Annotated in this window: 104 protein-coding genes, 2 tRNA genes, 2 pseudogenes and 1 CRISPR repeat array (2 of these 109 running past the window's edge); of the genes and pseudogenes, 95 read left to right on the top strand and 13 right to left on the bottom strand. The window is 43.9% G+C overall.

Annotated elements, in window-relative coordinates:
* Positions 1-410, top strand: partial view of an anaerobic ribonucleoside-triphosphate reductase activating protein gene (locus DXD02_RS03805; protein ID WP_118666412.1) — the 3' portion only. Its footprint begins 286 nt before the window's first position; only the last 410 of its 696 coding nucleotides appear in the window; the start codon falls outside the window, past its left edge; its stop codon occupies positions 408-410.
* Between the two features lie 8 nt (positions 411-418).
* On the opposite strand, the gene DXD02_RS03800 is transcribed toward DXD02_RS03805, so the two are convergent.
* Entirely contained in the window at positions 419-1,708 is a 1,290-nt protein-coding gene (locus tag DXD02_RS03800) for a DUF6128 domain-containing protein (RefSeq protein ID WP_147399135.1), read from the bottom strand.
* Here DXD02_RS03800 and tadA point away from each other — a divergent pair.
* The 11 genes from tadA to DXD02_RS03745 all read left to right on the top strand — a co-directional run bounded on the left by tadA (position 1,708) and on the right by DXD02_RS03745 (position 14,331).
* Positions 1,708-2,256 (top strand): tRNA adenosine(34) deaminase TadA, encoded by a 549-nt coding sequence (gene tadA, locus DXD02_RS03795; protein ID WP_117509593.1) that lies wholly within the window; start codon positions 1,708-1,710, stop codon positions 2,254-2,256. The two genes, DXD02_RS03800 and tadA, sit on opposite strands and share 1 nt — an antisense overlap.
* A 179-nt stretch (positions 2,257-2,435) precedes the next feature.
* Positions 2,436-2,521: transfer RNA gene (locus DXD02_RS03790), tRNA-Ser, on the top strand.
* 172 nt (positions 2,522-2,693) lie between these two features.
* On the top strand, positions 2,694-4,127 hold the full coding sequence (locus DXD02_RS03785) for an RsmF rRNA methyltransferase first C-terminal domain-containing protein (protein WP_118666410.1): 1,434 nt from the start codon (positions 2,694-2,696) through the stop codon (positions 4,125-4,127).
* Between the two features lie 190 nt (positions 4,128-4,317).
* Positions 4,318-5,604: a PcsB-like coiled-coil domain-containing protein gene (locus DXD02_RS03780; RefSeq protein WP_117509591.1), complete on the top strand. Its 1,287-nt coding sequence runs from the start codon at positions 4,318-4,320 to the stop codon at positions 5,602-5,604.
* A gap of 236 nt (positions 5,605-5,840) precedes the next feature.
* Positions 5,841-5,914, top strand: a tRNA-Pro gene (locus tag DXD02_RS03775).
* 99 nt (positions 5,915-6,013) lie between these two features.
* Complete coding sequence (locus DXD02_RS03770) at positions 6,014-6,799, top strand: Cof-type HAD-IIB family hydrolase (protein WP_242857168.1); 786 nt, start codon at positions 6,014-6,016, stop codon at positions 6,797-6,799.
* 510 nt (positions 6,800-7,309) lie between these two features.
* Positions 7,310-10,516: a response regulator gene (locus DXD02_RS03765; RefSeq protein ID WP_118666409.1), complete on the top strand. Its 3,207-nt coding sequence runs from the start codon at positions 7,310-7,312 to the stop codon at positions 10,514-10,516.
* 58 nt (positions 10,517-10,574) lie between these two features.
* Positions 10,575-11,906 carry an ABC transporter substrate-binding protein gene (locus DXD02_RS03760; RefSeq protein ID WP_243030674.1) on the top strand — a complete coding sequence of 444 codons (1,332 nt, stop codon included), beginning with the start codon at positions 10,575-10,577 and terminating at the stop codon, positions 11,904-11,906.
* Between the two features lie 26 nt (positions 11,907-11,932).
* The gene (locus tag DXD02_RS03755) at positions 11,933-12,397 is read left to right on the top strand and encodes a MarR family winged helix-turn-helix transcriptional regulator (protein WP_118595853.1); all 465 of its coding nucleotides are present in this window, start codon (positions 11,933-11,935) and stop codon (positions 12,395-12,397) included.
* Positions 12,381-13,730, top strand: coding sequence for an MATE family efflux transporter (locus DXD02_RS03750; RefSeq protein ID WP_118666408.1), 1,350 nt, complete (start codon positions 12,381-12,383; stop codon positions 13,728-13,730). The genes DXD02_RS03755 and DXD02_RS03750 overlap by 17 nt, the downstream gene beginning before the upstream one ends.
* Positions 13,731-13,893: 163 nt before the next feature.
* Positions 13,894-14,331 carry a MarR family winged helix-turn-helix transcriptional regulator gene (locus tag DXD02_RS03745; protein ID WP_022463033.1) on the top strand — a complete coding sequence of 146 codons (438 nt, stop codon included), beginning with the start codon at positions 13,894-13,896 and terminating at the stop codon, positions 14,329-14,331.
* Positions 14,332-14,421: 90 nt separating this feature from the next.
* On the opposite strand, the gene DXD02_RS03740 is transcribed toward DXD02_RS03745, so the two are convergent.
* Both DXD02_RS03740 and DXD02_RS03735 read right to left on the bottom strand, forming a co-directional pair.
* Positions 14,422-15,063: an endonuclease III domain-containing protein gene (locus DXD02_RS03740; RefSeq protein WP_022463034.1), complete on the bottom strand. Its 642-nt coding sequence runs from the start codon at positions 15,061-15,063 to the stop codon at positions 14,422-14,424.
* Positions 15,064-15,108: 45 nt separating this feature from the next.
* Entirely contained in the window at positions 15,109-15,984 is an 876-nt protein-coding gene (locus DXD02_RS03735; RefSeq protein WP_055265076.1) for an AraC family transcriptional regulator, read from the bottom strand.
* A 167-nt stretch (positions 15,985-16,151) separates the two neighbouring features.
* Here DXD02_RS03735 and DXD02_RS03730 point away from each other — a divergent pair, with 167 nt between their 5' ends.
* The 3 genes from DXD02_RS03730 to DXD02_RS03715 all read left to right on the top strand — a co-directional run bounded on the left by DXD02_RS03730 (position 16,152) and on the right by DXD02_RS03715 (position 22,018).
* Positions 16,152-17,102 carry a phospho-N-acetylmuramoyl-pentapeptide-transferase gene (locus tag DXD02_RS03730; protein WP_117804600.1) on the top strand — a complete coding sequence of 317 codons (951 nt, stop codon included), beginning with the start codon at positions 16,152-16,154 and terminating at the stop codon, positions 17,100-17,102.
* A 303-nt stretch (positions 17,103-17,405) separates the two neighbouring features.
* On the top strand, positions 17,406-19,724 hold the full coding sequence (yicI, locus tag DXD02_RS03720) for an alpha-xylosidase (RefSeq protein WP_022463037.1): 2,319 nt from the start codon (positions 17,406-17,408) through the stop codon (positions 19,722-19,724).
* 266 nt (positions 19,725-19,990) lie between these two features.
* Positions 19,991-22,018 (top strand): glycoside hydrolase family 31 protein, encoded by a 2,028-nt coding sequence (locus tag DXD02_RS03715; RefSeq protein ID WP_118666407.1) that lies wholly within the window; start codon positions 19,991-19,993, stop codon positions 22,016-22,018.
* 84 nt (positions 22,019-22,102) lie between these two features.
* On the opposite strand, the gene DXD02_RS03710 is transcribed toward DXD02_RS03715, so the two are convergent.
* Positions 22,103-22,924: a hypothetical protein gene (locus tag DXD02_RS03710; RefSeq protein ID WP_118666406.1), complete on the bottom strand. Its 822-nt coding sequence runs from the start codon at positions 22,922-22,924 to the stop codon at positions 22,103-22,105.
* Positions 22,905-23,540 (bottom strand): helix-turn-helix domain-containing protein, encoded by a 636-nt coding sequence (locus DXD02_RS03705; RefSeq protein WP_055265066.1) that lies wholly within the window; start codon positions 23,538-23,540, stop codon positions 22,905-22,907. Before DXD02_RS03705 ends, DXD02_RS03710 begins: the two co-directional genes overlap by 20 nt.
* 149 nt (positions 23,541-23,689) lie before the next feature.
* Here DXD02_RS03705 and DXD02_RS03700 point away from each other — a divergent pair, with 149 nt between their 5' ends.
* Positions 23,690-23,965 carry a hypothetical protein gene (locus DXD02_RS03700; protein ID WP_118666405.1) on the top strand — a complete coding sequence of 92 codons (276 nt, stop codon included), beginning with the start codon at positions 23,690-23,692 and terminating at the stop codon, positions 23,963-23,965.
* Here the strand turns inward: DXD02_RS03700 and DXD02_RS03695 are convergent.
* Positions 23,951-24,151 (bottom strand): Uma2 family endonuclease, encoded by a 201-nt coding sequence (locus DXD02_RS03695; RefSeq protein ID WP_117509614.1) that lies wholly within the window; start codon positions 24,149-24,151, stop codon positions 23,951-23,953. The genes DXD02_RS03700 and DXD02_RS03695 overlap by 15 nt on opposite strands.
* Before the next feature lie 38 nt (positions 24,152-24,189).
* Positions 24,190-24,432 (bottom strand): hypothetical protein, encoded by a 243-nt coding sequence (locus DXD02_RS03690; protein WP_022463041.1) that lies wholly within the window; start codon positions 24,430-24,432, stop codon positions 24,190-24,192.
* Between the two features lie 231 nt (positions 24,433-24,663).
* On the opposite strand from DXD02_RS03690, the gene DXD02_RS03685 reads away from it, so the two are divergent.
* The 55 genes and pseudogenes from DXD02_RS03685 to DXD02_RS03410 all read left to right on the top strand — a co-directional run bounded on the left by DXD02_RS03685 (position 24,664) and on the right by DXD02_RS03410 (position 79,870).
* The gene (locus tag DXD02_RS03685; RefSeq protein WP_055228323.1) at positions 24,664-24,861 is read left to right on the top strand and encodes a hypothetical protein; all 198 of its coding nucleotides are present in this window, start codon (positions 24,664-24,666) and stop codon (positions 24,859-24,861) included.
* Positions 24,839-25,252, top strand: coding sequence for an IS200/IS605 family transposase (tnpA, locus tag DXD02_RS03680; protein WP_055228324.1), 414 nt, complete (start codon positions 24,839-24,841; stop codon positions 25,250-25,252). The genes DXD02_RS03685 and tnpA (DXD02_RS03680) overlap by 23 nt, the downstream gene beginning before the upstream one ends.
* Positions 25,245-26,855 (top strand): hypothetical protein, encoded by a 1,611-nt coding sequence (locus DXD02_RS03675; RefSeq protein WP_118666404.1) that lies wholly within the window; start codon positions 25,245-25,247, stop codon positions 26,853-26,855. Before tnpA (DXD02_RS03680) ends, DXD02_RS03675 begins: the two co-directional genes overlap by 8 nt.
* 216 nt (positions 26,856-27,071) lie before the next feature.
* Positions 27,072-28,841: a glycoside hydrolase family 3 N-terminal domain-containing protein gene (locus DXD02_RS03670; protein WP_119206897.1), complete on the top strand. Its 1,770-nt coding sequence runs from the start codon at positions 27,072-27,074 to the stop codon at positions 28,839-28,841.
* Positions 28,842-29,047: 206 nt separating this feature from the next.
* A complete protein-coding gene (locus DXD02_RS03665; protein ID WP_022461716.1) occupies positions 29,048-29,311 on the top strand; it encodes an IreB family regulatory phosphoprotein in 264 nt (87 codons plus the stop codon).
* Positions 29,312-29,322: 11 nt separating this feature from the next.
* Positions 29,323-29,766 (top strand): Holliday junction resolvase RuvX, encoded by a 444-nt coding sequence (gene ruvX / locus DXD02_RS03660; RefSeq protein ID WP_055228327.1) that lies wholly within the window; start codon positions 29,323-29,325, stop codon positions 29,764-29,766.
* A 15-nt stretch (positions 29,767-29,781) separates the two neighbouring features.
* Entirely contained in the window at positions 29,782-30,042 is a 261-nt protein-coding gene (locus DXD02_RS03655) for a DUF1292 domain-containing protein (RefSeq protein WP_022461718.1), read from the top strand.
* A 178-nt stretch (positions 30,043-30,220) separates the two neighbouring features.
* Complete coding sequence (locus DXD02_RS03650) at positions 30,221-31,885, top strand: ribonuclease J (RefSeq protein WP_055218756.1); 1,665 nt, start codon at positions 30,221-30,223, stop codon at positions 31,883-31,885.
* Positions 31,886-31,890: 5 nt separating this feature from the next.
* Positions 31,891-32,226, top strand: a complete 336-nt coding sequence (locus DXD02_RS03645; protein ID WP_158580147.1) for a YlbF family regulator — start codon at positions 31,891-31,893, stop codon at positions 32,224-32,226.
* Positions 32,227-32,252: 26 nt separating this feature from the next.
* Complete coding sequence (locus tag DXD02_RS03640; protein ID WP_118666402.1) at positions 32,253-32,666, top strand: solute-binding protein; 414 nt, start codon at positions 32,253-32,255, stop codon at positions 32,664-32,666.
* A 30-nt stretch (positions 32,667-32,696) separates the two neighbouring features.
* Positions 32,697-33,362, top strand: a complete 666-nt coding sequence (locus DXD02_RS03635) for an O-methyltransferase (protein WP_118666401.1) — start codon at positions 32,697-32,699, stop codon at positions 33,360-33,362.
* Positions 33,359-34,588: a peptidase U32 family protein gene (locus tag DXD02_RS03630; protein WP_117509576.1), complete on the top strand. Its 1,230-nt coding sequence runs from the start codon at positions 33,359-33,361 to the stop codon at positions 34,586-34,588. The genes DXD02_RS03635 and DXD02_RS03630 overlap by 4 nt, the downstream gene beginning before the upstream one ends.
* A gap of 1,057 nt (positions 34,589-35,645) precedes the next feature.
* Complete coding sequence (gene rfbA, locus DXD02_RS03625) at positions 35,646-36,542, top strand: glucose-1-phosphate thymidylyltransferase RfbA (protein ID WP_118666400.1); 897 nt, start codon at positions 35,646-35,648, stop codon at positions 36,540-36,542.
* 49 nt (positions 36,543-36,591) lie between these two features.
* Positions 36,592-37,611: a dTDP-glucose 4,6-dehydratase gene (gene rfbB / locus DXD02_RS03620; RefSeq protein WP_118641077.1), complete on the top strand. Its 1,020-nt coding sequence runs from the start codon at positions 36,592-36,594 to the stop codon at positions 37,609-37,611.
* A 14-nt stretch (positions 37,612-37,625) separates the two neighbouring features.
* A complete protein-coding gene (rfbD, locus tag DXD02_RS03615) occupies positions 37,626-38,540 on the top strand; it encodes a dTDP-4-dehydrorhamnose reductase (RefSeq protein WP_118641075.1) in 915 nt (304 codons plus the stop codon).
* A gap of 17 nt (positions 38,541-38,557) precedes the next feature.
* Positions 38,558-39,166: a dTDP-4-dehydrorhamnose 3,5-epimerase gene (gene rfbC / locus DXD02_RS03610; protein WP_118641073.1), complete on the top strand. Its 609-nt coding sequence runs from the start codon at positions 38,558-38,560 to the stop codon at positions 39,164-39,166.
* Positions 39,167-39,185: 19 nt separating this feature from the next.
* Positions 39,186-41,288, top strand: a complete 2,103-nt coding sequence (gene cps2T / locus DXD02_RS16025; RefSeq protein ID WP_118666399.1) for a beta 1-4 rhamnosyltransferase Cps2T — start codon at positions 39,186-39,188, stop codon at positions 41,286-41,288.
* Entirely contained in the window at positions 41,285-42,475 is a 1,191-nt protein-coding gene (locus tag DXD02_RS03600) for a hypothetical protein (RefSeq protein WP_118641067.1), read from the top strand. The genes cps2T and DXD02_RS03600 overlap by 4 nt, the downstream gene beginning before the upstream one ends.
* Entirely contained in the window at positions 42,472-43,380 is a 909-nt protein-coding gene (locus tag DXD02_RS03595; RefSeq protein ID WP_118641065.1) for a glycosyltransferase, read from the top strand. Before DXD02_RS03600 ends, DXD02_RS03595 begins: the two co-directional genes overlap by 4 nt.
* Positions 43,381-43,399: 19 nt before the next feature.
* Complete coding sequence (locus DXD02_RS03590; RefSeq protein WP_118641063.1) at positions 43,400-44,428, top strand: glycosyltransferase family 2 protein; 1,029 nt, start codon at positions 43,400-43,402, stop codon at positions 44,426-44,428.
* Between the two features lie 24 nt (positions 44,429-44,452).
* A complete protein-coding gene (locus tag DXD02_RS03585) occupies positions 44,453-45,367 on the top strand; it encodes a glycosyltransferase (RefSeq protein ID WP_118641061.1) in 915 nt (304 codons plus the stop codon).
* Between the two features lie 17 nt (positions 45,368-45,384).
* Entirely contained in the window at positions 45,385-46,335 is a 951-nt protein-coding gene (locus DXD02_RS03580; RefSeq protein WP_147399057.1) for a hypothetical protein, read from the top strand.
* A 12-nt stretch (positions 46,336-46,347) separates the two neighbouring features.
* The gene (locus tag DXD02_RS03575; protein WP_118641057.1) at positions 46,348-47,580 is read left to right on the top strand and encodes a polysaccharide pyruvyl transferase family protein; all 1,233 of its coding nucleotides are present in this window, start codon (positions 46,348-46,350) and stop codon (positions 47,578-47,580) included.
* Position 47,581: 1 nt separating this feature from the next.
* A complete protein-coding gene (locus DXD02_RS03570) occupies positions 47,582-49,132 on the top strand; it encodes a lipopolysaccharide biosynthesis protein (RefSeq protein WP_118641056.1) in 1,551 nt (516 codons plus the stop codon).
* Positions 49,133-49,179: 47 nt separating this feature from the next.
* A complete protein-coding gene (locus tag DXD02_RS03565) occupies positions 49,180-50,937 on the top strand; it encodes a thiamine pyrophosphate-binding protein (RefSeq protein ID WP_118641054.1) in 1,758 nt (585 codons plus the stop codon).
* 9 nt (positions 50,938-50,946) lie between these two features.
* Positions 50,947-51,783: an SDR family NAD(P)-dependent oxidoreductase gene (locus tag DXD02_RS03560; RefSeq protein WP_118641052.1), complete on the top strand. Its 837-nt coding sequence runs from the start codon at positions 50,947-50,949 to the stop codon at positions 51,781-51,783.
* 133 nt (positions 51,784-51,916) lie between these two features.
* Positions 51,917-52,855 (top strand): acyltransferase family protein, encoded by a 939-nt coding sequence (locus DXD02_RS03555; protein WP_158580172.1) that lies wholly within the window; start codon positions 51,917-51,919, stop codon positions 52,853-52,855.
* A gap of 191 nt (positions 52,856-53,046) precedes the next feature.
* Complete coding sequence (locus DXD02_RS03550) at positions 53,047-53,352, top strand: hypothetical protein (protein WP_147399082.1); 306 nt, start codon at positions 53,047-53,049, stop codon at positions 53,350-53,352.
* 45 nt (positions 53,353-53,397) lie between these two features.
* Positions 53,398-53,730 carry a hypothetical protein gene (locus tag DXD02_RS03545; protein WP_118666428.1) on the top strand — a complete coding sequence of 111 codons (333 nt, stop codon included), beginning with the start codon at positions 53,398-53,400 and terminating at the stop codon, positions 53,728-53,730.
* A 524-nt stretch (positions 53,731-54,254) separates the two neighbouring features.
* Complete coding sequence (tnpA, locus tag DXD02_RS03535) at positions 54,255-54,668, top strand: IS66 family insertion sequence element accessory protein TnpA (protein WP_055228349.1); 414 nt, start codon at positions 54,255-54,257, stop codon at positions 54,666-54,668.
* The gene (tnpB, locus tag DXD02_RS03530) at positions 54,662-55,006 is read left to right on the top strand and encodes an IS66 family insertion sequence element accessory protein TnpB (protein WP_009246070.1); all 345 of its coding nucleotides are present in this window, start codon (positions 54,662-54,664) and stop codon (positions 55,004-55,006) included. The genes tnpA (DXD02_RS03535) and tnpB overlap by 7 nt, the downstream gene beginning before the upstream one ends.
* A gap of 127 nt (positions 55,007-55,133) precedes the next feature.
* Positions 55,134-56,751: pseudogene (gene tnpC / locus DXD02_RS03525) on the top strand (IS66 family transposase).
* A 592-nt stretch (positions 56,752-57,343) separates the two neighbouring features.
* Positions 57,344-58,417, top strand: coding sequence for an acyltransferase family protein (locus DXD02_RS03515; protein ID WP_118666398.1), 1,074 nt, complete (start codon positions 57,344-57,346; stop codon positions 58,415-58,417).
* Between the two features lie 21 nt (positions 58,418-58,438).
* A complete protein-coding gene (locus DXD02_RS03510; protein WP_118666397.1) occupies positions 58,439-58,654 on the top strand; it encodes a hypothetical protein in 216 nt (71 codons plus the stop codon).
* A gap of 562 nt (positions 58,655-59,216) precedes the next feature.
* On the top strand, positions 59,217-59,696 hold the full coding sequence (locus DXD02_RS03505) for a hypothetical protein (protein WP_147399077.1): 480 nt from the start codon (positions 59,217-59,219) through the stop codon (positions 59,694-59,696).
* 94 nt (positions 59,697-59,790) lie between these two features.
* Entirely contained in the window at positions 59,791-60,678 is an 888-nt protein-coding gene (locus tag DXD02_RS03500) for a hypothetical protein (RefSeq protein ID WP_118666395.1), read from the top strand.
* A 4-nt stretch (positions 60,679-60,682) separates the two neighbouring features.
* Positions 60,683-60,832, top strand: coding sequence for a hypothetical protein (locus tag DXD02_RS15360; RefSeq protein WP_158580167.1), 150 nt, complete (start codon positions 60,683-60,685; stop codon positions 60,830-60,832).
* 216 nt (positions 60,833-61,048) lie between these two features.
* Complete coding sequence (locus DXD02_RS03495; protein ID WP_118666394.1) at positions 61,049-62,005, top strand: hypothetical protein; 957 nt, start codon at positions 61,049-61,051, stop codon at positions 62,003-62,005.
* Between the two features lie 253 nt (positions 62,006-62,258).
* Positions 62,259-63,212: a hypothetical protein gene (locus tag DXD02_RS03490; protein ID WP_118666393.1), complete on the top strand. Its 954-nt coding sequence runs from the start codon at positions 62,259-62,261 to the stop codon at positions 63,210-63,212.
* Positions 63,213-63,243: 31 nt separating this feature from the next.
* Positions 63,244-64,578, top strand: coding sequence for an FRG domain-containing protein (locus tag DXD02_RS03485; RefSeq protein ID WP_118666392.1), 1,335 nt, complete (start codon positions 63,244-63,246; stop codon positions 64,576-64,578).
* A 348-nt stretch (positions 64,579-64,926) separates the two neighbouring features.
* Positions 64,927-66,549 (top strand): P-loop ATPase, Sll1717 family, encoded by a 1,623-nt coding sequence (locus DXD02_RS15565; RefSeq protein ID WP_199691633.1) that lies wholly within the window; start codon positions 64,927-64,929, stop codon positions 66,547-66,549.
* Positions 66,550-67,610: 1,061 nt separating this feature from the next.
* Positions 67,611-69,008 carry an ATP-binding protein gene (locus DXD02_RS03475; RefSeq protein WP_118666391.1) on the top strand — a complete coding sequence of 466 codons (1,398 nt, stop codon included), beginning with the start codon at positions 67,611-67,613 and terminating at the stop codon, positions 69,006-69,008.
* Positions 69,009-69,142: 134 nt separating this feature from the next.
* A complete protein-coding gene (locus DXD02_RS15935; protein WP_279220839.1) occupies positions 69,143-69,274 on the top strand; it encodes a hypothetical protein in 132 nt (43 codons plus the stop codon).
* Between the two features lie 18 nt (positions 69,275-69,292).
* Entirely contained in the window at positions 69,293-69,892 is a 600-nt protein-coding gene (locus DXD02_RS03465) for a VanZ family protein (RefSeq protein WP_243037544.1), read from the top strand.
* A 153-nt stretch (positions 69,893-70,045) separates the two neighbouring features.
* A complete protein-coding gene (gloA2, locus tag DXD02_RS03460) occupies positions 70,046-70,429 on the top strand; it encodes an SMU1112c/YaeR family gloxylase I-like metalloprotein (RefSeq protein ID WP_118659246.1) in 384 nt (127 codons plus the stop codon).
* Between the two features lie 67 nt (positions 70,430-70,496).
* On the top strand, positions 70,497-71,345 hold the full coding sequence (locus tag DXD02_RS15705; RefSeq protein WP_243106595.1) for a hypothetical protein: 849 nt from the start codon (positions 70,497-70,499) through the stop codon (positions 71,343-71,345).
* A 56-nt stretch (positions 71,346-71,401) separates the two neighbouring features.
* Positions 71,402-71,737: a helix-turn-helix domain-containing protein gene (locus tag DXD02_RS03450; RefSeq protein WP_243038367.1), complete on the top strand. Its 336-nt coding sequence runs from the start codon at positions 71,402-71,404 to the stop codon at positions 71,735-71,737.
* A gap of 178 nt (positions 71,738-71,915) precedes the next feature.
* On the top strand, positions 71,916-72,128 hold the full coding sequence (locus DXD02_RS03445; protein ID WP_330421808.1) for a hypothetical protein: 213 nt from the start codon (positions 71,916-71,918) through the stop codon (positions 72,126-72,128).
* Between the two features lie 21 nt (positions 72,129-72,149).
* Positions 72,150-72,974 carry a TIGR04255 family protein gene (locus DXD02_RS03440; RefSeq protein ID WP_330427170.1) on the top strand — a complete coding sequence of 275 codons (825 nt, stop codon included), beginning with the start codon at positions 72,150-72,152 and terminating at the stop codon, positions 72,972-72,974.
* On the top strand, positions 72,955-73,137 hold the full coding sequence (locus DXD02_RS03435; protein WP_118666389.1) for a hypothetical protein: 183 nt from the start codon (positions 72,955-72,957) through the stop codon (positions 73,135-73,137). Before DXD02_RS03440 ends, DXD02_RS03435 begins: the two co-directional genes overlap by 20 nt.
* 2 nt (positions 73,138-73,139) lie before the next feature.
* Entirely contained in the window at positions 73,140-73,349 is a 210-nt protein-coding gene (locus tag DXD02_RS03430) for a hypothetical protein (protein ID WP_118666388.1), read from the top strand.
* 214 nt (positions 73,350-73,563) lie between these two features.
* On the top strand, positions 73,564-73,734 hold the full coding sequence (locus DXD02_RS03425; RefSeq protein ID WP_243037541.1) for a Kiwa anti-phage protein KwaB-like domain-containing protein: 171 nt from the start codon (positions 73,564-73,566) through the stop codon (positions 73,732-73,734).
* 81 nt (positions 73,735-73,815) lie between these two features.
* Entirely contained in the window at positions 73,816-77,589 is a 3,774-nt protein-coding gene (locus DXD02_RS03420) for an HD domain-containing protein (protein ID WP_118666387.1), read from the top strand.
* Positions 77,590-77,912: 323 nt separating this feature from the next.
* Positions 77,913-79,109 carry an AAA family ATPase gene (locus DXD02_RS03415; protein WP_117509553.1) on the top strand — a complete coding sequence of 399 codons (1,197 nt, stop codon included), beginning with the start codon at positions 77,913-77,915 and terminating at the stop codon, positions 79,107-79,109.
* The gene (locus DXD02_RS03410) at positions 79,109-79,870 is read left to right on the top strand and encodes a hypothetical protein (protein WP_022461284.1); all 762 of its coding nucleotides are present in this window, start codon (positions 79,109-79,111) and stop codon (positions 79,868-79,870) included. The genes DXD02_RS03415 and DXD02_RS03410 overlap by 1 nt, the downstream gene beginning before the upstream one ends.
* A gap of 362 nt (positions 79,871-80,232) precedes the next feature.
* Here the strand turns inward: DXD02_RS03410 and DXD02_RS03400 are convergent, their stop codons facing one another.
* Positions 80,233-81,405, bottom strand: a complete 1,173-nt coding sequence (locus tag DXD02_RS03400; RefSeq protein ID WP_118666386.1) for a sensor histidine kinase — start codon at positions 81,403-81,405, stop codon at positions 80,233-80,235.
* A complete protein-coding gene (locus DXD02_RS03395) occupies positions 81,402-82,049 on the bottom strand; it encodes a response regulator transcription factor (RefSeq protein WP_022461282.1) in 648 nt (215 codons plus the stop codon). Before DXD02_RS03395 ends, DXD02_RS03400 begins: the two co-directional genes overlap by 4 nt.
* 133 nt (positions 82,050-82,182) lie before the next feature.
* On the opposite strand from DXD02_RS03395, the gene DXD02_RS16200 reads away from it, so the two are divergent.
* The 3 genes from DXD02_RS16200 to DXD02_RS03380 all read left to right on the top strand — a co-directional run bounded on the left by DXD02_RS16200 (position 82,183) and on the right by DXD02_RS03380 (position 84,258).
* Complete coding sequence (locus tag DXD02_RS16200) at positions 82,183-82,326, top strand: CD1871A family CXXC motif-containing protein (RefSeq protein ID WP_055218540.1); 144 nt, start codon at positions 82,183-82,185, stop codon at positions 82,324-82,326.
* Positions 82,319-83,233, top strand: coding sequence for a 4Fe-4S binding protein (locus DXD02_RS03385; protein ID WP_022461281.1), 915 nt, complete (start codon positions 82,319-82,321; stop codon positions 83,231-83,233). Before DXD02_RS16200 ends, DXD02_RS03385 begins: the two co-directional genes overlap by 8 nt.
* A gap of 83 nt (positions 83,234-83,316) precedes the next feature.
* Positions 83,317-84,258: a TlpA disulfide reductase family protein gene (locus tag DXD02_RS03380; RefSeq protein ID WP_118666385.1), complete on the top strand. Its 942-nt coding sequence runs from the start codon at positions 83,317-83,319 to the stop codon at positions 84,256-84,258.
* Between the two features lie 370 nt (positions 84,259-84,628).
* Here the strand turns inward: DXD02_RS03380 and DXD02_RS03375 are convergent, their stop codons facing one another.
* Positions 84,629-86,098 carry a PTS transporter subunit EIIC gene (locus DXD02_RS03375; RefSeq protein WP_022461034.1) on the bottom strand — a complete coding sequence of 490 codons (1,470 nt, stop codon included), beginning with the start codon at positions 86,096-86,098 and terminating at the stop codon, positions 84,629-84,631.
* A gap of 253 nt (positions 86,099-86,351) precedes the next feature.
* Entirely contained in the window at positions 86,352-86,831 is a 480-nt protein-coding gene (locus DXD02_RS03370) for a PTS sugar transporter subunit IIA (protein ID WP_118659237.1), read from the bottom strand.
* 537 nt (positions 86,832-87,368) lie between these two features.
* Here DXD02_RS03370 and DXD02_RS03365 point away from each other — a divergent pair.
* From DXD02_RS03365 to DXD02_RS16195, 4 genes and pseudogenes are all read left to right on the top strand, one after another.
* On the top strand, positions 87,369-88,709 hold the full coding sequence (locus DXD02_RS03365; RefSeq protein WP_117804786.1) for a TrkH family potassium uptake protein: 1,341 nt from the start codon (positions 87,369-87,371) through the stop codon (positions 88,707-88,709).
* A gap of 19 nt (positions 88,710-88,728) precedes the next feature.
* A complete protein-coding gene (locus tag DXD02_RS03360; protein WP_117813603.1) occupies positions 88,729-89,376 on the top strand; it encodes a potassium channel family protein in 648 nt (215 codons plus the stop codon).
* Positions 89,377-89,611: 235 nt separating this feature from the next.
* Positions 89,612-91,600 (top strand): DUF4118 domain-containing protein, encoded by a 1,989-nt coding sequence (locus DXD02_RS03355; RefSeq protein WP_117801512.1) that lies wholly within the window; start codon positions 89,612-89,614, stop codon positions 91,598-91,600.
* A pseudogene (locus DXD02_RS16195) lies at positions 91,593-91,679 on the top strand (DNA-binding response regulator); the annotation flags it as partial. The gene DXD02_RS03355 and the pseudogene DXD02_RS16195, both read left to right, overlap by 8 nt.
* Before the next feature lie 285 nt (positions 91,680-91,964).
* Here DXD02_RS16195 and DXD02_RS03345 read toward each other — a convergent pair.
* Together DXD02_RS03345 and DXD02_RS03340 are read right to left on the bottom strand one after the other, a co-directional pair.
* Positions 91,965-93,245: a metallopeptidase TldD-related protein gene (locus DXD02_RS03345; protein WP_118666384.1), complete on the bottom strand. Its 1,281-nt coding sequence runs from the start codon at positions 93,243-93,245 to the stop codon at positions 91,965-91,967.
* The gene (locus DXD02_RS03340; RefSeq protein ID WP_118666383.1) at positions 93,245-94,666 is read right to left on the bottom strand and encodes a TldD/PmbA family protein; all 1,422 of its coding nucleotides are present in this window, start codon (positions 94,664-94,666) and stop codon (positions 93,245-93,247) included. The genes DXD02_RS03345 and DXD02_RS03340 overlap by 1 nt, the downstream gene beginning before the upstream one ends.
* 243 nt (positions 94,667-94,909) lie before the next feature.
* Here DXD02_RS03340 and DXD02_RS03335 point away from each other — a divergent pair, with 243 nt between their 5' ends.
* The 17 genes from DXD02_RS03335 (at position 94,910) to cas2 (ending at position 113,619) form a co-directional block, all read left to right on the top strand.
* Complete coding sequence (locus DXD02_RS03335) at positions 94,910-95,839, top strand: beta-ketoacyl-ACP synthase III (protein WP_118666382.1); 930 nt, start codon at positions 94,910-94,912, stop codon at positions 95,837-95,839.
* Positions 95,840-95,889: 50 nt separating this feature from the next.
* Positions 95,890-96,117: an acyl carrier protein gene (gene acpP / locus DXD02_RS03330; protein WP_022462597.1), complete on the top strand. Its 228-nt coding sequence runs from the start codon at positions 95,890-95,892 to the stop codon at positions 96,115-96,117.
* Positions 96,118-96,147: 30 nt separating this feature from the next.
* Positions 96,148-97,086: an enoyl-[acyl-carrier-protein] reductase FabK gene (gene fabK / locus DXD02_RS03325; protein ID WP_022462596.1), complete on the top strand. Its 939-nt coding sequence runs from the start codon at positions 96,148-96,150 to the stop codon at positions 97,084-97,086.
* Positions 97,083-98,003 carry an ACP S-malonyltransferase gene (gene fabD, locus DXD02_RS03320; protein ID WP_022462595.1) on the top strand — a complete coding sequence of 307 codons (921 nt, stop codon included), beginning with the start codon at positions 97,083-97,085 and terminating at the stop codon, positions 98,001-98,003. The genes fabK and fabD overlap by 4 nt, the downstream gene beginning before the upstream one ends.
* A gap of 28 nt (positions 98,004-98,031) precedes the next feature.
* Positions 98,032-98,772, top strand: coding sequence for a 3-oxoacyl-[acyl-carrier-protein] reductase (gene fabG / locus DXD02_RS03315; RefSeq protein WP_022462594.1), 741 nt, complete (start codon positions 98,032-98,034; stop codon positions 98,770-98,772).
* 16 nt (positions 98,773-98,788) lie between these two features.
* Entirely contained in the window at positions 98,789-100,024 is a 1,236-nt protein-coding gene (fabF, locus tag DXD02_RS03310; RefSeq protein ID WP_118639963.1) for a beta-ketoacyl-ACP synthase II, read from the top strand.
* A gap of 36 nt (positions 100,025-100,060) precedes the next feature.
* Positions 100,061-100,576 carry an acetyl-CoA carboxylase biotin carboxyl carrier protein gene (gene accB, locus DXD02_RS03305; protein ID WP_118666381.1) on the top strand — a complete coding sequence of 172 codons (516 nt, stop codon included), beginning with the start codon at positions 100,061-100,063 and terminating at the stop codon, positions 100,574-100,576.
* Between the two features lie 26 nt (positions 100,577-100,602).
* On the top strand, positions 100,603-101,040 hold the full coding sequence (fabZ, locus tag DXD02_RS03300) for a 3-hydroxyacyl-ACP dehydratase FabZ (protein WP_022462591.1): 438 nt from the start codon (positions 100,603-100,605) through the stop codon (positions 101,038-101,040).
* Positions 101,037-102,383 (top strand): acetyl-CoA carboxylase biotin carboxylase subunit, encoded by a 1,347-nt coding sequence (locus DXD02_RS03295; RefSeq protein ID WP_117509541.1) that lies wholly within the window; start codon positions 101,037-101,039, stop codon positions 102,381-102,383. The genes fabZ and DXD02_RS03295 overlap by 4 nt, the downstream gene beginning before the upstream one ends.
* Positions 102,384-102,659: 276 nt before the next feature.
* Positions 102,660-104,369: an acetyl-CoA carboxylase carboxyltransferase subunit alpha gene (locus DXD02_RS03290; RefSeq protein ID WP_082424902.1), complete on the top strand. Its 1,710-nt coding sequence runs from the start codon at positions 102,660-102,662 to the stop codon at positions 104,367-104,369.
* A gap of 1,193 nt (positions 104,370-105,562) precedes the next feature.
* Complete coding sequence (cas3, locus tag DXD02_RS03285) at positions 105,563-108,043, top strand: CRISPR-associated helicase Cas3' (protein WP_118666380.1); 2,481 nt, start codon at positions 105,563-105,565, stop codon at positions 108,041-108,043.
* A 19-nt stretch (positions 108,044-108,062) separates the two neighbouring features.
* Positions 108,063-108,797 carry a type I-C CRISPR-associated protein Cas5c gene (gene cas5c, locus DXD02_RS03280; protein WP_117509538.1) on the top strand — a complete coding sequence of 245 codons (735 nt, stop codon included), beginning with the start codon at positions 108,063-108,065 and terminating at the stop codon, positions 108,795-108,797.
* Positions 108,794-110,728: a type I-C CRISPR-associated protein Cas8c/Csd1 gene (cas8c, locus tag DXD02_RS03275; protein ID WP_118666379.1), complete on the top strand. Its 1,935-nt coding sequence runs from the start codon at positions 108,794-108,796 to the stop codon at positions 110,726-110,728. The genes cas5c and cas8c overlap by 4 nt, the downstream gene beginning before the upstream one ends.
* 4 nt (positions 110,729-110,732) lie before the next feature.
* Positions 110,733-111,590: a type I-C CRISPR-associated protein Cas7/Csd2 gene (cas7c, locus tag DXD02_RS03270; protein WP_117761001.1), complete on the top strand. Its 858-nt coding sequence runs from the start codon at positions 110,733-110,735 to the stop codon at positions 111,588-111,590.
* Between the two features lie 34 nt (positions 111,591-111,624).
* Positions 111,625-112,290, top strand: a complete 666-nt coding sequence (gene cas4 / locus DXD02_RS03265) for a CRISPR-associated protein Cas4 (RefSeq protein WP_199691632.1) — start codon at positions 111,625-111,627, stop codon at positions 112,288-112,290.
* On the top strand, positions 112,287-113,318 hold the full coding sequence (cas1c, locus tag DXD02_RS03260; protein ID WP_118666377.1) for a type I-C CRISPR-associated endonuclease Cas1c: 1,032 nt from the start codon (positions 112,287-112,289) through the stop codon (positions 113,316-113,318). The genes cas4 and cas1c overlap by 4 nt, the downstream gene beginning before the upstream one ends.
* A 10-nt stretch (positions 113,319-113,328) precedes the next feature.
* Positions 113,329-113,619: a CRISPR-associated endonuclease Cas2 gene (gene cas2, locus DXD02_RS03255; RefSeq protein ID WP_117761005.1), complete on the top strand. Its 291-nt coding sequence runs from the start codon at positions 113,329-113,331 to the stop codon at positions 113,617-113,619.
* A gap of 171 nt (positions 113,620-113,790) precedes the next feature.
* Positions 113,791-115,343: a CRISPR direct-repeat array (repeat unit 30 nt; unit sequence GTCGCCCTCCGTGAGGGCGTGAGTTGAAAT); it runs 1,553 nt beyond the window's last position.

The raw sequence follows: 115,343 nt of genomic DNA, 5'->3' as shown, positions 1-115,343 counted from the left end.
AGCTCGATACGAATGGATACCGGCCGGAGATTTTGAAAAAGCTGGTGGAAGAGAAGAAAATCGACTACGTCGCCATGGACATCAAAAACGCGCCGTCCCGGTACGGCGAGACGGCGGGCGTGAAAAAGATCGATGTGATGCGGATCAATGAGTCGGTCGAGTTTTTAAAGAGCGGTGTGGTGGACTATGAGTTCCGGACAACGCTCTGCAAAGAGCTGCATGGAAGGGAAGAGATCGAAGCGATCGGAAAGTGGCTTTCCGGGGCAAAACGGTACTTCCTGCAGAATTACCGGGAATCGGATTATGTGATTGATCCGAGGTTCTCGGGGTATGCGAGGGAGCAGCTCGAGCGGTTCTGCGAGATCCTGCGCGGAAAGATTGAGACGGTGGAGATCCGCGGCGTGGATTAAAAAACGCTTTAAAGAGTGCGGTACCAGTAGCCGAAGCGGGCATCGGGCGCGAGCTCGGAGGGGCGCATCGCCTGCTTGAAGTGGAAAAAGCCGAAGAGGCTTGCCATGAACTGCTCATTCGGCGTGTAGATGCCGGGAACGCCGAAATACCAGAGTTCCTGCTGGTCGCGGTTCCGGGCGAGGAGAAGATGGCGATAGGACGAGGAGCCATGGAGGACGAAGCGGTTCGCATCCACCGAAAGACCGGCGGCGCGGAGCTGTGGAAGATCGTCGAGTGAGAGGCGCAGGCAGTCGGTCAGATCATCATCTGGGAACGGGTGGAACTCCGGGAACTGGTCCTGAAGCTGGAGATAGAGAGCAGCGCGGGACGGCGGCACGGCTGCTGCGGCGGGAAAATCGGCGGAAGTCATATGTAGCGGCTGGGCGGCAGAATCCGGGATGGGCTGCGGCGGTTCCGGGTTGGCAGAGGGATAGCTTTCTGCGGTTTTCACAGATTCCGCGGATGCGGGATGGAGTGTGTTGGCGGATGATTGCGTGATCCTGTCTGCAGGAACGGTGTTTACCGTGTCAGTTGATGTGGATTCTGTGGAGACGGTGGATTCCGGGTTGGAATTTTGTGGATAAAGTTCGGAATTGCTGCTGAATTTTGTGGAAAGTTCATCGAACTGTGCTTTTGAAGCGTCTGATGATGGCAGGGACTGCGCAGGTACGGCGGGATCCAGAGGTTCGGGTGTTTCGGCAGTTTTCTCTTCGGTCGGTCTGGCACCATTGTCTGCGGATGTTTTGGGCTCCTGCGGGAGCGTGGGAGCGAAAAACTCCGGCTGAATCGGAAGATCGTCCCACTGGGTGGCAATGACGCCGGTCTGGCGGCAGAGCAGGATCAGACCGCCAAGCTCGTCGAGCGTGACATCCGTCTGCCCAATGGCATCGGAGTGCGTGAAGAGTTTTCCACTCGTAGAAGAGCGCCCCGCAAGGAGATTTCCGAGCGGAATGCCGTACATCCGCCCTGACCGGCGGATAAAACCGTAGACCGTGACCGAGGTCTCCGGCGGAAGAGACGGCGATTTGATCTGGAAGTCCATGCGGCAGAAGCCGTTCTGCGACTCCACGCGGACAAAGCCGCAGCATCCGCCCTTGCGGTTGTTCGGGTATTCGTATAGATAGGCAATGAAACGCCGGTAATCAGACATAAAAACCTCCTGCATAGAAGTAAAAAGAGTAGAAAAAGATACTGCGCTACAGTTCACGATATGCGGGAAGGACAGAAAATATACGCAGAGAAGAAAGGAAGTGCACAATGGAAGAAGAAACAAAGCTGGAAACGCCGGAGGAAAAAGCGCACCGGAAAGAACGGGAACGCTTCATGCGCCAGGCGATTACGCAGGCGAAGAAAGCGGAAAAGCTGATGGAAGTGCCGATCGGCTGTGTGATTGTGTACGAGGGAAAGGTGATTGCGCGGGGCTATAACCGCAGAAATACGGATAAAAACACGCTGTCCCACGCGGAACTGAATGCGATCCGGAAAGCCAGCAAAAAGCTCGGCGACTGGCGGCTGGAGGGCTGTACGTTGTATGTCACCCTGGAACCATGCCAGATGTGCGCCGGTGCGATCGTACAGGCAAGAGTCAGCGAAGTCGTCATCGGCAGCATGAACCCGAAGGCGGGCTGCGCGGGGTCGATCTTAAATATGCTGGAAATGCACGAGTTTAACCATCAGGTGAAGGTCGAGCGCGGCGTGCTGAAAGAAGAGTGCTCGGAGATGCTGAGTGCGTTTTTCCGGAGACTGCGGGTGGTGAAAAAGAAGAAAAAAGAAGAGAGGAAGAGGGCGGAAGAAGGGAAAGAATAAAAGAAGAGGCAGCATCGGGATGGGATGCTGCCTGAGGAAGATTATTTGTTTGAGTAAGTTGCACTTTCGAATATTTCCGTAAAAAATACAATCCCCGTATTTCCATCGGAAACCAATGAAAAAATCATTGACGAATCGTAGAAAAAGCACTATAATATATGATGTATTTGACAAAATACGGAGAAGTACCCAAGAGGCTGAAGGGTCTGGCTTCGAACACCAGTAGGTCGGAAACGGCGCAAGGGTTCAAATCCCTTCTTCTCCGCTATGCAAAAAAGAGACAGCAAAAAGATTGAAAAATCGAAAAAGCTGTCTCTTTTTCTGTGAGAAATTATGAAATAGATGCAAAACAAAAGAAACAAAGACAGAAAAAACATCGCCAGTTCACGAAAAGGGACCGATGCACAACAAAGCAAAATAAAAAGGAGAGACAATACATGGCGCAGTTACCACAGGAATTTCTGACCCGCATGCAGGACATGCTGGGCGATGAATTTGATGCATTTTTAACTTCCTACGACGCACCCCGCACGGCAGGCTTGCGTGTAAATACAAAAAAATGCCGGACCGAAGATTTCCCGCCGCTTGTTCCGGGAACGTGGAAGAAAATTCCGTGGATTCCAAACGGCTATTTCGTGCCGGACGGCATGCGCATGGGCCAGTCTCCACTGTATGCGGCAGGCGTCTTCTATCTGCAGGAGCCAAGCGCCATGACCCCGGCGTCCCGCCTCCCGATCGAACCGGGTGAGCGTGTGCTCGATCTCTGCGCCGCACCGGGCGGCAAGGCAACCGAGCTGAATGCGCGCCTGAAAGGAACCGGCCTTCTCGTCGCCAATGACATCAGCAACGCCCGCGCCAAAGCACTGCTGCGCAATCTGGAGCTGTTCGGAAGTGAAAACGTGCTTGTCACCAATGAGACACCGGCAGGCCTTGCAGACGTATTCCCGGGCTTCTTCGATAAAATCCTCGTGGATGCACCGTGCTCCGGCGAGGGCATGTTCCGGAAAGACGAGGCAGTCATCGGCACCTGGACCCCGGAGCGGCCGGATTTCTTTGCGGATCTGCAGCGCGAGATCACCTCGAATGCTGTCAAAATGCTGCGTCCGGGCGGCCTCATGATGTATTCGACGTGTACCTTCGCCCCGCAGGAGGACGAGGGAACCGTTTCTTTTCTTCTGGAAAACTTCCCGGAAATGGAACTGATCGAGATGGAAGGCTACGAAGGTTTTTCAAAAGGCAATCCAGTCTGGGGAAACGGCGATCCGGAGATCGAAAAGACCGTGCGCATCTGGCCGCATAAAATGAACGGCGAGGGCCATTACCTTGCCCTGTTCCGCAAAAAAGGCGAAGCCATTCCTTATGAGACAGAAGAAAAACCGATCGAAAAGAAAAACAAAAAACAGAAAAACCGGAAAAAAGACCGCGGAACGGAAGCACCGGGTCCGTCGAAAGCAGAAAAACAGATCCTTTCCGATTTCCTGTCCCGGATGACAGCACCGATCCCGGTGGAGGAACTGGAAGTCCGCGCCGGAAAAGTATACCATTCCCCGTCCCTGCCGGATGGCGTGCGGAATCTTCATTTCCTGCGGAACGGTCTGTATCTCGGTGAACTGAAAAAAGACCGTTTCGAGCCGTCACAGCCGTTTGCCGTGACACTCTCCGCGGACAAGTTCAAAGATTACATGAATTTAAAGGCAGATGACGAGCGTACCGAAAAATATCTCCACGGTGCGACAATTTCCGTAGAGCCGGGAGAGACCGCATCGCCGTCGGGCTGGAAGCTGGTCTGCATCGATGGATTCGGCCTTGGATGGGGCAAACTGGTCAATGGAATCTTGAAAAATAAGTACCCTGTTGGATGGAGAAAGTAGAAAAATCATGCCAGTTTTTGCAGGAAAAACGTCGAAATATTACAAAGTTATTAACAGAAATTAAAAAAGACTTTCATTTCAGACATACTTGTGTTATAATGGCAAAGTACGGCGGGAAAAAAGACCCATTTTCCGCAGTAACTGGGAGTGACAATCAGCAACAGAACGTAATAAGTATGAGGTGTACGACATGAAAAAAAAGAAATTATTCAGCCTGGTTTTGGCCACAGTGCTTACGGCAGCAACCGTTCTGCCATGCTATGGTGCCAGTACAAAGGAGAAAATTTCAAATGCTCAGGCAGAACAGGCTGCCGCACAGTCTCAGCTTGACAGCATACAGAGCAGGATTGACGAACTCAATTCCAAAAAGGGACAATCAGAAGAATATCTTTCCGAACTGAACCAGCAGCTGGACGATCTGCAGAACCGTCTGCAGGAGCTTCAGGATCAGTATGATGCGAAGCAGAACGAACTGGTACAGATTCAGGCAGATCTGGAAGATGCAAAAGCAAAAGAAGAAGAGCAGTACGAGGCGATGAAGCTCCGTATCCAGTATATGTATGAAAATTCTTCCGGAAACGGATACATGGCAATGCTCTTTTCTTCCAAAAGCATTTCAGAGCTGATCAGCCGGGCAGAATACATACAGAAAATTTCCGATTTCGACCGCGATCTTATGCAGGAGTATGAAGACACGGTAGACCAGGTAAAAGAAAAAGAAACACAGGTGCAGGAAGAGCAGGCAGCGATCGTAGAACTGCAGCAGCAGAGCAGCGATCAGCAGGAAGCAATCCAGGAGCTGTACGCAGCAGCTTATCAGGAACTCCGTACCTACTCCGCAGAGCTGGACGATGCAAAATCCAGCGAGAGTGCACTGGTAGATGAAATCAACAGCAAAGCAGATGCAATCAACGACCTGATCCGTCAGGCGAAAGAAGAGGAGATTGCAGCGCAGAAGAAAGCAGAAGAGGAAGCAGCCGCCGCACAGCAGGCTGCCGCAGAAGCTGAGGCAGAGGCCGCCAGAAAACAGGCAGCCGAGGCCGCAAGAGTCGCAGCCGCAGAAGCAGCAAATGCCGCAGCGAAAGCAGATACCGATACAAGCAGCAGCTCCGGAAGCAGTTCTTCGGACAGCAGCGCATCCTCCACGACAACGGGGAGTCCATCCGCGTCAGATACTTCCAGCAGCTCCTCCAGCGGAACATACCTTGGAAGATTTAAACTGACAGGCTATTGCTCCTGTTCCATCTGTACCGGACAGTGGTCCGGCGGATCCACCGCGAGCGGAACCACACCGACCGCCGGCAGAACGATTGCCATGGGCGGTGTACCATTTGGCACAAAACTGATGATCAACGGCCAGGTTTACACGGTAGAAGACCGCGGAACCGCTTACGGCCACGTAGACATCTTCTGCAGCAGCCATTCCGAGGCGCTGAGCTTCGGCGTGCAGTATGCAGATGTATATCAGCTGAGCTGAGAAACAAAGATAAGAGATATGCCGGAACAGAACTTCCGGCATATCTCTTTTTTTGACTTTCTCAGAAACTGTCATTCTAAAATAACACCAAAAAGGCCGCAAACCCGTGTAAAATGTACCTTTTGAAGCAATAATAAAAAAAATTAAAAAAATTTCAAAAAAGGTGTTGACATTCCTATAGACATCATATATAATAGCTATTGTTGACGGACGAGAGTTCAGAAAACAAATAAAATCGAAGCGTGGCTCAGTTTGGTAGAGCGCTGCGTTCGGGACGCAGAGGTCGTGGGTTCGAATCCCGTCGCTTCGACTGGAATGAAAATGCCGAAAGCCTTGACAATCAAGAGCTTCGGCATTTTTTCGTATGTCAGAAAGAGAACAGGAAACAGTACACGAGGAGGAAATTTTTGTGAAAGCATTATTTTTTGATATTGATGGAACGTTACTGAGTGAGATTACAAAAGAAATTCCGCAGAGCGCGCTCGATGCATTGAAAAAGACAGCGGAAAAAGGAAATCTTACGTTTATTAATACCGGCCGCACCTGGTCGGAGCTGCCCGAGGAGCTGAAAAAGCTTCCGTTTTCCGGATTTCTGTGCGGCTGCGGGACCTATCTGCGCCGGGACGGCGAAATCCTGATGCATCAGACGATTCCGAAAAAGCGCTGTGAGGAAATCCCGGTTATTTTAAAGGAGTGCAGGATCGGCATGATTCTGGAGGGAACGGATAATGTTTATTTTTCGTCGGAGGTATCCCGTTTTCGGGAGGTCGAGCAGACCCGTGCCTATTTCGCTGCTGTCGGAATCGGACTCGCGGAGACAGCGGAGACAAAAGGAATCATTTACGATAAATTTTGTATCGTAACTGATGCACAGTCTGATATAGAACGTATGTACCGTGAATTTGAGCAGGAGTTTGATATCATGGATCGCCGCGGCGGTGTATACGAAATCGTTCCGCACGGCTGCAGCAAAGGAACAGCTGTGGACTATGCGCTGAAACAGTTTCAGCTGGAGAAAGAAGATGCATACGTATTTGGCGACAGCAGCAACGACCTTACCATGTTCCGGTGCGGCGCACACACCATTGCGCTTGGAAAACATGATGAGATTCTGGATCCGTACACAGAGTACGTAACCGATACCGTCGAGCGGGACGGCGTGGCAAAGGCGATGGAGCATTACGGATTGATCTGACAGAAAAAAAGAAAGCGAAGGGGCGCATTTGAAAAGAAATTTTCAGGTGCGCCCCTTTGGTTGCAATTTTCTGAAAAAGGAAACAAGAAAAGCAGCGTCTGAAAAGGTATGTGCATTGCAAAGTAAAAAATTTCATGGTAATATAAAAATGAGTTTTTATGTATATTTGTAATGATACCAGGAGGTGAGCGTTCAGAAGTTCCATGGAAACAGAAAAAAATCAGATAAATAAAAAAAGCCTCAGATACCGTTTTACAGCAGGAACGATCGGAGTAAGTGTCTGGCAGCAGGAATGAATGCTCACTTGGCAAAGCCTATAAAAATTGAAAACATAAAGAGAATTTTGTATGAATATTGTGTGTAGTGGCTGCAACTTCTCAAATCCGTATCTCTGTTTTTCACGTTTTGTAGGATATTATAACGTAAATGTAAAACTGGCAGGGACAGGTTCTCTGTATACAGATAAAAGCAGGATAATGAAGTATAAAACAGAGAGAGGATTTTTATAAAATGGAAAAGTATGAAGACAAAATATATTCTTTAGGTGAGGCTGTAACGGGACAGACACAGGCTATGTCACAGGCCGTACAGAAAACACTGGAAAATAATGGCGGGGTAGGTATAATGACAGGATCTTATGACCAAAACCTGTCTATTTTGTCTGTGAATAATCTGCTGTTGCATAGTACAGGATATACATTCGATACTTTCATGGAACAGACAAAAGGCTCATTGAGAAACTTCTTTTATGACGAGGAAGATAGACTGGAGCGAGACCGTTTTTTGCAGCTTCACGGAACAGGGGAAGCACAGATCCTTACAGCAGACGGTACAGTGAAAAATGTACGGCTTTGTAAAGAGGATGCGACAGATGAGGCGGGCAGACAGATCTGGGTTATGTCCGTACAGGTCAACTGGGATCATGTAAATTTGACACTGCTCAATGAGGCTATCTGTTCCGGCTTCTGGTATTTTGACTGTGACGAAAACAGTGAGATTGTGAATGCAAACTGGAGTCATGAATTCCGAAAAATGCTTGGCTATCATGACACTCTGGACTTTCCGAATAAACTGGAATCCTGGTCAGATCTTCTGCATCCACAGGATAAAGAAAGAGTAATGGTGCAGCTTCAGGCGGCAATTAAGGATAAGACGAACCAGATAAAATACCAGGTAGAGTATCGTATGAGAATGAAGGATAATCAATACCAGTGGTTTCGGGCATCGGCAGAAGTAATACGCCGTCTGGATGGTTCTGCCAGCAGGATTGCCGGGATTTTTATTAATATTGATGCGGAAAAAAAAGAGGCCATGCAGGCACAAAAATCTGCTGCTTTCCACCGGGCTTTTACGAAAGCAGACCTGTGTGAGTATTATGTAAATCTGGAAGCGAATACTTTTGATACCTTTAAGGTTGAACCGTCCCTGATGACAGTCTTTGAACAGAGTCATACATGGGATGAACTGATCCGTCATTTTGTGGATTCCTATGTTGTGGAGACAGATAAGAAGGCGGTATCCTCTTTTTACGACCGTGGTTATATTGCAGAAAGGCTGAAGGGTCTGGAAACCGAATTGGCTTTAGAGTGCCGTATCACTCTGAATGGAGAAGAACGATGGGTCCGCAATGTGGTCATACGTGGCGAAATAGAGGATTCAGAATATGCCATGATCTTTCTGCGTGATATCACAGAGACAAAGGTAGAGAGCGCACGGCATCTGCAGATGGCGGCGGATAATGCTTCCATGGAGCAGATAATTCAGAGTATTGTGCGTCTGGTTGACCGCTTTGTTGTCTGTGATCTGGAAAATGACAGATATGAATTCTATAACCTGAATGGACAGATGATATATAAACCTTTGGGATTCTATCATGATTTTCAGATGCAGGTTCTTGAAAAATATAAGACACTGGAACCATTGGAAACTATGGACATCCTGATCGCACCGGAAAATATCCAGAAGAATCTGAAAAGTGAAAATGATATTTATAAGTTTGAGTATTGCAGCCTGGATGAAAAGACTTATAAAATCGCTTCTTATATTCCTTTGGAATGGAAGAATGGAAAGCTGGAAAAGGTATTGCTGGCATCCATGGATGTGACACAGGAGAAGAAAGCAGAGATTGAATCCCGTCAGGCACTGAAAGAGGCTTACCGGTCTGCAGAAAATGCAAACCGTGCGAAAACAGAATTCCTTTCCAATATGTCCCACGATATCCGGACACCGATGAATGCCATTGTCGGCCTGACAGCAATTGCAGGAGCAAATATTGAGAGCCAGGACAGAGTCATTGAATGTCTCAGCAAAATTACAAAATCAAGCCGTCATTTGCTAGGGCTGATTAATGAAGTGCTGGATATGGCACGTATTGAAAGTGGAAAAATGACGCTGGCACAGGAGGATTTCAATCTGCCAGATCTGGTGGATAATCTTATAACACTCACAAAACCGGTGATTGATGAACATAAACACAATTTAGATATACACATTAATCACATTGAACATGAGAGTGTCTGTGGTGACAGCCTGAGAATCCAGCAGGTATTTGTGAATCTGATGAGTAATGCGGTCAAGTATACACCGGATGGCGGGAATATTACTTTTTCCATAGAGGAAAAGCCAAATGGATTTTCGGAACTTGGATGCTATGAATTTACGATTGAGGATAATGGGATCGGTATGTCACTGGAATTCCAGAAAATCATGTTTGATCCTTTCAGCCGCGCAGATGACCATCGGACAACCAGAGTCCAGGGAACAGGTCTGGGAATGGCAATCAGCAGAAATATTGTGAACCTGATGAATGGTAATATTAAAGTGGAAAGCACCTTACATAAGGGAACTAAAATTACAGTAACAATTTATCTGGAACTTCAGGAAAAAGAAAAAGAACAGGACAGAAATCTGATGAATCTACCTGTTCTGGTTGTGGATGATGATAAGACATGTTGTGAAAGTACAGTTGCCACATTGAAGGAGATTGGAATTACAGGCGAATGGGTTCTCTCCGGCAGAGAAGCCGTTGAGCGCTGTTATGCACATCATGAGCTAAAAAATGATTACTTTGCTGTTATTTTAGATTGGAAAATGCCGGATATGGACGGAATTGAAACAGCCAGACAGATCCGGAAACGGATAGGGAAAGAGATTACCATTATTGTACTGACATCTTATGAATTCAGTGAGATCGAAGAAGAAGCAAAGGCTGCAGGCGTAGATGCTTTTATTGCAAAACCGCTGTTCCGTTCCCGTTTGACGGCTACATTGCGGCAGTTTACTTCTGGCAGAAAAGAAAAAACAGCAAGAAATTATCTGGATGAGCTGTCTGAAGCAGATTACACAGGAAAAAGAATTCTGCTGGTCGAGGATAATGAGTTAAACAGAGAAATTGCTGTTGAAATTCTGCAGATGACCGGGGCGGAAGTGAAAACGGCAGAAAATGGAAAAATTGCAGTTGAAAAAGTAGAAGCTTCTCCGAAAGGCTTGTATGACCTTATTTTTATGGATATCCAAATGCCCGTCATGAATGGTTATGAGGCAACCGCAGCAATCAGGAGCCTTCCGGGTGAACAGGGAAAACTACCGATTGTTGCCATGACAGCAAATGCTTTTGCAGAAGATGTACAGCTGGCAAAAAATACAGGCATGAATGGACATATCGCGAAACCGCTGGATATGAATAAGCTGAATGATGTTCTGGAAAACTGGCTGTAATTGTTTCCCAATTATTGAATTAATGATTTTATCAGGAAAGAATGAGGAAAATACGAGGATGAAAAAGGCAAAACAATGTCTGACAGCATTACTGCCAGGTGTGCTTTTAGCAATTACTGTTTTGTCTGGCTGTGGACAATCTCAAAAAGCAGTATCTAAAAATGACGATCACCTTACCGTGTATCTGTGGGAAAATCGTTTAATGAAAAATATTGTACCCTATATCCATGAGCAGTTTCCAGATCAGGATATTGAGTTTATTACCGGTAACAATGATACCGATTTATATAGCTATTTTGAGGAACATGGTGAACTGCCGGATATCATAACCGTACGTCGATTTTCTGGAAAAGATGCACAGGATCTGGAGCCATATCTAATGGATTTTGCTTCTTATGACGTGGTTTCCAGGTATTACTCCTATGCATTGCAATATTATAAAAATTCAAAAAATGAGATTCAGTGGCTTCCTATCTGCGGTATACCGCAGACGATTATTGCCAACAAGACATTGTTTGAACAGTATGGAATCAAGATACCGAAAAACTATAAGGAATATGCACAGGCATGCCAGCAATTTTATGATAATGGTATAAAACCGTATTCCCTGGATCTTGCAGAAGACTGGTCTGCTCATGAGGTGATTCAGACAGGTGCAATTGGGGAATTCATGAGTCTGGATGGAATCGAATGGAGAAGCTCAGCTGAAAGTGCATCAGGGGATATCGCGTTTGATGATGCGTTATGGAAACGTATTTTTTCAGAAACCAATACATTTTTGAAGGACTCACATTTTACAAGTGATGATATCAGCGTCGATATTAATACTGCAACGCAGATGTTCCTTGAGGGAAAAGCAGCAATGTTTCATGGTTATCCGGCACTTATGCAGGAATTTCAGGAACAGATGGATGCAGAATTAACTCGTATACCGTTTTTTTCACAGATTTCGGATGAAGCTTTTATAAATATGACCCCTTCTCTGAATATTGCATTTAACAAAGAACTGGAAAAAGATCAGGAAAAACTGGACCTGGCATTCGATGTCCTGGAGTGTATGATTTCAAAAGAAGGACAAACATTGATCGCAGATGGAAAGGGTGTAATTTCATTAAATGTAGATGTTCCAAACATGATGGAAGATGTACCTGGCCTTGAAGATGAAATTAATAATAATTCTGTTTATATCCGATATTCTGCTCAAAAATCATTTGATGCCAGTCTTGAGGCTGTTCACGGATTATTGTCAGGGGAAATGGATGAAACACAGCTGATGAAAGAATCTGGCATTGCCAGAACTTTCAATCAGCTCTTTTTTAGCATCAGTTCCCTCTTGACATTTTTTCATTTCCTGCTATACTTATCAAAAGTAATTACTAAAGATAACTAATTTTTAAACAGAAAGGAACCTTTTCCATGACACAGGAAAAATTAAAGCAGTTCCTGGATGCGTGTTTTGATGCAAAGCGTCTGATCGAGAAGCTCCCGGACCTGCCGGACGGTATGAAGCCGCGGCAGGTGCATGTGCTGGATGCGGTGAGTGAGATTCAGAAAAAGCAGGGCTTCTGCCGCGTCAGCGACATCAGCAGCTATATGAACACAACGCTGCCGAGCATCACCAAGCTGGTGCAGGAACTGGAGGAGAGAAATCTTCTCGTGAAACAGGCGGATGAAAAAGATAAGCGCGTGATCAACCTGACACTGACCGAAGAGGGAAAAGAGTTTGTGGAACTCCGCGTGACGCACTTTCACGGGGAATGGGCATCCCGCCTGCCAGATCTGGACGACGCGGTGGTGGACGAATTTGTGCATGCAATCACGCGGATGCAGGAAACGATGCCGGGAATAAAAGGAGTGAAAAACAATGGCAAAAGAAAATAAGAAAGAAATATCGTTTGTAGAGGGACCGATTTTCCAGTCCCTGATCCGCTTTGCGCTGCCGGTGCTCGGCGCGCTGATTCTGCAGGCGGCTTACGGTGCGGTCGACCTTCTCGTGGTCGGCTGGTTCGGCGATGCGTCGAGTATTTCCGCTGTCGGAACCGGAAGCAGCTTCATGCAGATGGTAACATTTATCATCACCAGCCTTGCGATGGGTTCGACCGTTATGATCGGCCAGCACATCGGCGAGGGCAAGCCGGATAAGGCCGGCAAAACCGTGGGAACCTCGATTGTTCTGTTCGCCATCATCGGTGTCGCCATGACGGTGATTCTGGAGCTGTTCGCAGGTCCGATCGCCAATATTTTACAGGTCCCGGCGGAGTCTTTTGACAAAACCGTCCTCTACCTGCGGATCTGTTCCGGCGGTATTCTGATCATCATCGCGTACAACGTCATCAGCAGCGTGCTTCGCGGAGTCGGTAATGCAAATCTGCCGCTTTTATTCGTCGGCATCGCCTGCGCAGCCAATATTGCCGGAGATCTGTTCTTCGTCGGTGTGCTGAAACTGGACGTTGCGGGAGCAGCGCTTGCGACGGTTCTGGCGCAGCTGATTTCTGTCATCGCCTCCATGGGTGTGTTGAAAAAAGGCAATCTGCCGATTGAATTCAAAAAAGAAGACTGCCGCATCGACCATGACGAGCTGAAGAAAGTCCTGAACGTCGGTGTGCCGATCGCGCTGCAGGAGACGACCGTACAGATTTCCTTCCTTGTGATCAACTCGATCATCAACGGCATGGGCCTTATGCCGTCCGCTGGATACGGTGTGGCGCAGAAGCTGACCTCATTCATCATGCTGATCCCGTCCTCTGTGATGCAGTCTGTGTCAGCATTCGTGGCACAGAACACCGGAGCCGGAAAGAAAGACCGCGCGTGGAAGGGCTTCCTCACCGCAATCGCAACGGGCTGCTCTCTTGGAGTTGTGATTTTCTGCATCGGTTTCTTCGGTGGAAGTGTCATCTCCAGAATCTTCACGAGCGATCCGGCCGTTATCGAGCAGAGCGCCGCTTACCTGCGCGGTTTCGCACCGGAATGTATTCTGACCTGTGTGCTGTTCAGCAGCATCGGATACTTCAACGGCCGCGGCATCAGCATCCCGGTTATGATCCAGGGAATCACCTCCGCCTGCCTGATCCGTATTCCGCTGGCGCTGTTCTTCTCACACCTGCCGAATACGAACCTGACCTTCGTCGGCATGTCCACCCCGATCACAACCGTATACGGCATCTGCTTTTTCATGATCTGCTTTGCACGGTTAAAGAAAAAAGGGCAGATGTAATTGAATCAAACATAACAGAACTGCCTGGGAAACGGCACGGAGCGATCCGCCGTTTCCCAGGCAGTTTTTGGTATTGTTTGTCTGGAACTTTTTTGATACAATACAGACAGAAAGAGCGGAACCCTGTTCAGAAGGGACAGAACAGACGGAAAGGGGAAGAGGAGTGGATAACAGAGAAATCATCAATGAGACACTGGTCCATCTGTTTCACGAGATACAAAAACTGGAAGAAGAGGCGATCATCACCGAGGATTTCAAGGATCTGACGAACAACGATATGCACATCATAGAAGCCGTCGGCCTGGAGGGCGGCAATATGTCATCGATCGCGGCAAAGCTCGACATCACGGTCGGATCGCTGACAACGTCGATGAACAGTCTGGTGAAAAAAGGCTACACCGAGCGGGAGCGCAGCGAGAAGGACCGCCGGATCGTCTACATCCACCTGACCGGAAAGGGACGGCAGGCATTCCATCATCACGCAAAATTCCACGAGCAGATGACGGATGCCGTGATGGCGGAACTCGGAGAAGAGGAAGTGCAGGTGCTCGGGAAAACGCTGAAAGCGCTGACGGACTTCTTTCGGTCGTATAAAAAATAGAAACAAAAAGGCTTTTGCAGCCGGGACAGAATCAGAAAAATCTGTCCGGTATGCAAAAGCCTTTTTCGCATGGAAACGCATGGAAAAATGCTATTTTTCTACGCCGTTCTTCTCACAGATATCCGCGAGCACACACCGTTCACAGTGCGGTGTCGTCCGCGCAGTACAGACCTCGCGTCCGTGCTCCACAAACCGGTGGCAGAGCGAGCTTCCTTCTTCGGGCGGCACAATTTTCCAGAGTGCCATCTCCACCTTCTTCGGATCCTTGCAGTCATGCACGAGCCCGATGCGGTTGCACAGCCGGATGCAGTGCGTATCCGTCACAATCGCAGGCTTTTTGAATACATCGCCCATAATCAGGTTCGCACTTTTCCGTCCCACGCCCGGGAGCTTCAAAAGTGCGTTAAAGTCATCCGGCACCTGGCTGTGGTACTCGTCGCGCAGCATGCGCATGCAGGCGTTGATGTCGCGTGCCTTGCTCTTTCCAAGACCGCATGGCCGCACAATTTCCTCGATTTCCTCCGGTGTCGCGTTTGCCAGCGCATCGATATCAGGATACTTTGCATAGAGATCCTCCACCACCACATTGACCCGCGCATCGGTGCACTGTGCGGCGAGGCGGACACTGACGAGCAGCTTCCACGCCTGATCGTAGTCGAGCGTACAGTCGGCGTCAGGATATTCTTGTTTCAAACGTTCAATGACGGCAAGCGCCAGTTCTTCTTTTGTCATCGTGTTAAACTCCCATTCTCAAAGATATAAAAACAGCGAAAGCTATCAGGATCCTTTCTCGCGTGCTGCCTTCCGAAGCTGCAGCGGCGTCGTGTGAAACCGCTCGCGGAAGAGGCGGTGAAACAGCTTATCGTTTGTAAAGCCATGCTTTTCCGCGAGCGTGCCGACCGGCAGATCCGTGGCGATCAGGTCGCGGTAGATGCGGGAAAGACGGTAGGAATTCAGATATTCCAGATACGTCGTTTCCATGTTCTGGCGGAAGAACCGGCAGAAATATTCCGGCTGCAGCGAGACAACATCGGCAGCCTCCTTCAGCGTAATCGGCCGCTGGTAATTTTCCTGCGTGTACGTCAGAATCGTATCGAGCCGTGTCTGCGTCCGGGAGCTCATCGGGTGGTGCGCAAGCGGGCTCTTCTCAGAAAATTTCGTGTAGAGCAGATCGAGAAACGTAAAAAGCTCCCGCTGGAACGTCAGCAGATAGCCGTCGGGCATTTTCTCATGAAGCTGCATCATCGAAAGCAGAAGACGCCGGAACTGGCTGATATTTTTCTGCACTTCCGGATTCGTACTGTCGTAGTCAATCGAGAACCAGAGCTGTGACGGATCAGGCAGATAGTTCGCAAGGAACGCATCCGGAATCTGCATCAGAATCGAGCGGTTTCCCGTGGACGGACAGCGCGCCGTGTGGATACGCCCGGAATTGATCAGAAGAAATTGACCCGGAAGGACGGTCTTTGTGCGGTCCGAGAGCGTGACAATGGAGGAACCCTCCAGAATATAAATAATTTCCAGCGCGTCGTGCCAGTGCGGCGGCGAAAAACTGCCGAAATCGTCGGTTACACGAAATTCGATGCTGCGGTTCGGCTGCAGCGTGATGTGTTCCTGGCGTGTCTGGCGCGGCAGATGATCTTTGCGTGGCATAAAAAACTCCTTTTTTGTTCAACTTAGTGTATCACTATCTTATCACGAAACCCCCGAATTGGGTATAGCAATTTTTGTATGAAGTTGTTATAATAAATGAACACAAAGCCACGTCACATACGGCTTCGTGCAAACTCAATCTAAAGAAAAGTGAAGGAAGAAAACGTATGTATCAAGTATGGAGTAATTTTTTAAATCCCGGCCAGATCGCCATGCTGGGAATCGTGGTCACCTTTCTGCTGACCTTTCTGGCGTTAAAGCATCCATTTTCCTTTCTGCCGAGCGATCACGGCAGAGAATTTGCCGTAAACGGCGGCCTCTCCCGCGGAAAACTGCGCGGCGTCGGCCTCGTGATCGTCATCTGTTTCCTGATCGGAAGCGTATTGTTCCTGCCTCTTGGCGCCGAGTATGTGATCTACGCGATCCTGCTCGTCTGCATCATGCTGAGCGGCTACCTCGATGATGCATCCGAAACCCCGTGGAGCGATTACAAAAAAGGCGCGATTGACCTCGTCATCTCCATTGTGACCGTCATCACCTTTGTGAATTACAATTCCACCACGATCTGCTTCGGAAGCATGTCCCTTACCATTCCGAAAGTGGTCTACATAATCCTCGGCATCATCCTGATCTGGATTTCGATCAACGTTACAAACTGTTCCGACGGTGTCGACGGACTCTGCGCGAGCCTTTCCTGCGTGGTCATCTTCGCGTTCAGTATGATTTTCCACGATGTCCTTGGAAGCTTCACCGTAGCCAATTACCTGTTCGTGGCAGCGCTTCTCGCGTACCTGTATTTCAATACCTCGCCGAGCAGCATGCTGATGGGCGACGCCGGTTCGAGAGCACTTGGCTTCTACATCGCCATCCTTGCCATGCAGTCCCGCCATCCGTTCTTATATCTGCTGATGGCAGGCGTGATGATCGTCGACGGAGGAATCGGCCTTGTCAAAGTATTTTTACTCCGTTTCCTGAAAATCGCGATCCTCAAAAATACAAGAACACCGCTGCATGACCATGTCCGCCTGAAATACAAATGGTCCGACAGTCAGGTTGTGATCCGCTTTGTGATCCTGCAGATCCTGCTGGCAGTTGTTGCCTATCTGATTGTGGCATAAAGAAAAAACAAAAGAAGAAAGATGGGAGTGTGTCCCGGCAAAAGTAATTGGAAATGCAACAGGATACTTTTGCGGGACACACTCCCGTTTTGCATATTGGAACCAGAAAAAGGTTCAAACCGGAAAAAAGATAATATCGCCGTATTTTTTCACAGAATCCTCCCTGTTTTCGACAGGAAAAGTGTGGTAGGATAAAATTACCAAAAAACGTCAGCCTGAAACAGGAATTCTGTAAAAAATGATGAAAAGAGAGTGCTTTTCATCCTCTGTTTCGGGCGCATCAAATCAGGAGGTAATGAAAAGATGAAATTCACAGAAGGTTACTGGCTTCCGAGTGAAAAAGCAAATGCATCCCATGCAATGCAGGCTTATGAAGTAGAGCAGATTCCAGGCGGTATGCGTATCCTGGCTACCACACGTCCGATCGAGCACAGAGGCATGACCCTGAACCTGCCGACCATCACCGTTGAGTTCGTAGCACATACACCGGACACCATCTCCATGGAGGCATGGCACTACGAAGCCTACGACAACAAAGTTCCGTCCTTCGACAAAACAGAGAGCGTATACGAGGACGTAACTGTAACGATCAACGAGGATGAGGCAGTTCTTGATACCGGAAGCGTACAGGTCCGCGTACAGAGAAAAGGTGTCTTTGCTTACACCTTCGAGGCAGATGGAAAAGTTCTGACCGGAAGCGGCTTCCGCAACCTTTCCTATATCAGATGGGACCGTCAGCAGAGCACCATGCTGCCAGCCCAGAATTACATGACCGAAAAATATCAGCCATATATGGTAAGCGAGCTCTCCCTTGGCGTCGGCGAGTGCGTATACGGCCTTGGCGAGAGATTTACTCCATTCGTAAAAAACGGACAGGTTGTAGACACCTGGAACGAGGACGGCGGTACGGCATCCGAAATCGGCTACAAATGCGTACCGTTCTACATGACAAACAACGGCTACGGTATTCTCGTTGACAGTACCGACAACGTTTCTTTCGAAGTAGCAAGTGAAAAAGTAGAGTATGTCGGCTTCTCCGTACCGGGCGAAAGAATCAAATACTATCTGTTCCACGGACCGTCACCGAAGAAGATCATGAACGAGTACACCGCGCTGACCGGACGCCCGGCACTTCCTCCGGCGTGGTCCTTTGGTCTGTGGCTGTCCACATCCTTTACCACAAACTACGACGAAGAGACTACCACATCCTTCATCGAGGGAATGGAAAAGAGAAATATTCCGCTGAGCGTTTTCCACTTCGACTGCTTCTGGATGCACGAATTCCACTGGTGCGATTTTGAGTGGGACAAGAAATGCTTCCCGGATATTCGCGCAACCTTAAAGAAATATCACGACAAAGGTCTTCACATCTGTGCATGGATCAACCCGTATATTGCACAGGGAACCGCATTCTTCAAAGAAGGCGCTGCAAACGGCTATCTGCTGCAGAGAGCAGACGGAAAAGGCGTATGGCAGACCGACAACTGGCAGGCAGGTATGGGCCTTGTGGACTTTACCAACCCGGATGCGGTTAAATGGTATACCGATAAACTGAGAACTGTTCTGGACTGCGGCGTAGACTGCTTTAAGACCGACTTCGGCGAGAGAATCCCGGTTGACGTTGTTTACCACGACGGAAGCGATCCGCAGGCAATGCACAACTACTATACATACCTGTACAACCAGGCAGTATTCAGCCTGTTAAAAGAAGTAAAAGGTGAGAACGAGGCAGTTCTGTTTGCAAGAAGTGCAACAGCAGGAAGCCAGAAATTCCCGGTACACTGGGGCGGCGACTGCTCTGCAAACTATCCGTCCATGGCAGAAACGCTGCGCGGCGGCCTTTCCTTCGCCATGAGCGGCTTCTCCTTCTGGAGCCATGATATCTCCGGATTCGAGAGCACCGCAACACCGGATCTGTACAAGAGATGGTGCGCATTTGGACTGATGTCTACCCACAGCCGTCTGCACGGATCCACAAGCTACCGTGTGCCGTGGCTGTTCGACGAAGAGTCCTGCGACGTAGTAAAATTCTTCACCAACCTGAAATGCTCGCTGATGCCGTACATTTTCCAGAAATCTGTAGAGGCACACGAGGAAGGAACCCCGGTAATGCGCCCGATGGTATTCGAGTTCATGAACGACCCGGCCGTTCCGTATCTGGATCAGCAGTACATGTTAGGTGATGCCCTTATGGTTGCACCGGTATTCCGCGAGGATAAAGTTGCACAGTACTACCTGCCGGAAGGCGCCTGGACTGAGCTTCTGACCGGCGAGACAAAAGAGGGCGGAAGATGGTATCAGGGAACCTACGACTACTTCTCCATGCCGCTGTATGTAAGAGAGAACAGCATCGTAGTAAGAGGAAACTGCGACACCAAACCGGATTACGACTACGCTGACCACGCAACTGTTTGCGTATATCAGTTAAAAGACGCAGCCGAGACAAAAGTTCCGGATATCCACGGAAACAATGTATTCACCGTAAAAGCAGTCAAAGACGGCGACACAGTGAAAGTATCCGTAGAAGGCGCACATACCGAACTGAAAGTAGAAGTCTTCGTCGGAAATGAGAAGAAAGAAGCTGTTCTGGCAGCAGATGCAAGCGAAGTTGTTGTTGCATAAGCATCGGAATGTAAGAATATAGGGAGGGAGAGGCACGGAAAAGCAAATTTTTCTGTGACCTCTCCTTTCAACAAATAATAGCAAGGATTCTCCCACCTCTATAGGTGGTGAGATGAATTGCAAATAAGAAAGTTAACGGCAGTGGCGGGCGGAGAGAAATCGGTATCCCCCACTGACATGAGGCAAACCACAGTCAGCATTCTGCTGGCATGTCAGACTCTGTGAAATTACCGACTGTGGATTGAAACAAAAAGGAGGAAAAAACAATGCGTTTTCAGACAGAAAATGGTGTGTTAATTGCACAGGCAAACGGAGAAACACTGCGGATTGAGCCGTGGGGAAAAGATTCCTTACGTGTCCGCGCAACCATGCTTCCGGGATTTTTCGGAAAGGACTGGGCACTGACCGAAGTGCCGGAAAAAACAGAGGCAAAAGCAGAGCAGTTTGAAGTCGATCATCTGGAAATCGACGGATCCATGGGAAAAAGAACCAGCGCATCGATCACCAATGGAAAAATCCGTGCTGTGGTCAACTTTGCAGGAGTTATCACCTTCTACAAAGAAGATCAGGAAATTTTAAGAGAATATCATCGGTGCTACGACGGAACGATCAGCAAAGAGAGCCGCTGCTTAAAAACGGTCAACCGTGAGTGGAAAGGTGTGATCGGCGGAAGCGAATACAGCCTGAACCTGAAATTTGAGAGCAACGACGAAGAGAAGATTTTCGGAATGGGTCAGTATCAGCAGAAATACATGGATCTGAAGGGATGTACCCTGGAGCTGGCGCAGCGTAACTCCCAGATCAGTGTACCGTTTGCCGTATCCAGCTTAGGATATGGCATGCTGTGGAACAATCCGGCCGTCGGACAGGTAACCTTCGGAAAGAATTATACCGAATGGACCGCATGCTCGACGAAAGATATGGACTACTGGCTGACTGCAGCTGATACACCGAAAGAGATCCTGGAAAATTACACCGCAGTGACCGGCCGCGCGCCGAAATTCCCGGAGGACCGTATGGGCCTGTGGCAGTGCAAGCTGCGCTACCGTACGCAGGACGAAGTGCTTGAAGTGGCACGCCGCTACCAGAAGGAAGGCATCAAAATCGATCAGATTGTCATTGACTTCTTCCACTGGACCGTGCAGGGTGACTGGAAATTCGATGAAAAATACTGGCCGGATCCAAAAGCCATGGTGGACGAATTGCATTCCATGGGAATCAAAGTTATCGTTTCCGTATGGCCAAGCGTAGACCGGAAGAGCGAGAATTTCTGGCCGATGCTGGACCGCGGCCTGCTGATTAAAACAGAGCGCGGCGCCCTGCAGACGTATGATTTCCAGGGAGACTGTGTGGAAATCGATGTGTTCAACCCGGAGACCAGAAAATACGTCTGGGAAGTCTGCAAGAAAAACTATTATGATTTGGGAATTGATGCCTTCTGGCTGGACAACTCAGAACCGGATTTCGGCGTTTACGATTTCGATCATTACCGCTATATCGACGGACCTGCTCTTTCCTGCAGCAATATCTATCCGCAGCTGTACAGCCGTGTCTTCTATGACGGCATGAAAGCAGAAGGAGAAGAAAATATTGTAAACCTGCTTCGCTGCGCCTGGGCCGGAAGTCAGAAATACGGAAATGTTGTATGGTCCGGCGATGTGCCGAGTACCTTTGAAGCCTTCTATGATCAGCTCCAGGCCGGCCTTAATATGGGTCTTGCCGGCATTCCGTGGTGGACAACCGATATCGGCGGCTTTATGACAGATGATGTCAATGACCCGGATTTCCAGCAGCTTCTGATCCGATGGTATGAGTTTGCCGTTTACTCTGCTGTTCTCCGTATGCACGGCGACCGCGGACCGCACAACATTCCACCGCTCGATGACCGTGACTTTGGCGGCGGCTATCTGTATACCGGCCAGTCCAATGAATTGTGGAGCTATGGAGAAGAAAATTACCGGATCATGAAGAAATATTACGACATCCGCATCAGCATGCACGATTACATCAAACAGCTGTATGACGAAGCATCCGAAAACGGTTCTCCGCTGATCCGTACCATGTTCTACGAGTTCCCGGATGACAAAAAATGCTGGGAGCTGCAGGATCAGTATATGTTCGGAAGCGAATACCTGGTAGCGCCGATTTTCCATCTGAACGAGTTTGAGCGTGAAGTATATCTTCCGGAAGGACGCTGGGAAGACACCAGAGACGGAAAAGTGTACGAAGGCGGACAGACTATCCGTGCCGCTGCACCGATCGATTCGATTCCGGTATTTAAGAAAATGGCATAAGATCGTGTAAAAAGGTCAAAAAAGAAAACAGTACAGAAGACACACACAGCGTGGGGACTTTTCTGTACTGTTTTCTTTTCGACTCTAACTGCGCATCAGATATCCATATTTGCGCATCTGTCGGCGTATGATCTGCTCAACACGCTGGCGGATTTCCAGAGGATAGTAATCGGCCAGAGAAGCCAGTTCCGTGCAGACATCTTTTGTAGTAAAGGAAAAGTGAAGCTGGATACCGTATAATTCCTCCGCAGCATCCAGCTGTGTATCAAAATCAGAGCTGAAAGGTTTGGCTTCGATGCGTTCCATACAAACATCCATCGGCAGATCCAGAGGGTAGTCATTGCTGGTGTCTGCAAACAGGCATAAACCCTGATCGAACAGAGGACTTAGAGAATATTGCGCTGTTTCTGTATCATATAGAACAGCGATGTTGTTGGTGTGCCGGTCTTCATTCAGAAAGAAGGCATCAATTTCCAGCATAGCGGTCAAATATGCGCCGAAGTTCTGAATTCCCGTCATGTTTTCTAACTGATCTGCCAGAAAACGAATGCGTTCCGCAGGTTCTGAAAAAGCAGCAAGTGAGATTGCCAGACTGTCTCCGGTATTCTGACGGTACAGTTTTTCCAATGGGATCAGCATCTGATTTACTTTTAGAAAATCAGGACTGGAACAGCCACTGCGGAGAGTGCCGCGGTATGCAATCCGAACAGGCTGATACAGGACAAACGGGTGGGAAAGAGTGCTTTTTTGCAGTAAATGAGACACCAGTGTCTCCGAGAGTCCCTCATATCCCATATAGTCGGATTTGTACCAGATATTACCGATTTTCCATTTGAGCTGGTCCCCTTTTGAGGTGTGATCTGTTTTTTTGACAGGCAGCTGATGATCAAGACGGATCTGTTCCATGGCGTGCCTCCTTATTTTTCAGAATCAGGATCCATTGCTCGTCACCGGCCATTCGTCCATCTGTTTTTTCAATGATAAGCAGCGGATCATAAAAGGGAAGTCCCATTTCTTTTAAAATATCTTTGGCATGATCGCGTGTTTTGGGAAAACAGCGGCTTTCCAGAAACCAGGTAAAATCATCCCAGGTCGGATGCTCCACAACGCCAAAGGCACGAAGCGGAATTTTTTTTGTGTAATTCTGGATTGCAATTTTCTCATGACGGAAGTCGATATCAATCGTTGTGCAAAGCTGATCGCGGTAAAGAAAACACATCCGCGTTTTGACATCGGGATCCGTGCTGAAACAGTGAGCACGGGCAATTTGATTGTATACTGTCTGCCTGCTGACCTGAAAGGTGCGCGCGATCTCGGCAATACTTTTTCCCTGCTGCTGCATGGCAGCCATCTGAATGATTTGCGGCAGCGAAAAAGCTGGTTTTCTTCCAGCCGCATGGCGCAGTGCTTCTTTTTTCGCTAACTGCTGGTATTGTTTCGCGTCTTTGGAAAGCTTGCGCAGCTCCTTTGGGTCCGTTGTTCCAAAGATCTCGTAAATCTGTTGCTCAAATGTGTTTTTCATGCAATCACCTCGTTTCTGCCATTACTGTATCACAGAGATCTGAAAGCGTCAAGAAATCATTTATTGACAAAAAACGAACTGATTGAGAAAAGTTACGGCTCGCAGATGTCTGAGAACAGCAATCATGGCGATGAAAGAACTTCCCTGCAGTGCAGGCAAAAGCTTGGCAGAAAAAAGCAAAAGCAGACTCTATTCTGCGTGAAAAACTGCTTCAGACAAGGGAAAATCCGAATCCAATCCACGCATTCTGCGAAATCTGCCATGCCTATGGCGTTTCCATCTATGAAATGGATCTTGCCATGGCAGGTGAAGAATTTTACGCAGAAATCAAACGCAGCACCAATGGCGGCGGAGAAAATTCCCCGGCGCTTGAAGGGGAAGATGACTTCTATGAGCTGTTTCTGGCAGCGTTAGAAAATATATGATTTTTTGCGAAGAATGTAAGTATTGATGAGTGTAGAAAGCTGCATGGATAGTGCCTGATGAACCTGCGAAGGGCTTGCCATGTCGTAGATGACACCGTCAAAAACTTCGAAGCGTTTCTCTTCTGGAAGCATTTCATACTGTTCCAGCGTGACTTTTTCGAGCTGTGGTTGAAGAACTGGCGTCATAAAATACACATCTTTTCCCAAAAATGAAATGAAATCGCTTAAAATTCTTTCTTTAAATGTTCTGCGAGAATCGTATCGTAATCGCCTTCGATTTCCTCATCGCGCCCTGCATACCGCAGATTGGTCTCCACGCCGACCGGCTCCACATCGTCTGCAAATTCCCAGATATGATACCGCAGACCGCGGTGCTCAAAGTCGATGCTTCCGCAGTTGTCCTCTTCGACATAAGAAAAAGAGATGTTCTTCTCGTTTAAAACAGATTGAATTTCTGGCATATGCATAAAACTATAATCCTCCTAATCGTTGTTGACATATCTGTTATTAGTATAGGGCAATGGCGGAAAAAATTCAATCTACAAGCTTTTCGATAACAGTATACGTGTCTGAGAGGTTATAAATTAGTGGCGAAAACCCATAGGTTTGCCTGTGGGATGAAAGCCACATATTTTTTACTTGGTTTTTACATAGAATAGATGTATAATATATGCATAGATAAAAAGGAGGTTAAGTGCATGGGAAGACCGAAATCAAACAATGTACAAATTAACATTTCAATTCCTATGGAGTGGAAAAAAGAACTGGAAAATATTGCTCGTATCTATTCTGTTGAGGAAGGGAAAACAATTACATTTCTTGATTTAATGCGTCGAGGAATTCAGGAAAAGTATCAGTTAGGAGAACAGAATGATGAGCAGGAAACCCTATCATAGTGCTTCGCATTGCAAGTATCTGATACAATATCATATTATCTGGTGTCCAAAATTTAGATTTTCTGTATTACATGGGAAAGCAGATATGACTCTCAAACAGATACTACAAAAAATATGCGAGGATTACGGATATAGAATTAAAGCACTTGAAGTAATGCCGGACCATATCCATATTTTTGTAGATGTGCCACAAACAGTCGCTCCCTGCGATGTGGTTAGAACACTCAAAAGTAAAAGTGCGATTGAATTATTTAAGGCATATCCAACACTGAAACGGTTTTATGCAAGATGTGGTGTTTTATGGTCGAGGGGATATTTTATATCTACAGTGGGACAGATAAGTGAAGCAACAGTAATGCAGTATATAGAGGAACAGAAAAGTCATGAATGAGAAGGAATATAAGAAAAGCCTAAGACAATTTCATAAACATTCTGACAGACATATCCTGGTCGTAGAAACCGATATGTCTTTTTCTGATATACAAAAGGTGGTAGCTCTTTCTGATAAGATTCGAAAAGCAGGAAATGAACTGGTTGGTCTTATGAGAAAGAATTACGACCAGCTTATCCGTACGAAAAGGTATCGGAAAGTACGGAAACTTTATGGTGCTACAGAAGAGAAAAAGAAACGAAAAGTACTTGCCCGTCAGCTGAATGAAATGCAAAAGCAATATCATGTTACATGGGATGATTGTAGAACATCTATGATACCAATCGGTAAAAAATATGGGATTGATGCTATATTTGCACTTACAAAAGCCGAAGATATTTGGAGAGGGATAGAAAAATGCTTATATGCAAATGGTAAGACACTCCACTTTTCTAAATATGGAGTGTTGCCCTGTATTCGAGCCAAACAAAGGAATCGTGGGATTCCAATTTCTGTGAAAGAGAATCAATTGCAATTTAAATTTGGTAAATCTACGTTTGGAATACAACTGAAAGATAGATTTCAATCGGATGAAATTCACGCTGTTTTGGATTACCTTGCTGAACCTGAAATAATAGATAAGAAAGCAATCCAGATATTTGCAGAGAAAGCGTATTGTATCAATACTTACAGACCCTGCTATGCTACGCTTGTACCAAAGTTGATTCGTGGGAAATACAGAGTGTATTTGCACTTAACGATTGAGGGGAAAGCAAAACCGAAATATGACAGATTTGGGAATCCAAGGCATAAATTTGGAAAAGGTATCATTGGTGCGGATATTGGAACGCAGACCGTTGCTTATACATCGGATACGGAGGTTGGTCTTAAAAACTTATCCGAAAGAGGGAACAGTATTCAAAAATCCGAGCGATTAGAAAGAATTTATTATTGTGCAATGGATAGAAGCAGACGAGCGACCAATCCACAGAATTATAATAAGGATGGTACGATTAAAAAAGGTCGAAAGATTTGGAAATACTCGAATCATTATAAAAGACTGAAAGCGAAACACGCAGAATTATGCCGTATTAATGAAAGAAACAGACAGCTTGCGATAAATGAAGATGCCAACTATCTAAGAAGCCTTGGAGATGTGTTGATTACAGAGCCTAAAAATGCCAGTAAACTTATGAAACGAGCGAAAGAGACTACGAAAAACAATAAAGGTAAGTTTAACAAGAAAAAGCGTTTCGGTAAATCAATAAAGAATCGATGCCCTGGTGGATTTCAAACGACAATAGAAAAGAAATTTGAAGTGTCTGGTGGCAGATATATAGAAGTGGCGAGCAATTATAGAGCAAGTCAATATGACCATACCGCAGATGCTTATGTCAAAAAGAAGTTGTCGGATAGAATGTATCATTTAGTGGATGGAACATTGGTACAGCGAGACTGGTATTCCTCATTTTTACTATACTGTTACGATGATAAAATAGAAGAGATAAATAAAACAAAATGTAGAACAGAATTTGAAAAACATTACAAGAGGGAAAAAGCCTTAATTGAATGGATTCAGGCGAATCAGATTAAAATTTTAAATAGTGGAATAAAAACAGCATAAATGAAATACGTTAGGGAGATTGACGATACTTCCTTATCAAAAGATAGAAATTTGCCGTCAATGTGGTCGTAGGACTGCCCGGCAATAAAAGTCCTTACTCAAATAGACTTACACTTGTATTCCAAAGTCTGAGAATGATGTACGATTACAAGCTAAACTTGGTAGTAAGAACCCCACGGGCTTGCCCGTGGGAGTCGTCAGCCGTTCGGATATGGAATGTCCTATACGACCTTTGACGTAGCAACAGAAAATGCAGCGTGGAAGCCGGATGCAGAGCCAAAAACAATCACAGTAACCGTAAAAGTAACAAACACCGGCTCCTGTGCCGGAAAAGAAGTTGTACAGATTTACGCTGCCTGCCCGTTTGGAAAACTGAAAAAAGAGAGAAAACGTCTGGTCGCTTTTGGAAAAACAGCACTGCTGCAGCCGGGAGAATCCGAGACACTGCACCTTAAGGTACCAACTGTCCTGCTGGAATCCTACCGGACAGGCAAAGCCGTATACTGTATGGAGGCCGGAGACTATGATTTTCTGGTCGGAACCTCAAGCCGGGATGTAACCCTGGCTGCGAGACTGACACTTGATAAAACCGTGGAAACCGAGCATCTGACCAACATCTGCCCGCTGCTCGACGCATTAAAGGAAATTCAGCCGGAAGAGGAAAAAGAGGAGCGCTGGAGAGCAGAACGGGAGCAGATGTGGGAAGAAAAGGAAGCAGAAATCCCGCTGCTGTTCCTGGACGAAAAAGGTCTGATCCACGATGGAAAGAGTGCCGAAGAAATGTATAAAATTCTGAAATTCGGAAAAACAAATGCAGCAGAAGCAAAGGAATGCGATGCCAACGGCTGTGAATTTGAAGCAGAAACAACAGAAGCGAAAGAGGACGCCGGAAACTGCAAATGTGGAGCAGAACAGCAGAAATGGGAAGAAAGACGGCGCAAGGCAAGGGAAAAAGCCGCCGAACTCGCTCAGAAGCTGACACCGGAAGAAAAAACGGCTCTTGTCTGCGGCCGCAGCAGCGGAAGCAAAGAAATCATCGGAGCCGCTGCCATTACCGTACCGGGTGCAGCCGGGGAGACAACCGCCTCCTTGCTGGAAAAATACGGTGTTGCCAATGTCATTCTGGCTGACGGGCCGGCAGGTATCCGCATCACCTCCCATTATCAGAAAAATCCGTCGGACGGCAGTGTTTACAAAATGAACATGTATCAGCGTCTCGAGAACCGTATTTTCGGAACCGAATTCCTCCACACCGACGGAGAAGATTATTATCAGTACTGCAGTGCGATCCCGGTCGGAACGCTTCTGGCGCAGACATTCGACACAGAGCTTCTCGAGGAAGTAGGCCGCATGATCGGCGCAGAGCTGGAGGAGTTCGGCGTGACCCTCTGGCTTGCACCGGGCATGAACATCCACCGCAATCCGCTCTGCGGACGCAACTTCGAATACTATTCCGAGGATCCGCTTGTCAGCGGAAAAATGGCGGCAGCCCTCACAAGAGGCGTCCAGAGCCAGTACGGGGTCGGAACGACCATCAAACATTACGCCTGCAACAATCAGGAAGAAAACCGCCGCGGCGTATCGAGCATCATTTCCGAGCGCGCCCTGCGTGAGATTTACCTGAAGGGCTTCGAAATTGCAATCAAGGAATCCCAGCCAAAGGCGATCATGACCTCCTACAACAAGGTAAACGGTGTCCACACCGCCAACAGCTACGGTCTGTGCACAACCGCTGCAAGAAAGGAATGGGGCTTTGCCGGCATCATCATGACAGACTGGACCACAACAAACGCCGACGGAGGCTCCTCTGCCGCAAAATGCATCGCTGCCGGAAACGATCTTGTGATGCCGGGAACCGACACCGACCGCCGCGAAATCCTGGATGCGCTGAGTGCCGAAAATGACCAGTATCTCGAGGAAAAAGACCTGACCGCCTGTGCCCAGAGAATTCTGGAAATGATTTTTACTTCCAATTCATATGAATAATGCGGCGTTTTCAGGGATAAAATAACATCAGAAATAGCTGCCGCCACTTCGCAAAGCAAAATTTTCCATGCGGGCTTTGAATGTTACAGTTCGCTGAGATGCAGTGAACTGTAACATTCAAATAGTTGGGCAATTTCACGATTGAAATTTCCCATAACATGTATTAGAATATAAATGATATCAATAAATACGAGGACGTGAAAAGAATGTCAGGATTAAGTAACACACAATATTTTAAAGTAAAAACAGAGCCGGAGATTCAGGTAAAAGAGGTACTCGAAACCGTTTACAACGCCATGGTAGAAAAAGGGTATAATCCAGTCAACCAGATCGTAGGCTATATCATGTCAGGCGATCCGACGTACATTACAAGCTTCAAGGGAGCCAGAAGCCTGATCATGAAAGTAGAGCGTGACGAGCTGGTAGAGGAACTGTTAAAAGAGTACATCAAAAATGAATCCTGGAAGTGAGCGTAATTACTATGAGAATAATGGGATTAGATTACGGCTCAAAAACAGTAGGGGTGGCAGTCAGCGACCCTCTGGGTCTTACTGCACAGGGAATCGAAATTGTCCGCAGAAAATCGGAGAATAAGCTGCGCCAGACGCTGGCCCGGATTGAAGAGATAGCAAAAGAGTACGGCGTGGAAAAAATCGTACTCGGCTTCCCGAAACATATGAACAACGACATCGGAGAGCGGGCCGAAAAATCTCTCGAGTTCAAAGAAATGCTGGAGAGACGGACAGGTCTGCCCGTTGTTATGTGGGACGAGCGGCTGACAACAGTCGAAGCAGACCGCACCATGATGGAAACCGGAATCCGCAGGGAAAACCGCAAGGAGTACGTAGATATGATTGCAGCTGTTTTTATCCTGCAGGGATATCTGGACTATCTTTCCCATCAGAAGGAATCACAGGAAAACTGAACAAAGGAATATTGTATGGAAAAAATAACATTTGTAACAGATGATGGCGGCAAAGAAGAATTTTACGTGGAGGAGCAGACCAGAATCAACGGAGTCAACTATATTCTGGTATCCGATTCAAAGGACGACGAGGCAAATGCCTATATTCTGAAGGATATCTCCACCGACACCGACGCAGAGGCAGAGTATGTTATGGTAGAAGACGACACCGAATTCGATGCCGTTTCCGGCGTATTTGCTTCCATGTTGGATGACGAGGCAGACATCACCTATTGAACCAGCCGTTTTGAAGCCATACCGGGACGCAGACAAAGCGGGACCGGGACAGCGCTTTAAAGGGCAAATCCTGCAGGTGCGGGACATGCTCCATCAGCCTGAAGTGACGCTCAGGGGATGCGTGCGTGAAGCCGTACCGGTAACGGAATCGTTTGGAAAACATGCGCGGAGGTGCTATTTGAAAAAGAATAATGGAAGTAAACTAAAAATTATACCGCTTGGCGGTCTGGAACAGATCGGTATGAACATCACCGTTTTCGAGTATGAGGACAGTATCATCGTCGTAGACTGCGGACTTGCATTCCCGGAAGACGACATGCTCGGTATCGACCTGGTCATCCCGGATGTAACGTATCTGAAAGAAAACATCGACAAAGTCAAAGGCTTCGTCATCACCCACGGCCACGAGGACCATATCGGAGCCCTGCCTTACATCTTAAAAGAAGTGAACGTGCCGGTCTACGCCACCAAACTGACGATTGGCCTGATCGAAAACAAATTAAAGGAGCACAACCTGCTCCGTACCACAAAACGGAAAATCATCAAACACGGACAGTCCATCAACCTGGGCGCATTCCGCATTGAGTTTATCAAAACAAACCACAGCATTGCAGATGCAGCAGCACTGGCAATCTACTCCCCGGCTGGCATCATCGTCCACACCGGAGACTTCAAAGTCGACTACACACCAGTCTTTGGTGATGTCATCGACCTGCAGAGATTCGCAGAGATCGGAAAGAAAGGCGTTCTGGCACTGATGTGCGACAGTACCAATGCAGAGCGGCCTGGCTTTACCATGTCCGAGCGGACCGTAGGAAAGACGATCGACGGCCTGTTTGCCGAGCATCAGAATTCCCGAATCATCATCGCAACCTTCGCATCGAACGTCGACCGTGTGCAGCAGATCATCAACTCTGCTTATAAATACGGCCGTAAAGTTGTCATCGAAGGCCGCAGTATGGTCAACATCATCTCCATCGCGCAGGAGCTGGGCTACATCAATATCCCGGAAAATACCCTGATCGATGTGGAGCAGATGAAAAACTACACCGGCGAGCAGCTTGTCCTGATCACCACCGGAAGCCAGGGCGAGTCCATGGCAGCGCTGTCCCGTATGGCGGCACACCTGCACAAAAAGATCTCGATCCTGCCGGGCGACACCGTGATCTTCAGTTCCCACCCAATCCCGGGAAATGAAAAAGCCGTTTCGAACGTCATCAACGAACTGTCTGCACAGGGTGCCAACGTCGTATTCCAGGACGTTCACGTATCCGGACATGCCTGCCAGGAGGAAATCAAGCTGATCTACTCCCTGGTAAAACCGAAATACGCGATCCCGGTACACGGCGAATACCGCCACTTAAAAGCACACGCAGAAGTAGCACAGAGCCTCGGCATCCCGAAAGAGAACATCTTCCTCATGTATTCCGGTGATGTCATGGAACTCGATGAGGACGGCGCAGCAGTAACTGGCAAAGTCCACACCGGAGCCATCATGGTCGACGGACTCGGCGTTGGTGATGTAGGAAATATCGTCCTGCGTGACCGCCAGCATCTGTCCGAGGACGGAATCATGGTCGTTGTACTGACTCTCGAAAAGAGAACAAACCAGCTTCTGGCCGGCCCGGACATCGTATCCCGCGGTTTCGTCTATGTACGCGAATCCGAGGATTTGATGGGCGAGGCAAGAGAAGTTGTAGAAGAGGCACTGGATGGCTGCCTTTCCAAAAATATCTCCGACTGGGGCAAGATCAAATCCACGATCAAAGATGCCCTCGGCGATTATGTATGGAAGAAAACAAAGAGAAGACCGATGATCCTTCCGATCATCATGGAGGCATAAATACCATGGACAAAGTAACAGAGTGCCTGAACGCGCTCATCGAAGAAATGCGGGAGAGCAGGGCATATCAGAATTACTTATGTATGGAACAGGAACTCGAAAAAGACCCGGAACTAAAAAGCCGGGTCGATGACTATCGAATCCGCAATTATCGACTGCAGCAGTCAGAAAACGTAGACCTCTACGACGCCGTAGATTCCCTCGAGCGGGATTCCTACGCACTCCGCAAAAGCGAGAAAGCAAACGCCTATCTTGAAGCGGAACTCGAGGTCTGTAAGATGGTACAGAAGGTGCAGGACTGCATTTCAGAAGAAATCCGCATCGGCGTACCGGAAATCTAAAACCGAAAATCAAAAGGAGAGCGCCCATGTCCGAAAAGAAAAGGGATGCCGGATACCGCGCAGCGCTGACAGGTGCGAAAGGAACCGTGCGCCTGCTCATTTACGTCTGCGTGATTCTTGTGATCATTCTGGCAGCGAAAACTTCATATCAGTTTGGACATGACGTGTTTGCCGAGGAGCCAGTCGCATCCAGAGAAAAGGGAAAGGAAGTCACCGTACAGGTGCGTTCCGGCATGGAGGCGAAAGAACTTGGCGAACTCCTGAAAGACAACGGACTGATCGACGAAAGCCTTCTGGTTTTCGAAGTCCAGTACCGCCTGTCCGGCTACTACGGCGGCATCAAGGACGGTTCCTACGTGCTGAACACCGCACAGACCGTCGATGAAATGCTGGAAATTCTGGCCGGCATTAACACCGAAGGACAGCCGTCCGCGGAATAACGCACGTTTGCAAAACAAGAGGAATCTTACATGATAATAGACGAACGAATGGTAACCTACATCAATTCCCTGGACACCGGCCACACCCCGTTTCTGGAAAATCTGGAGCGGACGGCCAAACAGGACCGGGTGCCGGTCATTCGCCGTGAAATGCAGAGCTTTTTAAAAGTATTCTTAAAGATGAAACAGCCAAAGAGAATCCTGGAGGTAGGAACTGCCGTAGGATTCTCTGCTGTTTTCATGGCACAGTACGGCGAACCGGACGCAGAGATTACCACAATAGAAAATTACGAAAAACGCATCCCGATCGCACGGGAGAACTTCGAAAAATCCGGCTTCGCCGACCGCATCACGCTGATCCCGGGAGACGCTGCAGAAGTCTTAAAAACCCTGGACGGGCCGTATGATTTTATCTTTATGGACGCCGCTAAGGGACAGTACATCCACTTCCTGCCGGAAGTCCTGCGTGTCCTTGATAAGAACGGCGTACTGATCACCGACAACGTGCTGCAGGACGGCGACGTCATCGAATCCCGCTTCGCCGTGGAACGCCGGAACCGCACGATCCACAAACGGATGCGGGAATACTTATTTGAACTGACACACAATGAAGGGCTGCTGACATCGGTCGTGCCGCTGGGAGATGGAATCGCGATTACGATGAAAAGCCATGAGAAGAGAGAGGAAACAACATGAGAAAACCGGAATTACTGGTTCCAGCCAGCAGTCTGGAAGTATTAAAAGTAGCAGTGATCTTCGGCGCAGATGCCGTATATATCGGCGGAGAAGTCTTCGGACTTCGGGCGAAGGCGAAGAACTTTTCGATGGAAGATATGAAAGAAGGTGTGGAGTTTGCGCATGAGCATGGCGTAAAGGTCTATGTCACCGCGAATATTCTGGCACATAACCAGGATCTTGAGGGCGTGCGGGCTTACTTTGCCGAATTAAAAGAGATTGGACCGGATGCACTCATTATTTCGGATCCGGGAGTGTATCGGATTGCGATGGAAGTGTGCCCGGAGATTGAGCGGCATATCAGCACACAGGCGAATAATACGAACTATGGAACGTATCAGTTCTGGTATGAACAGGGGGCGAAGCGCGTCGTGACAGCGCGGGAGCTGTCGCTGGCGGAGATCAAAGAGATTCGGGAGCATATTCCGGAGGAGATGGAGATTGAGACATTTATTCATGGGGCGATGTGTATTTCGTACTCGGGAAGATGTCTGCTGTCCAATTATTTCACGGGAAGAGATGCGAACCAGGGCGCCTGCACACATCCGTGCCGGTGGAAGTATGCGGTCGTGGAAGAGTCCAGACCGGGGGAGTATCTGCCGGTGTATGAGAATGAGAGAGGGACGTATATCTTTAACTCGAAAGATCTTTGTATGATTGAGCATATCCCGGATTTGCTGGATGCGGGAATTGACAGTTATAAGATTGAAGGAAGAATGAAGACGGCGCTGTATGTGGCGACGGTGGCAAGGACGTATCGGAAGGCAATTGATGATTATCTGGAGAGCCCTAAGAAGTATGAGGAGAATATGGAGTGGTATCGGGATCAGATCTCGAACTGTACGTACAGGCAGTTTACTACGGGATTTTTCTATGGAAAGCCGGATCATGAGAGCCAGATTTATGATAGTAATACGTATGTGAAGGAGTATACGTATCTGGGGATTGTTGGGGAGAAGAATGAAAAAAGCAGATATGCGATTGAGCAGAGGAATAAGTTTTCGGTTGGGGAAGAGATTGAAGTGATGAAACCGGATGGGGAGAATGTCTGCGTTACGGTGAAGGGGATCTGGGATGATGAAGGGAACCAGATGGAGAGTGCGCCGCATCCAAAGCAGAAATTGTGGATTGATCTTGGCGTGGAATTGGATAGGTTTGATATTTTGAGAAGGAAAGAAATGGAATAGGATAGGAAAATAAAAGGGATTAGGAACGTGTCATTTTCGAAAGGTTGCTAATCCTTTTTTGTGCGAATAGAGATTATGTAAAGCAATGGTAATGATAAAAGAAACAAATAGGAAAAAGTTCGACATTCTGTGAAAAAAGGTGCTTCATAATGTTTACAAACTGGAGCAAATAAGCTAGAATGTATATGATATTATTGGACTAAGGCTAAATGCTGTTTTAATAGGCCATAAGTCACAAAAATATGTTAAGTATCATTACAAACGGAATGTATATAACTGGCAATGTCTACTCAACAAACCATATTGACGTAGCATAGTCGAAAAGAACCTGTTTTGCACACTAATTGAGTTGCTGAAATTGGCTATATTTCACAGCTATATGAGCTATAAATGCTAGATACTCATACAAAACGCTGAACTTTTGACCCCTGTGGCACAAAATTGGCACATCCTTTTCAGAAGAATCATAGAAATGGCGGAAAACAGGAGAAAACAACAAAAATCCATGAGTTTATCATTAACGTCTGAAAATGCTGTTGAGTACACTATCTGACCCACTAATGACACCTACATCATTACGGTTTGTTGAGTCATGAAAAATAGAGAAAAACAGATGATTTCTACCTCATAAAACAGCTGTTGAGTAGAGCATAGATGGCGATGATAAATACATGTTTTGGGCGGTGAGAGTGCATGATTTATTCATAATGAACAATGAATGACGAAATTGGACTGGGTGATATATACGGTTTTAACAAAACTCATGCGCCGACAGGGTTCGATTCAACAATCCAACACTTAGAAAAAACATCATTGCAGGGTATACGGGGTTCGACTGTATAAAACAGCACTTCGGCTATAGAGAAATAGAGACGAGTGTACTCAACGGATGTTTTATGAAGTAGAAAACACGATTGCTGGGGTAATTGGATACGACAGCATAAGAAAACATTTAGCCGATTGTGTGGTGAACACAGCAGAAATTAGAGAGAAATACCATCCATATGGATGTGTACATAGATATTTTTAAAGATTAAAAGACGGAGGAATAGATGTTATGAAAGGCATTATTTTAGCAGGTGGATCGGGCACTCGTCTGTATCCATTAACGAAAGTGACGAGCAAGCAACTCTTACCTATTTTTGATAAACCGATGATTTATTATCCGATGTCCGTTCTGATGAACGCTGGCATCCGTGACATTTTGATCATCTCCACACCGCAGGATACACCTCGTTTCGAGAACCTACTGGGCGATGGACACCAGTTTGGTGTAAATTTGACTTATGCTGTTCAGCCGTCCCCGGATGGACTGGCACAGGCTTTTATCCTTGGTGCTGATTTCATCGGAAACGATTCTGTGGCAATGGTTCTGGGCGATAACATTTTTGCCGGTCATGGATTAAAGAAAAGATTGACTGCCGCAGTAGAAAACGCTGAGAGCGGCAAGGGTGCAACGGTGTTTGGCTATTATGTGGACGATCCGGAGCGTTTCGGAATTGTTGAGTTTGACAAGAACGGTAAGGCCATTTCTATCGAGGAAAAACCGGAGCATCCGAAGAGCAACTATTGCGTAACCGGTCTGTATTTCTACGATAACCGTGTGGTCGAGTTTGCAAAGAACCTGAAACCTTCTGCGCGTGGTGAATTAGAAATTACCGATTTGAACCGTATTTATCTGGAAGATGGTACTCTGAATGTAGAACTGCTGGGTCAGGGCTTTACTTGGCTGGACACTGGTACACATGAGAGCCTTGTTGATGCTACCAACTTTGTGAAGACCGTGGAGCAGCATCAGCATCGCAAGATTGCCTGCTTGGAGGAGATTGCGTACCTGAATGGTTGGATCAGCAAGGATGAACTGATGGAAGTCTATGAGGTCATGAAGAAGAACCAGTATGGTCAGTACCTGAAGGACGTCATGGACGGCAAGTATCAGGAACATCTGTACTAATTAGAAACGAGTAAAAAATACATAGATAAGTGTAGAGGAGATTAAAATCATGAAAATTATTGTTACCGGTGGTGCTGGTTTTATTGGTAGTAACTTTGTGTTCCACATGCTGAAGAAGTATCCGGATTATCGGATTATCTGTCTGGACAAGCTGACCTATGCAGGAAATCTGTCCACACTGGCACCTGTTATGGATAATCCGAACTTCCGCTTTGTGAAGGCTGATATTTGTGACCGTGAAGCTGTGAATAAACTGTTTGAAGAAGAACATCCGGACATCGTGGTCAACTTTGCGGCAGAGTCTCATGTTGACCGTTCTATTGAAGATCCTGGCATCTTCCTTCAGACCAATATTATCGGCACTTCTGTGCTGATGGATGCTTGCCGCAAGTACGGTATTCAGCGTTATCATCAGGTTTCTACCGATGAGGTTTACGGTGACCTGCCGCTGGATCGTCCTGACCTGTTCTTCACTGAGGAGACTCCGATTCATACCAGCTCTCCGTACAGTAGCTCCAAAGCTGCTGCTGACCTGTTGGTTCTGGCTTACCACCGTACCTACGGCCTGCCTGTGACCATTTCTCGTTGCTCCAACAACTATGGCCCGTATCACTTCCCGGAGAAGCTGATTCCGCTGATGATCGCCAATGCACTGGCTGACAAGCCGCTGCCTGTTTATGGCGAAGGTCTGAATGTCCGTGACTGGCTGTATGTTGAAGATCACTGCAAGGCTATTGATCTGATTATCCACAAGGGTCGTGTGGGCGAAGTCTACAATGTCGGCGGCCACAACGAGAAGCAGAACATTGAGATCGTGAAGATTATCTGCAAGGAGCTGGGCAAGCCGGAGAGTCTGATTACCCATGTTGGTGATCGTAAGGGTCATGATATGCGTTATGCCATCGACCCGACCAAGATTCACAATGAGCTGGGCTGGTTGCCGGAGACCAAGTTTGAGGATGGCATCAAGAAGACTATTCAGTGGTATCTCGATAACCGTGAGTGGTGGGAGACCATTATCAGCGGTGAATACCAGAACTACTACGAGAAAATGTACAGCAACCGCTAACAGGAGGAAAGAACATGAAGTTTTTTGTAACAGGCGTTGGCGGTCAGCTGGGACATGATGTGATGAATGAGCTGCTAAAGCGCGGTCACGAAGGTGTGGGTTCTGATATTCAGGAAAACTACAGCGGCGTGTCAGACGGTTCTGCGGTAACAAAAGCACCGTATGTAGCACTGGACATTACTGATAAAGATGCCGTTGAAAAAGTTATTACAGAAGTAAATCCGGATGCCGTGATCCATTGTGCAGCATGGACTGCTGTGGATATGGCAGAGGACGACGATAAAGTGGCGAAAGTCCGTGCTATCAATGCAGGTGGCACTCAGAACATTGCAAATATCTGCAAGAAATTGGACTGCAAGATGACCTATATCAGCACGGATTATGTGTTTGACGGTCAGGGCACTGAGCCCTGGCAGCCGGACTGCAAGGATTACAAGCCACTGAATGTGTATGGCCAGACGAAGTTGGAAGGTGAACTGGCAGTCAGCCAGACGCTGGACAAGTATTTCATTGTCCGCATTGCATGGGTGTTTGGCTTGAATGGTAAGAACTTTATCAAGACCATGCTGAATGTCGGCAAGACCCACGATATTGTTCGTGTGGTTAATGACCAGATTGGCACACCGACCTATACATATGATTTAGCTCGACTGCTCGTCGATATGAATGAGACTGAGAAGTACGGCTATTACCATGCAACTAATGAGGGTGGCTATATCAGTTGGTATGATTTCACAAAGGAAATTTATCGTCAGGCTGGATATAAGACGGAAGTCCTGCCGGTGACCACGGCAGAGTATGGTCTGAGCAAGGCAGCTCGTCCGTTCAACAGTCGTTTAGATAAGAGCAAGCTGGTGGAAGCTGGCTTTACTCCGCTTCCGACTTGGCAAGATGCACTGAGCCGTTACCTGAAAGAGATCGAGCAGTAATAGAGGAGATAGAAGAAATGGGACAGATTAAAGTTGAGAAAAATGTAGGCGGCATTGAAGGACTTTGTGTTATTGAGCCTGCTGTTCACGGTGATGCCCGTGGCTATTTTATGGAAACCTACAACGAAAAAGATATGAAGGAAGCTGGCATCGACATTCATTTTGTACAGGATAACCAGTCTATGTCCACAAAGGGCGTGCTGCGTGGCCTGCATTTCCAGAAGCAGTATCCGCAGTGCAAGCTGGTACGTGCCGTGCGTGGCACTGTGTTTGATGTTGCGGTTGATCTTAGAAGCAACTCTGAAACCTATGGCAAGTGGTATGGCGTTACACTGTCCGCGGAGAATAAGAAACAGTTCCTCATTCCGGAAGGCTTTGCACATGGCTTCCTGGTTCTGAGTGATGAAGCAGAGTTCTGCTACAAGGTCAATGACTTCTGGCATCCGAATGATGAAGGTGGCATGGCTTGGAATGACCCGGAGATTGGCATTGAATGGCCGGAGTTGAAGGGCGAGTACAAGGGTAGTGCCAGCGCAGAAGGCTACACGCTGGAAGATGGTACTGTACTGAACTTGAGTGATAAGGACCAGAAGTGGCTTGGTCTGAAGGATACTTTTAAATTTTAAGAACACAGGGGTAGGAAGAATGCAGCGGGAAAACGAAGTACAGCACGTATTTCTGGTAGGAGCCAAGAGCTTAGGCGCATACGGTGGATATGAAACCTTTGTTTACAAGCTCACGGAGTACCATCAGAATAAGAAAAATATTAAATATCATGTGGCGTGTAAGGCTAACGGTGACGGCTGCATGGATGAAACAAAAGTGGAAGGTGTGACCAGAATTAATGATCACGAGTTCGAGTTCCACAATGCACATTGTTTCAAAATTGATATCCCTCAAATTGGTGCGGCGCAGGCCATTTATTATGATGTTGCAGCATTGAATGCTTGCTGCAAATACATAAAAGAACATAAGATCAAAAATCCGATTGTTTACATTATGGCTTGCCGCATTGGACCTTTTGCGGCTCATTTCTACAAAGAAATTCATAAGCTGGGCGGCACTGTGTACCTGAATCCGGACGGACACGAGTGGATGAGAGCGAAGTGGTCTGCACCGATTCGGAAATACTGGAAGATTTCTGAGCAGATGATGGTTAAATACTGCGACCTTGCTATCTGTGACTCAGTGAACATCGAGAAGTATATCCACGAGTGCTATGACGGAAAGGGCATTAAGGGTCGAAATCCGAAGACTACGTTTATTGCGTATGGTGCAGATTTGACCCTTAGCAAGCTGTCCGATGATGATGAAAAGCTAGTGAACTGGTATAAAGAAAAAGGACTGACGAAGAAGGAATATTACCTTGTCGTCGGTCGCTTTGTACCGGAGAACTCTTTTGAAGTTATGATCCGAGAGTTCATGAAGAGCAAGAGCAAAAAAGACTTTGCCATTATCACAAATGTAAATGACAAATTCCTGAATGAGCTTGAGGAAAAACTTCATTTCAAGAGCGATAAGAGAATTAAGTTCGTTGGCACTGTTTATGATCAGGAATTGCTGAAGAAAATTCGAGAGAACGCCTATGCCTATTTCCATGGCCATACGGTTGGTGGTACAAACCCGTCGTTGATTGAGGCTCTTGGCAGCACGGATCTGAATCTGCTGGTTGATGTTGGCTTTAATAAAGAAGTCGCAGAGGATTGTGCTCTTTATTGGAGCCGTAAGCCGGGGAGCCTTGCAAAGCTGATAGATAAAGCAGATCAAATGAGTGCAGATGAAATTACAGAGATGGGACAGAGGGCAAAAAAACGAGTGGCAGAAGAGTACACGTGGAATAAGATCTGCGGACAGTATGAAGATGTATTTCTCAAATACAAAAAACTAAGCAAGGCGGGAATGATGATCGAATATTATGCAGTTGTTGTTTTATACAACAAAAAAATACAGGAATCGATTACGGTTTCGCATTTAATGCAGCTCAAGGAAGAGCAACTTCATATTATTGTATTAGATAATAGCACAGATGACTATGTGGTAGAAAACAAGGAATATTTCCCAATTGATTTGCTGACCTATCATAGTATGGGAGGAAACGTTGGATTATCAAAAGCATACAATTATGCACTTTCTATCCTAAAAGATAAGTCTGAGGATGATATTGTAATCTGGTTTGACGATGATACACCTGTAAAACAGGAATACTTTGATTGCTTGAAAAATAAAGTGGTGGATAAAACGTTTGATGTATTTGTGCCGGTGATATATGGGCAAAATGGCGTGATTTATTCGCCAAATGAATCAGGTTGGCTGAAAGGAAAGTATATTAAATCCCCAGAACAACAAATTCCACAGAATAAATTCAATGCGATCAACAGTTGTCTTGCTGTAAGATTAAAAGCATACAAAGGGTATACCTATGACGAAGGGTTGTTTATGGATTGCGTTGACACAAAATTGTTTGATGATTTTCGGAAAAAAGAGTTGAAATTCTGCACGCTTCCGGTAAAAATATATCAAAATTTTTTTCAGCGTAGTGACAGCAGGAATGTTCAAAAATACTGGAATCGGTTCCGCATCAGAATAAATGATACGTTATATTATTCTAGCCTTAATGGTTTTAGCAGTAAGCTTTGTGGATATATTCGTATTTTGGGTTGGAGCTTGGTTTATGGCATAAAACTTAGATCGATTAAATTTAGTTTACTTTGTATTGCGCAGATGTTGAATCATGGGGGAGAAAAGTGATAACAAAATTTAAAAAGGATGAAATTTTATTTTATTTGTCCTACATTATACAGTATATATCATTGTTTATTGGCGATGTCTATAATATCGGTAGCATGGATATATTGGCGAGATATTTGCGTATAGGATCATATATATTGATTTTTATTTCTTGCATTAATATGAGATTGAGGAAGAAAGATTTTTTCCGGATGGTTGCTATTTTAATGGTGACATTGCTGTATGGAGTGAAAACCGGAGATTTATATTGGAGTGTTTTAATCTTACTTATTTATAATTCAAAAAAGGTTGATATAGAAAGGGTTTATAAAACAAGTTCAAGAATAATTGCAATCGGCATAATCAGTGTTTTGGTTCTTTGTATGTTTGGAGTGTTGCCAGATATTTTAACGTCTCGTAATACAGTAGAGCAAATTAACTATAACAGACATTCATTTGGATTCTACCATAGCAATGTTTTGCCATTGTTGATTTTTTATTTAGAAGTGTATTATATCTGTATTGTAAAAGAAAAAATACGAGATAACGTAATAGTTCTTTTTGTGTTACTTGCAGGAGCCACAAATACTTTCTGTCATTCGAGAAATGCATTAATTCTGTCATTAGCTTTATCATTATTTGTTGTTTTTGCAAAGCAAATGAAGAAAGATGAGCATAAAATATTGTATCGAACTACGGTTTTAAGTATACCTTGTATGTCAATCTTTTCATTTTCAATGATGTTTTTACTACTAAAAGGCGGAATTTGGAACACAATTGACACTTTCTTTTCAGGTAGATTTAGACTGGCGATATTTAAAATGAGAAGAATTGGTCTTCACCTTATAAATATTATGAGTAATGAATCGTTCGTGAAAGACAACACTACTTATGTTGATGGAAAAGATATAAGTTCGATTGTTTTGGATAATGGATATCTGTATGTAATATTGAGATATGGAATCTTAATTATACTTGTTTACTTTTTGATTGCCTATTGTTTGGCGAAAAAGAATAAGGAAAACGCATGTGTATTAGGAGCATTAATCGCAGTCTTTATAGCAAATTTTGTTGATAATGACTTGGTGGATTACTCGTTTCTTCCGTTTATTCTTTGGGCTTTTAATGATGTTAGAGTTGATAGTATCATTAAAAACGTGGAAAAGAAAGTCGACGAAATATATAAAGGAAATATAGAAAAAATATGAAAACAGTAATAGTTGTAATTTCTGCATATAATGGCGCAAAACATATTGAACGACAATTGGATTCAATTTTTGAACAGGTTGGTGTAGATGTTCAAGTCTTAGTGCGAGATGATTGCAGTAAAGATAATACGGTAGAAGTTGTACAAAAATATGCACAAAATCATCCACAAAACAAAATTGAAATTATTAAGGGAGAAAATGTTGGATTTGCAAAAAGCTTTTGGCTTGGTCTTTCGATGTGCAGGGATGCAGACTATTATGCATTTGCAGATCAGGATGATGTCTGGAAACCGAATAAATTGATTCGGTGTATTAATGTGATGCAGGAGGTAGATAAAGTTCCACAGCTGGCATATTGCAAAATGCAACGGAGTGACGTTCAGCTGAATCGCTTGGATGAACAGGTTGAAGTTTTGAAGCCTGAACAGCTGACAAAAAAACTTACGCTGATCAAAACATATAATTATGGTGCAGCGACGGTTATCAATAAAAGTGCAAAAGAGCTGGTTTGTCGAGTGTGGCCTGAAGTGGACGATTTGCCTCATGATATGTGGGTTGGAACATTATGCCACTGGTTTGGTAAGGTATACTTTGTGGATGAAGAACTTTATTATTGGATTCGGTATGATACCAGTGTTACGGGAGAAGGAACAAAAGGAACTGCAATTCAATATAGACTGAAAAAGACGCTACAAAAGAAATCGTATCCTAATATCAGTACAGCTATGTTAGAGGCTTATAGTGACCTTCTGCAGTCAGAGGATCGCGCTTTTCTGAAAAAGGCAAGCGATTACAAAAAAGTGTTCAAAGACAAAATATCACTTTTATTTGATCCAACTTTCAAAAGGCTGACATTCAGCGGAACACTTGCTCTAAAATTGGGGATTTTATTAAATTGGTATTGAGGGAAAGGAGGAAGAAAGGATGGAGCAGAAAGTATCAATTGTTGTTCCCGTGTATAATGTAGAAAAGTATCTGAAGAGATGCGTGAACTCGCTTATTGGACAAAGCTATTCTAATCTTGAAATCCTCTTGGTAGATGATGGATCAAAAGATAGTTCACTTTCAATCTGTAAGGAATATGAGCTGAAAGATTCTCGGATTCGAGTATTTCATAAAGAAAATGAAGGTCTTGGCTTGACACGAAATTATGGTATTGAAAGAGCTACTGGTGAGTATATTACATTTGTTGATTCGGATGATTATTTAACTTCGGATGCGATTACAGCCATGCTGGATCGAGCTATTGCGACAAACGCAGATGTGGTAATTGCGACTCACTATTATAAAAATGAAGTACAAGGAGTTGCAATACCAGAGCGTTTATATAGCGGAAATGAAATTAAGAAAGCACTTATGGTTCATATGATGGGCAACAACGGAAACAAACTTGATGCCCTATCTTATACGGCATGGGGGAAATTGTATAAAAAAGAACTGTTCACTAAAAACAATCTTGTCTTTCCATCTGAACGAAAACTTATCTGGGAAGACTTGGCGTTTAGTGTAGAGGCATATCCTCTGTGCGAAAAAGTATACGTTCTCCATAAACCTGTTTATTATTATTGCTTTAATGAGGGGTCTTTGACACATACGTACAAGCCGAATAAGTTAGAACTTGTTATGGAATTGTATCATTATATGGGCACAAAAATACAGGAATTAGGATTGCCGAAAGAGGCACAATATCGTTTGAATACGAATTTTATTGGGCATATTCGCACCTGCATTAAACTTGAAGTATTTTATGCTGATAAAAATGGTTTTGGAACGGCAATTCAAAATATCAGGAAAATATGTTCCAGAAAAGATGTCCAAATATTAATAGAAAATTATCCTAAAGCCTCTTTTAATAAGTCGCAGTATATATACAATTTTACAATGGAGCATAGGTGGATTTATGCTATTTATTTTCTGACATGGCTTCAGAATAAAAAAAAGAGAATCGAGTAAACCTTTGAAAATGGAGGATGTGGTATGGATACTCCTTTAATTTCTATCCTTATGAGTACCTACAATGAAACAACAAAAGAATTGGATGAGAGTATAAATTCCATTTTACACCAGACATATTCCAATTTTGAATTTTTGATTATCAATGATAATCCCAATAATTACGCACTGGAAAAAACATTGAAATCATATAAGGACAGTCGAATTAAAATTATACATAATGAAAAAAATTTAGGACTTGTAAAAAGCTTAAACAGCGGATTAAAATGTTGTAACGGTCAATATGTGGCAAGAATGGACGCTGATGATATAAGTTGTCCATCCAGAATACAGGATGAGTTACTGTATTTGCAAAACAATCATTTGGATATGGTTGGTAGCTATATTGAAACGATTGATGAAAATGGAAAAACGATAAAATCTTTGATGAGGTTTCCAATAAATCATAATCAAATTGTAAAATTTATGCGATGGGGAAGCTGTATTTGTCATCCTACGTGGCTTCTAAAACGAGAAGTTTGTTTTGAATTACAAGGATACCGCAAAACACCACATTGTGAAGATTATGATTTTATTCTTCGGGCAATAGCACATGGATATAAAGTTGGAAATATCCCTAAAGTTGAACTGAGTTATAGAATACGTCAAAGTGGCGTATCGAAATCACATGAGGCAGAGCAGTTCCTGCTCAGAGATTATCTTGCCAAAAATATGAAACAAATTGATTCGCTTACGGAAGATGCCATTACAAAATTTCTCAATTCCGAAAAGTTCAATTGGCAGCTTGAACAACTTTCGCACTATAAAAACGCAAAGCAACTGTTAAAAAATGGATCCGGGATTGAAAAACTAAAAAGCACTGTGCAAATTCCGATAAATCGATTTTTCTGGAGAGATATCGTTGAAAAAACAACACTGTTGCTAAGAGAGCATATATAACTGAAAGGATGGTTTAGGTGGAGAAGCTTTTACTTTTAATGCCCTCATTTATGGGATATGAGAAAAGCTTGCAAAATCAGTTGGGGAAAAAATATGAAGTAACATTGCTTAATTGCGACCAATATGATAAAGCGATTCTCGAAGAATATAAAAAATGCAGTAAACTTCGGTGGATGGTGCGAAATCTTTTTTCCGTAATTAAGGAACATGATCAAGAAAGAGCTGAAGCTAAGTATTTGATGCAAACGCTTAAAAAGATAAATTCAGCGAAGAATTACTATTCAGTGGTTTTTTGCATCAATGGATCTTTTTTGTCTGATAAATTCTATCAAGTAGTAAAGGAAAGAAATCCGCAAGCGCGGTTTATTTACTATGCGTGGGATGATGTGAAAAATTTGATAAAACAATCACATATCAAGTTCTTTAATGAGAAGTTTGCATATAATATTTCTGAATGTAAAAAGTACAATTTTTCGTATTGCCCGATGTTTGTCCAAAATGAAATAGTAGGGCATGATTCCAAAGATTTATATGACATTCTTTTTATCGGATCAGCGCACTCGGATCGACAGAAAATTGCGGATGAATTGTATTCAAAATACGGAAAAGAGTACAGGCTATTCATTTATTTGTATGATCCTACACATACAAATGGACAGTTTTGCCATGACCAGCCATTGACATATGAAAAATATATCGAATATATGCGAAAGTCAAAAGTTCTTATAGACGTACCGCAATCTACACAAGAAGGCCCTACTACACGTTCATTTGATGCATTGTTAACAAAAACGAAAGTGGTCACAGTAAATCCGTTCATAAAAGAATATCCAATTTATTCTGATAACATCTTGATTGTAGACAGGAACAACATAGTCATAGATGATGCGTTTATAAATAAGCCATATATTGAAACGGGGTATCAAGCATTGGCTATTCCAGAATGGTTAAAAAAATTTGATTTATAAGGATAAAGAAAAATGAAAATTCTAGTTATTAATTGTCATCCAGACAACCGTGGCGATGAAGCGGCTGTTCATGCGATGGTAGATGAAATAAGTGCTGCATATCCAGGAGTTGAAATTACATTAGCTATCCGTGGTGCGGGTACAAAGTACCCTAATATGCCATCAAATGTAAAAATGATACATCAGTTTATGCCAATTTCTTCTAAAGCTAAGGTTGCACATAGAATCGCTGTGCTGACAGATGGAAGGGTATCAATTTCTTCAAATGAAAAAACTTTGATTTCGGAGATTTCTAAAGCTGATATTGTTTTACATGCACCGGGTGGTCCAAGCATTGGAGATACATATTATAGTGATGAGCCAACTTATCTTGCAATTTATGATTTGCTGATTGCAATGCATAAACCATATATGTTTTATGCTCCGTCTATGGGACCGTTTCAGAGAGAAGAACGTAATTCATGGCGCAAAAAAGTACTGGAACATTCAGAGGCTATTGTGTTAAGAGATCCTATTTCAGAGAAATATGTACGAGATTTTGTTCCGGATAAAACAATTTCTTTGACCTTAGACTCAGCTTTTCAACACGATGTGAATATTGAGCAGAACAAAGAAAAGCTGAATCAATATATGGAATTAAAGAGATTTTTAGAAAAACATGAAAAATGTGTAGGTGTGACAATTACTGATTTACTGTGGCATCCGGTGTATTCTAAAAATCCTGCAATTTCAAAAAATATTCATGATGTATTCCACGAATTTCTTTCAAGTCTTACAAAGGCTGGTTATGGCGTGGTGTTTATTCCGCAATTATATGGAAACGGAAACGATTATGATTTGATGCGTACATTCTGTTGTGATACAAATGATTATTTTGTAGTAACAGCAAGTGATGAGCGATATGATACTTACTTTCAGCAGTATTTGATAGGTCAATTATACGCAGTTATTGGTATGCGATACCATAGTAATATTTTTTCTGCAAAGATGGGAACACCTTTCATTTCGATATCATATGAGCAAAAGATGAAAGGCTTTATGGAAAAAATGAATTTGGCAGAATATTGCATTGACCTTAAAAACTTATCAAAAGATACTATTGAAAATCGTTTTGAGCAGCTTGTAAATCATTATGATGAATACAAGAAGTATCTCTGTAATAAACATACCTTTATGAAGTCTGAAGCTCATAAAACAACAGATATTTTAGCAACGGTATTGGAAAGAAAAGAGAAGGCACAGTGATATGAACAGAACTCAAAACGCAACAAGAAATATAGTGTTTGGAGTCATTTTAAAGATTTACCAGATTTTATTGCCGTTTATAATGCGAACGGCAATGATTTATCTGATGGGTGTAGAATATCTGGGATTAAATAGTTTGTTTACATCCATTTTGCAAGTTTTGAATCTTGCAGAACTGGGAGTGGGTTCGGCGATGGTTTATAGTATGTATAAGCCAATTGCTGAGAATGACAAATCAACTATTTGCGCATTGTTAAAGTTATATAAAAAATACTATTTTTTTATTGGACTAATAATCGCTTGTGTAGGTGTTTTGCTGACCCCTTTGATTCCAAAACTAATTAGTGGAGATATTCCTGGACAATTAAATGTTTATATTTTATATCTGCTAAACTTAGCAGCTACAGTAATGACATATTGGCTGTTTGCCTATAAAAATTCTTTACTTCAAGCTTATCAACGAAGCGATATAGCGAGCAAGATAACGATTGTAACAACATCGCTCCAATATGCGACACAATTAATTGTCCTATGGTTGTTTCATAACTATTATCTTTACATTATCGTTATGCTTTTTACACAGGCAATGGCGAATGTTATTACTGCGATGGCAGCATCGCATCTGTATCCAGACATGGAACCAAAAGGAGACTTGCCTGATAGAACGGTCAAAACAATTAATCAAAGAATTAAAGACTTGTTTACCGCAAAACTTGGTGCAACGATTGTTAATTCGGCAGACACAATTGTTATATCAGCGTTTTTAGGTTTGACAATTCTTGCCATGTATCAAAACTATTATTTTATTATGTCCTCTGTTATGGGTATATTGACAGTAGTTTTTAGCTCCTGTTTAGCTGGAGTCGGTAATAGCATGGTGACGGAGAGTGCAGAAAAAAATTATAATGATTTTAGAGTTCTTACATTTTTAATAAATTGGATCGTTACTGTCTGTATGTGTTGCTTTGCAACAGTATACCAACCATTTATAGAACTTTGGGTAGGAAAAGATTATATTTTTGATGAAATAGTTGTTGCACTTTTTTGCGTTTATTTTTATCTTGTAACGATGCAGCAGGTAAATGGAATGTATAAGGATGCTGCGGGCGTATGGCATCAGGATAGATTTCGTCCGCTTATTGCGGCAATGGTCAATTTGTTTCTTAACATTGTATTAGTTCAATTTTGGGGTATTTACGCAATATTACTTTCAACCATCATTAGTTATGTTTTTATATCAATGCCATGGATGATTAGTAATGTTTTTAGGTATGTATTTCATAGAAGCTTGAAGCAATTCATGAAAGAGTTTGTGACATATTTCATTGCCGCATGCATTATTACATTTTTATGCTGTATTTTATGTAGAATAACAAGAGAGCTTTCCTTGTTAGGACAGGTTATAATAAATTTGATTTTTTCAGTTGTTTTGTCAAATATAGCAATGTTTGTTATATATAGAAAAAATAGCTATTATAATCAGATGGTTGAACTGGTTGATAGGATAACCAAGTTTAAATTTACACGAGTATTGAAAATAATAAAAAAATAGCAAGGAAACCTTTCTGCAAAAGCATATAGTAAAGGGGAAAATAAATTATGTATTCAAGTGAAAGAAATGTGCAAATGCTATTATCGCTATTAAAAGCGCATAAAATAAAAAAAATGGTATTAAGCCCAGGAAGTGCAAACGCGTCTTTTGTAGCAAGTGCACAATATGATGGAGATTTTGAATTGTATTCTTCTGTTGATGAGCGATCCGCAGCATATATTGCCTGTGGGCTAGCAGAAGAATCTCAAGAGCCTGTTGTGATTTGTTGCACTGGAGCTACAGCATCAAGAAATTATATGCCCGGATTGACAGAAGCATACTATAGAAAATTGCCTGTTATTGCGGTAACGGCAACGCGACCAATTGCATGGCTGGGGCAAAATCGTGATCAGCTAATTGATAGAACTGTTATACCAAAGGATATTGCAGTAAAAAGTGTACATCTTCCAGTAATAGAGAATGAGCAAGATGAATGGGAATGTAATTTAAAAATTAATGATGCTTTATTGGAACTTCGAAGAAATGGAGGCGGACCCGTACATATAAATTTGACTACATCCTACAGCCTTGATTTTTCTGTAAGCAAACTTCCAGAAGAACGTGTAATTCAAAGAGTTGATTTAGAAAGTAAATTACCTGAATTATCTAAGGGAAATATTGCAATATTTGTAGGAGCGCATTCGGTATGGAATGAGAAACTAAAAGCCTCGGTTGAATCATTCTGTGAAGAATATAATGCGTTTGTTTTTTATGATCAAACAAGCAATTATACCGGAAAGTATGGTATTCCTTGTGGCGTATTCGATATTGTAGGGTTTCCTAATTTAAAGATAAATCTTTTGATTCATTTGGGGAATATTTCAGCATCATGGCCAGCATCTGCCGAAGAAATCTGGAGAGTGAATCCTGATGGCGAGATTCGTGATACATATCAACATCTTACAAAAGTATTTGAAATGCAAGAAGAAGATTTCTTTAAGGCATATTGCGGAAACAATCCAAAAAGTCGGATTACACAATATGAAAAGTGGCATGCTGTATATCGTTCACAAATAGAGGCGATGCAGAACAGTAATAATGATATGGCATTTTCTTCTTTGTGGATTGCACAGAACATGTATAAAGAAATGCCAAAGAATTCCATTATTCATTTTGGAATTTTGAATTCTCTCCGTTGTTGGAATTGTTTTGAAATTGATCGTAGCATTCGCGGTTATTCGAATACAGGCGGTTTTGGAATTGATGGAGGTGTATCAAGTTTAATAGGCGCATCCCTTGTGAACTCTGACACCATATACTATGGTATTTTTGGAGATTTAGCATTTTTTTACGATATGAATAGCTTGGGAAACCGACATATTTCATCGAATGTACGTATTCTTGTTGCCAATAATGGATTGGGAGGAGAATTTAAAAATTCGTTGGGAAACGTTCAGAAAGCAGGCCTTGGTGACTCGGCAGATGCGTATATTTCTGCTTATGGGCATTATGGCGAGAAATCACAGGAACTTTTAAAGCATTATGCACAAGATTTGGGATTTCAGTATTTGTCGGCAAATGATAAAACAAGCTTTCTTGCGGCAATGAAAGAGTTTACCGCTACGGAACATAAGGAAAAGCCGATACTTTTTGAAGTGTTTATGGATGAACATGAGGATGTAAGTGCTCTTGATTTGATTCAGAGTCTAAGAGATTTTTCAGAAAATGACCAAAATGTTATGGCTAAAACAAAAAAACTAGCTAAAAATATTCTTGGCCGAAATGGAGTAAAAATGATTCAAAAAGTTATGCACAAAAATGACTGAGGTGTAAAAATGGGAGTGGGTTCAAAAATCCGAGAGTTGATAGATTATTATTACTCAAAAAAGAATGAAAAGAATGTAGTTCCAATCAATATTCCGAAAAACAAGAGTAATTTACTGGAAAATAAAGTTGCATTGATAGTTGGCGGAACTGGTGGTATTGGAGTAGCAATCGCAGAGTCATTTTTGGAAGCTGGTGCAAAAGTTATTATTTCAGGAACAAGCGAAGAAAAAGTAACAAAGACTGTTGAAAAACTTGGAAATGCTGCAAGAGGTATACAGATAGATTTAAACAATGTGACAGAATTTGATAATAAAGTCTCACAGTCTATTAGTTTGTTTCCTGAAAATAGGATTGATATTCTTGTGAATTGCGCAGGAGTACATGGCGATCAAAAATTTGGAATTGTTTCAGAAGCAACATATGATGCAGTTATGAATACGAATCTTAAAGGATTATTTTTTATGACGCAGATAGTGAGTAACTATATGAAAGAGAAAAAAATAAAAGGACATATTCTTAATGTTAGTTCGGCCGCTGCCTTAAAACCTGGTTATACTCCTTATGAAATATCAAAAAGTGGCGTTCGCTCGTTTACATTGGGAGCAGCAGCTGAATTGATCCCATATGGAATTGTTGTAAATGCAATTGCTCCAGGACCAGTTGCAACGGCAATGCTTGGGCGCAAGGAGGGAGATACTTTGTATACAGATTGTATTCCGGCAAAGCGTTTTGCAACACCTTCAGAGATTGGACAACTGGCAGTGATAATGGTTAGTGATATGTGTGATTTGGTAATAGGAGATACATTTTATATTAGTGGGGGATCTGGAACTATCCAATATTGATAATGTGAAATGGAAGGGGAAAATGTGAAAAGGAATTCTTCAATTGAAATGGTTCGCATTATAGCAATGATGTTTATTGTTGTGGGACATTTGGCGGGACATGGAATATTAAAAGTTACAACGACAGATTCTTTTGAAATGTGGCTGGGGGGCAACGCTCAATAAATTATTTGCCATCCTTTTAATTCCAGGCGGTAGGGTTGGAGTTGCTTTGTTTTTTTTAATATCGGGATATTTTCAAATATGCAAATCAACTGTTTCGGTGAAGAAAGTTGTAGGGGAAACAATTTTTTATTCCATATTTCTACAAGTAATTGCTTTAATTTTAAAAATAGGGTCATTAGGAAGCCTGATAAGAAGTTTTTTACCAATTGCTTCAGGTAACTGGTGGTATGTATCTAGTTATATTTTATTGATGCTCTGTTCGCCGGCAATAAATGAATATTTCTTGAAGTTGAATAAAAAACAGAAAAAAATCATGATTGCATTTGCGTGGGCATTTCTTTACACGTTGCCGTATCTTTTTTCTGTGCAGTATTATGGCTTGGAAAGAGGTGTCCTTTTTTATTTGCTGGGTGCTTATATTAGGACGGAAATAGATATTGATAAAATACGAACATTTAAGCAGCAGTTAATGATGGCATTTACTCTGATATGGATTATATATGTTCCTATTGGATATGTGTACTATTCTGGAGGGAATAACAGCAGACTGTTTAGTGCAATTGGTGATAGTATAATTTTTAATGGCTTAATTATTGTCAGTTGTGCTGTATCACTTTTTTTGATATTCGTCTCGGCAAATCCTTATAGTAACAAGACGATTAATATAATTGCTAAATCTACATTTGGAATATATTTATTGCACGACAATATGTATAGAGATTTCATTTGGAATGATTTGTTAAAAATTTCTACTAAGTTTCAATCTCCTTTATTCCCGATTATTGCAATAGGAATAGGAACAATGATTTTTATAAGCTGTACTTTGATTGATTGCATAAGAGAATGGCTTTTTGGTGCTACAATTTATCGATTGGATTCTTATCGTCAGAAGATGTCGCAGCAGTGAAAGACAGCTTCAAGAAGATGTTAGAAAAAGGCGTGTACAAGGCTGATTTATTTGCAGACTTGTGATATACTGGGAGCGGATGCTCCCTACGCTGCTCGAAATTTCACACACCTCTTCGTGGTGAGCAGCAGGCAACGGTCTTACGATCGGCGAAGATGTGAGAAAAGAAAATTAGATTGGGGGACAATAATATGTTTAGAATTAATCACAATGATGCGATTGAGTTGGAACATCAGGTTAGAAGACTTTATGGCTGTGATCGAGGCGGTGTTTCTGGTATGGCTGAAGCAGATTATTTTGAAGGTCATCCAATTCAGGCAGCAGTTTTGGTTGTTTCTTATATTCATGCTAATCATCGTGAGAGTGGTCCGTACCAGTTTGATGAGTTCCTCAATAAATATGAGACTATTTTTGAATATCCGGACGAGAATAATGCAGCCGATGAGGTAAGAAATTATATTGATGAGCTCAGCTCAATTGTCGAGCAGTACATTTAATACTCAATGGAAAATGAGTGCGTGTAAAAGAAAGGCTGAATGAATATGCCCAGAACAAAAGGCAGCAAAAACCGTCCCAAAACCAATGTCACCAAAGACTACGCAACTCAGATTGCGGAGAAGCAGGAAACTATTGCATCTCTGAATAATGAGATCGCATCCATCACCGCCAACATTGACACTTTGAAGGCTGACCTGAAAGAGAAGAAGACTGCTCTGAAGAAGGCCGAAAAAGAAGTGGCATTCCTGGAAGCAAAGAAGGCAAAGGCAGATGCTAAGGCTGCAGAAGAAGCAAAGAAAGCAGAAGCGGAGGCTGTGTTGAAGAAGCTACTGGCAAGCGGGATGAGCGCGGATGAGATCCTTGAAAAACTGAAATAAACAAGAGCCCAAGAAAAAATAAAATCCGTGTGAACAAACTGAACTCCAGGAGTTCACACGGTAATTTTTGAAGGTTGCTATATAGTTTATAACGGAAATAAAAGAAAAACATAATTAAAAGAAATGGAGTGTGAGAATAATGAACTTATCAAAAATACATCATATTGCAATCATCGTATCTGACTACGAAGCCGCAAAGGATTTTTATGTGGTAAGCGCAAAATATTGCTACATTACTCATGAATTACGCTTGCACCAAAATAATGAGAGTATGAAACTTTTTCTGTAAAATAATGTTTGGAAGGTTCTTCTATGATACAATAAATATCATTAGGAGGACCTTTTATTATGGCAAGACAAAAGAAACCGGTACATCGTAAGTGCAAAATAATTCGACGGATTGTGTTGCCCCAAAAAATATCCTATAATAATCAATAGAGAATGCAAGCATTTTACTTCATCTTTTCTTGCTAGAAATGATAGATGCGAGCATTTTACTCTATTAAAGTTATGGAGGTGTGCTCATGAGAAGCAAAAGAATACCTGCCGAAGAACAATACCGTCTCATCATGGAATGCCGTCAAAGTGGATTGACAGATCATCAATGGTGTGTGGAACATGATATCAAGCCAGGAACTTTTTACAACTGGGTAAAAAGACTGCGTCAGAAAGGTTGTGTGGATTTGCCGGCGTCAACTGGACGCACCTATCGCGCACCAGAAGGCCAGGAAGTTGTCAGAGTGGAGTTTCATGATACTGACCCGATTCCTTATGAACAGCCATTAAATGTAATTCCGGCAGCTACGGAAAGGAATAACTTTTCTGTAGCAGAGTCAATGAAGCTGTCTGTAGGCAGCTTTCATCTAACAATACCAAATGGAACAGATCCTCAGCTTCTGGCTCAAACGCTTCGAATTGTGAAGGAGCTGGAATGTTAGGGGATATCACAGCCGCCGATGAAATCTATATCGTAACAGGCAGAACGGATATGCGGAAATCCATTGACGGGCTGTGTGCTATTGTAGAGGATCAACTCCATATGGATCCAAGGCGAAGTGCCCTGTATCTTTTCTGTGGAAAACGTTGTGACAGGATCAAAGCTTTGCTCTGGGAATCTGACGGATTTGTGCTGCTGTATAAACGTATGGAAGTTCAGGGCAGGTTTCGCTGGCCCAGAAATCAGCTGGAAGTAAAACAATTGACCTGGCAGCAATTCGACTGGCTCATGTCCGGGCTTGAAATCGAACAACCCAAGGCATTCAAACCTACGGAATGATCGCGTAAACGGAGGGGCTTCTCACCCTGTATCATGTCTGAAATCCCTTGTAAATGCTGGGGTTTCTGCTTCTTTTTCATTGCTTTTTATGGTATAATAAGAGCAGTGAAAAAGGAGCAGAAAACATATGGCTGGCAATTCAAAAGATTCAAAAATCCTTGCGTACAAGGACATGATCAACCAACTGAATAAGACGATTTCCACACAGACAGAACGGATCCAGTCTTTACAAAAAAACATTGGAAGCAGACCGGCTGGAAAAAGAAAACCTTCGTCAGCAGATTGAATATCTCACGAAGAAACTTTTTGGTACTTCCAGTGAAAAACGGAAAGATATCGCTGGCCAGTTGAATCTTTTTGATGAAGCCGAGCAGGAAGCAGATCCGACATGGGAACAGGAACTTCCTGATGACATCACTGTTCCGGAACATAAGAGAAAAGCAAGACGGACACATGCTGATCTCTTTAAAAATGTTCCTTCCTGCGACGAGATCATTTCTCTTCCGGAAGAGGAGCGAAACTGTCCAACCTGCGGAACGCAGATGGAATGTATTGGGAAAGAATTCGTCCGCCATGAATTTCGTTTTACCCCTGCCAAGGGAAAAGTAGTAAATATCTATCGTGAAACCTATAAATGCCCGGAGTGTGCCATATCAGAGGAACATCCGGATGATCAGACATTTGTCAAAGCCCCTGTTCAGGAACCATTGATCCCGGAAAGTTATGCATCGGAATCCGTTGTCGGATGGGCAATGCACCAGAAGTACCAGAATGGTCTGCCGTTAAACAGGCAGGAAGAGGACTGGAAGCAACTGGGTGTCCCATTAAGCCGGGCTACGCTTGCTAACTGGATCATTTACTGTGCCGAGAATTATCTCCGTCATGTTTATGATTATTTTCACCGTCAGTTACGGATGCGAAAATATCTGATGGCAGATGAACCCCGGGTTCAGGTACTGAATGAGCCGGAGCGTAATCCTGAAACGGATTCCTGGATGTGGCTCTTCCGCAGTGGAGAAGACGGACTTCCGCCGCTCCTGCTCTATCATTATACAGAGACAAGGGCAAAGTTCCATGCAGCATCTTTCCTACAGGGGTTCAGCGGATATCTGGAGACTGATGGATATCCGGGTTATAATAATCTGCCGGATATCAAGCGCTGTTTTTGCTGGGCACATGTGAGACGTTACTTCACAGATGCCATACCGAAAGGGAAAGAGTATGATTACAGCCTTCCGGCAGTGCAGGGAGTACAGTTCTGTTCCAAGCTGTTTGATTGTGAGCGGTACTCAAAAGCAAAAAATCACACTGCGGAGCAGAGAAAACAATTTCGTCTTGAAAAGGAGAAGACGATACTGGAGGCATTCTGGAATTAGCTGGATCAACAGCGCCCAAACAAGGGAACCCGTTTGGCGAAAGCGGTAAACTATGCCCAAAATCGGAAAGACACCCTGATGACCTATCTGGAAGACGGTCATTGCAGTTTATCCAACAATCTTAGCGAGAATGCAATCAGACCATTCACTGTTGGCCGGAAGAACTGGCTGTTCAGCGCCAGTCCTAAAGGAGCCACCGCTAGTGCTATTGTGTATACAATGGTTGAGATGGCAAAAGCGAATGATCTGAATACCTATAAATATCTGACATATCTCTTATCACAGCGGCCAGACGATAAAATGTCAGATGAACAGTTAGAACAGCTTGCCCCATGGAGCGAGACTGCGAAAACGAACTGTCAAAACTAAAATAGAGTAAAACGCTTGCATCTATCATTTTGGTGCAAGCGTAATTCATGAGTAACGTAGCAATATTTTGCGCTTACATCCATTCAAACGCATCTGGATGGAGCCGATAATCGTGTTGTAGTCTTGCATAGTTATGCCTCCTTTCGCAATCATTTGATGACTACGAAAGAACTATAACACGTTGAAAACTTATTGATCAGCTGAAGCGGAAACGCGTTCAGTTACATCCGGAAAGACTGATCAGCTCTTAGCGGAATGCGTGGTCAGATGAGCCGGAATTTGCAGAGAAATAGGATTTCCTTTTTTCCTTTGCTTTGACATTATATTTTCAATTATGGTTCGATTTGGATTATGTGAAGAAAATCAGTATATGTCGCCTAGTGCATGTGTAATACATTTTGTTCTGTCTCTTGCCTTTGCAGTGATCGTGACGAAATGGATTGAAAAGCCTATATTAAGATATGGCAAAGCCTTAGAAGGAAAAATTGCATCAAAATAATATATTGCGCAAACAAAACGATAAATAACATTTTTGATAGAATAAAACAATTCGAACGGCACACGACGCCAACTACAATGTGAGGAAAATTAAATGGAAACAAAATTAATTAAAAACAAAAATTTGAGGGGTGGGGTACGGAGTTCTAACATCGAACTTTTTAGAATTATCTCAATGCTGATGATCGTAGCCCACCATTATCTTGTGAATTCAGGATTACTTGATTGCATTGATGCACAGTCAAGTTTGCATTTTCAAGATTATTTTCTATTACTATTCGGCTGGGCAGGAAAAACAGGAATTAATTGCTTTGTTTTGATTACTGGATACTTTATGTGCACCTCGAATATTACGAAAAAGAAATTTTTTAAATTGTTAAGCGAAGTCTATTTTTATAGAATAGTTGTATGGCTCATATTTTTCTTTTCAGGTTATGAACCCTTTTCAATCAAGGAACTTTTGAGCATGCTTGTTCCATTCCTTACCGTAGCAGATAATTTCACAGGTTGCTTTTTACTGTTTTATCTTTTGATTCCGTTCTTGAATAAGCTGATTCAGGCTCTGACAGAAAAAGAACATTTCTGGTTAATGGTGTGGTGTCTGGGAGTTTATGTGGTTTTGCCATCTTTTGCAAAAGCAAATGTTGTATTTAACTATGTGACTTGGTTTAGTATTCTCTTTATAATTGCATCGTATATCCGTCTTTATCCGAAAGATTGGTTTAGCGATACGAAGATTACAGGGATGATAATGGCTGTTTCGTTGATTTTATCGTGGGGAAGTGTTGCGGTGTTAGCTACCCTTAGCCGCATGTTTGGGAAAAACATCGGAATTAGCTATTTCTTTGTATCGGACTCTAATAAGATATTGGCTTTAGCTACAGGTGTTGGTGCATTCCTATTTTTCAAAAACATAAACATCGGATATTGCAGGATTATTAACACAATTGCCGCCTCTACATTTGGGGTATTGTTAATTCATGCAAATAGTAATACCATGCGGCGATGGTTGTGGCAGGATACATTTAATAACGTTGGCGCTTATGAATCTGGAAATGTGGTGATTTACGCTGTTGTGAGTGTACTACTGATTTATGCGGTATGCACGGTGATTGATATTTGCAGAATTAAGCTACTTGAAGCTCCACTTATGAAAAGGTTGAAATAATCGGAATATGCAGGGTACGGCATGACCTACCATGAAGATGTTGCAGCCGGAGAGTACAGTGGGGTCAGACCCCATAAAGAAAAAATAAACATTTCTAAAGAAATTATAAACAAAACAAGGGGAGCGGTAGCTCCCTACGCTGCTCAAATCTTCACACACCTCTCCGTGGCGAGCAGCAGGCAACGGTCTTATGACTGGCTGAGATGTGAAGGACTAAAAAATGAAATGGAAATGTAAAAAAGTGGAAGAGAAATTGGAGTGATAGCCATGAGAAAACAAGTTTATATCAGCACTGACTATTGGGGTCAGACCCCCTTACAATTTTCTTAGGAGGATATTTTTTGACGTTGGGATTCTGGGGTGTTTGCTTTGAACAAGGAAAAACAATTTTTATAATTTCATTCGGAATTGGAATTATAATGATCTGTAGATGTATTCGCTTTGCAAGAATGAGATATGTTAATATTATGAGACTTTTTTACTATACATGCGAAAAATAGACGAGTGGAGATCAGTAAGTGACAATGAGTAAATATTAAATTACTTGTCTGGACTGACTTATGCATTTACGAAATACTCTGGAAAATGCGTAAAAACTAGCTGGTTTTTCAGAGGAGAAATTATAATATAGATTATGCAGCCAATATTGTAAGATGCACTAACTAGTTGGAGAGTGTAAATGAATGTCACAAAGGCAGAAAAATATGATCGTGAAGCAATGGCATGTCAACAACCAGAAAATAGTAGCATAAAGGCCTGCAGAACCTAAATTTTTGCTAAAATTCAAAGGGAAAACGGAGTGAATACTAATTTGGAATGCATGATAAAATGGTGCAATGAAAATCAAGGCTTTTTTTCAGCATTATTATGTACTTTAACAATTCTTACAAGCATATTAACAATATTTTTCACTTGGAAGGTTGGCACGCTGCCATATAAGAAGAAATTAACCGTAATGGCAGGATATTGGGGAAGTGATGAGGATGGACACAATTTAAGGATTTCTATTGTTAATGTTGGAAGAATTCCTGTTTACATTAGAAGTGTAGAGGTAGAAAGCTACAAAGGTGATCTTTTGGGAAATATGGCAACCATGGATCTGGATAAGAATTTTCTGATTATAAATCCAAATGAAATTATTGCACAGGAAATTTGTGTGGAAAACATAGATCGTATATTTGATCAATATGGAGTGAATTTAAATAACCATATAAAAATAACAGTAACAGATTTGGAAGAAAAAAAATATACCTTCTCAAAAGGGTGGCCGGTCGGATAAGGAAGATTTTTCGCGGTGAGTAGCAGACAAAGTTATGAGTGACTTGAAATAGCGGCTAAGATGTAAAAAATTCAACGGGGAAGATAAAAGTGGTATGAATAAGGTATGGGATTGGATAGATAAAATCAAAAATGAGGATAGTGGTTTTGTATCATTTTTAAAATGGTGTTACGCTATAGGGAAGATCAGCTGGATCCATGCGCTGGTTTCAGCAGCAGCAGGTATTTTGATACCAATTTTTTTCGAGAAGAATTGTTATAAGAGTATGGTAGGCGCTATAGTAATTGCCATATTAGACATTTTGTATGCATATATTTGTAATGAATACCAGAAGAAGCTTTTCATAAGCAGAAAATTCACATCGGAACTCTTGGAGGAATTTAGTTCATTAATCAAATCTTTGAATATCTTTGTGCAAAATGAAACCGAATGGAAAAGCAAGATTTTCAGAACAACCTCAGAAATGGTGTGTGAAAAAATATATAGTATATTCAAAGAAGTATTTAAATGTGAAACACGGATTTCAGTAGAATATGTATTTCAGAAAACAATTCAAAACAGAAATCCAGTGCAGCATGTAAAAATGGCTGGAAGGAAGAGCAGACACAGATCAAAAACGAGAAAATCAGTTCCATTGGAAAAGAAACGAAAGTATTATTCTTATCAGATTTTTGTGAATAATAATAAAGGAATGAATATACTGGAATCAGAGAAAATTCATGACCCAAATATATGGTATAAAAATCTGGAAAACAACGTGGATGTGAAAAAGTACATTGGAATTGCAGTAAGTGTATTAGATGATGAAAAAGTAAATTTTATATTACAGATAGATTTTCTTGATGATTTTAAAGTCGGAAAGAAAGATTCGGAAGAAGAAATCAAAAATTTCGTAGATCAGTATTTGCTGTCCTACGTAAACATTGTTACATTGGCATACCTGTTAAATTTGAATAGCAAAAAAGAATTGAATGAGGTATAACAAAATGAAAAGAAAGACGAAAAAAAATCAAATTCAATCCGTTGCTGAAGAAAAGATAGAAGTTAAGAAATATACAATTAAAGAACTTCTCGAGATGGGGAACAAAACAAATAAGATTGAAATTGCTCCGGATATGATGAAAAAAGAAAAGTAGATAACAAACACATTGGATGACACATTGGGGTCTGACCCCATAAAGAAAAAATAAACATTTCTAAAGAGATTATAAACAAAACAAGGGGAGCGGAAGCTCCCTACGCTGCTCGAATGAATCACACACCTCTCCGTGGTGAGCAGTAGGCAACGGTCTTATGACTGGCTGAGATGTGAAGAATTAATGTTTAAATAGCTGGAATAGGAATTTACTACAATGGATGCTATTTTAAGACTGGCGAAAAAGTATTCTAAGAAAAAGCATACGAATATTCTTCCATGTTGTGATGTCAACATACTGGAAAATCTTCATTTTCTATATGATGAAGATTGGGAAAATCAAAGCACATATCCATACGAGATATTGACATATCTTTTTGATTGCTATTATGTTTTGTCGCAAAGACCAGATTTGGCATCATTATTCTGTTGGCAGGCGATTAACCACTCATATTATGTGCAGCAGTTGGGAATCCAAGCTATAGGAAAATGCAACGATACAAGAGGTGTCGAGCTTGTTCGAGATGCAATAGTAACTGGTTGGAACAAGTATGAACCGATATTGACCCTGTATTTAGAAAAAATGCCTATGAAAGCATTTCATTATGTAGCGGCATATCTGCTGAAAGGTTATGCAATAGAACAGAGAGGAATAGCAGAGAAATATGCGGCTTCATCGTATAAAACACTGACTAAGCAGATTCCGATTTTGAAGGATATTCTAAAAGATTCTTACGGGAAGGCATATTGTAATATTGCAAATCCTGTGATCGTAAACAGTGAGTTGAATCTTGGAATCGGCATTGCAGATAAAGTGCAAAGCCGTAAAATCACACACAGTTTTGCAGAAAAATTGCAAAAACTTATGCTAGGAGAAGAAGTAGAAATAACTCTGTGTGATGCACAAGGGAGAAAACAGAAATATAAATTTACAGACATCGAAAGAATGTCATTTGTTCTGTTTGGAATTTTGTATGCCTCTCGCTGCAATAATTTTCATGGAAATGTTGCGGCCAGAATGAACAGTATTCGTGCAGACAAAAAGACGTTTAACATGTATACGGATATGTTTCTACTAGAATACATCGTACTGGCTATACACATGAACAGTCAGGGCAGTTTATCTAATACAGCACTGGATAAAGTTAAAGAAAATGTAAACTTGATGATTTAAAGAAATGGCAAAGAAAGGGTGAGGAGATATGGACCAAGAATTGTTCAACCCACGATCCTCGTCCGGAAAGACATTGGGGTCAGACCCCATAAAGAAAAAATAAACATTTCTAAAGAAATTATAAACAAAACAAGGGGAGCTGAAGCTCCCTACGTTGCTCGAATGCGAATGAATCACACACCTCTCCGTGGTGAGCAGCAGGCAACGGTCTTATGACTGGCTGAGATGTGAAGGAAAAGGTAGGAATTCTACTATGAAGTTATATCATAAAATTTTTAAGAGCCGTGATGATATGTCGGTGTATCTTGAAAATATGGGGCCACTTATTTCATATGACGAGGAACTTTTAAATCGGTTGACCAATGCTCATAATACAGATGAGCTTCATGATGCAAAGTGCTCTATTTTGAAAGACTTTTATGATATATATGCTTTTGATGCAAGTGATGCAGAATTCCCAGAACCTATAGGACATTTTGATGACGAAAAAGAAAAAAGAAAGTTTATCCGGAAGAAAATATTGCTGCAGGATATGGCTTTCTATCTTGGTAGTGTGTATAAAAAGTACCATTCTATAATTTATCAAGCTCATAATAGATTGCCAGAAATCGAATTGAAAAAATTGGCGATAGATTATAACGAGATATACTGGAAAGCAATGGAAGATTACATTGCGGCACTTGTTACTGGGGAACAGCATGCCGTGACAGCCAGTTTTGTATTACCATCATTGATTGAGCAAGGATTAGGAATGGTACTACAAAATAGAATGCTATTCAAGTGCATAATGCAGTTGAACGATTTGACGGAAGAAGAAAAGAAAATAATTGAGCCGTTCTTGCACAATGATAAGATACTTTTCTATGGAACAGAGAAATTTACCATGGAAAAGTTATACCGGCTCTTTGTGGAAAAAGGTGTCTTAAAGAATGCCACAGACAATGAAATGATATTGACGGGGGTGGGACAAAATGGAAAGAGAAAATTGTCTCGGACACTGGGCGGATTGCTGAATAGTAATTTTGCGAAAGAAGAAATACTCCCGGAATATTTAGCTGTCATGCAAAATTTCTTTATTAAACTCAATATTAGAAATTGCATCATGCATGGTCTGGGAAAAACATTTGATTATCTTAACATTGGCTTAGTATCAATTATGTTCCAATTGCTGTGGGATATAGTTGATTGCGAGATATTTAAGGATTGATGAAAAAATCTTGAAGCAGGGAGGATTAAATATGCCATTAATATATAACAAAGACGGTTGGCTTTTTGAAAATCCTCAAGAAAATATTGTGCATGACATTACAATTGATGATATTAATCAGCTTTTGAATTATGCGGAACAAGATGAGATGTGGGCTGCAGCTGTTAAGAACGAGGTGGCAAACAGAGATAAGGCGATTCGTGATGGGACATACACAAAGAAAACAGATTGGCTTATTGAAGAATTTCAAATAATGCAGACAAGTGGAGCTGTAGTTCAGATGCCGTATGGACCACGTATTATTACTTTTCCTAGTAAACGCCAGCTATTCCGTGGTGAAATTCAAAACTATCATCGATCAATACCATCCTTGAACCGTATGCTTAAAGATGGCATGGATGAAAAAGAAAAGGAAACGATTCGAACAATAGCACATTTGAGAAAATGGCAATTTGTAAATTTGATTTCAAATATAAATATTGTACCATATTGGGAAGCAAAACTTAGCGATGTGAATTTTGATGCACTTGCGCAGCATTATGGGTTGGCAACGCATTTAATGGATCTGACGAATGATTTTAAGGCGGCACTATTCTTTGCAACGTGCAAGTATGTTCCGCAAACAGATTCATATCGACCTCTTACACAAGAGGATATCGATAAAAGTGAAGATACAAAATACGGATATATTTTTCATGCACCAGATTGGACCATCGACTTTATGAATGGCGGTGGCTTCATGAAATGGGAAAATGAGCATTATAACCTCAGTGATCCGGATATACAAAAGAAAAGAATTTACTTGCAATCTGGTGATATGGATGGAGTGGCTCTTCAAATTGGGTATCAACCGTTGCAACGCTGTGCTCAACAAAGCGGTTATATATACCCAATGAGAAATGAACCATCGCTTCAGGAGAACTGGCACTTCGAGAAGATGAGATTCAAGCAATCAGTGGAAGTGTCGAAGCAAGTTTATGAAATGATGGACGGTGGAAAGAAAGTTTTTCCAAATGAAGGAGTTAACGAACTTCGAAATTATATTGAACAAATCAAGCATAGTGTTGTGTTCACAAAGGATGAACTTGAGGCAGTGTATGATTGTGACGGCATCGACAAGACAATATTCCCTACAATCAGTGATTTAAAGAAAGCACTTGTCGGATACACAATTTCAGATGGTACGGTTGAAATTCAGGATGAACCAATAGTGTATCAGATTCCTACGGAAGTGCTTGATACCGTCAATAGTCATTATGATGGAAAAGATTTGCTGGAAGCGATTGGTGGGATGATTCATCAAAAGTATCCGGATCAGGAGTATAGAAAGCAACGTTGCATAGATATATATGGGAAGCTGATATAAAAATATTTGGAGAAAATCATTGATGGACATTGTACATAAAAAAGACACATGGGAGCCTACTTTTGGCGCATATAAAAATTGCATTGTTCTCTACGATGATAACTGATCATTTTGGGGTCAGACCCCCTTACGATTTTCTTCGGAAAGAAACGGATGTGAAAAGCCACACATCAGAATTCTATGATAGATATACAACCGTAAGGGAGTGTCTGGTCGGGTTAAATAATTGAATTATAGTTTCGTTAGAATAAGATAAAAAAGTTATAGAATGTAATTTCAAAGAAAATTATACGTATTAAAAAGGATTATATATATAAAAATACAGGAGAAAGGTTTAGGAAAATTATAATGAAATCGTTGGCAGAGATTGATTTAGGATATGGAGATGCGACTAATTACAGAAAAAATAAAAGAATGGCTCAGATGTTCAATGAAATATTTGTTAAAGATAGAAATCTAGAGCGTTTGCTACAAGAAGATTCTTTTTTTCTTATTGGCGAAAAAGGTACAGGAAAGACGGCTTATGCTACTTTTTTGGAAAACAGGGAATATAAGAATACAGTCACTAAGGTATATGAAATTAGTTCAACGGATTTTCAGATCTTTTTAAGACTTCAAAAAAGCGGATATCTTCAACTGTCCGATTTTACAAAAGTTTGGGAAATAATTTTATTGATGTTAATGGCTAGCGAAATAAATAAAAGAGATATAGATGAATTTGGACCAAAACGTTCGGAAAAGTTATATGCATTAAAAGCATCCATAGAAGATTATTATGAAGAAGCATTTATTCCAGAGATTTCTAATACTTTTAAATATATTTTGGATAATACAGATTCTATAGAGGCACGAGTTAAGTCTGAAATATTAAGTAGTTCAGCACAAATAAATGCTCAAATGATTGATAAAATTTCACAGGAATCAGCTATTAGAAAATTCCAAAATAATTTGCTTGATTTGAAAAAAGATTTTGAATCAGCTTTTCAACGTTTAAAAATAAATAAAAACCGCTTTATAATCTTAGACAGTGTTGATATAAATCTTTCTGATTTTACAACAAAAGAATATGAGGAGTGTTTGAGAGCTTTGGCGAATGCTATTTGGAGTGTAAATACAACAGTATTTAGAAATATGCCAGAAAGTAGTAAGGGCTTTTTAAAAATTGTTTTTTCTGTGAGACCGGATATTTTTTCAAAATTAAATTTACATAATCAAGCAAATAAAGTTAGAGATAATGGAATCGTTCTTGATTGGAGAACTACATATGAATCTTTTGAAAAATCGTTGTTGTATAAATTGTGTAATAGATTACTATCGTACGATAATCCGGGATTAGATGAGAATGAATATTGGAATTATTATTTTCCGTGGTATACAATGTCAACAAAACCTACAAGTCGTGATAAAGACTTTTCGTTTATCAATTGTCTAAGATTATCTTTATCTAGACCTAGAGATATGATTTCCATAATGAAGGCGATTCAAAGGACAAGCGAAAAAAATGAACATTCTTTATCAGAATTAGAAGATTTTCAAGATAACGCAACACAAAATGAAATTTCAAATTATTATGTAGAAGAGGCAAGAGATTGGTGTTTATATAAATTTTCGGGCAAAGAGTTTGAATCTTTATTGTTTTTCTTTCAATTTCTAAATGGAAGATCGAGATTCAGCTATACAGATTATGAAATTGCATTTAATAATTATATAGAACAAATATGTAATAGAGAGATGGATCTGTTTAATGAAATGGATAATAAAGATGATTTTCTCCAATTATTGTATGATCTGAATATGATTTGTTATTATGACAAGGATAAAAATGGCAATGACCTTTATCGTTTTTGCTACCGTGAAAGAGAAATATATAACTTAGCACCTAAAGTTAAAACAGGAGTTATTTATGGTGTTCACTATGCATTGCTAAAATCCTTGAATTTAGGAAAAAATTCTTTGGAAAATGATTTTTGAATTTTTTGTTAGCATTTGGTCTGATCCCATTACGACATATGTTGCAGGAGGGTCTGACCCCAATGTGGTCAACCTAGCGTCAACTTAAGAAAATCAATCTATAAATCGGAAAAGCATATTCGAAAAAACATGGGGCAACATCAGGCTGGAGCGTAGCTGAGCTAAAAATAAGCGCACTTTAATAAGGACTGTGGTAAGTCCTGTGAAAGTATGTGAAAAAAGGATAATCAAAGTAAACGGTAGATAGTCCGTAAGCGCTTAATTTTTGCATCTGCACACATTGGGGTCTGACCCTTGCAAATTCTGCTCGAACGGTACGCCTATTCTGAAATCGTCGGTACATTCATTCTGATTTAGCGGTACGCGTTTTCTGCTCAAAGCGGTAAGCTGGCCACATTGGGGTCTGACCCCCTTACGATTTTCTTAAAGAAAAAGGATCAGAAATAAAAGAATCCTGAAGTGCCAGCTTCAGGATTCTCAAGTCCGTTAAGGTGGACTATTCCGTTTGGGCTAGTGCTGTCTGTCATTTCTGTCTAACCACTTGCAAATATAGTAGCCAACTACAGATGCCAATACAGAAATAAGAAAAGCAATTATGTATTCCAAATAAGTCACCTCCCTCCGCTGGAAAGAGTCGACAGCAAATCCATGATAGCATAAAAATATATTTTGAGCAATTCATATTTTCAAGTTGATTTTAAAAGAAAAACATGTTAGTATATGAATAGCTAAGAAAAGCAATTATATTTTCAAGTAAGCCAGAAAAATCTAGAGTGCCAGCTCTAGATTTTTTGCTATACGATTTCTTTAAAATCATATTAGTAAAGGTCAAACCACTCGCCTTTCACTAAAGTTATTTTTAGTGCATACTTGAAAAAAACAATGTTTGATAACCTGCAAGAACAAAAAATATATATTTTTACTGACAACTACCTTGACAATCAGCATTCTAAAGGTTCGACTTATTTTACTTGACTTTGCAGACTATCTGATTTATTATACTCGTAAAGAAGTAACTTACGAGTTACTAACTCACGAGTATAATTATTGGAGGTGAGCAGATGAGTCAATTCTATTGCCGTGAGGATGAGCTGCGGAAACTGAATAAACGGTATGCAGGTGATAAGTTTGAGTGCATTGTCATCTACGGCAGACGGCGTGTTGGTAAAACGGCACTGATCAACGAGTTCTGCAAAGATAAGCCTACCATTTTCTTTTCTGCATTGAACACGACAGGAAAGGAAAATCTGGAAGCTCTCTCAAAGTCGATTATGAGTTTTGAGCGGCCGGATATGGAGTCTGCACCGGAGTTCAGGTCCTATGATGCAGCTTTGGATGAGCTGACAGCACTTTCAAAGGAAAAGAGGATTGTCTTTGTCATTGATGAGTATCCTTATCTTGCAAAAGCAAAACCAGCTATTTCAGCGATGCTGCAGCACATCATCGACCACAAATGGACAGAGTCCAAGATGTACCTGATTCTTTGCGGCTCCTCTATGAGCTTCATGGAGAGTCAGGTGCTTGGAAAGGAAAGTCCGTTGTATGGCAGACGTACTGGCCAGTTTAAGATTGAGCCGCTAGACTATAAAGAAACCGCTGTGTTCCACCCAAATCTGTCTGCAGAAGACAATTCCCTGATTTATGGGATCACGGGAGGAGTTCCCCACTATATCAATAAGTTGGATGTGCGAGATAGTGTGGATGAAGCTCTGTTGGATAATTTCTTTGACCGCTCCAGCTATCTGTATGAGGAACCGGGGAACTTACTGAAGCAGGAACTCCGGGAGCCGGCCATTTATAATGCAATCATTAAAGCGATTGCAGAAGGCGCTTCCCGAATGAACGATATCAAGATGAAGGTCGGCGAGGAAAACTCGGTCGTATCGAAGTACCTGAAAACGCTGATCGACCTTGGCATTGCGAAGAAAGAAACACCGATTACAGAAGAACCGGGTAAGAAAACCATCTATCTGCTGGCTGATAACTTCTTCCGTTTCTGGTATCGGTTTGTGCCAATCAATATGAGTGCCATTGACTCTGGCAGAATTGCAAAGACCTATCCACACGCTGTAAAGCAGTATCTTCCTGATTACATGGGTCTAATTTATGAGAAGATGTGTCAGGATTACCTGCTCTATTATTCGGATAGCCTTCCTATTGAGCTGAGTGAAATCGGCCATTGGTGGGGGACAGACCCGAAGAAGAAAAAGCAGATACAGATTGATATCGTCGGAACTCCTGTTGAGGGCAAAGACTATATCATCGGTTCATGCAAATACCGGAATGAGAAAATCGGTGTGGATGAACTCGATTTGATTCGGGATTATGCCTCAGTTTTTGGAAAGGGCAACAACTATCACTACTATATCTTCTCGAAAGGCGGATTCACAGATGGACTTCTTCAGGCACAAGAGCGAGGTGAAGTTCGGCTGATAACGCTGGAAGACCTTTACAAGTAAAAATTCTAATCAACCCTGCTGGTGAAAGCTGGCAGGGTATTTTTAGTTTGCGCGCCATGGGCGCGCTCTAACGGGTGAAAGTCCCGAACACGCCTAGGCGACAAGGAAGTGTATAGCTGAACAGCAAGATGTCTGTGAAGGTTCTGAAAACCAATGATACCTGGTACGGTATGACCTACCATGAGGATGTCGCAGCAGTAAAGGACAGCTTCAAAAAGATGCTGGAAAACGGCGTGTACAAGGCAGATCTCTTCTGTGATCTGTAAACCATGATGCAGGGAACCATGGAGTTGCTCGGAAAAATCATCACAAATATTTTGATGGCTTTGTATGAACCATTTGGATTTTCGCTTCTGCTTTCTTTTATGACTATGTTTTTTTACCTGTATGCGTATGAACCGGGCGAAGCGGGCAAAGGCTGGAAGAGCGCTCTGGTGACATGGTACGAGAGGTTCAAGGAAAGAGTGTTCTTTCGAAAATTGTTTCTATTGGTATTCGTGACGTCGATGATCCTGTTCCGAACGCTGTTGAATCGAAATTTGTGGTTGAATCCGCTGTCCAATGTTTTGGACGGATGGGGCATCTGGAAGACAGTGAATGGCGAGCAGGTGCTGACAACAGAGGGCATCGAGAACGTCATTATGATGGTGCCGTTCACCGGTGTGCTCATGTGGACATTCGAAGAAAAGACAGGAAACGGCTGGAGAAAGATATTGTGGGATAGCGGAAAGACAGCATTGATCTTTTCGGTAGGTATTGAGACGCTGCAATTACTGCTTCGTCTGGGTACGTTTCAGCTGTCGGACATCTTCTATAATACAGTTGGTGGAGTGTTTGGCGGATTGATGTACTACGGAATCAGGAAGGCAAGAAAGCGTCTATAGAAGAGTATTGTTTTGTGGTAGGAAAAAAATAAATGCCGTGTGTGGAACACAAGGCTCTCCCCGGAGCTGAGGCACACACGGTATATTTTGAGAGCTGATATATAGTTTATAACGGAAATAAAATGAGATAGAAGAAATGGAGTGTGACAAAAAATGAACTTATCTAAAATACATCATATTGCAATCATCGTATCCGACTATGAAGCCGCAAAGGATTTCTATGTGAACAAGTTGGGATTCTCTGTCATCAGAGAAAACTACCGCCCGGAGCGCAAGGACTGGAAGCTGGATCTTCGTGTCAATGAACACACGGAGCTGGAGATTTTTGCTGAGGAAAACCCGCCGAAGCGTGTGAATCGCCCAGAGGCATGTGGTTTGCGTCACCTTGCCTTTTGCGTGGAGAGTGTGGAGCAGACAGTGAAAGAACTGGCAGAGGTGGGAATTAAATGTGAGCCGATTCGTGTTGATGATTATACCGGCAAGAAGATGACCTTCTTCCATGACCCGGATGGACTGCCGTTGGAGCTGCATGAGTAAAGAGGTGGACAAAATGATATTTCGTAAGGCAGAAAAAAAAGCTTTCAATGAGCTGGTGCTGTGAGTTATGGGAGAGAAAAGAGCATATAACGCCAGAAAGCCTGGCGGCGGTCGAAAGAAGTTGAAGCCTGAGTATGATGCCGGGGAGAATCTGAAAGAACAGATGGATGCTGCTGTGGCGCTTTATGAGGAGGATTGCTCCCTCCAATCCATCGCAGATGCTCTGGCTCTAAACCCCATCAAAGTAAGAAAGCTGCTTATCACGGCTGGTGTGTATGAATCGGAAGTGGCGGAGAAGGTACAGGATACCTTTGAGGAGTATCGAGAAACACAGAACTATAAAGAAGCCATCCTCTCAACCGCAAATACTCTTCAACTCTCCAAAGCCTCCGTCACCTCATACCTGCCATATCAGAAAGGCGTGTACTTCCCGAGTACAGCAGATAAAGAGAAAATCAGTGTTGGAGCAGAGCGGCAGCGGAGATACAGAGTGATAAGAAAACTGAGATCAGAGCCGACAGAGGAGCACCTGTGGGAGACGGTCTTGCTTTATTGTGGTGTGCAATTTAAAACCTATTCCGGCTTACCCTTTACCTATGAAATACGAAAGGGCAGAAGCGGCGAATATACAAAGGAATTGTGGATCGACCGCCGAGGGAAGAGCAAAAGCCTGGCGTGGAGTTCTGTGCTGCTGGCACTTGGGAATATCAAAAAGGTAGGAGAAGTAGTTGAACGACCAAAGGCTCTGAGTGACATCCGGGGTGTGGCTTACATCTATGGGATGTTCTATCGCTTCGGACTGATCGATGTGCCGAAAGAAGTGAAGGAAAAGAAAAATGATCGAGGCAATAAAAAACAGAAGAAGGGAAGAGAAGATATGCTTGAAGAAAATATAAAATTTTTTAGGAGCCTTTAAAAAAAAAACTATCATTTATGATATGATCTATATAATATATGCGAGAGGAAAAATATATGGATTACGATATTGAAATGAATAAGAAGGATTACCAAAGAGAAAAAGAAGCTCGTGCGAAGCGGTTGGAAGCATATGCGGAAGCGATTCAAACGATCACTTTGCAGAAATCGTCCAAAGTGATAGAAGAACTTATAGAGGAGAGACGCAGGCAGGGGCTGACACAGCAGGACTTAGCGGATATGACGGGAATTCTTGCACCGAATCTGGCGCGGCTGGAGAGCAGAAAAAGGGTTCCAACACTGGTCGTGCTGCAAAAATACGCTTCGGCGTTAGGAATGCACATTGAAGTAAAATTGTGTGATGGAACAGAAGAGGAGGAAAAGAAAAGCTGATTTGTTTCCCAGCGAAGAGATGTGAAGGAATTTAGTTTTGATTCACATGACAACGATAGGGTATGATGCTATAATGAGTTTAAAAATAAGAAACGGGGTGACGTTACATGATGTATCCATATATGACACTGGCAGAAGAAACGGAGATTGTTCATTCACAAATCGTTGAAAAGATGGAATGAAAAAATGGATTGTAAACTTTGAACGGCCGAAAGAAGATGGATTTGATTCGGCAAGATGTGAATTGCTTGATTACAAATGGACAGAACGTCAAGGGTATTCGGATGAAGAAATAGCAATGTTTGAAGAACTCCTGCATAGTAATGCTCATTTGCTATACCGGTATGCAGAGAATGGGGGGATTGGGGTGAAGAAAGATGGACAAAAATAGCATTGATAGAAAAAAACTCAAATACAATTTCCTAAAAAAATTATTATTAGATTTGATTATGACGGAATGGATGATACAGAGCTGGACCAGGTAATATCTAGCATAAGTATGGAATTAAAAAAGCATGATTATACGAGCAGGACTGTTGAGACTGAAAAGGAAATGCAGTTTGAATTCAATGATCCTGAAAGTGGCGATTATGCTGAACTGTATGGAAAAAAGATACGTGAGCAGAAAGTATTTGTATTTCATAATGAAAATCCACAGATAAAATTAAGCATATCATCGTCTTGTGCATGTATTTCTATTGAAGAAACAAAATACGTGGATTGTTTGAAGTATTGTGATGCGCTTTGGAAGGTGATGTCAATTATAATATCTGAGCCTGAACAAGTTCCATTTTTTATGTTTAAAAGATTTGGGTTGAGAAAGATAAACCAATGTTTTTTAAGAGACATAAATCGTCTGAACGAATATTTTGAACCATCACATTATCATGTTTTTAGAATTCAAGGTGAAGATAATATAAAAGAGAAAGTTATGCAGATAAGGGACAGTCTGGAAATAGCAGGTTACAATGCAAATCTGATTAGAACTCTTGTTAGAGGAGAATTACGTGGAGAAGAGGCCTATCAGGTAAATTATGATGCAGATATGTATTTGATTGATTCGCAAAGTATTAAAGAACTGATGGAAAATAAAGAAAAAATTATGCAGATGAACGATTGGCTTTTCGAATTACATAAGGATGCAGTAACGGAAACTTTTTTAAATCAATTGATTGATGGAAGTTTTGACAAAGATATGATTATAGGAGTAGAAGCAAATGGCGAAGATACAGTTTGATACACAATTCAAAACATCGTATATAACCAGCTATGGAGAAAAGCAGCAAAAGAAAAACAAAAATGAATTTGTTACGGACTATGCAGTAAAAGCAGCAGATACAGTAATAACGATAGAAACAAGACCGAAAAGAAAAAGAGTTAAGATCCGTTTGGTAGAATAGCGATGCGAAAATTATTTTTTGAAGATTCATTGAAGCTGGAGCTGAATGTGATAGGATATCATGATCAAGGAGAAAGTGTTGTATTTTTTATCAAAACAGATGGGATGGTAGCGTATACGGGTCTTGTGGACTGTTATAAGACGGAAGAGCAGAATGCAATTAAAATGGTTCTTGAAAAAGAACGGATAAAGAAGGTAGATTTTGTGTGCTAGACACATCCTCATGATGACCATACCAGAGGTTTGGATGAAATATGGAAGGAGTATTGTACAAAGGAGACTTGCTTTTGCTGCTCAGATATCATAGAGGCGGATTTAGAATTGTATTCAAAAGAAGCAAAAATGCTTTTTGAAAGTATTGCGGATGTTCACACGTCACCGAAAAGGGAGAAGATGAAAATTATGTACCTCAAGGATGCTACACAGGTTGAGAGACTGGAAAGACAAATTTGAAGAAAATCAAGAGGGTCTGATTGTTTTAAATACATATCAACAGGTCGAAGATTTGATTGACTTGCTGGATGAAAGATATACAAGATCAGATGTGACAAATCAAGAATATGATACCGATGTGAAACGGGTGGCGAAGCCGGTATAGGTGAATATATGCAAAAATTATATGGGAAAATCTTTTAGTTATACGAGAAAACATATTTGATAGTAAAGGGGCAAAATACAAATGAAAACCAGACGAATCACCTTAGAAACGCATCTGCACAAGATAGCAGAATACGATGAAACTGTAAAAAATCTGGAAAGTGTATTCAATATTCAGAAGCAGAAAGTTACAAGATATATCGGCTCTGTCGTTACGTCATTTCCAACTTATAGTACGCACGATGCCGTTCATTCCATGAATATTATTTCAGCAATCGAAAAGATTCTTGGACAAAAGACGATCAAGAAAATGTCGGGCATTGATACGTTTTTAATCTTAATGTGTGCTTATATGCATGATACAGGAATGCTGTATTCAGACGAAGAAGTGAAACAATTATGGGAAACGGAGGGATTTCAGGATTTTCTCACTTCTGCCAGAAAGAGAGAAGATGAAGTAGGAAGAGCTGCGCGGAAGATTGATAAGGCAGAAAAAGGAGAAGGATGTTCGGTTCTTGAAGTACGCCGTTCTGTTGCTGTGATTCTGATGGAGTATTTCCGCCCAAGACATGGCCAGAGAATCAAGCATGTGACAGATGCCAGAACAAGTGAATTTGGTTCATTACTGTCGATAGATGATTCATTCCTGCCAGACAGAATTATTCATAACATCTATCGGATATCCATGGCGCACAACTGGGCGTTTGAGGATATTTTAAAAGAAATGCCATTGGCAGATTCATTCGGTGTTGAAGAATTCCATCCGAGAATGGTTGCATATCTGATCCGTATGGGCGATTTATGTGATATGGATAATAATCGTTTTAATGGTGTTGGAATCAAAGTATTCGGCAATCTCGGAGAAGAAAATCTTGCACATTATTTCAAACATAAGAGTGTAGAGACTTTACATATATCTTCGGATGGGATAGTAGTTGTTGCCAATGTCTGTTATGATATGATTCAGAGGGAATGTGAAGAGAACTGGCAGAAACATATGGAGAAAGCAGAACGGGATTCTGCACTGAAAAATATATTTCAGAATACGGTGAAAGAGCATATCAACTGGAAATCCTGGCTGGAGCAGGAGGTTACTGCAGGAAAGATGCATTCAATGGAATTATTTCCAGAGAAAAAGTTTATTTCTGTTCCTGAACTGAAGTATAAGATTTTGATTGACGGAGAGGAATCTGAATCTACACATAAAAATCTGAAGTTTCTTTTCTCATCTGAAAAGGCATTTAAACTGATTGAAGATATCAGCATTTACCAGAATAATAAATTGATTTTTGTGAGAGAACTGATACAGAATGCACTGGACGCAACAAAGATGCAGTTATACAGGACGTTGTCTGCGTATGGCTTTCAATTTAATGAAAAAACATCGCCGTTTGATGTAGAAAGAGCATATCCCAATATTTTTGAGGAACATGCGATTATGATTCACACAGACTATAGTCGTGAAACGGGAAAAGTTTATTTTTCGATTCGGGATAAAGGGATTGGCATCAGCATGGATGAGTTTAAACGTAATATTCTGACAACAGGACGAAGCTGGCCGGAACGAAAAGAATACCAGGATGAAATCAAAAGAATGCCGGAATGGCTGAGACCGACAGGGGCATTTGGAATTGGACTGCATACGGTATTTTCAGTAACAGATTCCCTGACGATACGAACTAAGTCCGATAGTGAGAACAAGGCAAATGAGATGACATTATATTCAGGGAAAAAAGGTGGTTATGCATTTTGCAAGAAAACGAATCAGACTCTGCAAAGGGGATCAGAATTTAGTTTTTCGTTTCTGTTAACGGAAGAACTGAAAGAATGGGTAACCGGAAGTAATGGTGGAAAATTGTTTCTCGAAAATGTAAATGATGGAATACAAAAGGAAATTAAGAAGATAATGGAAACGTGGTGCGTAACACCTATGGTTTCCATCTATGCGGATCAGGATTATGGAATACCAGCTTTTTCGCAGTCGACCTGGTACAATGAACTGAGCAGAACAGAAAAAGAAAATCAATTGATTGATCAGTCTGTCGAGTCAGAACGATATCATTTTGCGTTTACAGATGACTACCGGTCGATAATGGTGTGGGATCGGGAGAAGGATTGTGCATTAAGTTTTGGAATGGAGAGCATGGGAGGAGATAACGTTTGCTATAAGGGGATTCGTCTTACAGAAAGGATGGAATCTGGTAAATGCAGTGACAGCTTATATCTGAATCAGATGGATGTGCTGGATGGTGCAGGAAATGATTGGGTGGACGCAGCAAGAATGAAATTATCTCTGGCAGCACGCAGAAAACTGAAAAGCGTTGTGGAAGAGGCTACTGCATTTGCAAAAAGAATATATGTTTTCATGTTGGATGAATTTTATCAAGACAATGATATTAGAAATCTCACAAATGATATTGATGCAATGGCAAATAGAATTTATCAGAAGAAAGAGATATCATTGAAAGAAATATGGACAGAGGGCTGTGAACTTAAGAAAAAATATTGGGGAGTGCCAGAGTGGTGGAACCATAAAATGCTTACCAGAAAGATACTGCCATATTTTTTAATTGTAAAAATGTTAGATAAAAGCATAAAACTGTGGGATCCAGAGTCTGGGATGGAAGAGGTGCAGCATATATTTTGCCTTGCAGATCAGTTGATTAAAAGATGGAAAATGGATTGGAACGGAATGCATGGGGAATCCTTTCAACAGTCGTATTTTGATCAGCAGATGAGAACTCTGCTGTGGCATTTTCTGCAGATTGCAGGAATTGGATTTTCCTATGTTGCGTTTGAAAAAGTGAATTTTGACGATAACGAAAAAAATACGTTGTTTGAATATAAAAATTTGATTACGCAGAAAAGCTTTCAATTTTATCAAAAAGCATTTCCGTTCTGCTCGCAATGGAAATTTACAAAAGATATGTATCAGTGCGTAGAGGAGAGTGCCATAAGCGGGTTGATTCGATGGCGACCGGAATTCAGGAACAGAGTTCCGGATTTTATTAGATGGAAATATTGCCTGCCGAATTCGGCTTTGGATAAAGTGTTTGTGGAATGGAGAGCAGAGCACTGTTTTTCAAATGTAAAACCGTTGGAAATATTCCTGAGATTTTCAGGGATTCCTGAAATTGTATTAGACATACCAGGGGAAAACTGCCCGATTGGAGAAAAAGAGAAAAAAGTATGGCGTAAATTCTGCACAGAGTCCTATCTTAACTGGAAACTGTTTTATCGAATCAGACCATTATCTGAAGTTGCAAAAGATATGCTGAATAAAGAGACGATTGTTTTAAGGAGACCATTTACGACATATATAAGTGAACTGTTTCCGGTTTTCCACAGAATGTCTCTTGTAAGTATGGACGAAAGAAGGATGGAATTCAGCATTCATAACAGTAACACACACGGAGTACAGATAGATTCACAGACGAAAAAGAGAATATTTAAAGAATTCTGGAAAGAAGTAGAGCGGAGCCATGATCCGAAGGGATATGTGGCTATGATTGGAATGGAAGAATATCCGATGCTTGGAATTGAAAATGCAGAAGAACAATATCATGCACAGATTGGAATGCTGGCGAAGTATCCGGAGATACCATTATGGGATTATGGGGCAGGAATCAAAGCGTTTATGGATCAATTCATTGGATGTCCAATTGATGAAAAGAGTCAGGAAATTATAGATCGTATTATTAATTCAGAGGGTGGAAAGGCAGTGATTCATTACATCGCAGTGTACAGAAAAAAGACGGGAGATGATGTGAAAGAAGAGAAAATTGAGACACAGTACAGGGAGTTTTTGAAAGACTTGATTTATTGTTGGGCAGATGGAAGATGCACGTTTGGATGAAAAAACGAAAAATAACAGTATACGAATCCTTGCCATTTTGATTCGCGGAGTTGATATTATGCCATCATTAGCATCATTTACGAGAGTATGAAACTTTTCTGTAAAATAATGTTTAGAAGGTTTTTCTGTGATGCAATAAATATCGTTAGGAGGGTCTTTATTATGGAAAGACAAAAGAAACCTGTATATCGAGTACAAATTTTCAAAACGAAGAAAAATTCTAAAATAAGTTTGTAATTATTTTAGAAAACTGGTATACTTAATTTGAAACATGGCAAAGCTTATGTTAAGCTTGAGCTGGCTTTATGAAGGAAGTGAGTGCTTTGAACATTAAAAAGCTAGTTTTTAAAAATTTCAAGACATTGGAAGAGGTGTCGTTTGAGCCGGGACGTGTAAATGTTTTTATTGGAGCAAATGGCTCTGGAAAAACAACAATCCTTGAGGCTATTGGTTTGCTTTGTGCTGCTATGACAGATCGAGTAGATAACGCAAGTATGCAGCGGAAAGGTATTCGTCTTAGTGTTCCGGGACTTTATAAGTCGGCATTCTCCGATTTAAGGAGAAAAGCACCAACCATCAATTTTGATGTGTCTTGGCGACAAAATGAAAAGAACTATCAATATGGAGTCAATTTGAATGTTCCAAATGAATCGGATTCAGCCAGACGAGACATGTGGCGTTATCATTCGGAAAAATTGACTGTAAATAATCAAACACTGTGGGGAAGAAGCGGTGCATCAAAAACAACATATGATCCGTATGTGGGGTTACTGATGCTCGAACCTAATGAAGAACTTGCTGAGGTTAGACCGGAAATTGAGAAGTTTAAGAACTATGCGATTTATCAACCTAACACACAAGCATTGAGAGGAACGCTCCCTGATCCGTATCAGGTTAATCCTATCGGTTTGTGCGGAGGCAGACTTGCAGAGGCAATTGAAGAAATCATGAGGCAAGATGAAGACGGTGAAAGCTACTTGCAGAATCTTCCACTGGATGAAGTCTTGGAACTGATCGATTGGGCAAGTGGGTTTGATGTGACTGCACCTAAAAAGTCAAGCGTAAATGCTGCTGTTCCGACGACGAGAAGAATTTTGGAGTTCCAAGATCGATATTTGACTTCAAAAACAAGCTTTACCGCTTACGATGCCAGTGAAGGAGCGTTGTATGTTCTGTTTCTTCTTTGCTTGGCATTGCACCCTGATGCACCGGGCATTTTTGCTGTGGATAGTTTTGATCATGCAATGCATCCTAGACTTGCGAGAGAGACGACAAAGCTGTTCTGTAAAACAATTCTGGAACAGGATAAGACTGTTTTTGTAACAACCCACAACCCTCTGGTTTTGGACGGACTTGATTTAATGAATGATGATATAAGATTGTTTGCAGTAAACAAAAGCAGAAAATCAGGTCACACATCTTTACAGAGAATTCAGGTGACTAAGGAGTTAATGGATTCTGGTTATTCTCTGTCGAGATTGTGGACAGAAGGACGGTTAGGGGGCGTACCAAATCTGTAATGAAAACGATAGGAATTGTTGCAGAAGGCCCACGGGATTTTGAACTGATTGCAGCAGTCATTGATACAATTACCAATGAAGAAAACAATTATCAAATGATTCAGCCAGAACCCAACATGATCGGACAGTTTGGAAATGGTTGGAAAGGTGTCTGGAAATGGTGTGAAGACAATCAGGGAAAGCTGAAGGCCTATATGCATTCCTTGACACCAGTACTTGATCTTTTGGTTGTCCATATGGATGGAGATGTCCAAAGATGCGAGAAAGAAGTCCATTGTGTTTGTCAAAGGGCACTTTGTGATGCGCCGGAAGGAGCACATCCGCTTACCTGTGAAAAAATAATTGGAGATAGAAACGAATGTCCGGTTGCGTTACCGTGTGAACACCATGGAAATACTCCAGATGCAGAGGCTGATTTTTTAAGAACATTCATAGGGACGTTGTTGCTTCCGGAAGATGGACTGGCTGTGAGCTATATGATTCCGTTTGATGCAACGGATACATGGATTGTGGCAGCCTGTGATCAGTACGATGATTATGAAACATTACTTGATCCGTGGGTTAACATCATTGCACATTCACCGCAATATCATGGAGTGAAAATTAAAAATCGTCCTAAAAAAGAAAAACGGACATACGAAAAGTTAATTGAAACTGTTTGTGAAAATTGGGATGATGTGGTTGCAAAATGTCCACAAGCAAAACGGTTTGATGAAGATGTGCGTGATTTTTTGATTGAACAGAAAACAGCAAATGTGTGATAAACGGGGCTTCTTTTCGCTGAGGAAAGTGACTGAAGCACATCCGAATCAGTATTATTTTGAGCGAATTGATACATGTGATAATGCGTTGGTTCGCTCTTTTTTTGCCCAACGGAAGGAAGCATGAAGGCTGTGCCTCATACCGCATGAACCACAGACAGCACCCAGGTGTAATCCGAAGTGCAGCTGTGGCTTATGCGGTTTTGCTTCTGAAACGGGAAAATATTGGGCTGAATAAAATAAAAGTTTCCGAAATGGGAAAATATTTTGATGTCCTGCGTATAATATGCCATACTGAGAAAAAAGAAGAAATGGAGTCACACCAGAACAGATGATGTCATCGACTGGCTTTTGGGATGATGTCACTGTGTAAAGACTACCTCAAAGATCGTTCCACCGGACGGGCTGGACTGAACGGTTATTCTGCCGTCATGTACGCGCACGATTTCACGAACCAGGGCCAGCCCAAGGCCTACTCCGCCAAGCTGGCGGCTTCTGGATTTATCTACACGGAAGAATGGTTCAAATATGCGTTCTTTTAATTCAGCCGGGATTCCGCTTCCGGTATCTTCTACGGACAGGCAGATGTTTTTTCCCTTCCGGTATGCGGTTACGGTAACCTGTCCGCCGAAATGGTTGTATTTGATTGCATTCTCAACAAGATTGTATACCATCCGGTAAATCAAAATGTCACTTCCGACCATAGTGGTATCGTTACAGTTCCCGATCAGTTTTATCTCCTTTTCCTGGGCAAGCGGTTCCAGATCCACCAGTACTTCATCGACAAGGGCGTCAACGGCAATGGTTTCATCCCTGCTTACTGTTTGAAGCTCACTCATATCGAGCAGTGTCTTGACCATTTTGCTGAGCCGGCCGTTTTGCTCCGTCACCATTTTCAGTGTTTGTAAGGTGTCGGCGTCATTGCCCGGATGCGGGGTGGAATGGTATAAATCGAGCTGTACCTGCATGACAGACAGTGGAGTGCGAAGCTCGTGTGCTGCATTTGCCGTAAACTGTCTCTGGATTTCAAAAGCATCTGCGAGACGTTCCAGCATCTTGTTATACGAAATACGAAGCTGGTTCAGCTCTTTTACTTTGTTTTCTTCAATGCGCGAATCGGCCAGATTCTGTGCCTGCACCTCCTCGATTTTTTCGGAGAACTCACGAATGGGCCGAAGTGCATGGCCACTGATAAAATAGGTAGCGACACCGCCAAGAAGGGCCAATAAAGCGGAAAGGATCAGGCTGTTTCTTTTGTAGTCTGCTTTATTGTTGTACACCTGAACAGAGAAATCCCTGGCAAATTCATCCCACTTGTCCTCCGGAATGCTGATATAGATTTGATCGGAACCGTCTGCGGTACCGTCTCCGCCCTGATCTCCGGCATCATCGCCCCGGGCATCTACGGTCTCCTGCAGGGAATCGATATAATAAATTCCGTTTTTATAGACAAGCAGGGTCAGACATCCACAGATGACCGCAATATACAGGGTAATGATACAGGTAAGTCTCCACTGCAGTGATATTTTTTTCATCGGTCGGACTCCTCTCGTATTTGATATCCTTCGCCTACTTTATTTAAAATCGGATCGTATCCAAGTACCGCCCTGAGCTTTCGCCGAAGCGAAGACATATGGACGCGGATGGATCCGCTGAAGCTGTCCACGGAGGCATCCCAGACATGCTCGATCAATTCTTCCTGGCTTACCGGTCTGCCAAGGTGGAGAAGCAGATATTCCAAAATTCCGTTTTCTTTTCTTGTCAGGGAAACCAGGGTTCCGTTGGCATAGGCCTCTCGTTTGATGGTATCGAATTTGATCCCGCCACTTTCCAGACAGACATCCTTCTGCACAAATTTTCTTCTTGTCAGACTGCGGATCCGCGCTTCCAGCTCCTGCAGATGGAACGGCTTTTCCATATAATCATTTGCCCCGGCATCGAGTCCTTCTACTTTGTCTGCAATCTGTCCTCTTGCAGATAAGATCAGCACCTTCGTTTCTTCGTTTTCCTTTCGGAGCTCTTTTAGAAGATCCATTCCGTCCATGCCGGGCAGATTGAGATCCAGGACAATCAGATCATAATTTTCTGCCAGGATGCATTCCAGAGCCTCTGCCCCATCATAGCAGGTATCTACCTCGTACCCGGCGGCGTACAGACTTCTGGCAACTGTGTCACACATTTGTTTCTCATCTTCCACGATTAATAATCTCAAAATTTTTTTCACCTGCCCATTTCTTAACAATGATTTTACAACAGCTATTGTATAATATCAGAGTCAGCTGGTCAATCAATAAAATCAAAGGAGCAACCACATTTTGAAATGCAGAAAAATATCTCAAATTGTTCTAGTTATCACAGGCATAGCGATGATGGGCTATGGCGCCGTCAGAGGGGAAGCGGCTGCTGTGCTTGGGAAAGCAATTAAATTATGTCTGGAGTGTGTCGGAATTGGATAAGAAAAAGAAGTTACGATCAAAGAAAATAGCCGGAATACGCGGGTGGATCCAGGCAGCGGCCACACTGCTTACCAATCCTCATATCCCCAATTTTTTTCAGGGCAAAATATATCAGGGCAAAGCGAAAACGGTATGCGTACCGGGACTAAACTGTTATTCCTGTCCTGCCGCGACGGGAGCGTGCCCCATCGGAGCCTTTCAGGCGGTTGTCGGATCATCCAAATTTAAGTTTTCCTACTACATAACCGGGTTCCTGATTTTACTCGGCGTGACACTGGGAAGATTCATCTGTGGTTTTTTGTGCCCGTTTGGATGGTTTCAGGATTTGCTTCACAAAATCCCCGGAAAGAAATTCTCTACGGCCAGACTGAAGCCGCTGCGGTATCTGAAATATATCATCCTTGCTGTTTTTGTGATTCTTCTGCCGATGTTTGCAACGAATTCGATCGGGATGGGAGATCCGTTCTTCTGCAAATATATTTGTCCGCAGGGCGTTCTGGAGGGGGCGATCCCGCTTTCCATCGGAAATGCCGCAATCCGGTCTGCACTGGGCAAGCTGTTTTCGTTTAAATTCGGTATTCTGATTACGGTTGTCGTGCTCAGCATCTTGTTTTACAGACCCTTCTGCAAATGGATCTGTCCTCTTGGGGCAATCTATTCCTTATTTAATAAGGTAAGCTTTTTACATATCACGATTGAAAACAGCAAATGCGTCGGATGCAACCAGTGTTCCAGGGCATGTAAAATGGATATCGACGTGTGCCGGACCCCAAATCATCCGGAATGCATCCGATGCGGAGCCTGCATCAAGGCCTGCCCGAAGGATGCGATCCACTATCAGTTTCTGGGAAAAACGTGTCAGAAAAAGGACACCGGAGATCAACAGTCAGAGATCAGAAACCATTGATCAGCAGCAGATCACGAAGTATCGAAGGATGATATTGAATTTTTGTTTTTTACATTATACTATCTTAAAAGGAGCCATAACTTATGAAAACCAAAAGAACTTTTATCCCTGTTTTTACACTCAGCGTAGCATTATTACTTACCGCATGCAACGGAAAAGAGGCTGCAGACACAAAGAAAACGCAGACAACACAGACGGAATCCGGCACAGAAGCTGTTACGGGATCTGTTGCGGAATCCGGAACCGAAACGGCAGGGGCTTCCGGCACAAAGCTGGACGATTTATATCAGCAGGAAAACCAGATTTTTGCAGATCATGCGGATGTATGGAATAAGGTGTTTGGCATGATGAATAAAAGCACGGCTGATCCGAGCGGAAATTATGGGGATTATCTGGCAGACACGGTTGAAGCCAACAAGGACTCTTTTTCAGAGGACGAGCTGAATACACTGACGGATGATATTGCAACGATACGAAAAATCGAGGAACAGATAGCGGAAATGGAAAATGGCAATACAGCATCGGAAGATAGCAACGCGAAAAACGATTCCGAAGAGGCATCTCCGTTCCGGGATTTTTCGGGTCAGGATTATGATGGCAACACAGTTGACGAAAGTCTGTTTTCCAAAAATGCGGTAACGGTCGTGAATTTCTGGTTTACCGGCTGCAAGCCTTGTGTTGCTGAGTTATCCAAGCTGAACGAATTAAACGATGCAATCAAATCCATGGGAGGCGAGGTTGTAGGTATCAACACAGAAACCTTCGATGGAAATCAGGATGCGATCAAAGAAGCAGCAGCGGTTCTTGAAAGCCAGGGTGCGAAATACCGCAATCTTTCCATTGACTCTGCTTCCGCTGCAGGAAAGTATGCCTCCGATATTATGGCATTTCCTACCACAATCTTGGTCGATCGAAATGGAAATATTGTGGGAGAGCCGATGCTCGGCGGAATCGACAATCAGGAGAATTATGATACGCTGATGAAACAGATCCAGTCCGTGATTGATGCAGACAGCGCGAAGTAAGACGAGAGCTGCGGCGTTTTTTGGGAGAGAAAATGGGAGTGCGAAAAAACAAAGTTACGTTTTTTCGCACTCCTTTTCATAACAAGATTTTAAAAAAATACATTTACGAAACGATGTACTGTGCTGTACCTGTCCCGAAAAGCTGCGCGGTGCTTAGAACAAGAGCTGAGGTCACACGGCGATTCCCCACATATATGCACACGTTTTCGGAACCACCAGTAATCCGACCTTTGGTTTTGATAGCAGCCATTTGACAAACAACAGCCGGGTTCCTGCTCTGCGAAAGGGCAGAAAATAAGGAAAACTTTGCGCAATTAAAAGGAGCATACCGCATCAGCGATATGCTCCTTTTGGACTACCTGGGTAAATATTATTCACAAAGTTTGGAGAAAGCGTCAGCTACGAACTGAACTTTTGTTCCAACGATAACCTGTACAGAGGTTTTGCCAGGTTTGATCACGCCTGCCACGCCGGCAGATTTGATTACCTTGTCGTTTACGGCAGTGATATCTTTCACTTCCAGTCGCAGTCTTGTAACGCAGTTATCAATGCTTGTGATGTTTTCTTTTCCGCCGCAGCCTTCCAGAATTTTAGCTGCGATTGCGGTATAGTTATCACTTGCCAGTTCTACTTTTTTCTCTGCTTCGAGATCGTCATCTTCGCGTCCAGGAGTCTTCAGATCCCATTTCTTGATAGCAAACAGGAATACGAAGTAGAATACGAGGAATGCTGCGATTCCAAGCGGAATGATCAGCCATATTTTCTGTGCTGCGGGCAGTGAGGATGAGAACAGGAGGTCCATAGCACCGGCGGAGAAGCTGAATCCTGCACGGAAGCCGAGAGCAACTGTGATCATAGTAAAGATACCATACAGTAATGCATAGATTACGTACAGAGCAGGAGCAAGGAACATAAATCCGAACTCAAAAGGTTCTGTAACGCCACAGATGAATGCGCAGACTGCAGCAGAAGCTACCAGACCGATCGCAGCTTTTTTCTTTGCAGGTTTTGCACATCTTACCATAGCAAGTGCAGCACCAGGAATACCGAACATCATACATGGGAAGAATCCGGACATGTACATACCAAGGCTCCAGGTTACATCAGCAGATGTTTCACCAGCCCAGAAGTGCTTCAAGTCACCAAGACCGATCGTGTCAAACCAGAATACATTGTTCAGAGCGTGATGTAATCCGGTCGGGATCAGCAGACGGTTCAGGAATGCATAGATACCGGCACCGACAACATCAAGGCTGACAATAGATTTACCGATTGCTACCAGAGCACCGAACAGTAATGGCCATACCAGTAACAGAACAGCAGATACAACGATAGAAACAACACCGGAAACAATTGCTACACAGCGTTTGCCGCTGAAGAAGGATAACCAGTCCGGAAGCTTGGTGTCTTTGAAACGGTTATAGCAGGCAGATCCGATGATACCGGCCAGGATACCGATGAACGGGTTTTCGATCTTGTCAAAGGCCAGCGTCTTTGTAGCACTCTCAGCGATGGACGGGATGATAGTTGTAACAACTCCGGTAGAAAGAAGTGTTGTGATCATCAGCCAGGATGCCAGAGCTGCGATTCCGCCGGTACCGTCATTCTTTTCTGACATACCGACACCAACGCCGATTGCAAAGAGGATTGCCATGTTGTCGATCAGAGCTGCTCCTGCTTTTACGAGAAACAGACCGATCAGGTTTACTACGCCCGAGATCTCGCCGCCCTGCATCGTTGCCGGACACAGCCGGTATCCGATACCCATCAGGATACCGCAGATCGGCAGTACTGCTACAGGAAGCATGAGGGCTTTCCCTAGTTTCTGAAGAAATTTCATATATTTCTCCCTCCTTAAAAGATAATTTATATAACTGGATACCTCCAATTAGATACGTGAATTTACCGAATCCACCCAATATACTTACAAAAGCAAGTGCAGAAAAGACATTGAGAGGGCATTTCGCAAAAGCAAGTGAGAAAAGGCTATAAGCGTACATTTCACAAAAGCAAGTGAGAAAAGCCTTCAAGCGTACATTTCATTTCATAAAAGAAGAGGATGAAGATTCATCTGACGAAAGATCAAAAAAAGATCAGGAAATACTGAGAACGGCTTCGTCTAAGGAAACTTCGCCCTCTTTTTTCAAGCTGATTTTCTCGTAATCATCGGTATTGCAAATCAGTACCGGAGTGACTGTGTTCAATCCGGCTCCGGTGATCTTGTCCAGATCGACATCCATCAGAAGATCTCCTTTTTTGACCTGATCGCCGGCTGCAACGTGTGCGGTAAACGGTGCGCCCTTTAGTGTAACCGTATCCAGGCCGATGTGGATCAGGATTTCGGTTCCGGAGCTGCTTGTGAGCGTGATGGCATGAAGAGTATCAAATACCATGGCTATTTCACCGTCTGTCGGTGCATAAATTTTTCCTTCCGACGGAATTACTGCGAATCCGTCCCCCAGGATTTTTTCGGAAAAGGTAGGATCCGGGACTTCGGAAAGCGGAACTACTTTTCCTTTGCAAGGTGCGTAAAGAACATTTTCTTTACTCTTTCCTTTTAGAAAATGAAACATAAAATTGATATCTCCTTTCGAAATAAGGTGCGATGTTTTTTTCGGGATATGGATCCGATTTCATCTGTAATTACGTTGAGTGATTTTTTGCGAAAAAATTTGGTATTTTACCCTTTGATCCGTTCTGTTTGACGTAAAAAGTCAACAAAATGCCATTGGGAAAGGAAACAGAGTATTTATTAAAAACAAAATTGCATAATTCTACACGAACTTCTCAATAGATTATATACATAATAACTGATGCGTAAGGATTTGTAAATACTTTTTTTGATATTTATGACAAAAGAATCTACTTTCAAAAGGAGAAAAATCGGTAGTTTAACCAATTAATGCGTTACTGCGATAAAAGAAGAATATACACACATTGGGGTCAGACCCCATTACTGTTGTGGGAAACTTTTGGGCGGTTCCTGTTTTTTGGTTTGAAATTCGAAAAATCTTTATACAATCTTAATGCCATGGAAAAGGTATTTATACGTTTTTAAAACGGAAGTCTCTAAAATAAGGAGGAATCAAAAAGAAGGAGTAAAAAGAGAAATGTGGAGTATAAAACTGCGATACAGGAAACAATGGTCGTCGTTTGAAATTATCATTCTTGGATTTGCGGGGGTAATTCTGGCAGGAGCACTGCTTTTGATGCTTCCTGTGGCTTCGCGGGAAGGAAATGTAACGCCATTTACAGAAACACTGTTTACTGCAACATCAGCCGCCTGTGTGACAGGACTGGCAGTCAGAGATACAGGAAGCTACTGGTCCGTCTTTGGACAGAGCGTGATTTTGCTGCTCATTCAGATCGGCGGTCTTGGTGTGGTTACGATCGCTGTTTCGATTGCGATGCTTTCCGGGAGAAAAATTTCCCTGATGCAGCGAAGCACGATGCAGGATGCGATTTCTGCCCCGAAGGTGGGCGGAATTGTGCGCCTGACGCGTTTTATCCTCAAAGGAACCTTTGGAATTGAACTGTTGGGGGCGTTGTTTCTTCTGCCTGTTTTTTTACGGGATTACGGCGGAAAAGGAATCTGGATGGCGTTGTTTCATTCTGTATCCGCATTCTGCAATGCAGGATTTGATCTTCTTGGAAAAACGGATCATCTGTATCCGTCCCTGACTTCTTATGTGGGAAATCCACTGGTTAATCTTACGATTATGGGGCTAATTGTAACAGGTGGAATCGGATTTCTGACCTGGGATGATATCTATACAAAAAAATACCATTTTCGTCAGTACTGCATGCAAAGCAAGGTGATCCTGCTTACAAGTCTGTTTCTGATTTTTGTTCCGGCGGCCTTCTTTTTCTTCCGGGATTTCGCTGGAATGCCGGTCAAGGAGCGGACGCTCTGCGCATTGTTTCAGTCCGTGACAACAAGAACGGCCGGATTTAATACGGCAGATCTTTCCGGGATGACAGGTGCTTCCCAGGCGATTATGATTGTTCTGATGATGATTGGCGGAGCACCGGGATCAACGGCTGGCGGAATGAAAATTACCACATTTGCCGTGCTGACAGCTAATGCGTCTGCTACGTTCCGTCAGAGAGAGGACACACAGATGTTTGGACGCAGGGTGGGCCAGGAGGTATTAAAAAATGCATCTACGATTCTGATGATGTATCTTTTTCTGGTGCTGATGGGAGGAATGGTGATCAGTGTGGCAGAAAATCTGCCGATTTCTGAGTGTCTGTTTGAGACAGCATCTGCTGTTGGAACGGTTGGCCTGACGCTTGGAATTACGCCGCAGCTCGGTGTTCTTTCGAAAGGAATTCTGATCGCACTGATGTTTCTTGGAAGGGTTGGCGGTCTGACGCTTGTTTATGCTGCGATGCCGGGGAGAAAGAGCGCACATGCAAAAATGCCGCTGGAAAAAATAAATGTAGGATAAGAAGAGAGGAAGAGATGAGATGAAAAATATTTTACTGATTGGAGTAGGAAGATTTGGGAGACATATTGCCATGCATCTGAATCAGCTTGGACATCAGGTGATGGCGGTAGACCGAAATGAGGAACGGATCGACGCCGTGATGCCGTATGTGACAAATGCACAGATCGGTGACAGTGTCAATGCAGACTTTCTGCGATCCCTTGGTGTGGGAAATTATGATGTCTGTATTGTGACGATCGGAAGCAGCTTTCAGGATTCGCTGGAAACCGCATGTCTTTTGAAGGAGCTGGGCGCAAAATGGGTCGTGTCCCGGGCAGAACGGGATGTACAGGAAAAATTCCTGTTGCGGAACGGAGCGGATCAGGTTGTTTATCCGGAAAAACAGATGGCAAAATGGACAGCAATTCGTTACAGCTCGGATCATGTGTTTGACTATATTGAAATTGACAGTCAGTATGCGATTTTTGAGGTTGAAATCCCGGAGAACTGGATTGGAAAAAATGTCGGCCAGCTGGATATCCGGAAAAAATACGGTATTAATATTCTGGCAACAAGAAAATATGGAAAAACAGATGTTGCGGTGTCTCCGGAGACAGTTCTGAATGGCGATGCTACCATATTGGTTCTTGGTGAATATAAAGCGATCCAGAAATGTTTTCGAATCTGAAAGAGAGGTGATTTCTGTGTTAAGTGTAGGACTGCTCTTCGTTACCCTGGTCGGTTTTTTGTCTGGAGGCGTGCTCGTAGATCAGATAGAGACATTTTTCACGGAAAACAGAAGAGAGGAACCGGAAACGGGACAAAATTTCACGGAAAACAGAAAACAAGAACAGGGAACGGGAGAAAAAAAGATTTCCTGACTATAGCTTTCTCTTCGTTTATGATCTACAATAGGAGGCGGGGTGAGACAGTTGGAAAAAGAAAAACAAAAAAAAGAGCATATCCTGGTGTGTCTGTCCTCTTCGCCATCCAATGAAAAAATTATTCGGACTGCGGCGCAGATGGCACAGGCGTTTCAGGCCGGCTTTACGGCATTGTATGTGCAGACAGCAGAAAAAACAGAAAAAACACCGGAGGATCTGGCAAGGCTGCAGAAGCATGTTCGTCTGGCAGAGCAGAGCGGGGCAGAAATTGTAACGACACACAGTGAGGATATTGCCCTGCAGATTGCAGAATACGCAAGAATTTCCGAGGTGACGCGGATTGTCATTGGAAAGAGCATGATGAAGCAGGGCTATTTCCATCAGCGAAGGGTGTGGACCGAGCGTCTGACGGATCTTGTGCCTGATCTGGAAATTCACATCATTCCAGACTCAGACGTGTACCGGAGATATCAGAAACGAAAAAAATTTCCGGAGTGGATGGAGCTGCCTTCCTGGAAAGAACTGATGCTTACGGTTCTGATTCTGGCTGCTGCGACCGGAATCGGAGAAATCTTTTTTCGGCTTGGTTTTACGGATGCCAATATTATTACGGTATATCTGTTTGGCGTCATGCTGACATCTATTCTGACCAGCGGTTATACCTGTAGTGTGGTCAGCTCTGTGGCAAGTGTTGTCCTGTTTAATTATTTTATGACAGAACCGAGGCTTTCGTTGTATGCGTATGGTTCCGGCTATCCGGTGACCTTTGCGATCATGCTTGGCACTTCAATCCTGACCAGTACGCTTGCTTCAAAATTGAAAGAAAATGCAAAGCTTTCTGCACGAGATGCCTTTCGAACCAAGATTCTTTTTAATACCAGCCAGCTTCTGCAAAAGGCAGAGGATGCGTCAGAAATTTTTGATATTACGGCAACGCAGCTGATAAAGCTTCTGGGGAGAAATCTGGTTGTGGCGCCGGTAGAAAAAAAGAAAAACGGCATTGTGCAGGGAACTCTTTATAACGCCGAAACAGGAATAAAATCAGAAAAAGTTTTTAATGTGAAAGAACAGGAAATCCTGCAGTGGGTTCTGAAAAACCGGAAACGGGCGGGAGCTATGACAGAACGTTTTTCTGAAGAACCGTATCTGTACCTTTCCATCTATGCGGCACAGAACAGATATGGTGTGATCGGCATTTTCATCGGACAAAAGCCACTGGATGCGTTTGAGAACAGTATCCTGCTTTCTATTCTGGGAGAGTGCGCCATGGCACTGGATCGGGAACAAAGTGCGAGAGAAAAAGAAGAGGCGGCAGTCATGGCGAAAAATGAGCAGCTTCGGGTGAATCTGCTGCGGACGATTTCCCATGATCTGCGCACACCACTGACATCAATTCTCGGCAATGCAGACTCTTTGATCAGTAACTTTGACGCACTGGACGAAGGGATGCGGAAACAGATTTTTTCGGATATTTATGAGGATGCCGGATGGCTGATTGAACTGGTGGAAAATCTGCTTGCGCTTACGAAAATAGAAGATGGAAGTGTAAAACTGCAGTTATCCGATCAGGTGGTTGAGGATGTAGTACGTGAGGCGCTGCGCCATGTAGAACGGCGGAAAAACGAACATAAAATTACGGTGGACTGCGGGGAAGATGTACTGCTCGCCCGCATGGATGCAAAGCTGATTGTACAGGTATTGGTAAACCTGATCAACAATGCAGTAAAATATACACAGGCAGGATCCAAGATCCGGATTACAGCCGGAAAAGAAGAAAAAAACGTATGGATTGCGGTGGAGGATAATGGACCCGGCATTCCGGCGGAGTGCAGGGAGCATGTATTTGAAATGTTCTATTCCGGAAAAAATAAGGTGAGTGACAGCCGCAGAAGCCTTGGCCTTGGGCTGGCGCTGTGCCGCTCCATTGTAAATGCGCATGGCGGGGAACTGGTGCTTCGTGACTGCGCTCCGCACGGCTGTCATTTTCGTTTTACGCTGCCGCTCAGTGAGGTGAATTTAAATGAATAAGACATTGATACTGGTCGTGGAAGACGATACGCCGGTCCACAACCTGATTACGACAACACTGAAAACACACGATTATAAATAACCACATTGGGGTCAGACCCCATTACTGTTTAGAAATTTTGTTCCTGTTTTGGCAATTCTGACACTGCAGACTGTGCTGAATGACAATATCAAAACGGCAGAAGATGTTGAAACTTATCTGGGTCTTAACACCTTGGTCGTTGTTCCGGATTTTGGAAGCAAAAAGAAATCCAGAAGACGAAGAAAAGACTGAACATAAACACAGAAAATTAAAAAGGAGCATCTCCGGTTTCGAACTTGAAACCTGGAGATGCTCCTTTTTCGTATGCTGCAGAATGAAAAATTATTCTCCCGCCACCGTCACACCCCGCAGCAGTACCGCACACGGTACCACGCGGTTGTTGAGCTGCTGTGTCTCTTTCGAGAAAGTCAGATTTTTCAGCACATCGTCATAACGGGCGGAAAGTGATCCGCTGGTTGTCGGATGGGAGGTGGTTCCGTCGCTCTCATACGCGAGCCGGATCTCACCGCCGCAGGTGCCGCTTACGGCATCCATATCAAACGCACTGAAATCGGTGATTTCTATATGCGGCATGCTGCGCAGCTCGTCGAGTGTTTTCGAACCGCCTTCAACTACCATGTTATTCATGGAAGTAGTATCCTTCATGCCGATATAATGGGCATGCTGAAGGCTGCCCCAGTAGGAGCGGCAGATGCCGTTTTCAAACAGAACGCGCTCGGCTACCGGCATACCGGTTTCGTCGTACGGCGCGTTTTTGGCAGAGCCGTCGAGCGTCGGCACGAGGCGGATATTCAGCGGATCGGCATCTGCGCCGGTGATGGCTTCACCGATTTTTGCCTTTGCGACGCCCATGTACTGATAAGAAGCATTGGTATGCATAGCAAAATACTGGAAGAAACTGCCGACGGCATTTCCGGTCAGGAGAACATCAGCATGCTCATTCTGGCGGGTCGGAACAGCATTCAGACGCTGGCGGCCGGTGTGGAACATTCCGCGCACTTCGGCGATGATCTTCTCGGCAGATTCGTCGGAGAAGCGGAGATCCTTGTAGATCTCAATCTCATGATCATCCTTGCGGGAGTTTGTGACAACCTCGATCTCGCAGTCAAAGCCGGAGAAGGTGACATCGACACCGCGGGAATTGCGGATGTGTGTCTGCTTCTGGTTGACGAAAATCTCATAGGAGTTTACGCGGGAATCCTCTTCCGCCTTGATTTCCTGCATAGCCTGCACCAGTTTTACGAGTTTAGCGGTAAGATCGCGGGAAGCATCAGCCATGTCGGCGCTTGCCTGGGCATCCGATGGCTCTGCAATCGGGTACCATGGGTTCTGCACGAACTGTGCAGCGAACAGCGCCTGGTCAATTTCCTGCTGCATTTCTTCGCGGGAAATGCCCTGGTGGATCTCTTTTTCTGCGCTTCCGCGGAATTTCCCATCCTCACTGTCGACAAAGACGGTCAGAAACGTATGCGTTACTTTTTTCGCGCGGCTCATGTCGAGCTTCTGACCGATGAAAAATGCCTCGCGGGATTCGGTCTGCTCTTCGCGGATCAGAAAGTCGCTGGCTTTGCTTGCTTTTAATACATCGTATAATTCGTTCATCAGCCTAACCTCACTTTACATTTCAGATACGGGCCGCCATCGCTGACTTTGACCCATTCTTTGTGACCTTTTCCGCACATGCCGGAGCCGAAGAGCTCTTCTTTGTCGGAAACCATGGAGATGCTCTTTAAGAGATCTGGAACGTAGCCGGTCAGGGTGACAGGAGATACGACTTTTCCGGTCAGCTTACCATCTTTGATCTCGCGGCCGAGTCCGACCATGCACTGGATGCCCCAGTGTTTCGGGTCTTCCATACCGGACTGAACGCTTTCGAGAAGATAGCCGTGATCAATCGAAGCGATCATATCATCGAGTTTGTCTGTGCCTGCGGTGAAGTAGGTGTTGGTCATACGGGAGTAGACTTTGCGCTCGAAGCTCTCGCGTTTTCCGTTTCCGGTCGGCGTGGTGCCAAGGCGGAGTGCGCTTACGAGATCGCTGATGCCGGTAACGAGTGTACCGTGGTCGATGACCGTGGTGTCGGTGCCGAGCGTTCCCTCATCATCAAAAAGATAACTGCTGACCTGCTGTGCGCCGACTGCTCCGTCGTGCATGGAGGAGAGCTGGGAGGCAACAGGCTTGCCGATATACTCTTTGGCGAGTGCGCGGTCTTTGACAAACATATCCATCTCGACACCGTGGCCGAATGCCTCGTGTGCAATCACGCCGGTGACATCCGGTGCGGTGATGACATCGTACATGCCAGGGATGACCGGATCGGAGTGGAGCTTGTCGTACAGAACGGCGATGATTTCCTCAACAATCGCATCCATCTCATTTAAGATTTCCACGCCTTTCAGGCCGGAGCAGGAACGGTACGACATATTCTGTTTTCCGTTTTCTGTGCCGATTGCGGAAAGGGAGCCCTCAGAGAAAGCGTAGGACTGCATCAGATCCTTTTTGGAGGAGAGGAACAGCTTGTTGACACGGGCAAAGCTGACGGTACTCTGGAATTCCAGAATTCCTTCATGGGCAGCGCCGGCGTCGCAGAGCTTCCGAAGGTGGGAGAGAATCTCCTCTGCGGAGACGGTCTCCGGGTCAATCTCGATTTCATTCTGCATCGTTTTGGTGATGGCTTCTTCCTGCACGAGAGGAGACTCCATCTGCGCGATGCCGAGTGCCTTTAATGCCTGAAATTCGGATTTCAGCGCGGAAGTAATTTCCTCCGCAAGATCTGCGGCATCGGTGAGGTTGTTGAAGGAATATTCGGTGTAGGAACCGTCCTGCCATGCACGGACAACGAAGCCGCGTTCACAGAAGTGATAATCGCCGACGGTGGTCTGATGCATGCTGACGCGGTAGGTCGTACCTTTGACATCGGTGCAGAGCACGCTGACGTAATCAAATTCGCGCTCGAGCAGACGGATCAGTTCCTGAATCTGTGGTTTGATTTCCACAAGATAGGATGACATTGGAACCTGCATAAGTTTGATGTCCTTTCTGGAGCCTGCCGGAGTGTTGGATAGAGAACCTGCGCCGGGGCTCAAAATAATAGAATCCGGAAAAATAGTTTCGAAAAAATCCCGAACATAGTTTCATTATAGAAGTGGGAAATGGAAAAAGCAATAAAAAAAGGTTGACAAAATGAATTTTGATGATATACTTTGAATATCAAAACATTTGAAAAGAAAAATGTTTGAGAATGAAATAAGCAAGAGGACAGTAAGGTGAAAAACGGCAGAATTGCGGGAACCGGTTCGTATGTACCGGAGACGATATGGAAAAATGAAGATCTGGAAAAGATGGTGGATACGAGCGATATCTGGATCCGGGAGCGGACGGGAATCGGTGCGCGCCACATAGCCGGGGAGGAGACGGTTGCCCAAATGGCAGTAAAGGCGGCGAGAAGAGCGCTGGAAAATGCCGGGATCTGTTCGACAGAACTGGATCTGATTCTCGTCGGAACCTCCTCGTCGGAGAGCATCTTTCCGAATACCGCCTGTCTTGTGCAGGATGAAATCGGTGCCTTCCGTGCCGCCTGTCTCGATGTCAGCGCCGCCTGCACCGGATTTCTTGCGGTGTATGAGCTGGGCCAGCTGTATATCCGGAGCGGCAAGGCAAAAAACGTGCTGCTGATCGGCGCAGATGCCCTGAGCCGTCTGGTGGACTGGAGTGACCGCGGAACCTGCATTCTGTTCGGGGACGGCGCGGGAGCCATTGTGCTGACGGCGGAGGAGCAGGAGACAAAAGCGTGCGAAAAGATCCATTCCGATGGAGAAAAAGGCGTGTCGCTGACCTGCGAAAAGGGAACGTATCTGCAGATGGACGGCCGTGCCGTGTTCCAGTTTGCTTTATCACGCGTGCCGGAAGTCATCCGCGAGGTGCTGAAAGAAGCCGAGGTGCCGGTCGAGGAGATTGATGCCTTCATCCTTCATCAGGCAAACAGCCGCATCATCGACGGCGTGGCAAAACGACTGAAGGCGCCGAAAGAAAAATTTCCGCGGAATATCGAAGCATACGGCAATACGTGTGCGGCGAGCATTCCGATTCTGCTGGATGAGTGGAACCGGTCCGGCAGAGCCAAAAAAGGACAGAGAATCGTTCTCTCCGGTTTCGGAGCAGGACTGATCTGGGGCGCGGCGTACCTGGAATGGTAAGAAACGCCCATATAAAATAAGAAGAATAAGAAAAAAGTGAGGACAAAAACATGTTAGAAAAAGTAAAAGAAACCGTAGCAGAAGCACTGGGAGCAGACATCGATACCATCACAGCGGAGACTTCCTTCAAAGAGGATCTCGGAGCAGATTCCCTGGATCTGTTTGAAATGGTCATGTCCCTCGAGGACACCTGCGGCGTGGAAATCCCGACCGAGGATCTGGAAACGATGGTAACTGTCGGTGATGTTGCAGAGTATCTGGAGCAGCACAAAAACTAAGAAAGATCGGGAAGCAGGAGGAAGCGATTCATGATCACAGAAGTGACAAAATTACTCGGGATTCAGTATCCAGTCATTCAGGGCGGCATGGCCTGGGTGGCGGAGCATCATCTGGCAGCGGCAGTTTCCGAGGCCGGCGGCCTTGGCCTCATCGGAGCATCGGCGGCACCGGCAGAGTGGGTTCGGAATGAAATCCGCGAAGCAAAAAAACTGACGGACAAACCGTTCGGCGTCAACATCATGCTGATGAGCCCGTATGCGGATGAGGTGGCAAAAGTGGTTGCCGAGGAAGGCGTAAAAGTCGTTACGACGGGCGCAGGAAATCCGGAGAAATATATGGAACTGTGGAAAAACGCTGGTATCCGCGTCATCCCGGTGGTCGCTTCCGTGGCTCTTGCAAGACGAATGGAGCGCGCAGGCGCAGATGCCGTTGTGGCAGAAGGATGTGAGTCCGGCGGCCATATCGGCGAGACGACAACGATGGCACTCGTTCCGCAGGTGGCAGATGCCGTAAAAATTCCAGTCATTGCGGCCGGTGGAATTGCGGACGGACGCGGCATGGCAGCAGCCTTTATGCTGGGTGCCGAGGCGGTTCAGATGGGAACGCGTTTTGTCGCTTCGAAAGAGGCCGTTGTGCATGAAAATTACAAGCAGCTGGTGATCAAGGCGAAAGATATTGATACCCGCGTGACAGGCCGCACAACCGGTCATCCGGTGCGGGCGATCCGAAATGAGATGACACGCCATTATCTGGAACTGGAAAAAGAGGGAGCTCCGTTCGAAGAGCTGGAAAAACTGACGCTCGGCGGTCTTCGAAGAGCCGTTGTGGACGGCGATGTCAAAACCGGAAGCGTGATGTCCGGTCAGATTGCAGGTATGGTAAAAGACGAGAAAAGCTGCAAAGAAATCATAGAGCAGATGATGAATGAGATGGAAGAACTTCTGAAAGGAGCACCGGCGCGGTTATGAGTAAAACAGCATTTATGTTTCCTGGACAGGGTTCCCAGTGTGTCGGCATGGGCGCGGATTTTTATGAAGCATGTCCGAAAGCGAGAGCCGTCTACGATATGGCATCCGAGCTGATCGGGATTGATATGAAAAAACTCTGTTTTGAGGAAAATGAACATCTGGATCAGACAGAGTTTACCCAGATTGCACTGCTGACAACCGGAATGGCGATGGAGCAGTCCATCCGGGCGTGCGGCCTTACGCCGGATGTGACAGCGGGCCTCAGCCTTGGCGAGTACAACGCGATTGTGTCCGCCGGCGGTATGGAAATGGCGGATGCGATGAAGGTCGTCCGCAGAAGAGGCATCCTGATGGAAGAGGCCGTTCCGGCAGGCGAGGGCGCGATGGCGGCGGTGCTCGGCATGGAAGATGCAAAAATCGAAGAGATTTTGAGCGGGATTTCCGGCGCCTACATTGCCAATTACAACTGCCCGGGTCAGATTGTCATCACCGGATATGAGGCGGCAGTGGCAGAGGCTTCGGAAAAGTTAAAAGAAGCAGGCGCAAAGCGGGTACTTCCGCTGAACGTAAGCGGCCCGTTCCATTCCCCGATGATGGAAGCTGCGTCCCAGGGGCTGACCGAAGCGCTCGAGGGCGTCGGCTTTATGGAGTTGAAGATTCCGTATGTGACGAATGTAACCGGCCAGTATGTGCGTGATACTGCACTGACGCGCGGCCTTCTGATCCAGCAGGTGGCATCCGGTGTGCGGTGGCAGCAGAGCATCGAGGCAATGATTGCGGACGGCGTTGATACCTTCGTGGAGATCGGACCGGGAAGAACACTGACCGGCTTTTTAAGAAAAATCAACCGGGATGTAAAAGGTTACAATATCCGCACCTATGAGGAAATGCATCAGGTGTGCGAAACTTTATTATAGATAGTGGATTATGCAGCAGGAGAATGAGATGTTAAGTGGAAAAACAGCAGTAGTAACGGGCGCATCCCGCGGAATCGGGCGTGCGATTGCAGAAAAACTGGCGGCGGAGGGAGCCTTTGTTGTCATCAATTACAATGGTTCAAAAGAGGCGGCCGAAACCGTGCTTGCGGGAATCCGCGCGGCAGGAGGAGACGGCTGCGTGATGCAGTGCAATGTATCGGATTTTGCGGCGTGTGAAGCGTGGATGAAGGAAATTCTTGCTTTGTATGGGAAAATCGATATTCTGGTCAACAACGCGGGCATCACAAAGGACGGCCTTCTGATGGGCATGTCGGAGGAAGCCTTCGACCGTGTCATTGAGACAAACCTCAAGGGAACGTTCAACTGCATCCGCTTTGCGGCACGGCCGATGATCCGTCAGAAGAGCGGCTGCATCATCAACATGGCTTCTGTGGTCGGCGTGGCAGGAAACGCCGGACAGGCAAATTATGCGGCATCGAAAGCAGGTGTGATCGGCCTGACGAAAACAGCGGCACGGGAACTGGCATCCCGCGGCATCCGCGTCAATGCGATTGCGCCGGGCTTTATTGAGACCGATATGACGGAGGTTCTTTCGGATAAAGTGAAAGAAGCATCCGTATCCCAGATTCCGCTTGGCCATTTCGGAAAGCCGGAGGATGTGGCGAACTTGGCCGCATTTCTGGCATCCGAAGCGGCAGCTTACATCACCGGACAGGTGATTCACTGCGACGGCGGCATGGTGATCTAAGAAAAGGAGAGTTGGAATGAAGAGAAGAGTAGTCATCACAGGGCTGGGTGCGGTAACCCCGATTGGAAATACCGTGGAGGAATTCTGGAACGGCGTCCGCAAGGGAGCCTGCGGAATCGGAACGATTACGAAATTTGATACAGCAGAATATAAAGTACATCTGGCAGGCGAGGTCAAAGGCTTCGTGGCAAAAGAACGCATGGATTTCAAGGCGGCAAGACGAATGGGAACTTTCTCCCAGTATGCCGTTGCGGCAGCAAAAGAAGCGTTTGCAGATGCCGGCATTTCCATGGAGAATGAAGATCCGTTCCGCGTCGGCGTTCTGGTGGGTTCCGGCGTCGGTGATCTGAATGCATGCGAGCAGGCGAAAGCCAAAATTGATGCCGGAAATCCGTCCCGCGTCAACCCGTTTACCGTTCCGGTGATGATTGCGAACATGGCGGCGGGAAACGTTGCGATTGCACTCGGCGCGAAAGGAAAATGTACCAGCGTGGTAACGGCGTGTGCGACAGGAACGCACTGCATTGGCGATGCCTTCCGCGCAATTCAGTACAACGACGCGGACATCTGTGTGGCAGGCGGTGCGGAGAGCGCAATTACGCCGGTCGGCGTGGCAGGCTTTTCGGCACTGACCGCACTTTCCGAGTCGGAAGATCCGCTGCGGGCTTCGATTCCGTTTGATAAAGACCGGAACGGTTTCGTCATGGGTGAGGGCGCCGGCATTCTCGTACTTGAGGAGCTGGAGCACGCGAAACAGCGCGGCGCGAAGATCTATGCAGAGGTAGTCGGATACGGCGCAACCTGCGATGCGTACCACATTACTTCTCCATTGGAAGATGGAAGCGGTGCGGCACGTGCGATGGAGCTTGCGATGGAAGAAGCGGGAGTAAAACCGGAAGAAGTTACTTATATTAATGCACACGGAACGTCCACACATCACAACGATCTGTTTGAAACGCGTGCGATCCGGAAAGCCTTCGGTGATGCGGCAGACTATGTGCTGGTCAACTCGACGAAATCGATGGTCGGTCATCTGCTCGGCGCGGCAGGCGGTGTGGAAGCTGTTGTCTGTGCGAAATCCATTCAGGACGGCTTCGTGCATCAGACGATTGGAACAAAGGAAGCAGATGCGGAATGCGATCTGAATTACTGCATCGGCGCTCCGGTGGAAACCGATGTGAAACTGGCAATGAGCAATTCCCTTGGTTTTGGCGGCCACAATGCGGTGCTGCTGTTTCAGAAATATGAATAAAGCGGCATCGTGTTCCGGTGCAGAAAGGAAAATAAGATGGAATTAGATCAGATTTTACAGTTGATTGATAAAGTTTCGGATTCTTCGCTGACCGCGTTTGATTACGAGGCTGATGGGATCAAGATTGCCATGGAGCATGGAAAAGCAGCTCCGGTGCAGGTGCAGATGAGCGGGGTTCCATCCGGTGCCGGTCTGCAGATGGCAGAGATGATGGGCGGAGCAAATGGCGTGACAGCGCAAGAAGCAGCCATGCCAGAGAGAAAAGAAACGGCAGGAAAAAATACAGCGGCTGAGGAGCACAGTGAAGCAGAAGAAGGCGTTTTTGTGACATCCCCGCTGGTCGGAACGTTTTACACAGCTCCGGCAGAGGATGCCGAGCCGTTTGTGAAGGTTGGCGACACCGTGAAAAAGGGACAGGTCGTAGCAATCGTGGAGGCCATGAAGCTGATGAATGAGATCGAGAGTGAAGTGGACGGCGTGATTGCGGAGGTTCTGGTGAAAAACGGCGAGATGGTTGATTACGGAAAACCGCTGTTCCGGGTGAAAGCGTAAAGCCGGGACGAGAAAGGAAGCAGCGAATGAACAGTTTGACAACGAAACAGATTCAGGAGATTATTCCACACAGACATCCGTTTCTGCTGGTGGATTACATAGAAGATTTTGAACCGGGCGAATTCGGTATTGGATACAAATGTGTGACGTACCGCGAGGACTTTTTTGCCGGTCATTTTCCGCAGGAGCCGGTGATGCCGGGCGTGCTGATTATCGAGGCGCTGGCGCAGGTCGGTGCGGTTGCGATTCTTTCTCTTGACGAGAATAAGGGAAAAATTGCATTTTTCGGCGGCATCAACAAGTGCCGCTTTAAGGGAAAAGTGAAACCGGGAGACAAGCTTCGTCTGGAGACGAAAATTATCCGCCACAAGGGACCGATGGGCGTCGGGGAAGCGGTTGCTTCGGTCGACGGCAAGGTGGTCGCGCAGGCGGAACTGACCTTTATGGTGGGGGCAGCACAATGATTCGAAAAGTTTTGATTGCAAACCGTGGGGAGATCGCGGTCCGGATTATCCGGGCATGCCGTGAGATGGGAATTCTCACGGTTGCTGTTTATTCGGAGGCGGACCGGGAGGCACTGCATGCGCAGCTCGCGGATGAGGCGGTGTGCATCGGGCCGGCGCCGTCGAAGGACAGTTATTTAAATATGGAACGTATTTTGAGTGCGGCGCTTGTGACGGGGGCGGATGCGGTTCATCCGGGATTTGGATTCCTGTCGGAGAACAGCACGTTTGCGCGGAGATGCCAGGAGTGCCACATTACGTGGATTGGGCCGTCGCCTGAGGTGATGGACCGTCTGGGTAATAAGTCTGAGGCGCGAAATACGATGCAGGCAGCCGGTGTGCCGGTGATTCCGGGGACGAAGGAACCTGTTTTTGACTGGGAGACGGGTCTTTCTGAGGCCGACCGGATTGGTTTTCCGGTGATGATTAAGGCGGCGCTTGGAGGCGGCGGCAAGGGTATGCGCATGGCGGAGACGCGCGGGGAGTTCCAGAGTGCGTTTCAGACGGCGCAGAAGGAGGCTAAAAGTTCGTTTGCGGACGGGACGATGTATGTGGAGCGGCTGATTCGTCATCCACGTCATGTGGAGTTTCAGATTATGGCGGACTCGTTTGGGAATGTGATTCATCTTGGCGAGCGGGACTGCTCGATTCAGAGGAATCATCAGAAGATGATTGAGGAGTCGCCTTGTGTGGCGATTGATGACACGCTGCGGGAGCGGATGGGCTCGGCGGCGGTCCGGGCGGCGAAGGCGGCGCATTATGTGAATGCGGGGACGATTGAGTTTCTGCTGGAGCCGGACGGGAATTTTTATTTTATGGAGATGAATACGCGGATTCAGGTGGAGCATCCGGTGACGGAGTGGGTCACGGGGGTGGATCTGATTCAGGAACAGCTTCGGGTGGCTTCGGGGATGCCGCTGTCGGTGACGCAGGGGGAGGTCCGGCTTTCGGGGCATGCGATTGAGTGCAGGATTAATGCGGAGAATCCGGCGAAGAATTTCAGGCCTTGTCCGGGGAAGATTACGGAGATGCATCTGCCTGGTGGATTTGGAGTACGGGTGGATACGGCGGCGTATGACGGGTATGTGATTCCGGCGTTTTATGATTCGATGCTGGCGAAGCTGATTGTGCATGGGAGGACGCGTGAGGAGGCGATTGCGCGGATGAGGAGTGCGCTGGGGGAAGTCGTCATCGAGGGAGTCGACACTAACGTTGATTATTTGTATTCTATTTTAAATGAAGAGGAGTATTTGGCCGGGAGGGCGGATATTGAGTTTGTGGAGCGGTTGACGGAGAGATTGTGAGAGACGGACGCCGCCCGGCAGTACAGCAGAGGGGGACGGCGCGGTTTCAGAGGAAAGAAACACTAAGGCCGCCCCCCTCTGCTGTACTGCCGGGCGGCTGAGATCAGACACACGACTGGGAGAGTGTGGTCAGCGACACCGCGGGGCGGTGCGGCTGGGATGACAGGAGTGAGCGGTGAAGAGAGAATGAATGCCTCGATGGGTGAGGTGTGTGGTTGGAAGATTGTTATGGTGACAATAGAGTGAAAGTGTTATGACGTAAGGAGTGATGGTGGTATGATGCTGGGTAAGTATTTTAAGAAGACGGTGTTTCGGAAGGAGCACACGGCGGATGGGGTGGTGCCGGAGGCGCCGCAGGGGATTTTGAAGAAGTGTAATGCTTGTAAGGGGGCTATTTTTACGGAGGATGTGAAGAGGAATCTCTATATTTGTCCGAAGTGTGGGAATTATTTTCGGGTGCATGCGTATCGGAGGATTGAGTTTCTTCTGGATGATGGGAGTTTTGAGGAATGGGATCAGGGGATGACGGCGGGGAATCCGCTGGGGTTTCCGGGGTATGAAGAGAAGGTGAGGGCTCTGCAGGAGAGAACAGGACTTACGGAGGCTGTTGTGACTGGTAAGGGACGGATCAACGGGATGGAGACGGTGATCGGGGTCTGTGATGGCAGGTTTATGATGGCCAGTATGGGTGAGGCTGTTGGGGAGAAGATTACGCGGGCGGTGGAGAGGGCGACGAAGCTCTCGCTGCCGGTGATTTTGTTTGCGTGCTCGGGAGGGGCGCGGATGCAGGAGGGGATTGTTTCTCTGATGCAGATGGCGAAGACGTCGGCGGCGCTGAAAAGACACAGTGATGCGGGGCTTTTGTATGTGAGTGTGCTGACGGACCCGACGACGGGCGGCGTGACGGCGAGCTGGGCGATGCTGGGGGACATTATTCTGGCGGAGCCGCATGCGCTGATCGGGTTTGCGGGACCGAGGGTTATTGAGCAGACAATAGGACAGAAACTGCCGAAAGGGTTCCAGCGGGCAGAGTTTCTGGTGGAGCATGGGTTTGTGGATCGGATTCTGCCAAGAGAAGAGGCGAAAGAGGTGCTGTCGGAGATTCTGCGGATGCATGGGAAAGATATCGAAGTTTCCTCGGAAGTGCTGACTTTGGGGGATGGAGACGTGAAGCGGTCTTTGGCAGCACCAGAAACGGGAGAGAAAACATCGGCTTGGGACTGTGTGCAGAAAGCGCGGAAAAAGGACCGACCGGTGGGAGAAGATTATATTCGGGAGCTGTTTCCTGATTTTATTGAGTTTCATGGTGATCGACTGTATGGCGATGATGCGGCGATCATCGGCGGTATTGCATCGTTTGACGGCACACCGGTCACGGTCATCGCCGAGGCGAAAGGCGCGGATACGAAAGAAAACATCCGCCGCAATTTCGGCATGCCGTCCCCGGAGGGCTACCGCAAAGCCCTGCGTCTGATGAAACAGGCCGAAAAATTCCACAGGCCTGTTATCTGTCTCGTAGACACCCCAGGCGCCTTCTGCGGAATGGAAGCCGAAGAACGCGGCCAGGGCGAGGCGATTGCGCGGAACCTGTATGAAATGTCAGCGTTAAAAACGCCGGTTCTTTCTATTGTCATTTCAGAAGGCGGCAGCGGCGGTGCACTGGCACTCGCCGTGGCGGATGAAGTGTGGATGATGCAGAATGCCATCTACTCCATCCTGTCGCCGGAGGGATTTGCAAGCATCCTGTGGAAAGACGGCAAACGCGCGCCGGAGGCCGCCGAGGTGATGAAGCTGACGGCGGGGGATTTGAAGGAACTGGGAATTGTAGAAGAGATTGTGGAAGAGCCGGGGGAGTTTACGGTGGACACAATGCCAGTGGTGTGTGAAGAATTGAGAGGCAAAATTCTGAGATTCCTGGAAAAGTATGAGAAGATGGATGGGGAAGAACTGGTAGAGGAGAGGTATCGGAGATTTCGGGATATGTGAAAAGAAGATTTTGACATATTCTGAAATGCATGATATTATGATATTGAAAAGAGTGCTACCGATAGACGGTTAGTCCATATTTATTGGTTTATGTAAAAATAGTCGCCAAAGTTTGCAGGACTGGGCGGCTATTTTTGTGATTTCGCAGTATCTTTGCCGAAGTTGTATCCAAGGCTAAAGCAGGTTAAGCCGAAACTTACAACTGCTATGAAGTCGATAATACTCATGGCTTAGCCCTCCTTTCCAAGGAATTCCCATATAAAGGGTTTCTATGTAATCGGAGAGTCACAGTCCCTCCGTAGAAGGACTAACCGCCTACCGTTATGGCAGCACCCGTATATTGAGTATAACAGTTTCTTGTAGTCCATTCAACAAAAATATGATTGAAATGCAGAATAAAAATATACGGATTTTAGATATACAAAATAAATAGAGGATTTGAAGGGAGGAATAACTAATTGACGTTGGCGGAATTTATGGTAAGATAGAGGGGCAGAATAAGAGTGCGGGAAATATTCTGCGGGTTCAGACGAAGGTCTGTGAGTTGAAAAACATTTTTGAATAACTGTTATGTAAAAAGCATTGGAAAATAATCTGATGCTTTTTATATTTTAGACTATTTAAGAATTATTCAATAATATAAACTTTACATTATTGAAAACTTATAAAAATATAATTTGTATTGCATGTTAGTAGAAAAGGTGATATAGTGAAAATATAAAAGAAGAAGCTATCAGATATTGGCAGTATCGGATAACTTCTTCAGGTAGAAAACTGATTCAATTTAGAAATAAGATCTAAAAAGAATAGTAAACTACGAACATATACTATTCTATACGTTATTTTCTAATTTGTAAAGTCTTCTATAATTTTAGAGTAAAAAATACTCTAACACACAAAGGAAGAATTACAAAATCTAAAAATCTTTGTAAATTCCCAATGTGAAAATAAAAATCAAATTGATACTAAGGCAGAAATGCGATTTAAGAGGAGAGGTGGTAAAAAGGATTTTGAATAGAATTATTTGACATGTCAAAGTAGAAAACGATGAGGTATAAACTAAATATATGATCGAACAAAAGTTTGAAAATATATTGCGCTACAGGTCGGAGTCTGCTATAATGTGGTAAAAATGAATAAAAAATCAGAACTTGACTCCGAAAAATAAACAAAATAGACAAAAGGAGAAAGTGATGAATAATACAAACGAAAATAAAACAAGTGACATTTATCTTGCACATGTGGATTTTGAAACAGGCCGTACCCAGAGCTTTCAGGAACATACAGATAATGTAACATCATATGCAAAAAGCATTTGTCCTATGGGAGAGATTCAGAAACTTGTCGAGGCGGCCGCACTTTTTCATGATGCGGGGAAACTCTCTGATGATGTGCAGAAAGATTTTCAAGATATCTTGAAAAAGGGGGATCAGGCACACCGAAACGATTTGGATCACTCAACCGCAGGTGGACGGATGCTATGGAAAATGATGCGGCAGAAAACAGCAGCAGAGCTGTTAAGTACAGTTGTGTACTCACATCATGGAATCAGCGACTGTATTGATTTTGAAAGCGGGTGTACCTTACAGGAACGCAGAGCGGAAAAAGAGTGTCAGGAAGACATTGTGAAGGAAAGATTTTTTCAGATCTTTGATAAAGAGAAAATCCAAAAAGTGTGCGAAGCAGCAGATGCACAATATGTTCAGATTAATAAAAAAATAGGAATGTTTGTGCGAAAAAGCACAAAACAAAATCGTCATTGTGGAAATGGATATTTTTATATTGGAATGTATTTCAGAGTATTGCTTTCTATGCTGCTTGACAGTGATTGGACAGATACGGAAAAATTTTTTCAGAATGAAGAATTGAAACAACGTATTTCAAAGAAAGAAATACAGAAAATATGGCAACAGAGTATACAATGTTTTGAGAACTATCTTAATCATGAAATTCGAAACAAGGCAGAAAATGGCCAGAGTCTTCAGGCAGTCCGGCAGGAGATTTCTGAGAGGTGCTATGAAGAGGCAGAAAAAGAAACGAGACTGTATCGTCTGACAGTACCAACGGGAGCTGGAAAGACATTAAGTAGTTTGCGCTTTGCACTGTATCGTGCCGAGCGGACCCAAAAACAGCATATTATTTATGTTGCCCCATTTAACAGTATTTTAAGTCAGAATGCCGATGAGATCCGGAGAGCAGTTGACGATCCGGATATCGTACTGGAACATCATTGCAATGTGATTCTTTCGGAGAAAAAGCAGGAGAAAGACTATAAAAAACTGACAGAAACATGGGATGTACCAATTATTATGACATCAGCTGTACAGGTATTGAATGTACTTTTTTCGGGACAGAAAAGAGATATCCGCAGAATGCATACCTTATGTAACAGCGTGATCATTTTTGATGAGGTACAGGCCATTCCGAAGAAGTGTATGGAACTTTTTAACTTAGCAGTAAATTTTCTTACCAATTTTGCGGAATCGGATGTTGTATTATGTTCAGCTACCCAGCCATCCATTAAAGATTTGAAAGAGAATAATTTAAGTGAATGCATGGAGATGACGGAAATCATAGAAAAGTATGAAGAAGCCTTTCGAAGAACGGATATCGTAGATTTGACAGAAACAGAAGCGTATCCGGGCGGAATGGAAATTGAGGATCTCTGTGATTTTACGTTGCAGCAAGCTGAGACATTTCGAAATGTGCTGGTCATAGTAAATACAACCGAATGTGCAAAACAAGTATATGAAAAGATAAAAAGCAGCTGTTCAGACGAAGATCAAGTTTTTCACCTGAGCAATAAACTTTGCCCGCAAAATAAAGAGGACACGTTGGAAACGGTCCATGCGGCATTACGAAAAAATAGAGAATCCGGATATACAGGCAGAGTGATCTGCATCAGTACACCGGTTGTAGAAGCGGGTGTAAATTTTTCTTTTGGCTGTGTCATTCGATCAAAAGCGGGATTGGATCATGTGATCCAGGCCGCTGGAAGAGGAAATCGCCACAAGGAGTATCCCTGGTTTGGAAAGATTTACATTGTACAATTGACAAACGAGGCCGAAAGTCTGGAAAAGCTGCCAGAGATACAAGAAGAACAAAGAGCAGTACAAAAATTATTAGAACAATTTCGAAGTAAGCCTGAAATTTTTGAAAAAAGATTAGATTCGTCGAAAGCGATAGCGATTTATTATCAGTATTACTATCAGGTGCTGCAGGCTGATATCACGAAATTTCCGGCGAAAAATTATAAAACGACCTTGCTAGAAATGCTGGGAAAAAATTGTCCGGGAAGAAAACAATATTGGCATAAGTTTGAACAAGAGTATAAGGGGGGAATGGCACAGGCATTTGCAACGGCAGGAAAAGAATTTGAAGTTATTTCTAATGATTATAAGATTCCAGTTGTGGTTCCCTATAATGATGAGGCCAAAAAACTGATTGCAGCATTTGTCGGAGCAGATGGTGAGTATTTACCTTGGGAGGAAAAGCAGAGGATGCTGCGGGAACTGCAAAAATATACGGTTGGAATTTCAGAAGTGCAGAAGGAACGTCTTAATAATGCAATATATCAAATTAGTGATGAAGAAATACTCGCGTTGAGCGAAGGGTATTACAGCAATGAAGTTGGTGTGCTGGAAGAACCGCAGATGAACTTTGAGAACTATTAAACATATTGGAGGTGGTACAATGGAAAAACATGCGAATACCATAGAGTACGAGGTGTATGGGAACTATGCATTGTTTTCTGATCCGGTGGTGCGTGTTGGAGGCGAAAAAACAAGTTATTCAATTCCAACTTACGAGGCATTGCGAGGTATTACGGAAAGCATATTTTGGAAACCCACGATCTTTTGGGTAATTGATGAAATTCGCGTTATGAACCGGATTCAGACGGAAACAAAAGGTATTCGTCCTATTAAATACAATGGCGGAAACGAACTGGCATACTACACGTATTTAAAGGATGTGCGTTATCAGGTACGTGCTCATTTTGAATTTAATGAGCATCAGGTCAACATGGTACAGGATAGAAATGAGCGAAAATATCAGTGCATGTCAGAAAGAATGGTAAAGAGCGGAGGCCGGAGAGATATTTTTCTTGGAACAAGAGAATGTCAGGCATTTGTGGAACCGTGTGAATTTGGCAGTGGAGCAGGATATTATGATGATATGGAAAAAGATATAGATTTCGGTTTCTCTTATCATGGAATTACTTATGCGGAAGAAGCCGTTTTGTCGGAGGATCAGGGAAAAATGACGGTAAGATTCTGGGAGCATCCGACCATGACAAGGGGAGGCTACATCGTTTATCCCCGTCCGGAAGAGTGTACAATCAAACGTCATATACGAAAAATGCAGCCGAAAATATTTGAAAATATCGAGAAAGAAGAACATGAAAAAAGGGAGGTGAAAGATACGTGAACTGGGGAAGAGAAGCACTGGATTTGTACGAAAAAAATCTGAACAAGGTAGGAAAAATAGAATATCGTGGTGAATTTCCCTATACGCTGCTTCCAACATTCCACTCAACGGCAACGGCACAGATTACGGTAACCATTGATGAAGAAGGTAACTTTTTACATGGCGAACAGGTTCCTGCAAATGATAAATTTACCATTATTCCGGTTACAGAAAAATCAGGAAGCCGAACATCTGGAAAAGAAGCCCATCCCCTGTGTGATAATTTAAGATATCTGGCGGGCGATTATCCGCTTTATGTGGCGGACGATGGAAGCTGTTTTGAAATTTACATGGAACAATTAAAAAAATGGTATGAGTCAGAATTTTGCCATGATAAAGTAAGAGCAATTTATTATTATCTGCAGAAGAAAAGTTTGATGCATGATTTGATTGAACAGAAGGTATTGAAGCAAAATGAAGATGGAACGCTGGCAGAAAAGGAAACGATTCAGGGAATTGATCAAAGTAAAGCGTTTGTGCGATTTATTGTGCGCTCTTTAAGTAATCCACTGACAGAAACAGTTGATGAATGCTGGAAAGATAAGACCTTATGGGAAAAATATCAGCAGTATCAACGGTCTATGGAAGGGGAAAAGGGACTTTGCTATTTAAGTGGAAAAAGAGAAAGTATTTCCTATCTACAGCCAAAGAAAATCCGAAATGAAGGAGACGGCGCGAAACTGATTTCTTCAAATGATAAGGATAATTTTACGTATCGTGGTCGATTTGCAACGAAAGAAGAGGCATTTGCAATTGGAAATGAAACATCCCAGAAGGTTCACAACGCATTGAAATGGATTATCCGCAGACAGGGAGGCACATATGATACCATGGTGTTTGCTACATGGGAAACAGCGGAGGATTCAGCAGGAGAATTAGAAGTTCGATGGGACTCGGATACGGAGCATATTATATCTGAATTTGATGAATGGGATACCGGACTGGAAGATCCGGAGTTTGACACCAATGCGATCGGAGCGGAGCTGTTTCAGAAGGCGATGAGTGGGTATCGCACGCTGCAGAACGAGGAAAAATGTCCCACGACTATGAAATATATGGTGTTATTAGGAGTCGATGCAGCAACACCGGGGCGCCTGGCAGTCGTGGAAGCAAAAAAAATTGAAGAAACGCGGTATTTAGAGAATATCAGAAAATGGCACAAGGACTGCTGGTGGCGTCATGAAAAATGGAGAGACGGAAAAAGAATTGTTTATTATGGCATGGTTGGAGTAAAGGAGATAGCGGATCTTTTATTCGGAATAGAAAATAATGGAAGTATTACCATTGTAGATGGAAACAGCAAAAAACTTTATGCTGAGGTTGCAAAGCGTATCTTGCCATGTATTTGGGATGGGCAGAGAATACCAGCTGATTATGTGGAAAGGGCGATAAATAAGGCATCTAATCCATTGGCATATAAAGAACGGAGAAACTGGGAGCAGATTTTGCAGCTTGCGTGCTCCATGGTTAAAAAAAGAAGAAAAGAACTTTATAAGGAGGAATGGAAAATGGCGGTAGACAAAAATTGTACAGAAAGAGATTACCTGTATGGAAGATTGCTTGCTGTAGCAGATCGAATTGAATATCGGACTTTTGATGTGGATAAGGACAGAAGTAGAATTACAAATGCAAAGCGATACATGAATAATTTTTCGCAGAGACCGTTTGAAACCTGGAAAGTTATTGAAGAGAATATTCAGCCGTATTTGAGCAAATTGCCAGTGCCGGAACGAAGATTTTATGAAAATCTGCTGGACGAAATCGAGGACGCATTTGAAAGTGTAAACGATTATCAGGAGAATAAACGTTTGAGCGGCTTATATTTACTTGGATTTCACAGTCAGTCCTGTGGGCTGAGAACTTACAAAACAGAGAAAACAGAGGAGGAATAAAGAAATGAGCGAATTAAAAGGAAAAATTGATTTTACATTATTTGTGAGTGCAACGAATGCAAATCCCAATGGAGATCCACTGAACGGAAACCGTCCGAGAATTAATCTGGATGGATATGGGGAAATTTCAGATGTCTGCATTAAACGAAAAATCCGAAACCGCCTGCAGGATCTGGGACAGAAAATTTTCGTGCAGTCAGATGACAGAACGGACGACTCATTCAAGAGTCTGAAGGAGCGCGCAGATGGTTGCGAGGAGCTTAAAAAACAGATGGGAAATAAGAAAGATGCGAGCAGAGATCTCTGCGCACAGATTGCATGCAGGGAGTGGATCGATGTGAGAGCATTTGGACAGGTTTTTGCATTTAAAGGAATTCCAGTATCCTTTGGCGTACGCGGTCCGGTGTCGATTCATCAGGCAGTAAGTCTGTCTCCGATTGATATCATGAGTATGCAAATCACCAAGAGCGTAAACAGCGAGGCCGGAAAAGAAGGAAAGGCATCTGATACGATGGGAACGAAACATAGAGTTGGGTTTGCTGTATACAAGGTGATGGGAAGTGTCAATGTGCAGCTCGCGGAAAAGACGGGCTTTACCCAGGAGGATGCTGAGATACTGAAAGAAGCACTCATGACATTGTTTGAAAATGATGCATCGTCAGCACGTCCGGAAGGAAGTATGGAGGTATGCCGGATGTATTGGTGGCAGCACGAGGAAAAAACACCGGCTATTTCGAGTGGAAAGATCCAGAGAGGATTTGACTGGAATAAAGATTTAGATCATCCGAGAAGCTTTAAGGATTATGATATTACCTGGAATGTAGAAGGATGCAGAGAACCGGAGATTTTTGATTTTGTCTAAAGATACGGTCGTTTTCCGTGAGGGGTGAATTGGAATGTATGATGAGGATGATTATCTGCAGTTGTCAGGAATTCAACATTTTGCATTCTGCCGGCGCCAATGGGCACTTGCATATATCGAGATGCAGTGGCAGGAGAATGTCCGCACGGTAGAGGGAAAGATTCTTCATGAAAATGCACATGATCCGGGTCTCAAAGAAAAAAGAGGAGATCTGCTGATTGTGCGTGCGATGCCGGTTCACTCCTGCGAAATGGGAGTGAGCGGCGAGTGCGATGTGGTGGAATTTCATCGGGTGAAAGAGGGGATTTCACTGCATGGAAAAGAAGGATTTTATCGTGTAGTGCCAATAGAATATAAGCGGGGAAAACCAAAAGAAGGAGAAGAGGATATCCTGCAGTTGGCAGCGCAGGCGTTTTGTCTGGAAGAAATGCTGTGTTGTGAAATCGAGTATGGATATCTTTATTACGGTGAAGTCCGCAGACGCCATAAGGTAGAATTTGATAATGCAATCCGGGAAAAAGTGAAGCAGATATTTGCAGAAATGCATAAGTATTATGAACAACAGTATACACCGAAAGTAAAAATAAGCAGGAAATGTAATGCATGTTCCTTGAAAGATATTTGTCTGCCGGTTTTAAATAAGAATAAATTGGTTGCGGAATACATTACCAAGAGAATGCAGGAAGAGGAAAATCTATGAAAAGATTGCTGAATACCTTGTATATTACTTCTGGAAATCGTTATCTTTCACTTGATGGGGAAAATGTCGTAGTAATGGAGGATAAAAAGGAAATAGGAAGAATCCCTTTACATAATTTACAGGCGATCGTGACCTTTGGCTATACAGGAGCGAGTCCGGCATTAATGGGGGCGTGTGCGCAAAGAGACATTGAATTATCCTTTATGTCCGGAAATGGCCGTTTTCTGGCGAGAGTCAGCGGAGAAGAAAAGGGAAATGTGACACTGCGAAAAACACAATACCGCATCAGTGAGAAAAAAGAAGAAAGCGTCAAAATAGCAAAGAATTTTATTCTTGGCAAGGTCTATAATGCCAGGTGGGTGCTCGAGAGAGCCGCCAGAGATTACAGTATGCGGCTGGATGCAGAATTGCTTAAGAAAAAATCAGCTTTTCTGGGGCAGAGTATGAATAAAATCAGAGAATGTGAAGATGCGGGAACACTTTTAGGACTGGAAGGAGAAGCTGCATCGGTATATTTTTCCGCTTTTGATGAACTTATTCTGCAGCAGAAAGAGGATTTTTATTTTCATGGAAGAAATAAGAGACCACCGTTAGATAATGTGAATGCGATGCTTTCGTTTGGATATTCTTTACTGGCAGGAATGTGCGGCGGGACGCTGGAAGCAGTGGGCCTGGATCCATATGTTGGATTTTTCCACACAGATCGTCCGGGACGAATGTCATTGGCGCTGGATCTGATGGAAGAATTTCGTAGCGTTATGGTAGATCGGTTTGTTCTGACACTTATCAACAAGAGGATTATGAAGCCAGAATATTTTTTAACTAAGGAAAACGGTGCCGTTATTATGACGGAGGAGGGACGAAAAGCCTTTCTTAGTGCATGGCAGGGAAAAAAACAGGAGATGATTACGCATCCATTTTTAGGCGAAAAGATCGAGTGGGGAATGGTTCCATATGCACAGAGCATGCTGCTGGCACGTTTCCTGCGAGGGGATCTGGATGAATATCCGCCATTTTTGTGGAAGTAGGTGATTTTTAATGCTGGTGCTGATCACATATGATGTAAATACACAAACCGTAGCAGGCAGAACGCGATTGCGCAAGGTAGCAAAAGAATGTACCAATTACGGCCAGCGAGTCCAAAATTCTGTCTTCGAGTGCCAGATGGATGCGGCTAAGTGCCGACAGGTAAAAGATATACTAGAAAAAATCATAGATAAAGAGACCGATAGTTTGCGGTTTTACTATTTGGGTGAAAAGTACAAAAACAAAGTAGAACATGTTGGTGCAAAAGCGGTATTTGACGTGATGGACACACTGATTCTGTAGTGCGAATGCCAAGTGCACAGAAAAAAGCAGGAAGATTCGCACTTGAAATTTAAAGGATTTTTGCTGAAAAGATAGAATTTGGGGGAGGAGGGAGATGAAATGAGGAAGAAAATATAGAGATATTGAATAAGCATAGCCGCGATTTAGAAGAAAAATTTGTCTAAATTTGCCGTCGCCCTCCGTGAGGGCGTGAGTTGAAATATGCTGTTCTTGATCCAGGAGTTATACAGGAGGGTCGCCCTCCGTGAGGGCGTGAGTTGAAATATTCACGTTCTATCTAGGTTTCAAGGTTGGAGAAGGTCGCCCTCCGTGAGGGCGTGAGTTGAAATTTCAATCAATCCGCCTTCTGTTCCCCATTTCGGGGTCGCCCTCCGTGAGGGCGTGAGTTGAAATAAATATATACTTTTAAGGTTTTTACTTTAGCGATCGTCGCCCTCCGTGAGGGCGTGAGTTGAAATTTTCATGGACGTTTTACGACCATGAAAACGCACGGTGTCGCCCTCCGTGAGGGCGTGAGTTGAAATACCTGGCTTCTCAACAACATCGCAAAGGAATTCGTCGCCCTCCGTGAGGGCGTGAGTTGAAATATATCTCTGTTCGCCGCAGCGATTTCTCTGTTCGTCGCCCTCCGTGAGGGCGTGAGTTGAAATAACACATCCGATTATTACACTAAGTCGGAAGTTGGTCGCCCTCCGTGAGGGCGTGAGTTGAAATTTTCGATATCTATCTTATCACGATCGGCATCGAAAGTCGCCCTCCGTGAGGGCGTGAGTTGAAATACTTTTTAATGACATTTCTTGCAAGGCGTGTATCGTCGCCCTCCGTGAGGGCGTGAGTTGAAATGTGTACTCGATTGCACCATTTCCGAGAACGTACGGTCGCCCTCCGTGAGGGCGTGAGTTGAAATATCAAGTCGGCGAGGAGAGGACAACCCAGAACGTCGTCGCCCTCCGTGAGGGCGTGAGTTGAAATGCTTTTGATTTTCTACCTGCGCACATAATCACAGTCGCCCTCCGTGAGGGCGTGAGTTGAAATAACTCACAGCTTGCGGACATCCAGGCGAAGTACGAGTCGCCCTCCGTGAGGGCGTGAGTTGAAATACGATCTCCTTTTTTTCGATTCCGCTGATACTCCGTCGCCCTCCGTGAGGGCGTGAGTTGAAATTTCCGTTAAGGTAACAGTATGAATGAGGACGATTTGTCGCCCTCCGTGAGGGCGTGAGTTGAAATATGGCTTTCGTGGCGGCGATGTTTTCGAAGGATGGTCGCCCTCCGTGAGGGCGTGAGTTGAAATAACAGAAAAGGACAAATCAAAGTATCGGTAGATTGTCGCCCTCCGTGAGGGCGTGAGTTGAAATTCGTGTTATGATCCGCAAGCCGGAATGGGCTGCGTCGCCCTCCGTGAGGGCGTGAGTTGAAATATGATTTTTTTGAAGGAATGTATGTGGAACTGACCGTCGCCCTCCGTGAGGGCGTGAGTTGAAATCCATTGTACGCATAGTTCAGCGCAAATGTAGTTGTCGCCCTCCGTGAGGGCGTGAGTTGAAATTAAAACCGGAGTAGACGGTGTGATCAGCAATCAGTCGCCCTCCGTGAGGGCGTGAGTTGAAATATCGGCGTGGGAAGAAAAACAATCAATAACAGGGTCGCCCTCCGTGAGGGCGTGAGTTGAAATAAAATCTGCGCAGACCAATTTGAACAGCTTGGAACGTCGCCCTCCGTGAG

Origin of the sequence: Blautia sp. TF10-30 (assembly GCF_003481245.1) — a bacterium.
GTDB classification, from domain to species: Bacteria; Bacillota; Clostridia; order Lachnospirales; family Lachnospiraceae; genus Fusicatenibacter; species Fusicatenibacter saccharivorans.
The sequence above is the reverse complement of the archived record's forward strand: the minus strand, read 5'-3'. Positions and strand labels throughout refer to the sequence as shown.

Excerpts from the sequence above, each read along its gene's own strand:
- DXD02_RS03575 (WP_118641057.1), top strand. The coding sequence starts at position 46,348 with ATGAAAATTCTAGTTATTAATTGTCATCCAGACAACCGTGGCGATGAA.
- DXD02_RS03765 (WP_118666409.1), top strand. The coding sequence starts at position 7,310 with ATGGAAAAGTATGAAGACAAAATATATTCTTTAGGTGAGGCTGTAACG.
- DXD02_RS03685 (WP_055228323.1), top strand. The coding sequence starts at position 24,664 with ATGGGAAGACCGAAATCAAACAATGTACAAATTAACATTTCAATTCCT.
- cas2 (WP_117761005.1), top strand. The coding sequence starts at position 113,329 with ATGCTGGTGCTGATCACATATGATGTAAATACACAAACCGTAGCAGGC.
- DXD02_RS03465 (WP_243037544.1), top strand. The coding sequence starts at position 69,293 with ATGGAGTTGCTCGGAAAAATCATCACAAATATTTTGATGGCTTTGTAT.
- DXD02_RS03485 (WP_118666392.1), top strand. The coding sequence starts at position 63,244 with ATGCCATTAATATATAACAAAGACGGTTGGCTTTTTGAAAATCCTCAA.
- DXD02_RS03570 (WP_118641056.1), top strand. The coding sequence starts at position 47,582 with ATGAACAGAACTCAAAACGCAACAAGAAATATAGTGTTTGGAGTCATT.
- DXD02_RS03760 (WP_243030674.1), top strand. The coding sequence starts at position 10,575 with ATGAAAAAGGCAAAACAATGTCTGACAGCATTACTGCCAGGTGTGCTT.
- DXD02_RS03640 (WP_118666402.1), top strand. The coding sequence starts at position 32,253 with ATGTCCGAAAAGAAAAGGGATGCCGGATACCGCGCAGCGCTGACAGGT.
- DXD02_RS03360 (WP_117813603.1), top strand. The coding sequence starts at position 88,729 with ATGAAAAATATTTTACTGATTGGAGTAGGAAGATTTGGGAGACATATT.
- DXD02_RS03515 (WP_118666398.1), top strand. The coding sequence starts at position 57,344 with ATGGAAACAAAATTAATTAAAAACAAAAATTTGAGGGGTGGGGTACGG.
- DXD02_RS03560 (WP_118641052.1), top strand. The coding sequence starts at position 50,947 with ATGGGAGTGGGTTCAAAAATCCGAGAGTTGATAGATTATTATTACTCA.
- cas7c (WP_117761001.1), top strand. The coding sequence starts at position 110,733 with ATGAGCGAATTAAAAGGAAAAATTGATTTTACATTATTTGTGAGTGCA.
- DXD02_RS03565 (WP_118641054.1), top strand. The coding sequence starts at position 49,180 with ATGTATTCAAGTGAAAGAAATGTGCAAATGCTATTATCGCTATTAAAA.
- DXD02_RS03690 (WP_022463041.1), bottom strand. The coding sequence starts at position 24,432 with ATGCATATGCCAGAAATTCAATCTGTTTTAAACGAGAAGAACATCTCT.
- DXD02_RS03435 (WP_118666389.1), top strand. The coding sequence starts at position 72,955 with ATGGCGAAGATACAGTTTGATACACAATTCAAAACATCGTATATAACC.
- DXD02_RS03630 (WP_117509576.1), top strand. The coding sequence starts at position 33,359 with ATGAGAAAACCGGAATTACTGGTTCCAGCCAGCAGTCTGGAAGTATTA.
- DXD02_RS03545 (WP_118666428.1), top strand. The coding sequence starts at position 53,398 with ATGCCCAGAACAAAAGGCAGCAAAAACCGTCCCAAAACCAATGTCACC.
- DXD02_RS03595 (WP_118641065.1), top strand. The coding sequence starts at position 42,472 with ATGAAAACAGTAATAGTTGTAATTTCTGCATATAATGGCGCAAAACAT.
- DXD02_RS03750 (WP_118666408.1), top strand. The coding sequence starts at position 12,381 with ATGGCAAAAGAAAATAAGAAAGAAATATCGTTTGTAGAGGGACCGATT.
- cas5c (WP_117509538.1), top strand. The coding sequence starts at position 108,063 with ATGGAAAAACATGCGAATACCATAGAGTACGAGGTGTATGGGAACTAT.
- DXD02_RS03375 (WP_022461034.1), bottom strand. The coding sequence starts at position 86,098 with ATGAAATTTCTTCAGAAACTAGGGAAAGCCCTCATGCTTCCTGTAGCA.
- DXD02_RS03780 (WP_117509591.1), top strand. The coding sequence starts at position 4,318 with ATGAAAAAAAAGAAATTATTCAGCCTGGTTTTGGCCACAGTGCTTACG.
- DXD02_RS03450 (WP_243038367.1), top strand. The coding sequence starts at position 71,402 with ATGGATTACGATATTGAAATGAATAAGAAGGATTACCAAAGAGAAAAA.
- fabD (WP_022462595.1), top strand. The coding sequence starts at position 97,083 with ATGAGTAAAACAGCATTTATGTTTCCTGGACAGGGTTCCCAGTGTGTC.
- gloA2 (WP_118659246.1), top strand. The coding sequence starts at position 70,046 with ATGAACTTATCTAAAATACATCATATTGCAATCATCGTATCCGACTAT.
- DXD02_RS03550 (WP_147399082.1), top strand. The coding sequence starts at position 53,047 with ATGTTTAGAATTAATCACAATGATGCGATTGAGTTGGAACATCAGGTT.
- DXD02_RS03590 (WP_118641063.1), top strand. The coding sequence starts at position 43,400 with ATGGAGCAGAAAGTATCAATTGTTGTTCCCGTGTATAATGTAGAAAAG.
- cas1c (WP_118666377.1), top strand. The coding sequence starts at position 112,287 with ATGAAAAGATTGCTGAATACCTTGTATATTACTTCTGGAAATCGTTAT.
- DXD02_RS03295 (WP_117509541.1), top strand. The coding sequence starts at position 101,037 with ATGATTCGAAAAGTTTTGATTGCAAACCGTGGGGAGATCGCGGTCCGG.
- cps2T (WP_118666399.1), top strand. The coding sequence starts at position 39,186 with ATGCAGCGGGAAAACGAAGTACAGCACGTATTTCTGGTAGGAGCCAAG.
- tnpA (WP_055228324.1), top strand. The coding sequence starts at position 24,839 with ATGAGCAGGAAACCCTATCATAGTGCTTCGCATTGCAAGTATCTGATA.
- fabK (WP_022462596.1), top strand. The coding sequence starts at position 96,148 with ATGATCACAGAAGTGACAAAATTACTCGGGATTCAGTATCCAGTCATT.
- rfbD (WP_118641075.1), top strand. The coding sequence starts at position 37,626 with ATGAAGTTTTTTGTAACAGGCGTTGGCGGTCAGCTGGGACATGATGTG.
- DXD02_RS03395 (WP_022461282.1), bottom strand. The coding sequence starts at position 82,049 with ATGTGTGACACAGTTGCCAGAAGTCTGTACGCCGCCGGGTACGAGGTA.
- fabF (WP_118639963.1), top strand. The coding sequence starts at position 98,789 with ATGAAGAGAAGAGTAGTCATCACAGGGCTGGGTGCGGTAACCCCGATT.
- DXD02_RS03290 (WP_082424902.1), top strand. The coding sequence starts at position 102,660 with ATGATGCTGGGTAAGTATTTTAAGAAGACGGTGTTTCGGAAGGAGCAC.
- DXD02_RS03755 (WP_118595853.1), top strand. The coding sequence starts at position 11,933 with ATGACACAGGAAAAATTAAAGCAGTTCCTGGATGCGTGTTTTGATGCA.
- DXD02_RS03710 (WP_118666406.1), bottom strand. The coding sequence starts at position 22,924 with ATGGAACAGATCCGTCTTGATCATCAGCTGCCTGTCAAAAAAACAGAT.
- DXD02_RS03645 (WP_158580147.1), top strand. The coding sequence starts at position 31,891 with ATGGACAAAGTAACAGAGTGCCTGAACGCGCTCATCGAAGAAATGCGG.
- ruvX (WP_055228327.1), top strand. The coding sequence starts at position 29,323 with ATGAGAATAATGGGATTAGATTACGGCTCAAAAACAGTAGGGGTGGCA.
- DXD02_RS03410 (WP_022461284.1), top strand. The coding sequence starts at position 79,109 with ATGAAAACGATAGGAATTGTTGCAGAAGGCCCACGGGATTTTGAACTG.
- fabG (WP_022462594.1), top strand. The coding sequence starts at position 98,032 with ATGTTAAGTGGAAAAACAGCAGTAGTAACGGGCGCATCCCGCGGAATC.
- DXD02_RS03340 (WP_118666383.1), bottom strand. The coding sequence starts at position 94,666 with ATGCAGGTTCCAATGTCATCCTATCTTGTGGAAATCAAACCACAGATT.
- rfbB (WP_118641077.1), top strand. The coding sequence starts at position 36,592 with ATGAAAATTATTGTTACCGGTGGTGCTGGTTTTATTGGTAGTAACTTT.
- DXD02_RS03785 (WP_118666410.1), top strand. The coding sequence starts at position 2,694 with ATGGCGCAGTTACCACAGGAATTTCTGACCCGCATGCAGGACATGCTG.
- DXD02_RS15360 (WP_158580167.1), top strand. The coding sequence starts at position 60,683 with ATGAAAAGAAAGACGAAAAAAAATCAAATTCAATCCGTTGCTGAAGAA.
- DXD02_RS03490 (WP_118666393.1), top strand. The coding sequence starts at position 62,259 with ATGAAGTTATATCATAAAATTTTTAAGAGCCGTGATGATATGTCGGTG.
- DXD02_RS03420 (WP_118666387.1), top strand. The coding sequence starts at position 73,816 with ATGAAAACCAGACGAATCACCTTAGAAACGCATCTGCACAAGATAGCA.
- rfbA (WP_118666400.1), top strand. The coding sequence starts at position 35,646 with ATGAAAGGCATTATTTTAGCAGGTGGATCGGGCACTCGTCTGTATCCA.
- DXD02_RS03655 (WP_022461718.1), top strand. The coding sequence starts at position 29,782 with ATGGAAAAAATAACATTTGTAACAGATGATGGCGGCAAAGAAGAATTT.
- acpP (WP_022462597.1), top strand. The coding sequence starts at position 95,890 with ATGTTAGAAAAAGTAAAAGAAACCGTAGCAGAAGCACTGGGAGCAGAC.
- DXD02_RS03740 (WP_022463034.1), bottom strand. The coding sequence starts at position 15,063 with ATGACAAAAGAAGAACTGGCGCTTGCCGTCATTGAACGTTTGAAACAA.
- DXD02_RS03730 (WP_117804600.1), top strand. The coding sequence starts at position 16,152 with ATGTATCAAGTATGGAGTAATTTTTTAAATCCCGGCCAGATCGCCATG.
- DXD02_RS15565 (WP_199691633.1), top strand. The coding sequence starts at position 64,927 with ATGAAATCGTTGGCAGAGATTGATTTAGGATATGGAGATGCGACTAAT.
- DXD02_RS03705 (WP_055265066.1), bottom strand. The coding sequence starts at position 23,540 with ATGAAAAACACATTTGAGCAACAGATTTACGAGATCTTTGGAACAACG.
- DXD02_RS03430 (WP_118666388.1), top strand. The coding sequence starts at position 73,140 with ATGCGAAAATTATTTTTTGAAGATTCATTGAAGCTGGAGCTGAATGTG.
- yicI (WP_022463037.1), top strand. The coding sequence starts at position 17,406 with ATGAAATTCACAGAAGGTTACTGGCTTCCGAGTGAAAAAGCAAATGCA.
- DXD02_RS15705 (WP_243106595.1), top strand. The coding sequence starts at position 70,497 with ATGGGAGAGAAAAGAGCATATAACGCCAGAAAGCCTGGCGGCGGTCGA.
- DXD02_RS03665 (WP_022461716.1), top strand. The coding sequence starts at position 29,048 with ATGTCAGGATTAAGTAACACACAATATTTTAAAGTAAAAACAGAGCCG.
- rfbC (WP_118641073.1), top strand. The coding sequence starts at position 38,558 with ATGGGACAGATTAAAGTTGAGAAAAATGTAGGCGGCATTGAAGGACTT.
- DXD02_RS03735 (WP_055265076.1), bottom strand. The coding sequence starts at position 15,984 with ATGCCACGCAAAGATCATCTGCCGCGCCAGACACGCCAGGAACACATC.
- cas4 (WP_199691632.1), top strand. The coding sequence starts at position 111,625 with ATGTATGATGAGGATGATTATCTGCAGTTGTCAGGAATTCAACATTTT.
- tadA (WP_117509593.1), top strand. The coding sequence starts at position 1,708 with ATGGAAGAAGAAACAAAGCTGGAAACGCCGGAGGAAAAAGCGCACCGG.
- DXD02_RS03500 (WP_118666395.1), top strand. The coding sequence starts at position 59,791 with ATGAATAAGGTATGGGATTGGATAGATAAAATCAAAAATGAGGATAGT.
- DXD02_RS03715 (WP_118666407.1), top strand. The coding sequence starts at position 19,991 with ATGCGTTTTCAGACAGAAAATGGTGTGTTAATTGCACAGGCAAACGGA.
- DXD02_RS03695 (WP_117509614.1), bottom strand. The coding sequence starts at position 24,151 with ATGACGCCAGTTCTTCAACCACAGCTCGAAAAAGTCACGCTGGAACAG.
- DXD02_RS03670 (WP_119206897.1), top strand. The coding sequence starts at position 27,072 with ATGTCCTATACGACCTTTGACGTAGCAACAGAAAATGCAGCGTGGAAG.
- DXD02_RS03370 (WP_118659237.1), bottom strand. The coding sequence starts at position 86,831 with ATGTTTCATTTTCTAAAAGGAAAGAGTAAAGAAAATGTTCTTTACGCA.
- DXD02_RS03400 (WP_118666386.1), bottom strand. The coding sequence starts at position 81,405 with ATGAAAAAAATATCACTGCAGTGGAGACTTACCTGTATCATTACCCTG.
- DXD02_RS03585 (WP_118641061.1), top strand. The coding sequence starts at position 44,453 with ATGGATACTCCTTTAATTTCTATCCTTATGAGTACCTACAATGAAACA.
- DXD02_RS03365 (WP_117804786.1), top strand. The coding sequence starts at position 87,369 with ATGTGGAGTATAAAACTGCGATACAGGAAACAATGGTCGTCGTTTGAA.
- DXD02_RS03675 (WP_118666404.1), top strand. The coding sequence starts at position 25,245 with ATGAATGAGAAGGAATATAAGAAAAGCCTAAGACAATTTCATAAACAT.
- tnpB (WP_009246070.1), top strand. The coding sequence starts at position 54,662 with ATGTTAGGGGATATCACAGCCGCCGATGAAATCTATATCGTAACAGGC.
- DXD02_RS03635 (WP_118666401.1), top strand. The coding sequence starts at position 32,697 with ATGATAATAGACGAACGAATGGTAACCTACATCAATTCCCTGGACACC.
- DXD02_RS03380 (WP_118666385.1), top strand. The coding sequence starts at position 83,317 with ATGAAAACCAAAAGAACTTTTATCCCTGTTTTTACACTCAGCGTAGCA.
- fabZ (WP_022462591.1), top strand. The coding sequence starts at position 100,603 with ATGAACAGTTTGACAACGAAACAGATTCAGGAGATTATTCCACACAGA.
- DXD02_RS03345 (WP_118666384.1), bottom strand. The coding sequence starts at position 93,245 with ATGAACGAATTATACGATGTATTAAAAGCAAGCAAAGCCAGCGACTTT.
- DXD02_RS03495 (WP_118666394.1), top strand. The coding sequence starts at position 61,049 with ATGGATGCTATTTTAAGACTGGCGAAAAAGTATTCTAAGAAAAAGCAT.
- DXD02_RS03510 (WP_118666397.1), top strand. The coding sequence starts at position 58,439 with ATGACCTACCATGAAGATGTTGCAGCCGGAGAGTACAGTGGGGTCAGA.
- DXD02_RS03445 (WP_330421808.1), top strand. The coding sequence starts at position 71,916 with ATGAAAAAATGGATTGTAAACTTTGAACGGCCGAAAGAAGATGGATTT.
- accB (WP_118666381.1), top strand. The coding sequence starts at position 100,061 with ATGGAATTAGATCAGATTTTACAGTTGATTGATAAAGTTTCGGATTCT.
- cas3 (WP_118666380.1), top strand. The coding sequence starts at position 105,563 with ATGAATAATACAAACGAAAATAAAACAAGTGACATTTATCTTGCACAT.
- DXD02_RS03475 (WP_118666391.1), top strand. The coding sequence starts at position 67,611 with ATGAGTCAATTCTATTGCCGTGAGGATGAGCTGCGGAAACTGAATAAA.
- tnpA (WP_055228349.1), top strand. The coding sequence starts at position 54,255 with ATGAGAAGCAAAAGAATACCTGCCGAAGAACAATACCGTCTCATCATG.